At 54.9% G+C, this 102,679-nt stretch carries 95 protein-coding genes, 1 tRNA gene and 2 rRNA genes; 52 read left to right on the top strand and 46 right to left on the bottom strand.

Annotated features, from left to right (window positions below; all coding sequences use genetic code 11):
• Nucleotides 1-223: 223 nt before the first annotated feature.
• From dacB to pmrB, 3 genes are read left to right on the top strand one after another with little or no spacing between them, the layout of a single operon-like run.
• Entirely contained in the window at nt 224-1,657 is a 1,434-nt protein-coding gene (gene dacB / locus M8013_RS13445; protein WP_271268305.1) for a serine-type D-Ala-D-Ala carboxypeptidase, read from the top strand.
• A gap of 2 nt (nt 1,658-1,659) precedes the next feature.
• The gene (gene pmrA, locus M8013_RS13450; protein ID WP_271268306.1) at nt 1,660-2,322 is read left to right on the top strand and encodes a two-component system response regulator PmrA; all 663 of its coding nucleotides are present in this window, start codon (nt 1,660-1,662) and stop codon (nt 2,320-2,322) included.
• On the top strand, nt 2,319-3,362 hold the full coding sequence (gene pmrB, locus M8013_RS13455; RefSeq protein ID WP_271268307.1) for a two-component system sensor histidine kinase PmrB: 1,044 nt from the start codon (nt 2,319-2,321) through the stop codon (nt 3,360-3,362). Before pmrA ends, pmrB begins: the two co-directional genes overlap by 4 nt.
• Before the next feature lie 36 nt (nt 3,363-3,398).
• Here pmrB and cgtA read toward each other — a convergent pair whose 3' ends face one another.
• From cgtA to rplU, 4 genes are all read right to left on the bottom strand, one after another.
• The gene (gene cgtA, locus M8013_RS13460; protein ID WP_271268308.1) at nt 3,399-4,580 is read right to left on the bottom strand and encodes an Obg family GTPase CgtA; all 1,182 of its coding nucleotides are present in this window, start codon (nt 4,578-4,580) and stop codon (nt 3,399-3,401) included.
• A gap of 15 nt (nt 4,581-4,595) precedes the next feature.
• Nucleotides 4,596-5,561: a DMT family transporter gene (locus tag M8013_RS13465; protein WP_271268309.1), complete on the bottom strand. Its 966-nt coding sequence runs from the start codon at nt 5,559-5,561 to the stop codon at nt 4,596-4,598.
• Nucleotides 5,562-5,657: 96 nt separating this feature from the next.
• Nucleotides 5,658-5,915: a 50S ribosomal protein L27 gene (gene rpmA / locus M8013_RS13470; protein WP_007673187.1), complete on the bottom strand. Its 258-nt coding sequence runs from the start codon at nt 5,913-5,915 to the stop codon at nt 5,658-5,660.
• Between the two features lie 19 nt (nt 5,916-5,934).
• Nucleotides 5,935-6,246: a 50S ribosomal protein L21 gene (gene rplU, locus M8013_RS13475; protein ID WP_110510647.1), complete on the bottom strand. Its 312-nt coding sequence runs from the start codon at nt 6,244-6,246 to the stop codon at nt 5,935-5,937.
• 257 nt (nt 6,247-6,503) lie between these two features.
• Here rplU and ispB point away from each other — a divergent pair, with 257 nt between their 5' ends.
• Both ispB and sfsB read left to right on the top strand, forming a co-directional pair.
• The gene (gene ispB / locus M8013_RS13480; RefSeq protein WP_271268310.1) at nt 6,504-7,475 is read left to right on the top strand and encodes an octaprenyl diphosphate synthase; all 972 of its coding nucleotides are present in this window, start codon (nt 6,504-6,506) and stop codon (nt 7,473-7,475) included.
• A gap of 230 nt (nt 7,476-7,705) precedes the next feature.
• Entirely contained in the window at nt 7,706-7,993 is a 288-nt protein-coding gene (gene sfsB / locus M8013_RS13485) for a DNA-binding transcriptional regulator SfsB (RefSeq protein WP_271268311.1), read from the top strand.
• 59 nt (nt 7,994-8,052) lie between these two features.
• Here the strand turns inward: sfsB and murA are convergent, their stop codons facing one another.
• The 7 genes from murA to mlaF all read right to left on the bottom strand — a co-directional run bounded on the left by murA (nt 8,053) and on the right by mlaF (nt 12,845).
• Nucleotides 8,053-9,312 carry a UDP-N-acetylglucosamine 1-carboxyvinyltransferase gene (gene murA / locus M8013_RS13490; protein WP_271268312.1) on the bottom strand — a complete coding sequence of 420 codons (1,260 nt, stop codon included), beginning with the start codon at nt 9,310-9,312 and terminating at the stop codon, nt 8,053-8,055.
• A gap of 51 nt (nt 9,313-9,363) precedes the next feature.
• Complete coding sequence (gene ibaG / locus M8013_RS13495; RefSeq protein ID WP_271268313.1) at nt 9,364-9,618, bottom strand: BolA family iron metabolism protein IbaG; 255 nt, start codon at nt 9,616-9,618, stop codon at nt 9,364-9,366.
• A 127-nt stretch (nt 9,619-9,745) separates the two neighbouring features.
• Entirely contained in the window at nt 9,746-10,039 is a 294-nt protein-coding gene (mlaB, locus tag M8013_RS13500; protein WP_271268314.1) for a lipid asymmetry maintenance protein MlaB, read from the bottom strand.
• Nucleotides 10,039-10,674 (bottom strand): phospholipid-binding protein MlaC, encoded by a 636-nt coding sequence (mlaC, locus tag M8013_RS13505; RefSeq protein ID WP_271268315.1) that lies wholly within the window; start codon nt 10,672-10,674, stop codon nt 10,039-10,041. Before mlaC ends, mlaB begins: the two co-directional genes overlap by 1 nt.
• Before the next feature lie 3 nt (nt 10,675-10,677).
• Entirely contained in the window at nt 10,678-11,238 is a 561-nt protein-coding gene (gene mlaD, locus M8013_RS13510) for an outer membrane lipid asymmetry maintenance protein MlaD (RefSeq protein ID WP_271268316.1), read from the bottom strand.
• A 4-nt stretch (nt 11,239-11,242) separates the two neighbouring features.
• Entirely contained in the window at nt 11,243-12,025 is a 783-nt protein-coding gene (mlaE, locus tag M8013_RS13515; RefSeq protein ID WP_271268317.1) for a lipid asymmetry maintenance ABC transporter permease subunit MlaE, read from the bottom strand.
• Nucleotides 12,026-12,032: 7 nt separating this feature from the next.
• Entirely contained in the window at nt 12,033-12,845 is an 813-nt protein-coding gene (gene mlaF / locus M8013_RS13520; RefSeq protein WP_271268318.1) for a phospholipid ABC transporter ATP-binding protein MlaF, read from the bottom strand.
• A 229-nt stretch (nt 12,846-13,074) separates the two neighbouring features.
• Here mlaF and M8013_RS13525 point away from each other — a divergent pair, with 229 nt between their 5' ends.
• The 11 genes from M8013_RS13525 (at nt 13,075) to npr (ending at nt 20,994) form a co-directional block, all read left to right on the top strand.
• A complete protein-coding gene (locus M8013_RS13525) occupies nt 13,075-14,052 on the top strand; it encodes a calcium/sodium antiporter (protein ID WP_271268319.1) in 978 nt (325 codons plus the stop codon).
• Between the two features lie 13 nt (nt 14,053-14,065).
• Nucleotides 14,066-15,052 carry an arabinose-5-phosphate isomerase KdsD gene (gene kdsD / locus M8013_RS13530; RefSeq protein ID WP_271268320.1) on the top strand — a complete coding sequence of 329 codons (987 nt, stop codon included), beginning with the start codon at nt 14,066-14,068 and terminating at the stop codon, nt 15,050-15,052.
• A 14-nt stretch (nt 15,053-15,066) separates the two neighbouring features.
• The gene (gene kdsC, locus M8013_RS13535; protein ID WP_271268396.1) at nt 15,067-15,633 is read left to right on the top strand and encodes a 3-deoxy-manno-octulosonate-8-phosphatase KdsC; all 567 of its coding nucleotides are present in this window, start codon (nt 15,067-15,069) and stop codon (nt 15,631-15,633) included.
• Entirely contained in the window at nt 15,630-16,205 is a 576-nt protein-coding gene (lptC, locus tag M8013_RS13540; protein ID WP_271268321.1) for an LPS export ABC transporter periplasmic protein LptC, read from the top strand. The genes kdsC and lptC overlap by 4 nt, the downstream gene beginning before the upstream one ends.
• Complete coding sequence (lptA, locus tag M8013_RS13545; protein WP_271268322.1) at nt 16,174-16,728, top strand: lipopolysaccharide ABC transporter substrate-binding protein LptA; 555 nt, start codon at nt 16,174-16,176, stop codon at nt 16,726-16,728. Before lptC ends, lptA begins: the two co-directional genes overlap by 32 nt.
• A gap of 6 nt (nt 16,729-16,734) precedes the next feature.
• Nucleotides 16,735-17,460 (top strand): LPS export ABC transporter ATP-binding protein, encoded by a 726-nt coding sequence (lptB, locus tag M8013_RS13550; protein ID WP_271268323.1) that lies wholly within the window; start codon nt 16,735-16,737, stop codon nt 17,458-17,460.
• Between the two features lie 47 nt (nt 17,461-17,507).
• Nucleotides 17,508-18,941, top strand: coding sequence for an RNA polymerase factor sigma-54 (rpoN, locus tag M8013_RS13555; protein ID WP_271268324.1), 1,434 nt, complete (start codon nt 17,508-17,510; stop codon nt 18,939-18,941).
• Nucleotides 18,942-18,963: 22 nt separating this feature from the next.
• Complete coding sequence (gene hpf / locus M8013_RS13560) at nt 18,964-19,251, top strand: ribosome hibernation promoting factor (protein ID WP_095283584.1); 288 nt, start codon at nt 18,964-18,966, stop codon at nt 19,249-19,251.
• Nucleotides 19,252-19,333: 82 nt separating this feature from the next.
• The gene (gene ptsN / locus M8013_RS13565) at nt 19,334-19,825 is read left to right on the top strand and encodes a PTS IIA-like nitrogen regulatory protein PtsN (protein WP_271268325.1); all 492 of its coding nucleotides are present in this window, start codon (nt 19,334-19,336) and stop codon (nt 19,823-19,825) included.
• Nucleotides 19,826-19,870: 45 nt separating this feature from the next.
• Nucleotides 19,871-20,725, top strand: coding sequence for an RNase adapter RapZ (gene rapZ, locus M8013_RS13570; protein ID WP_271268326.1), 855 nt, complete (start codon nt 19,871-19,873; stop codon nt 20,723-20,725).
• On the top strand, nt 20,722-20,994 hold the full coding sequence (npr, locus tag M8013_RS13575) for a PTS phosphocarrier protein NPr (protein ID WP_047058971.1): 273 nt from the start codon (nt 20,722-20,724) through the stop codon (nt 20,992-20,994). Before rapZ ends, npr begins: the two co-directional genes overlap by 4 nt.
• Here npr and mtgA read toward each other — a convergent pair.
• The 5 genes from mtgA to lptF form a co-directional block, all read right to left on the bottom strand.
• Entirely contained in the window at nt 20,991-21,686 is a 696-nt protein-coding gene (gene mtgA / locus M8013_RS13580; RefSeq protein WP_418939537.1) for a monofunctional biosynthetic peptidoglycan transglycosylase, read from the bottom strand. The two genes, npr and mtgA, sit on opposite strands and share 4 nt — an antisense overlap.
• A gap of 26 nt (nt 21,687-21,712) precedes the next feature.
• Nucleotides 21,713-22,366 (bottom strand): isoprenoid biosynthesis glyoxalase ElbB, encoded by a 654-nt coding sequence (gene elbB / locus M8013_RS13585; protein ID WP_271268328.1) that lies wholly within the window; start codon nt 22,364-22,366, stop codon nt 21,713-21,715.
• A gap of 229 nt (nt 22,367-22,595) precedes the next feature.
• Entirely contained in the window at nt 22,596-24,929 is a 2,334-nt protein-coding gene (gene arcB, locus M8013_RS13590) for an aerobic respiration two-component sensor histidine kinase ArcB (RefSeq protein ID WP_271268329.1), read from the bottom strand.
• Nucleotides 24,930-25,062: 133 nt separating this feature from the next.
• Nucleotides 25,063-26,145 (bottom strand): LPS export ABC transporter permease LptG, encoded by a 1,083-nt coding sequence (gene lptG, locus M8013_RS13595; RefSeq protein WP_271268330.1) that lies wholly within the window; start codon nt 26,143-26,145, stop codon nt 25,063-25,065.
• On the bottom strand, nt 26,145-27,245 hold the full coding sequence (gene lptF, locus M8013_RS13600; RefSeq protein ID WP_271268331.1) for an LPS export ABC transporter permease LptF: 1,101 nt from the start codon (nt 27,243-27,245) through the stop codon (nt 26,145-26,147). Before lptF ends, lptG begins: the two co-directional genes overlap by 1 nt.
• A gap of 262 nt (nt 27,246-27,507) precedes the next feature.
• Here lptF and pepA point away from each other — a divergent pair, with 262 nt between their 5' ends.
• The 5 genes from pepA to ahr all read left to right on the top strand — a co-directional run bounded on the left by pepA (nt 27,508) and on the right by ahr (nt 34,056).
• Nucleotides 27,508-29,019: a leucyl aminopeptidase gene (gene pepA / locus M8013_RS13605; RefSeq protein WP_271268332.1), complete on the top strand. Its 1,512-nt coding sequence runs from the start codon at nt 27,508-27,510 to the stop codon at nt 29,017-29,019.
• Nucleotides 29,020-29,141: 122 nt separating this feature from the next.
• The gene (holC, locus tag M8013_RS13610) at nt 29,142-29,585 is read left to right on the top strand and encodes a DNA polymerase III subunit chi (protein WP_271268333.1); all 444 of its coding nucleotides are present in this window, start codon (nt 29,142-29,144) and stop codon (nt 29,583-29,585) included.
• Nucleotides 29,585-32,440 carry a valine--tRNA ligase gene (locus tag M8013_RS13615; RefSeq protein ID WP_271268334.1) on the top strand — a complete coding sequence of 952 codons (2,856 nt, stop codon included), beginning with the start codon at nt 29,585-29,587 and terminating at the stop codon, nt 32,438-32,440. Before holC ends, M8013_RS13615 begins: the two co-directional genes overlap by 1 nt.
• Before the next feature lie 11 nt (nt 32,441-32,451).
• Nucleotides 32,452-32,955 carry a GNAT family N-acetyltransferase gene (locus M8013_RS13620; protein ID WP_271268335.1) on the top strand — a complete coding sequence of 168 codons (504 nt, stop codon included), beginning with the start codon at nt 32,452-32,454 and terminating at the stop codon, nt 32,953-32,955.
• Nucleotides 32,956-33,036: 81 nt separating this feature from the next.
• Entirely contained in the window at nt 33,037-34,056 is a 1,020-nt protein-coding gene (gene ahr, locus M8013_RS13625; RefSeq protein ID WP_271268397.1) for an NADPH-dependent aldehyde reductase Ahr, read from the top strand.
• 44 nt (nt 34,057-34,100) lie between these two features.
• Here ahr and M8013_RS13630 read toward each other — a convergent pair whose 3' ends face one another.
• Complete coding sequence (locus M8013_RS13630) at nt 34,101-35,738, bottom strand: dihydroxyacetone kinase subunit DhaK (RefSeq protein ID WP_271268336.1); 1,638 nt, start codon at nt 35,736-35,738, stop codon at nt 34,101-34,103.
• A 137-nt stretch (nt 35,739-35,875) separates the two neighbouring features.
• Between M8013_RS13630 and M8013_RS13635 the strand changes: the two genes are divergently transcribed.
• Nucleotides 35,876-37,378, top strand: coding sequence for a helicase HerA-like C-terminal domain-containing protein (locus tag M8013_RS13635; RefSeq protein WP_271268337.1), 1,503 nt, complete (start codon nt 35,876-35,878; stop codon nt 37,376-37,378).
• Here the strand turns inward: M8013_RS13635 and mnmL are convergent.
• Nucleotides 37,355-38,299: a tRNA modification radical SAM protein MnmL/YtqA gene (gene mnmL / locus M8013_RS13640; RefSeq protein ID WP_271268398.1), complete on the bottom strand. Its 945-nt coding sequence runs from the start codon at nt 38,297-38,299 to the stop codon at nt 37,355-37,357. The genes M8013_RS13635 and mnmL overlap by 24 nt on opposite strands.
• A 684-nt stretch (nt 38,300-38,983) precedes the next feature.
• Between mnmL and gltB the strand changes: the two genes are divergently transcribed.
• Both gltB and M8013_RS13650 read left to right on the top strand, forming a co-directional pair.
• Complete coding sequence (gltB, locus tag M8013_RS13645) at nt 38,984-43,444, top strand: glutamate synthase large subunit (RefSeq protein ID WP_271268338.1); 4,461 nt, start codon at nt 38,984-38,986, stop codon at nt 43,442-43,444.
• Between the two features lie 9 nt (nt 43,445-43,453).
• On the top strand, nt 43,454-44,872 hold the full coding sequence (locus M8013_RS13650; protein WP_271268339.1) for a glutamate synthase small subunit: 1,419 nt from the start codon (nt 43,454-43,456) through the stop codon (nt 44,870-44,872).
• 230 nt (nt 44,873-45,102) lie between these two features.
• Here M8013_RS13650 and M8013_RS13655 read toward each other — a convergent pair whose 3' ends face one another.
• The 10 genes from M8013_RS13655 to zapE all read right to left on the bottom strand — a co-directional run bounded on the left by M8013_RS13655 (nt 45,103) and on the right by zapE (nt 54,036).
• Entirely contained in the window at nt 45,103-45,609 is a 507-nt protein-coding gene (locus M8013_RS13655; protein WP_271268340.1) for a DUF1120 domain-containing protein, read from the bottom strand.
• Nucleotides 45,606-46,136, bottom strand: coding sequence for a DUF1120 domain-containing protein (locus M8013_RS13660; protein WP_271268341.1), 531 nt, complete (start codon nt 46,134-46,136; stop codon nt 45,606-45,608). Before M8013_RS13660 ends, M8013_RS13655 begins: the two co-directional genes overlap by 4 nt.
• Nucleotides 46,133-48,514, bottom strand: a complete 2,382-nt coding sequence (locus M8013_RS13665) for a fimbrial biogenesis usher protein (protein WP_271268342.1) — start codon at nt 48,512-48,514, stop codon at nt 46,133-46,135. Before M8013_RS13665 ends, M8013_RS13660 begins: the two co-directional genes overlap by 4 nt.
• 26 nt (nt 48,515-48,540) lie before the next feature.
• The gene (locus tag M8013_RS13670; protein WP_271268343.1) at nt 48,541-49,212 is read right to left on the bottom strand and encodes a fimbria/pilus chaperone family protein; all 672 of its coding nucleotides are present in this window, start codon (nt 49,210-49,212) and stop codon (nt 48,541-48,543) included.
• An 85-nt stretch (nt 49,213-49,297) separates the two neighbouring features.
• On the bottom strand, nt 49,298-50,017 hold the full coding sequence (locus tag M8013_RS13675; RefSeq protein ID WP_271268344.1) for a DUF1120 domain-containing protein: 720 nt from the start codon (nt 50,015-50,017) through the stop codon (nt 49,298-49,300).
• A 318-nt stretch (nt 50,018-50,335) separates the two neighbouring features.
• A complete protein-coding gene (gene sspB / locus M8013_RS13680; RefSeq protein ID WP_271268345.1) occupies nt 50,336-50,827 on the bottom strand; it encodes a ClpXP protease specificity-enhancing factor in 492 nt (163 codons plus the stop codon).
• Nucleotides 50,828-50,832: 5 nt separating this feature from the next.
• Nucleotides 50,833-51,471 carry a stringent starvation protein SspA gene (sspA, locus tag M8013_RS13685; RefSeq protein ID WP_271268346.1) on the bottom strand — a complete coding sequence of 213 codons (639 nt, stop codon included), beginning with the start codon at nt 51,469-51,471 and terminating at the stop codon, nt 50,833-50,835.
• Between the two features lie 311 nt (nt 51,472-51,782).
• Nucleotides 51,783-52,175, bottom strand: a complete 393-nt coding sequence (rpsI, locus tag M8013_RS13690; RefSeq protein ID WP_064543072.1) for a 30S ribosomal protein S9 — start codon at nt 52,173-52,175, stop codon at nt 51,783-51,785.
• A gap of 15 nt (nt 52,176-52,190) precedes the next feature.
• A complete protein-coding gene (gene rplM, locus M8013_RS13695; RefSeq protein WP_271268347.1) occupies nt 52,191-52,619 on the bottom strand; it encodes a 50S ribosomal protein L13 in 429 nt (142 codons plus the stop codon).
• A 289-nt stretch (nt 52,620-52,908) separates the two neighbouring features.
• Nucleotides 52,909-54,036: a cell division protein ZapE gene (gene zapE, locus M8013_RS13700; RefSeq protein ID WP_271268348.1), complete on the bottom strand. Its 1,128-nt coding sequence runs from the start codon at nt 54,034-54,036 to the stop codon at nt 52,909-52,911.
• Between the two features lie 190 nt (nt 54,037-54,226).
• On the opposite strand from zapE, the gene zapG reads away from it, so the two are divergent.
• The 3 genes from zapG (at nt 54,227) to degS (ending at nt 57,315) form a co-directional block, all read left to right on the top strand.
• Complete coding sequence (gene zapG, locus M8013_RS13705; protein ID WP_271268349.1) at nt 54,227-54,625, top strand: Z-ring associated protein ZapG; 399 nt, start codon at nt 54,227-54,229, stop codon at nt 54,623-54,625.
• A gap of 169 nt (nt 54,626-54,794) precedes the next feature.
• Nucleotides 54,795-56,159 carry a serine endoprotease DegQ gene (gene degQ, locus M8013_RS13710; protein WP_271268350.1) on the top strand — a complete coding sequence of 455 codons (1,365 nt, stop codon included), beginning with the start codon at nt 54,795-54,797 and terminating at the stop codon, nt 56,157-56,159.
• Nucleotides 56,160-56,247: 88 nt separating this feature from the next.
• Nucleotides 56,248-57,315, top strand: coding sequence for an outer membrane-stress sensor serine endopeptidase DegS (degS, locus tag M8013_RS13715; RefSeq protein WP_271268351.1), 1,068 nt, complete (start codon nt 56,248-56,250; stop codon nt 57,313-57,315).
• Nucleotides 57,316-57,382: 67 nt separating this feature from the next.
• On the opposite strand, the gene mdh is transcribed toward degS, so the two are convergent.
• A complete protein-coding gene (gene mdh, locus M8013_RS13720) occupies nt 57,383-58,321 on the bottom strand; it encodes a malate dehydrogenase (RefSeq protein ID WP_271268352.1) in 939 nt (312 codons plus the stop codon).
• A 404-nt stretch (nt 58,322-58,725) separates the two neighbouring features.
• Between mdh and argR the strand changes: the two genes are divergently transcribed.
• The 3 genes from argR to yhcN (M8013_RS13735) all read left to right on the top strand — a co-directional run bounded on the left by argR (nt 58,726) and on the right by yhcN (M8013_RS13735) (nt 60,210).
• The gene (argR, locus tag M8013_RS13725) at nt 58,726-59,196 is read left to right on the top strand and encodes a transcriptional regulator ArgR (RefSeq protein WP_271268353.1); all 471 of its coding nucleotides are present in this window, start codon (nt 58,726-58,728) and stop codon (nt 59,194-59,196) included.
• A gap of 379 nt (nt 59,197-59,575) precedes the next feature.
• Nucleotides 59,576-59,839, top strand: coding sequence for a peroxide/acid stress response protein YhcN (gene yhcN / locus M8013_RS13730; protein ID WP_271268354.1), 264 nt, complete (start codon nt 59,576-59,578; stop codon nt 59,837-59,839).
• 104 nt (nt 59,840-59,943) lie between these two features.
• Complete coding sequence (gene yhcN, locus M8013_RS13735; RefSeq protein WP_271268355.1) at nt 59,944-60,210, top strand: peroxide/acid stress response protein YhcN; 267 nt, start codon at nt 59,944-59,946, stop codon at nt 60,208-60,210.
• Between the two features lie 58 nt (nt 60,211-60,268).
• On the opposite strand, the gene M8013_RS13740 is transcribed toward yhcN (M8013_RS13735), so the two are convergent.
• The 5 genes from M8013_RS13740 to aaeX all read right to left on the bottom strand — a co-directional run bounded on the left by M8013_RS13740 (nt 60,269) and on the right by aaeX (nt 65,244).
• Complete coding sequence (locus M8013_RS13740) at nt 60,269-60,541, bottom strand: barstar family protein (RefSeq protein WP_271268356.1); 273 nt, start codon at nt 60,539-60,541, stop codon at nt 60,269-60,271.
• Nucleotides 60,542-60,586: 45 nt separating this feature from the next.
• Nucleotides 60,587-62,041, bottom strand: a complete 1,455-nt coding sequence (locus M8013_RS13745) for an NAD-dependent succinate-semialdehyde dehydrogenase (protein ID WP_271268357.1) — start codon at nt 62,039-62,041, stop codon at nt 60,587-60,589.
• An 86-nt stretch (nt 62,042-62,127) separates the two neighbouring features.
• A complete protein-coding gene (gene aaeB / locus M8013_RS13750) occupies nt 62,128-64,095 on the bottom strand; it encodes a p-hydroxybenzoic acid efflux pump subunit AaeB (RefSeq protein ID WP_271268358.1) in 1,968 nt (655 codons plus the stop codon).
• A gap of 5 nt (nt 64,096-64,100) precedes the next feature.
• Nucleotides 64,101-65,033 (bottom strand): p-hydroxybenzoic acid efflux pump subunit AaeA, encoded by a 933-nt coding sequence (gene aaeA, locus M8013_RS13755; protein ID WP_271268359.1) that lies wholly within the window; start codon nt 65,031-65,033, stop codon nt 64,101-64,103.
• Nucleotides 65,034-65,040: 7 nt separating this feature from the next.
• Nucleotides 65,041-65,244, bottom strand: a complete 204-nt coding sequence (gene aaeX, locus M8013_RS13760; protein ID WP_271268360.1) for a p-hydroxybenzoic acid efflux pump operon protein AaeX — start codon at nt 65,242-65,244, stop codon at nt 65,041-65,043.
• Between the two features lie 180 nt (nt 65,245-65,424).
• Between aaeX and aaeR the strand changes: the two genes are divergently transcribed.
• Entirely contained in the window at nt 65,425-66,348 is a 924-nt protein-coding gene (aaeR, locus tag M8013_RS13765; RefSeq protein WP_271268361.1) for an HTH-type transcriptional activator AaeR, read from the top strand.
• A gap of 37 nt (nt 66,349-66,385) precedes the next feature.
• Here aaeR and tldD read toward each other — a convergent pair whose 3' ends face one another.
• From tldD to csrD, 8 genes are all read right to left on the bottom strand, one after another.
• Nucleotides 66,386-67,831 (bottom strand): metalloprotease TldD, encoded by a 1,446-nt coding sequence (tldD, locus tag M8013_RS13770; protein ID WP_271268362.1) that lies wholly within the window; start codon nt 67,829-67,831, stop codon nt 66,386-66,388.
• Nucleotides 67,832-67,917: 86 nt separating this feature from the next.
• On the bottom strand, nt 67,918-71,715 hold the full coding sequence (gene yhdP, locus M8013_RS13775; protein ID WP_271268363.1) for an AsmA2 domain-containing protein YhdP: 3,798 nt from the start codon (nt 71,713-71,715) through the stop codon (nt 67,918-67,920).
• A 45-nt stretch (nt 71,716-71,760) separates the two neighbouring features.
• On the bottom strand, nt 71,761-73,230 hold the full coding sequence (gene rng, locus M8013_RS13780) for a ribonuclease G (protein WP_271268364.1): 1,470 nt from the start codon (nt 73,228-73,230) through the stop codon (nt 71,761-71,763).
• Nucleotides 73,231-73,240: 10 nt separating this feature from the next.
• Nucleotides 73,241-73,813: a Maf family protein gene (locus M8013_RS13785; RefSeq protein WP_271268365.1), complete on the bottom strand. Its 573-nt coding sequence runs from the start codon at nt 73,811-73,813 to the stop codon at nt 73,241-73,243.
• 9 nt (nt 73,814-73,822) lie between these two features.
• Entirely contained in the window at nt 73,823-74,311 is a 489-nt protein-coding gene (mreD, locus tag M8013_RS13790; protein WP_271268366.1) for a rod shape-determining protein MreD, read from the bottom strand.
• Nucleotides 74,311-75,324 carry a rod shape-determining protein MreC gene (gene mreC, locus M8013_RS13795; RefSeq protein ID WP_271268367.1) on the bottom strand — a complete coding sequence of 338 codons (1,014 nt, stop codon included), beginning with the start codon at nt 75,322-75,324 and terminating at the stop codon, nt 74,311-74,313. The genes mreD and mreC overlap by 1 nt, the downstream gene beginning before the upstream one ends.
• Before the next feature lie 61 nt (nt 75,325-75,385).
• The gene (mreB, locus tag M8013_RS13800; RefSeq protein WP_271268368.1) at nt 75,386-76,429 is read right to left on the bottom strand and encodes a rod shape-determining protein MreB; all 1,044 of its coding nucleotides are present in this window, start codon (nt 76,427-76,429) and stop codon (nt 75,386-75,388) included.
• Between the two features lie 282 nt (nt 76,430-76,711).
• Nucleotides 76,712-78,652 (bottom strand): RNase E specificity factor CsrD, encoded by a 1,941-nt coding sequence (gene csrD, locus M8013_RS13805; protein ID WP_271268369.1) that lies wholly within the window; start codon nt 78,650-78,652, stop codon nt 76,712-76,714.
• 183 nt (nt 78,653-78,835) lie between these two features.
• Here csrD and acuI point away from each other — a divergent pair, with 183 nt between their 5' ends.
• The 14 genes from acuI to M8013_RS13875 all read left to right on the top strand — a co-directional run bounded on the left by acuI (nt 78,836) and on the right by M8013_RS13875 (nt 91,775).
• Nucleotides 78,836-79,810, top strand: a complete 975-nt coding sequence (gene acuI / locus M8013_RS13810) for an acrylyl-CoA reductase (NADPH) (RefSeq protein ID WP_271268370.1) — start codon at nt 78,836-78,838, stop codon at nt 79,808-79,810.
• Nucleotides 79,811-79,887: 77 nt separating this feature from the next.
• On the top strand, nt 79,888-80,889 hold the full coding sequence (gene msrP / locus M8013_RS13815; protein WP_271268371.1) for a protein-methionine-sulfoxide reductase catalytic subunit MsrP: 1,002 nt from the start codon (nt 79,888-79,890) through the stop codon (nt 80,887-80,889).
• On the top strand, nt 80,890-81,489 hold the full coding sequence (msrQ, locus tag M8013_RS13820; RefSeq protein WP_271268372.1) for a protein-methionine-sulfoxide reductase heme-binding subunit MsrQ: 600 nt from the start codon (nt 80,890-80,892) through the stop codon (nt 81,487-81,489).
• Between the two features lie 233 nt (nt 81,490-81,722).
• Nucleotides 81,723-82,175 carry a type II 3-dehydroquinate dehydratase gene (gene aroQ / locus M8013_RS13825; RefSeq protein WP_271268373.1) on the top strand — a complete coding sequence of 151 codons (453 nt, stop codon included), beginning with the start codon at nt 81,723-81,725 and terminating at the stop codon, nt 82,173-82,175.
• A 22-nt stretch (nt 82,176-82,197) separates the two neighbouring features.
• Nucleotides 82,198-82,668 carry an acetyl-CoA carboxylase biotin carboxyl carrier protein gene (gene accB / locus M8013_RS13830; protein WP_271268374.1) on the top strand — a complete coding sequence of 157 codons (471 nt, stop codon included), beginning with the start codon at nt 82,198-82,200 and terminating at the stop codon, nt 82,666-82,668.
• A 10-nt stretch (nt 82,669-82,678) separates the two neighbouring features.
• The gene (gene accC, locus M8013_RS13835; RefSeq protein WP_271268375.1) at nt 82,679-84,028 is read left to right on the top strand and encodes an acetyl-CoA carboxylase biotin carboxylase subunit; all 1,350 of its coding nucleotides are present in this window, start codon (nt 82,679-82,681) and stop codon (nt 84,026-84,028) included.
• 108 nt (nt 84,029-84,136) lie between these two features.
• Nucleotides 84,137-84,379, top strand: a complete 243-nt coding sequence (locus M8013_RS13840) for a YhdT family protein (protein WP_271268376.1) — start codon at nt 84,137-84,139, stop codon at nt 84,377-84,379.
• A complete protein-coding gene (gene panF / locus M8013_RS13845; protein WP_271268377.1) occupies nt 84,369-85,820 on the top strand; it encodes a sodium/pantothenate symporter in 1,452 nt (483 codons plus the stop codon). Before M8013_RS13840 ends, panF begins: the two co-directional genes overlap by 11 nt.
• A gap of 11 nt (nt 85,821-85,831) precedes the next feature.
• Nucleotides 85,832-86,716 carry a 50S ribosomal protein L11 methyltransferase gene (prmA, locus tag M8013_RS13850; protein WP_271268378.1) on the top strand — a complete coding sequence of 295 codons (885 nt, stop codon included), beginning with the start codon at nt 85,832-85,834 and terminating at the stop codon, nt 86,714-86,716.
• A gap of 131 nt (nt 86,717-86,847) precedes the next feature.
• Complete coding sequence (locus tag M8013_RS13855; RefSeq protein ID WP_271268379.1) at nt 86,848-87,588, top strand: carbonic anhydrase; 741 nt, start codon at nt 86,848-86,850, stop codon at nt 87,586-87,588.
• Nucleotides 87,589-87,918: 330 nt separating this feature from the next.
• Nucleotides 87,919-88,884 carry a tRNA dihydrouridine synthase DusB gene (gene dusB, locus M8013_RS13860; RefSeq protein WP_271268380.1) on the top strand — a complete coding sequence of 322 codons (966 nt, stop codon included), beginning with the start codon at nt 87,919-87,921 and terminating at the stop codon, nt 88,882-88,884.
• A gap of 23 nt (nt 88,885-88,907) precedes the next feature.
• The gene (gene fis / locus M8013_RS13865; protein WP_000462905.1) at nt 88,908-89,204 is read left to right on the top strand and encodes a DNA-binding transcriptional regulator Fis; all 297 of its coding nucleotides are present in this window, start codon (nt 88,908-88,910) and stop codon (nt 89,202-89,204) included.
• Nucleotides 89,205-89,401: 197 nt separating this feature from the next.
• Complete coding sequence (locus M8013_RS13870) at nt 89,402-89,566, top strand: DUF2556 family protein (protein WP_271268381.1); 165 nt, start codon at nt 89,402-89,404, stop codon at nt 89,564-89,566.
• A gap of 127 nt (nt 89,567-89,693) precedes the next feature.
• A complete protein-coding gene (locus M8013_RS13875) occupies nt 89,694-91,775 on the top strand; it encodes a putative bifunctional diguanylate cyclase/phosphodiesterase (RefSeq protein WP_271268382.1) in 2,082 nt (693 codons plus the stop codon).
• 14 nt (nt 91,776-91,789) lie between these two features.
• On the opposite strand, the gene envR is transcribed toward M8013_RS13875, so the two are convergent.
• Nucleotides 91,790-92,437: an acrEF/envCD operon transcriptional regulator gene (gene envR, locus M8013_RS13880; RefSeq protein ID WP_271268383.1), complete on the bottom strand. Its 648-nt coding sequence runs from the start codon at nt 92,435-92,437 to the stop codon at nt 91,790-91,792.
• A 396-nt stretch (nt 92,438-92,833) separates the two neighbouring features.
• Here envR and M8013_RS13885 point away from each other — a divergent pair, with 396 nt between their 5' ends.
• The 7 genes from M8013_RS13885 (at nt 92,834) to M8013_RS13915 (ending at nt 102,213) form a co-directional block, all read left to right on the top strand.
• Entirely contained in the window at nt 92,834-93,973 is a 1,140-nt protein-coding gene (locus tag M8013_RS13885; protein WP_271268384.1) for an efflux RND transporter periplasmic adaptor subunit, read from the top strand.
• A 10-nt stretch (nt 93,974-93,983) separates the two neighbouring features.
• On the top strand, nt 93,984-97,097 hold the full coding sequence (locus M8013_RS13890; protein ID WP_271268385.1) for an efflux RND transporter permease subunit: 3,114 nt from the start codon (nt 93,984-93,986) through the stop codon (nt 97,095-97,097).
• Between the two features lie 320 nt (nt 97,098-97,417).
• A complete protein-coding gene (locus M8013_RS13895) occupies nt 97,418-97,639 on the top strand; it encodes a lipoprotein (protein WP_271268386.1) in 222 nt (73 codons plus the stop codon).
• A 420-nt stretch (nt 97,640-98,059) separates the two neighbouring features.
• On the top strand, nt 98,060-99,085 hold the full coding sequence (locus M8013_RS13900; protein WP_271268387.1) for an amino acid ABC transporter substrate-binding protein: 1,026 nt from the start codon (nt 98,060-98,062) through the stop codon (nt 99,083-99,085).
• Between the two features lie 67 nt (nt 99,086-99,152).
• On the top strand, nt 99,153-100,334 hold the full coding sequence (locus M8013_RS13905; protein ID WP_271268388.1) for an amino acid ABC transporter permease: 1,182 nt from the start codon (nt 99,153-99,155) through the stop codon (nt 100,332-100,334).
• 9 nt (nt 100,335-100,343) lie between these two features.
• Entirely contained in the window at nt 100,344-101,447 is a 1,104-nt protein-coding gene (locus M8013_RS13910; RefSeq protein WP_271268399.1) for an amino acid ABC transporter permease, read from the top strand.
• Between the two features lie 7 nt (nt 101,448-101,454).
• Complete coding sequence (locus M8013_RS13915; protein ID WP_271268389.1) at nt 101,455-102,213, top strand: amino acid ABC transporter ATP-binding protein; 759 nt, start codon at nt 101,455-101,457, stop codon at nt 102,211-102,213.
• A 102-nt stretch (nt 102,214-102,315) separates the two neighbouring features.
• On the opposite strand, the gene rrf (M8013_RS13920) is transcribed toward M8013_RS13915, so the two are convergent.
• The 3 genes from rrf (M8013_RS13920) to rrf (M8013_RS13930) form a co-directional block, all read right to left on the bottom strand.
• Nucleotides 102,316-102,431 (bottom strand): 5S ribosomal RNA (rrf, locus tag M8013_RS13920).
• Between the two features lie 38 nt (nt 102,432-102,469).
• Nucleotides 102,470-102,545 (bottom strand) — tRNA-Thr (locus tag M8013_RS13925).
• Between the two features lie 14 nt (nt 102,546-102,559).
• Nucleotides 102,560-102,675, bottom strand: a 5S ribosomal RNA gene (gene rrf / locus M8013_RS13930).
• Nucleotides 102,676-102,679 lie beyond the last annotated feature (4 nt).

Genomic DNA, 102,679 nt, shown 5'->3' on the forward strand with positions numbered 1-102,679 from the left:
TGGGTACGGCGGCAAACCGCCCCGACTACTGCCTCCGCAGGCATCACAGCCTGGCATAAGTCAGAGACAAAAGAAAACTGACCCGGAAGCAAAGTTCCAGGTCAGCAGCAATTTTTCAATTTGATACGTATTTTACCGCGAAGTTCAGTATGGGTCATCGTTTACTTTACAGGGCGTTGGGCCGTAGTATGACGGTTTGTTTCCGGGTTGTTAGCGCGAGATTATGCGATTTTCCAGATTTATCATCGGATTGACCACCAGTATTGCGTTCACTGCCCAGGCAGCGAACGTCGACGAGTATATTAATCAGCTGCCCGATGGCGCCAATCTTGCTTTGATTGTGCAAAAAGTGGGAGCCCAGGCACCAGAGATTGACTATCACAGTCAGCAGATGGCGCTTCCTGCCAGCACCCAAAAGGTGATCACTGCGTTGGCAGCCCTGCTGCAACTCGGGCCTGACTTTCGCTTCACAACAACGCTTGAGAGCAAAGGCAACGTCGAGAGCGGTGTACTGAAAGGCGATCTTATTGCCCGTTTTGGCGGTGATCCGACATTTAAGCGGCAGGATATCCGCAATATGGTCGCCGTATTAAAGAAGTCTGGTGTTCAGCGCATTGAGGGTAATGTGCTTATCGACACGTCCATTTTTGCCAGCCACGATAAAGCCCCGGGCTGGCCGTGGAATGACATGACCCAGTGCTTTAGCGCGCCGCCAGCAGCGGCAATCGTCGATCGCAACTGCTTCTCCATCTCGTTGTACAGCGCGCCAAAACCGAATGATTTGGCCTTTATCCGCGTAGCATCTTATTACCCGGTCAACATGTTCAGCCAGGTTCGTACTCTGGCGAAAGGTTCTCCGGAGGCGCAGTATTGCGAGCTGGATGTAGTGCCTGGTGATTTAAACCGGTTCACGGTGACAGGCTGCCTCACGCAACGTGCCGACCCGTTACCGCTGGCATTCGCTATCCAGGATGGTGCAAGCTACGCTGGCGCTATTCTGAAAGATGAACTGAAGCAGGCCAATATCACATACACTGGCACACTGTTGCGCCAGACGCAGACCAACGAACCCGGCAACGTACTTGCGAGCAAGCAGTCCGCACCGCTGCACGATCTGTTGAAGATCATGTTGAAAAAGTCGGACAACATGATCGCCGATACCGTGTTTCGCATGATCGGCCATGCCCGCTTCGGCGTACCTGGCACCTGGCGTGCCGGTTCAGATGCCGTCCGTCAGATCCTTCGTCAGCAAGCGAGCATTGATCTTGGAAATACCATTGCGGTGGATGGTTCAGGTCTGTCGCGCCATAACTTGATCTCGCCAGCCACCATGATGCAGGTCCTGCAGTACATTGCTCAACACGACACTGAGCTAAACTTTATCTCGATGCTGCCGCTCGCCGGCCACGACGGTTCCTTGCAATACCGCGCGGGGCTACATGCTGCCGGCGTCGATGGCAAAGTCTCCGCCAAAACGGGCTCCCTGCAGGGGGTGTACAATCTTGCCGGGTTTATCACCACCGCCAGTGGGCAGCGAATGGCATTTGTACAATATCTTTCTGGCTACGCGGTAGAACCTGCAGACCAACGCAATCGCCGTATCCCGCTGGTGCGCTTTGAGAGCCGGCTGTACAAGGACATTTATCAGAATAACTAGCGATGAAACTACTCATTGTTGAAGATGATTTACTGCTCCAGCAAGGCCTGGCGCTGGCACTCTCTGCCGAGGGTTACACGCTGGATTGCGCAGGTACGGCTGCCGAAGCCGATGGGCTGATCCAGAGCGGCGAATACAGCCTGGTGATCCTCGATCTTGGGCTGCCGGATAAAGACGGTGCAACGCTACTGAGCCAGTGGCGTCGCCGGGGTGTGGCGAATCCAGTGCTGATCCTGACGGCACGCGATGCGCTGGAAGACCGCATCAATGGCCTCGACTCAGGGGCTGACGACTATCTGGTTAAGCCCTTTGCGCTGGTTGAACTTCAGGCGCGTGCCCGTGCGTTGATCCGGCGCTATCAAGGGCACAGTGATAACCTGCTCAGCGACGGCGATCTGACCCTGAATCTGCAAACGCAGCAGGTTCTACAGCAATCCCTGCCGGTTGAAATTACGCCCAAAGAGTTTGCCCTGCTGACGCGGCTGATCATGCGCACCGGGCAAACCGTTCACCGTGAAACCTTGCAGCAGGATATTTACTCCTGGCAGGACGATCCGGGCTCGAATACCCTTGAGGTTCATATTCATAATCTACGAGGCAAGCTTGGTAAAGATCGGATCAAAACGGTACGCGGCGTGGGTTATCGTCTGGAAAGCCAAAAATGAATAGCATGCGCCGTCGCCTGATGGTGTTGCTGGCAGTTATCCTGCTTTTTTTTCAACTGATAAGCGTGGTCTGGCTCTGGCATGAAAGCCGGGAACAGATTAGTTTTCTGGTCAGCGAGACGCTGTCAGCAAAATCCCGTAATCAGCACGTTGAAAAAGAGATCCGTGAGGCGATTGCCTCCCTACTGGTGCCTTCCCTGGTGATGGTCGGTTTTACGCTACTGTTCTCATTCTGGGCCGTTAGCTGGATCACACGTCCTCTAAACCAGCTTCGTACCAGCCTGGCAAACCGGTCTGCCGACAATCTCACCCCGCTGCCGATGTATTCCGATATGGAAGAGATTGGCGCTGTCACCACCTCACTCAATCTGCTGCTTGCCCGGCTGGATCATACGATCCAGCAGGAGCGCTTATTCACGGCCGACGCCGCCCATGAATTGCGAACGCCGTTGGCGGGTATTCGCCTGCATCTGGAACTAATGGTGCAATCGGGTTCCTCTCAGGCCGCGCCATTGATCACCCGTATTGACCAATTGATGCATACCGTCGAGCAGCTGCTGATGCTGGCCCGGGCTGGCCAGGCGATGGCAAGCGGTCACTACGAGACGATAAACTTATCGGATACGATCATCGCGCCGCTGGCGCTTGAGCATGAGACTAAAACGCATACCCTTGTCTGGCCGCAACCTGCTGCGCTGACGGCCCAGGGCGATGCTGTGCTACTCCGCCTGATGGTACGTAATTTATATGAAAATGCGGTGCGCTATAGCCCAGCAGGCTCCACTATTGAGATTCGGCTTGAGACGCAGGATGAGGGTACGCTAATCAGCGTTCTCGATCATGGCCCGGGCATTGATGAAGCCCATCGCCAGTCAATTACTGAGCCGTTTCGTCGCATCGATCAGCGTTACGGTGGCAGCGGTCTTGGATTGAGTATTGTGCAGCGTATTATTCAGCTCCATCACGGTAAACTGCAGCTAAACAATCGCCCGGAAGGCGGGTTGGTCGTACAGTGCTGGTTGCCGACAACCTTGGGCTAAAAAAAAGCCCCCTGATTCAGGGGGCCATTGACTGTACTAACGCTTGTAGATAAATTCGACGCCTTCTTCGTCATCTTCATCCCAGTCGTCGTCCCAGTCTTCGTCGTCTTCTTCGACTTCAACTTCTTGTTCTTCAAGCTGCTGACGGTGGTAGTCATCCCACATGAATTCGACTTTCTCAGGCTGTTTCGCTTCTTCTGCCTGCGTAATCGGATTCTCAATGATGAAGGTCATCACGTCCCAGCACAGATCTTTCACGCCCATCTGGCTTGCGGCAGAGATGAGATAGTACTTTTCTTCCCAACCCATCGCTTCTGCGATAGCTTTAGCTTTCGCTTCGGCTTCCGCTTTGTCCATCAGGTCAATCTTGTTGAAGACCAACCAGCGTGGTTTGCCTGCCAGTTTGTCGCTGTATTTTTCCAGCTCACCGATGATGATACGGGCATTTTCTGCCGGATCAGAACCGTCGATAGGATCGATATCGATGAGATGCAGCAGCACGCGGCAGCGCTCAAGGTGTTTCAGGAAGCGAATGCCTAATCCAGCCCCTTCTGCAGCACCTTCGATCAGACCCGGGATATCCGCGACCACAAAGCTCTTCTCGTTGTCCATACGGACCACGCCGAGGCTTGGTACCAGCGTCGTAAACGGATAGTCAGCCACTTTTGGCTTGGCCGCAGACACCGCACGAATAAAGGTGGATTTACCGGCATTCGGCATCCCCAGCATTCCCACGTCTGCCAGCAGCATCAGTTCAAGCTGCAGATCGCGTTTGTCGCCCGGCGTACCCATCGTTTTTTGACGAGGGGAACGGTTAACGGAGGATTTGAAACGGCTGTTGCCCAGGCCGTGCCAGCCGCCTTTTGCCACCATCAGGCGCTGACCGTGTTTGGTCATATCACCCATGGTTTCGCCAGTGCCCTGATCGATAACGCGCGTCCCCACCGGGACTCTGACCGTTACATCTTTACCGCGCTTACCGGTACAGTCACGGCTCTGGCCATTCTGACCACGTTCAGCACGGAAAGACTTTTCAAAACGGTAGTCGATCAGGGTGTTGAGGTTTTCGTCGGCTTCGAACCATACGTCACCACCATCACCGCCGTCGCCGCCGTCAGGGCCGCCTCGCGGAATGTATTTCTCACGGCGGAAGCTTACGCAACCATTACCGCCATCACCTGCCACGACCAGGATCGCTGCTTCATCAACAAACTTCATTTTACTCTCCGTAAATCATTCGCCTGAGCGGGGGACAACTACAACCGCTTCACTTTTGCGCCAACGTCCCCAAAGACGATGACCAATGGCGGAATACATCGCGCCCGCAACCACGACAAACGCACCGAGATAAGCCCACAGGTTTAACATCGGTTTGACGAAGAAATCGGGCCAGGCCATTGATAATAAATCTGAAAATAATAGCGTAAACAGCGGGGTCAGCGTAATCAATGCGCTCACCTGTGCTGCCTGCCAGCGCGCCATCGCCTCTGCCAGTGCGCCGTAACCTACCAGCGTGTTCACTCCACAGAAAATCAGACACGCGAGCTGCCAGTCGCTGAGCAAAGAGATGACTCCAGGCTTCGCAAGCGGCAACAGTGCAATAGTACATAAAGTGTACAGCAAAAACAGGATCTGCTGTGAGGCCAGTCGACGCAATAACACCTTTTGCGCGACGCCATAACTCACCCAGACCGCCGCGGCGCCTACGCCGAAAATGACGCCCCAGGTGTAATCTGTCAGCCGGGTAAATATTTCTATCAGGCTGGTATTGAAGAACAACACCAGGCCACTGAGCAGCATTACAGCCCCAATAATCTGCGTACCGCGCATCTTCTCTTTGAGGATGAAGACACTGGCGATCATCATGCCAACCGGTGAAAGTTGACCGATAACCTGCGAGGCCGTAGGACTGAGATATTGCAGGGAAGAGCTGAATAAAATGAAGTTACCGAACAGGCCCCCTGTCGCAATCGCCAGCATGATGAGCCAGCGCGGCTTGCGAAAGATACGCAGCGGTGGAAGCTTACCCTTGATGGCCAGGATTGTTCCGAGCCCGACAGAGGCCATCAGGAAGCGATAGAACACTATTGTCGGCGGCTCCATCACATCGAGAACCTGCTTCATTGCAATTGGCAGTGCACCCCAGCACATCGCAGTAATGAGTGCCAAAAGAATACCAATGCCAGCCTGCTGCTTCATGCCCGTTTTCCCTACAGAAAAAATGACCGGGTTTCCAATGTAAAAAGCCCCGCAACACGTTGCGGGGCTTTAATCCGTTACCGGACCGAGAAAACCTTACTCAGCAACGATGCTGATGTATTTACGGTTGTTCGGGCCTTTAACTTCAAATTTCACTTTACCGTCTGCTTTAGCAAACAGAGTGTGGTCACGACCGCAACCTACGTTGTTACCAGCGTGGAATTTGGTACCACGTTGACGAACGATGATGCTACCCGCCAGAACGGTTTCGCCACCGAAACGCTTAACGCCGAGGCGTTTAGCTTCTGAATCGCGACCGTTACGAGTTGAGCCGCCAGCCTTTTTATGTGCCATTTAAATCTCTCCTCAGGTCTTAGGCGCTGATGCCAGTAATTTTCACATCAGTGAACCACTGACGGTGGCCCTGCTGCTTACGGTAGTGTTTACGACGACGAAACTTAACGATCTTAATTTTCTCGCCACGACCATGAGCAACAACTTCAGCCTTGATAACGCCGCCATCAACGAAAGGAACGCCGATTTTGACTTCTTCACCGTTTGCGATCATCAGCACTTCAGCGAACTCAACAGCTTCGCCAGTTGCGATGTCCAGCTTTTCCAGGCGAATGGTCTGACCTTCGCTTACTCGGTGTTGTTTACCACCACTTTGGAAAACCGCGTACATATAAAACTCCGCTTCCGCGCACATCCTCGTGTGATTCAGAGTGCGCTATAAATATTCACAATAGGGCGCGAATATTACGCAAAACGCGAGCCTTTGACAAGTGCTACCATCAACAGATGAAGAAAAAAAAGACAACACGTAAGGTAACGTTTATCTGGCGCGTTTTTTCAGTACAATCAGCAATACTATTGATAAACCGAACCCTTCGTTAGCCCATGTAATATGGGGTGAACAGGATTACAAGCCCGGCTTTTGCGATGAATTTAGATAAAATCAATGAGTTAACCGCGCAAGACATGGCGGGTGTGAATGCAGCAATTCTGGAACAGCTCGATTCTGACGTTCAACTAATCAATCAGTTGGGTTATTACATCGTCAGCGGCGGAGGCAAACGCATCCGTCCGATGATCGCTGTACTGGCCGCGCGCGCGGTTGGCTATCAAGGCAATGCGCACGTTACGATTGCCGCCCTGATCGAATTTATCCACACCGCAACGCTGTTGCATGATGATGTCGTGGATGAATCGGATATGCGTCGTGGTAAAGCTACCGCTAACGCGGCCTTCGGTAATGCTGCCAGCGTACTGGTCGGTGACTTTATCTATACCCGCGCCTTCCAGATGATGACCAGCCTGGGTTCGTTGAAAGTGCTCGAAGTGATGTCCAAAGCGGTGAACGTGATTGCTGAAGGCGAAGTTCTGCAGCTCATGAACGTCAACGACCCGAATATCACTGAAGAGAACTACATGCGGGTAATCTACAGCAAAACCGCACGTCTTTTCGAAGCTGCGGCGCAGTGCTCTGGTTTACTCGCAGGCTGCTCCGAGGAGCAAGAACGCGGTCTGCAGGATTACGGACGCTATCTTGGCACCGCCTTCCAGCTGATTGACGATCTGCTCGATTACAGCGCCGACGGTGAAACGCTGGGTAAAAATGTGGGCGACGACCTGAACGAAGGCAAACCAACGCTTCCACTGCTGCATGCGATGCGTAATGGCACCCCTGAGCAAGCGAAGCTGATACGTGAAGCCATTGAGCAAGGTAACGGCCGACACCTTCTGGAGCCCGTACTGGAAGCAATGGCAGCCTGTGGTTCCCTGGAATGGACGCGCCAGCGTGCCGAGGAAGAGGCAGACAAAGCTATCGTCGCACTGCAGGTCATCCCGGATAGCCCGTGGCGAGATGCCCTTATCGGCCTCGCACATATTGCTGTTCAGCGCGATCGCTGAGGGTCAATGAACTCTCTTTTTCGTCAACAGAGAGTTCTTATAAATTCCAAATTTTTATCCATAAAATTGTTAATGAATTCGCTTACAGGCCGCATGAATAAAGCCCTGGCAAAATCTGAATGTGGCTCACAGTAACGCGAACTTTTTAGAACCCTTGTTCGAAGTAGGTATAGTAACCGCGTCATTTAAGATGAATGACGTGTACGAACCTGAACAAAGGGGACAACGGAATGGAGAAGAAATTTATCGACTGGCACCCGGCAGATATTATCGCCGCGCTGCGTAAAAAGGGAACGTCGCTGGCCGCGGAATCACGCCGCAATGGCCTCAGTTCATCCACGCTAGCAAACGCGCTCACCCGCCCCTGGCCAAAGGGAGAGCTGATCATTGCAACTGCGTTAGGAACCGATCCCTGGACAATCTGGCCTTCGCGTTATCATGACCCAATTACCCACGAATTTGTCGACAGAACACGCATGATGCGTCAGAGAAGACCCGCAAAAGAAAATCAGGAATGATTTTCTTATCATCGGAATAGCAACCCCCCGGTCACTGTGACAGGGGGCTGCCCGAACGATTACTCGCCCTTCACACGCTCGATATTTGCACCCAGCGCACGCAGTTTATCTTCGATACGCTCATAGCCGCGATCGATGTGATAAATACGATCCACCGTCGTCGTCCCTTCCGCAATACAACCCGCCAGCACCAGGCTCGCAGAAGCACGCAGATCCGTCGCCATCACCTGCGCACCGGACAGTTTTTCTACGCCATGGCAGATCACGGTGTTACTTTCGATTTCCGCGTGCGCACCCATACGGATCAATTCCGGTACGTGCATAAAGCGGTTCTCGAAAATCGTTTCGGTGATAAAGCCCGTCCCTTCCGCTACCAGGTTCAGCAGAGTGAACTGTGCCTGCATATCCGTTGGGAATGCTGGATGCGGAGCCGTACGGACGTTGACGGCCTTAGGACGCTTGCCGTGCATGTCCAGGCTGATCCAGTCTTCACCGGTTTCGATATCCGCACCGGCATCACGCAGCTTCGCCAGCACGGCGTCCAGCGTATCAGGCTGGGCATTACGGCAGACAATCTTGCCGCCGGAGATCGCTGCAGCAACCAGGAAGGTACCGGTTTCGATACGGTCAGGCAGAACGCGATAAACACCGCCACCCAGGCGGGCAACGCCTTCAATGGTAATACGGTCCGTACCCTGGCCAGTGACCTTCGCACCGATCGCGTTGAGGAAGTTCGCCGTATCGACGATTTCCGGCTCGCGTGCGGCGTTCTCAATGACGGTAGTCCCTTCAGCCAGCGTCGCAGCAGACATAATGGTGACGGTCGCACCGACACTCACCTTGTCCATTACGATGTGCGCGCCTTTAAGACGACCATTGACTGACGCTTTGACGTAGCCCTCTTCCAGCTTAATGTCTGCGCCGAGTTTCTCGAGACCAAAGATATGCAGATCGACCGGACGGGCACCGATGGCACAACCGCCCGGCAGAGAGACCTGACCCTGACCAAAACGGGCCACCAGCGGACCCAGCGCCCAGATGGAGGCACGCATGGTTTTCACCAGATCGTAAGGCGCGGAGAAATTATTGACGTTGCTGGCGTCGATCCACACGGAACCGTTGCGCTCAACTTTAGTCCCGAGCTGACCGAGCAGCTTCATGGTGGTGTCGATATCTTTCAGCTTCGGTACGTTCTGAATCTCTACCGGCTCTTCAGCAAGCAGTGCAGCGAAGAGGATAGGCAGCGCGGCGTTTTTAGCGCCGGAAATTGTGACTTCGCCCTGAAGGCGCGTTGGCCCCTGAACACGAAATTTGTCCATGTGATTACTCTCTGTATAAATTCAACCGTGCTGCGGGCAATCACCCTCAGCTCAAAAACCGTTTAGTTTGCGATCGCGTGCCCACTCAGTCGGGGTGAACGCCTTGATCGACAGGGCATGGATACGATTATCCGCGATATATTCCATCAGCGGCGCATAGACAGCCTGCTGTTTCTTCACGCGGCTCATGCCGTCGAATACCTCACCCACAGCAATAACCTGAAAGTGACTGCCATCGCCGGAGACGTGGGCTTCCTGAAGGGCAAGTGCATTCATCAGCACGGTCTGGATTTCATGATTTTCCATGGGGGTTCATATCATCTGGTAGTGAAAACAAGCCCAACATCTTAGAGCAAAGTGGCGCAGTCTTAAACAAGCAAAAAGCCCCGACGATGAAACTGTCGGGGCTTTCGATAGTAACGTACTGAAAAAGTTAGCGCGGTAAAACGTCTACCGGCAAATTATAGAGCTGAGCCAGGGTAATAACATTGTCGCTGGCGCCAGAAAGTGAGACCTGCCGCCCTTGCTGTTTGCCTGTTGCCACCAGATGGACCAGCAGCGCAACCCCCGCCGTATCAACGCGAGAAACATTGCCGAGATCGATACAGGAAACGCCCTGCATCGCTTCGTGGCGCGCATCCCACAGAGGATTCAGAAAATCCTGATCCAGCTCGCCAGTGAGCAATAACGTCTCACCCTCGCGGGCCCAGCTGAGCTGCGTCAGCATTATTTTTTCTCTTCCAGGGAGATTTTCTGACGCGAGATGCTGTTCAGCTGCGCGGTCAGGCCATCGATGCCTTTAGTACGCAGCAGATCGCTCCATTCGTTCTGCTTCGTGGTGATCATGCTCACCCCTTCAGCAATCATGTCGTACGCCTGCCAGTTGCCGGACTGGCTGTTCTTACGCCACTGGAAGTCTAAACGCACCGGAGGGCGACCGTTCGGGTCGATGATAGTGACGCGAATAGGCACTATCGTTGCATCGCCCAGCGGTTGCGCAGGGGCAATCTGGTAGGTCTGGCCGTGATACATCGCCAGCGCCTGTCCGTAGGCCTGCTTCAGGTATTCACGAAATGCGCTGAAATAGGCCTCACGCTGGGCCGGGGTCGCGTCTTTGTAGTAACGACCCAGCACCAGTGCACCGGCATATTTCACCTGCACATAAGGCAGCAGTTCCTGATCAACCACGTCACGCAGGTAATCGGGATTAGAACGAATCTTAGGTTGTTCATTTTTAAGGCGATCGAAGGTTTTCTTAGCCGCTTCGGTCATCTGTTGATAGGGATTGGTCTGATCGGCTGCATTTGCGGCAGTCAGAGGGGCAATCATCAGCATGGCAACCATTAACAGTCGTTTAAACATGAATTACTTCTCCTGAGATGAATTCGTCGTACCAGCAGGCGGCACAGCATCGGTTTGTGGGGGGGTCTGAGCAGCCTGATCCTGATCGCCACCTTTACTGTTACTGTTGTAAAGGAACTGACCAATCATATCTTCTAATACCATGGCTGACTTCGTATCCTGAATCACACCGCCATCTTTAAGAATAGTCGTTCCCAGTTCGGGATCTTCAAAACCGACGTTCAGCGCCAGGTATTGTTCTCCCAGCAGACCGGAAGTACGGATAGAAAGGGAACTGGTATCCGGGATATGGTTGTAGCGCTCTTCAATGTCCAGCGCAACGCGAGGCAGATAGTTTTTCTCATCCAGCGTAATATCCGCCACGCGCCCTACTACTACGCCACCAATACGCACTGGTGAGCGATTTTTCAAGCCGCCAATGTTGTCGAAGGTGGCATAGATACGATATGTCGGCTCGGTACGGATCGTCGTGACATCCGCGACTTTAAAGCTTAAAAAGAGTGCGGCCAGCAGTGCCAGCAACACAAAAATGCCTACCCAAATTTCAGTTTTTTTCGTTTGCATGAACTCAATTCCCAAACATCAGTGCGGTGAGCACAAAATCCAGAGCCAGTATGGCAAGCGACGAATGCACAACGGTACGCGTTGTTGCCCGGCTGATGCCAGCTGAAGTCGGGATTGCGTCATAGCCATTGAATAACGCAATCCAGGTGATAGTCACGGCGAATACCGCGCTTTTAATCAGGCAGTTAATCAGATCCAGACGCCAGTCAACCGCACTTTGCATCGCAGACCAATAGAAACCGGCATCGATCCCTTTCCATTGCACGCCAACCAGCGAGCCGCCCCAAATCCCGACGGCGACAAAGAGGATAGTCAGCAGCGGCAAAGAGATCATCCCCGCCCAGAAACGCGGCGAAATGACCCGTCGCAGTGGATCCACCGCCATCATCTCCATACTGGAGAGCTGCTCAGTGGCACGCATCAGGCCAATTTCGGCGGTCAGCGCCGACCCGGCGCGACCAGCAAACAGCAGCGCCGCAACCACCGGACCCAGTTCTCGCAGCAGGGAGAGCGCCACCAGCATGCCGAGGCTGGTTTCTGCGCTGTAGGTGGTCAGCACTAAATACCCCTGCAGCCCTAATACCATCCCGATGAAGACACCGGAAACGATGATAATGAGCATCGACAGTACGCCGACGTTATACAGCTGGCGTACCAGTAGAGGGGCATGCTTGCGGAATTCCGGTTTCCCGACCAGCGCATTGAATAACATCAACCCGGCACGCCCGAACGTCCTGATGGTTTTTATGCCACGGTGTCCGAGAGCGGCCAACGCATTTAACAGCATGAGCGGCTTAACTCCCTATTCCCAATAAATCTTGATGATAATCACCTGCCGGATAGCGGAACGGCACAGGGCCATCAGCGATACCGTCCAGGAACTGTCGTACCCGCGGGTCGCTGTTATTCTGCAAAGAGTGTGCGCTACCGTGAGCAACAATTTTTTTGTCCGCCACAATGTAAGCGTAATCGGCGATGCTGAGGACTTCAGGGACATCGTGCGACACCACGATGCAGGTGACACCCAGGGCACTATTAAGCTCGGAAATCAGCTTAACCAGCACACCCATGGTAATGGGATCCTGTCCGACGAAGGGTTCATCGAACATGATCAAATCCGGTTCCAGGGCAATGGCGCGCGCCAATGCTGCCCGACGCGCCATGCCGCCAGAGAGCTCCGAAGGCATCAGTTTAGCCGCACCGCGCAGCCCCACCGCCTCGAGCTTCATCATCACCGTGCTTTTCAGCAGCTCTGCAGGCAGACGTGTATGCTCCCGCAGCGGATAGGCCACGTTATCGAAAACGTTCAGATCGGTAAATAGCGCACCCGACTGGAACAGCATGCTCATGCGCTTACGCACGGTGTACAGGCGCGAGCGCGACATGGTCGGGATATTCTCACCGTCGAAGTGGATCTCTCCGCTTGCCGGGGGGATCTGGCCGCCAATCAGGCGCAATAAGGTGGTTTTACCAATGCCGGATGGCCCCATAATGGCGGTAATTTTACCGCGAGGCACAGTCAAAGAGATGTTGTCAAAAATGACCCGGTTGCTGCGCGTGAAGCTGACGCCACGGACATCAACAATATTCGCCCCATTCAGGCTCATGCAAATTTCCTTTCTATTGCTGGTGCAGGATCACCATGAGGCTTAATTCAGCCGCAAACCCAACATTTTTACAGAATATTACCCACTGAGGTTAGCGAAAGCTGGCATTTGTTTTACTTTTACGGCGCATAAAGTCAAAATTAGGAATTCGTTACGTCTACAGACTGTATGCAGCGCCAGAGATTTTTTCTCAGTGGACCGGCGAGTATACCTGAAGAAAGGACTTTTGATGCTTCTAGCAACGGCACTGTTAATAATTGGTTTACTTTTGGTGGTCTACAGTGCCGACCGTCTGGTGTTCTCCGCATCAATTCTGTGTCGTCTGTTTGGTATCCCCCCCCTGATTATTGGGATGACGGTGGTCAGCATCGGCACCTCTTTGCCGGAGATCATTGTCTCCGTTGCAGCCTCGCTGCACGATCAGGTGGATCTCGCTGTCGGCACCGCCATTGGCTCCAATATCGTCAACATATTGTTAATTCTGGGCCTTGCCGCGCTGCTGCATCCATTTCGCGTACATTCTGATGTTCTGCGCCGTGAATTGCCGCTAATGTTAATTGTCAGCCTGCTGGCAGGCTGTGTCCTTTATGATGGGCAATTAACCTTTAGCGACGGCATTTTTCTGCTGGCCCTGGCGGTCATTTGGCTGTTTTACATTGTAAAACTTGCCAGAGTGGCTGAAAAGCAAGGTCAGGACACCTTAACCCAGGAGCAAGTTGCCGAGCTCCCACGGGAAGGCACTTTACCCGTTGCGTTACTGTGGCTGGGCGTCGCGCTGATCATTATGCCGATGGCCACGCAAATGATAGTCGATAACGCGACGGTTCTGGCGAACTACTTCGCGATAAGCGAATTAACCATCGGCCTGACGGTGATTGCCATTGGCACCAGTCTGCCTGAGTTGGCCACCGCTATCGCCGGGGCACGTAAAGGCGAGGATGACATTGCGATTGGCAATATTATCGGCTCGAATATTTTCAATATTGTGATCGTGCTTGGCCTGCCTGCCCTGATTGCCCCAGGCGCTTTTAACCCGCTCGCCTTTAGCCGTGATTACGGCGTGATGGTGATAGTCAGCGCAATTTTCGCCCTGCTCTGCTGGCGGCGAAAGCAACAGATTGGTCAGGGCGTAGGTGCGCTGCTGACGGTGGGATTTATCGTATGGATGGCGATGCTTTACTGGCTCTCGCCTCTTCTCTCTGGGTAAACGGAAACGCATTATGTCGCAAATAGAATTGCAGCCGGGTTTTGACTTTCAGAAAGCAGGAAAACAGGTTCTGGAGATTGAACGTGAAGGTCTGGCGCAGTTAGATCAATATATTAATCAGGATTTTAGCTTAGCGTGTGAAGCGTTATTCCGCTGCACTGGCAAAGTCGTGGTAATGGGAATGGGTAAATCCGGTCATATTGGCCGGAAAATGGCGGCTACGTTTGCCAGCACCGGCACCACGGCATTTTTCGTTCACCCTGGCGAAGCCGCCCACGGCGACCTGGGGATGGTCACCGCGCATGATATCGTGATTGCGTTATCCAATTCCGGCGAATCCAATGAAGTGCTGGCGCTGATCCCGGTGCTAAAGCGGCTTCACGTTCCCCTCATCTGTATTACCAGCCGTCCGGAGAGCAGTATGGCGCGCGCCGCAGATATCCATCTGTGCGTTAAAGTGCCAAAAGAAGCCTGTCCACTGGGGCTGGCACCGACGTCCAGCACAACCGCAGCGCTGGTAATGGGCGATGCACTCGCCGTCGCCCTGCTGGAGGCTCGGGGCTTTACCGCCGAAGATTTCGCTCTCTCGCACCCGGGCGGTGCGCTGGGGCGAAAATTACTGCTGCGGGTTAACGACATTATGCACACCGGCGACGAAATTCCCCATGTCAGTAAAACGGCCTCCCTGCGCGATGCTCTGCTGGAGATCACCCGCAAGCATCTGGGTATGACGGTCATTTGCGATGACCAGATGAAGATTGAAGGCATCTTTACTGACGGTGACCTGCGCCGGGTTTTTGATATGGGCGTCGACGTCCGCAAGCTGGGTATCGCCGACGTGATGACCACTGGCGGTATTCGGGTGCGTCCCGGCTTGCTGGCCGTCGAAGTGTTAAACCTGATGCAGTCCCGCAATATTACCTCCGTTATGGTTGCCGATGGCGACCAATTGCTGGGTGTGATACATATGCATGATCTGCTGCGCGCAGGCGTAGTGTAATGAAGGATAAGACAATGAGTAATGCGGGTGCGTCCGTTGCAACCTGTTATGGCCCGGTCAGTTCGCAGATGATGGCGCAGGCAGAAAACATTCGCCTGCTGATCCTGGATGTGGATGGTGTTCTGTCCGACGGTCTAATTTATATGGGTAATAATGGTGAAGAGCTGAAGGCTTTCAACGTGCGCGATGGCTATGGTATTCGCTGCGCGCTCACTTCTGGCATAGAAGTTGCCATTATCACCGGGCGTAAGGCTAAACTAGTAGAAGATCGCTGCGAGACGCTGGGTATTACCCATCTCTACCAGGGACAATCGGATAAGATAGTCGCTTTCAGGGACTTACTTGGTAAACTGGCTACCGCCCCGGAACATGTTGCTTATGTTGGCGATGACCTGATTGACTGGCCAGTGATGGCAGAAGTGGGTTTGAGCATCGCCGTTGCCGATGCCCATCCGCTGTTGATCCCGCGCGCTGACTATGTCACCCGTATTAACGGCGGTCGCGGTGCAGTTCGGGAAGTGTGTGACTTGCTGCTGCTGGCGCAAGGTAAGCTTGATGAGGCCAAAGGGCAATCGATATGAGTAAAACCAGACGTTGGGTGATTATTCTACTGTCGCTGGTCGCTCTGATACTGATTGGCGTGAATCTCGCTGACCGCGACGACACACAAGCGCCGACGGTGAATACCAACGATCCAACCTATAAAAGCGATCACAGCGATACGGTAGTTTATAGCCCGGAAGGTGCCCTGAATTACCGCCTGATCGCCCAGCACGTTGAGTATTTTTCCGAACAGGGTGTGTCGTGGTTTACCCAACCGGTAATGACCACCTTTGATGCCAATAAAATTCCAACATGGTCGATAAAATCAGACCGGGCAAAACTGACAAATGACCGTATGCTTTATCTGTATGGTCACGTTGAAGTGAATGCGCTGACCGCTGACTCACAGCTGCGCAAAATCACCACCGATAACGCACAGATTAACCTTGTGACGCAGGATGTGACGTCTCAGGATCTGGTTACGTTATATGGCACCACATTTAATTCCAGCGGTCTGAGAATGCGCGGGAACTTACGCAGCAAGAACGCAGAGCTGATTGAAAAGGTTAGAACCTCCTATGAAATTCAAAACAAACAAACTCAGCCTTAATTTTATCATCGCCAGCACGCTGCTGGCCGTCAGCCTGCCCGCGCTTGCTGTAACGGGTGATACCGAGCAGCCGATCCATATCGAATCCGACACACAGTCACTCGATATGCAGGGTAACGTCGTGACCTTTACCGGCAATGTTGTTGTGACCCAGGGCACCATCAAAATCAACGCTGATAAAGTCGTTGTCACCCGTCCGGGCGGCGAAGACGGGAAAGAAGTGATTGATGGCTATGGCAACCCGGCCACCTTCTATCAGATGCAGGACAACGGCAAGCCCGTCAAAGGTCACGCCTCGCAGATGCACTACGAACTGGCGAAGGATTTCGTCGTTCTGACCGGGAACGCATTCCTGGAACAGCTCGACAGCAATATTAAAGGCGACAAAATCACCTACCTGGTGAAAGAGCAAAAAATGCAGGCCTTTAGCGAAAAGGGCAAGCGTGTTACGACTGTACTTGTTCCGTCGCAGTTGCAGGACAAAAACAACAATCAGGCTCCGGCACAGAAAAAGAGTAACTAATTCGTTATGGCAACATTAACTGCAAAGAATCTCGCAAAAGCCTACAAAGGCCGCCGCGTAGTGGAAGATGTCAGTTTGACCGTCAACTCCGGCGAAATTGTCGGCCTGTTGGGTCCTAACGGTGCGGGTAAAACCACCACCTTTTACATGGTGGTCGGGATTGTGCCGCGCGATGCGGGAAACATCATTATTGATGATGAAGACATCAGCCTGCTGCCTCTTCACGCACGTGCGCGCCGCGGCATCGGCTATTTACCGCAGGAAGCCTCCATTTTCCGCCGTCTGAGCGTGTTCGACAACTTGATGGCGGTGCTGCAAATTCGTGACGATCTCTCCGCAGAACAGCGTAACGATCGCGCCAATGAGCTGATGGAAGAGTTCCACATTGAGCACCTGCGCAACAACCTGGGTCAGGCACTTTCCGGGGGTGAACGTCGCCGCGTGGAAATTGCCCGAGCATTGGCAGCCAACCCTAAATTTATCCTTCTGGATGAACCGTTTGCGGGCGTTGACCCCATTTCAGTAATCGATATAAAACGTATCATTGAGCATCTGCGCGACAGCGGGCTCGGTGTGCTCATCACCGATCACAACGTCCGTGAAACGCTGGCGGTCTGTGAGCGCGCTTATATCGTCAGCCAGGGTCATCTTATTGCCCACGGCACACCGCAGCAGATCCTTGAAGACGAGCATGTTAAGCGCGTGTATCTTGGGGAAGACTTCAGACTCTGATAGGGTAGAAGTTTAGTCTCGCGTAAACGGAGAAAAATGCTCTGAACATGAAGCAAGGTTTGCAATTAAGGCTCAGCCAACAGCTGGCGATGACACCGCAGTTACAACAGGCCATCCGTCTGTTGCAACTATCGACGTTAGAACTCCAGCAGGAACTTCAGCAAGCGTTGGAAAGTAATCCCCTGCTCGAGCAAACCGATCTTCACGAAGAGATAGAAACCCAGCAGCCTCAGGATAAAGAAGCTCTCGATACGGTTGAGGCCCTCGAACAAAAAGAGATGCCCGACGAGCTTCCGCTCGATGCCAGCTGGGATGAAATCTATACCGCCGGAACACCTTCCGGCACGCGTGCAGACTACCAGGATGATGAGCTCCCCGTTTATCAGGGTGAAACCACCCAGACGCTACAGGATTACCTGATGTGGCAGGTGGAGCTAACGCCATTTTCCGATACCGATCGCGCCATCGCCACCTCGATTGTCGATGCTGTTGATGACACGGGCTATCTGACCGTATCGCTGGACGACATTCTTGAGAGTATTGGCGATGATGAACTCGAGCTTGAAGAGGTCGAGGCGGTACTGAAGCGCGTACAGCGCTTTGATCCGGTCGGCGTCGCTGCCAAAGATTTACGTGACTGCCTTCTTATTCAGCTTTCCCAGTTTGCCAAAGAGACGCCGTGGCTCGAAGACGCGCGCCTGATCATCAGCGAACATCTTGATCTGCTGGCGAACCACGACTTCCGCTCCCTGATGCGCGTCACGCGACTGAAAGAGGATGTGCTGAAGGAAGCGGTCAATCTGATTCAGTCGCTGGATCCGCGCCCCGGGCAATCTATCCAGGCCGGTGAGCCCGAGTATGTGATTCCGGATGTGCTGGTGCGCAAGCACAACGGTCTGTGGACCGTGGAGCTCAACGCCGACAGCGTTCCGCGCCTGCAAATCAACCAGCATTACGCGTCAATGTGTACCAGTACGCGCAACGACTCCGATAACCAGTTCATCCGTAGCAACCTCCAGGAAGCGCGCTGGCTGATTAAAAGTCTCGAAAGCCGCAATGACACACTGCTGCGCGTGAGCCGCTGCATCGTTGAACAGCAGCAGGCGTTTTTTGAACAGGGCGATGAGTTTATGAAGCCGATGGTGCTGGCCGATATCGCCCAGGCCGTCGAGATGCATGAATCGACGATTTCCCGCGTGACGACGCAGAAGTATTTGCACAGCCCGCGCGGTATTTTTGAGCTTAAGTATTTCTTCTCCAGCCATGTGAATACCGAAGGCGGTGGCGAGGCCTCGTCGACGGCGATCCGGGCGCTGGTGAAGAAGTTGATCGCCGCGGAGAACCCCGCGAAACCACTGAGTGACAGTAAGTTGACCACCATCCTGTCCGAACAAGGTATCATGGTCGCACGCCGTACTGTTGCGAAGTATCGAGAGTCTTTATCCATTCCGCCGTCTAACCAGCGTAAACAACTGGTTTGACACAACCGATAAGGAAGACACTATGCAGCTCAACATCACAGGACACAACGTCGAAATCACTGAAGCCCTGCGCGATTTTGTTAACACCAAATTCGCCAAACTTGAACAGTATTTCGAGAGGATCAATCAGGTCTACATTGTGTTAAAAGTGGAAAAAGTGACTCATATCTCGGATGCGACCCTGCATATCAACGGGGGTGAAATCCATGCCAGTGCGGAAGGGCAGGACATGTACGCGGCTATCGACGGCTTGATCGACAAGCTGGCCCGGCAGCTAAACAAACATAAAGATAAACTGAAACAACACTAATTGTCCGGGCTGTTAACGGGTGCAGGACGGCCTGTTGTGAAACACAACGGGCCCTTTGTACAGTTAGCGCTTAGGTGAAATTATGATGAATAACGAATCCACTCTACAACTGAGCAACGCCCTTAATCAGGAATGTACCCGCAGTGCAGTTCACTGCCAGAGCAAAAAACGTGCGCTGGAGATCATCAGTGAACTGGCCGCAAAACAGCTGGGCCTGCCGTCGCAGGTGGTGTTCGAAGCCATTCTGACCCGCGAAAAAATGGGCAGTACCGGTATCGGCAACGGCATCGCTATTCCACACGGCAAACTGGAAGAAGATACGCTGCGTGCCGTGGGGGTATTTGTACAACTCGAAACGCCGATCGCGTTTGATGCCATTGATAACCAACCGGTCGATCTGCTGTTTGCGCTGCTGGTGCCCGCTGACCAGACAAAAACGCATCTGCACACGCTCTCGCTGGTAGCCAAACGTCTGGCGGATAAAACTATCTGTCGTCGTCTGCGCGCGGCACAGAGCGATGACGAGCTTTATCAAATCATTACGGAAGCAGAAGGCAATCAGGATGATGCGTAATCGGGTGATGGCATTGACATCTGTAGCCCTGAGGAGAAACGGTACATGGTGCTGATGATCGTCAGCGGTCGTTCAGGTTCAGGGAAGTCGGTGGCCCTGCGAGCGCTGGAAGATATGGGCTTTTACTGCGTGGATAACCTGCCGGTTGTCCTGCTGCCCGACCTGGCGCGTACGCTGGCCGAGCGACAGATTTCTGCCGCGGTCAGTATCGACGTGCGTAACATGCCTGAATCACCAGAAATCTTTGAGCAAGCGATGAGCAGCCTGCCGGAGGCGTTTTCGCCTCAGCTGCTGTTCCTTGATGCCGATCGTAATACGCTGATCCGCCGCTACAGCGACACCCGTCGCCTGCATCCACTCTCGAGTAAAAATCTGTCGCTGGAAAGTGCGATTGACCAGGAGAGCGATCTGCTGGAGCCGCTGCGTTCCCGGGCAGATCTGATCGTCGATACCTCGGAGATGTCCGTCCATGAGCTGGCAGAAATGCTGCGCACGCGTCTGCTGGGCAAACGCGAGCGTGAGCTAACGATGGTCTTCGAATCGTTCGGCTTTAAGCACGGCATTCCTATTGATGCGGACTATGTGTTTGACGTGCGCTTCCTGCCGAACCCGCACTGGGATCCGAAGCTGCGTCCGATGACCGGTCTGGATAAACCGGTGGCCGCGTTTCTCGACCGGCATACTGAAGTGCATAACTTTATTTATCAGACGCGCAGCTACCTTGAACTCTGGTTGCCGATGCTGGAGACAAACAATCGCAGCTATCTGACAGTGGCGATTGGCTGTACCGGGGGTAAGCACCGTTCGGTTTACATTGCTGAGCAACTGGCTGACTATTTCCGCTCGCGCGGTAAAAACGTGCAGTCTCGTCATCGTACGCTGGAAAAACGTAAAACATGACCGTAAAGCAGACCGTTGAAATCACCAACAAGCTGGGCATGCACGCCCGCCCGGCGATGAAGCTGTTTGAACTGATGCAGGGTTTTGACGCGGAAGTTTTGCTGCGCAACGACGAAGGCACCGAAGCGGAAGCCAACAGCGTGATTGCGCTGTTGATGCTGGATTCAGCAAAGGGCCGACAAATCGAAATTGAAGCCACCGGTCCGCAAGAAGAAGAGGCGTTGGCCGCAGTCATTGCGCTGTTTAACGCCGGTTTTGATGAAGACTAATGCAGGTTGTGCGCCTGCATGTACCCTTCTCCGCCTAGCTGGCGCATCTGGCGTATGATCCACGCCTGACGGCTGCGAACGTAGCCAGAGGGCGCAGTGGCTTTAAAGCGAATCGGATTGGGTAACACCGCCGCTAGCAGTGCGGCTTCTGATGGTGTCAGACGGCTTGCCGGTTTACGAAAATAACGCTGTGCCGCCGCCTCAACGCCAAACACACCCTCGCCAAACTCCGCAATGTTCAGGTACACCGTCAAAATACGCTTTTTACTCCACACGGTTTCAATGCCCAGCGTCAGTCCGGCTTCCAGCCCCTTGCGTACCCAGCTACGTCCGTCCCACAGAAACAGATTTTTCGCCGTTTGCTGAGACAGTGTCGACGCTCCGCGAACTCGACTCGCATTACGCTCGTTATGCGCCAAGGCTTTTTCGATCGCCCCAATGTCAAAGCCCCAGTGTTCCGGGAATTTCTGATCTTCCGCAGCAATCACCGCGAGCCCCATCCACGGCGAGATCTCATCCATGCTGACCCAGTCTGAATGGGCAACATAGCTCACATCCCCGGTGAACCAGCGGCTCAGCTGGCGCTCAATCATCACCGCCGAAAAAGGCACAGGCAGAAAACTAAACAGGGCGATGCCGCCGCCCCAGAAGACCGCCAGCACCAGCAAAATGCGCACGACGACCCGTCTCATCCAGCCTGCCCGCGGGCGTGTCAATCTCATTCAGTCAGCACCAGCACGCGGGCCACCAGCTTCTCAATGCCCACCGCGGCTTCGGCAATATCTTGCGCCAGCATCCAGGCGGGCGTGGTAACGATTTTGTTGTCTTCGTCGACCACAATATCTTCAACCGGACACGGGATATGCTCCCCGCCCATGTCTTCAATCACCTCGGCGGTATCAATGTCGGTGCCAATGGTCAGACGCAGTGGAATATCAAAGATTGCTGGCAGCAGTGCCGGGGCGATGCAGATAAAGCCCAGCGGTTTACCCGCGGCATGCAGCTGCTGGGTCAGGGTTTTTAAATGGCTGTCGACCTGACAGGCGCTCCCCTGGCGGGCAAAATCACTGAGATTTTTCGCCGCGCCAAACCCGCCCGGCACAATCAGCGCATCCAGTTCCTCGGCGCGGGCCTGATGAAGAGGACGAATCTGTCCGCGCGCGATCCGCGCCGCTTCGATCAATACGTTCCGGCTTTCTGCCATTTGCTCGCCGGTGAGGTGGTTAATGACATCCGACTGGGTTTTATCCGGTGCGAAGCAGACGGCTTCCGCCCCGCTGCGCGCCAGTGCCAGCAGCGTCAGCACCGCTTCGTGGATCTCTGAACCATCGTAAACGCCGCAACCGCTCAGTATTACGCCAACCTTTTTCATCCTGCCAATCCTTATGAATATGTTACACGCCCATTAATAATTCTGATTAAAACGGTATGCTTCACACATTTAACTGATTCATGTAACAAGTTATTTAAGATTTGCTATCTTAAGTGCGTACGGCCTTAATTTTGAGGCTACGCCCTTCCTGACAGACAATAATAATTCAGGCGCAGCCACGATTTCCCTGGTGTTGGCGCAGTATTCGCGCACCCCGGTTTAGCCGGGGTCATTTTTTTCTGCTGTCCACCCACGCTTTCAGCACCGCCACATCGTTCTGCCACTCTTGCTTCATCTCTTCAACCCATTCACCAACATTATCGGACCATGCCGGTAAATCCGGTGACTGAATCTGCTGACCCAGTTGCTGCAAATGTCGCAGACCAATAGAGCCCGCCGCGCCCTTGATCTTGTGACCTTCTTCCACGATCCCTTTTTGATCGCGCGCCGTCAGGTTGGACTCCAGCACGTTCAAATAGCCCGGCATCATCTTTTCGAACACGGCAACACCGTCAGTGATCAGCTTCGGACCGACTAAATCGATGTACTGCTCAAGCATGGTGATATCCAGTAAGGACTGCGATTTTTCGGTATCTACTGTCGTCATGGTGCTCTCCTCTTCATCACGGGTGTCCCAGAATTTCTTGATCATCGCGGTTAGCGCCGGAACCGCCAGCGGTTTGCTTAGCACGTCGTTCATCCCGGCATCCAGATACTCGTTTTTATCCTTCAGCACGTTGGCGGTGAGCGCCACCAGCGGCGGCAGTTCGTCCTGGGCGTAGCGTTGCGTCAGCTCGCGGGAAATATCCAGCCCGGTCATATCCGGCAGCTGAATATCCAGCAGTACAAGATCGTATTCGCCAGGCGTGAACATCTCCAGCGCGGCTTTACCGGTCATCGCCACATCCACGCTGCTGCCGAGTTTCTCCAGCACCGAGCGGGCAACAATCACATTCAGTTCGATATCTTCAACCAGCAGCACATGCAGCGCGGGCAGCGGCATTTCATCCTGGTCAAAGGTATCTTCGACTTCTTCGGCCACCGCAGGCGCGTGAACGCTCAACGCAAACAGTGAACCTTTACCCGGATTGCTGGTGACAGTGATATCTCCGCCCATGCTCTTCGCCAGCCTGCGCGAGACCGCGAGGCCAATGCCAGTACCGGTGGCAGGCTTGCCGCCATGGCTGTCTTTCACCTGGTAATACATGGCGAAGATTTTGTCCTGCTCTTCCTGCGGAATACCGATCCCGGAATCTTCCACTTCGAACTGCAGCATCTCACCCTCACCGTAGCGCACGCGAACCGCGACCTGGCCACTTTGGGTAAATTTGACGGCATTGCTGATTAAGTTCCACAGGATCTGGCGCAGGCGGGTGCCGTCCGTGACCACTTTATGCGGTAGCGGCAGCGTCGGATCCAGCACAAAGCGCAGCCCTTTCTGCTGCGCCTGCAGGCCTGAGAGGTTTTCCAGGTCGGCAAGGAAGCTGGTGAAGTCCACCGGCTGATTATCCAGTTGGACCCTGCGCCGTTCCATCTTATCCATATCGATAATATCGTTGAAGATATTGCCGAGCGTGACTGCCGAAACATGAATAGTTTTGAGGTATTTTTCCTGCTCGGCCGTCAGATCGGTATCCAGCAGAATGCGGCTTAAGCCGACGATGCCGTTGAGCGGCGTACGCAGCTCGTGGCTGATGGTGGAGATAAAGGTGGTCTTGTCACGGCTGGCGCGCTCCAGCGCATCCTGATAGCGCTTACGTTCGGTAATATCGCGTCCGAAGCCCATCAGCCCGTGGCGCTTCCCGACGCGATCGTAGTAAGGCACTTTGCGAATTTCGAAACACGCTTTACGCCCGTCCGGGTAGTCGAGCCACTGCTCGTAGGTCAACGAGACGTTATGGCGGAACACCTTCTCGTCGGTTTCGATAACTTTGGCCGCCGCCTCTTCTGAATACACATCCTGCGGCCGCAGGTTAACCAGCTGTTTTTCACTCTTGCCGGTCAACAGCTCCATCGCCCGGTTGCAGCCTGAGAACTCTTTATCTTCATTGCGATAAAAGACGAGGTCTGGCGAAGCATCGAGGAAAGAGCGCAGGAAGGAGGATTGCTGTTCGAGCTGAATTTGCGTCTGTTCGCGCTCTTTCATCTCGACCTTCAACTGCTCCAGAGTCGTCTGACGCTCAGCCTCCGCCTTCACACGATCGGAGATCTCCTGATTGAGCTGGGCAATGTTGTCTTTAAGCTGCACGTTAAGCTTGAGATCGCGCTCACGCATCTCTTCGAGCTTTTCCACCACCCGGGTCAGGCGCTGGCGGGACTCTTCAAGCTGCTCCACCACCACCGACAGAAAATAGACCGCCCACGGCGTGATCAGCAGACCAAAGAAAATAGAGCGAATAAGATCGATGCTCTCAACCTGCCCATGCAGCACCATGGTAATGGCCATCTGCACCACTATCGCCAGCACCACCAGCGCCAGCGCCAGCAACAGGGAGAAGCGCACCAGGCCAAGCTTCATCATCAGATCGACATAGTACTGCGCCAGTAACCGAATTTGCTTCATAGGGGATCTCTTCACGACGTCATCGCACAATCATACGCAAATTCCAGGCAAGGCGTTGAAGGTTGTGCGAAAAAGTGAGGTGTAAAACAGGAGATGCGCCCCACTCCCACAGAGGAAGTGAGGCAAATGACAATCAGGAGCGCTTCAGCATCAGCCACAGGCTGAGCAGCAGGAACGAGGCGCTTGGCAACAGGGCGCCAAGCATCGGAGGAATGCCATAAACCAGCGTCAGCGGGCCGAAGATTTGGTCCAGCACGTAGAAAACAAAGCCGAAGCTGATACCCGTTACGACGCGCACCCCCATCGCCACGCTACGCAGTGGGCCGAAGATAAACGACAGGGCCATCAGCATCATCACCGCCACGGAAAGTGGCTGGAAGATCTTGCTCCACATATTGAGTTGATAACGCCCGGCGTCCTGGCCGCTCGACTTCAGGTACTTCACATAGTCGTGCAGGCCGGTGATGGAGAGCGCATCGGGATCCAGCGCGACCACGCCGAGTTTGTCCGGGGTCAGATTGGTTTTCCAGGTACCCGAGACGGTTTGTGACCCGGTGATCTGCTTCGGATCCTGCAGGTTGGACTCATCCACCTGCGACAGACGCCAGACTTTGTTTTCCGTATCAAAGGTTGCTGAGGCCGCATAACGCACCGACTGCAAACGACGCTGATCGTTAAAGCTGTAGATGCTGACGCCGCCGAGCGAGTTATCGCCCTTCACGCGTTCGATATAGACAAAGTTTTTACCGTCTTTTGCCCACAGCCCCTGTTGCGTGGAAAGCAGCGAGCCGCCGTACATCTGCTGTGCGCGGTAGTTACGCGCCATCTGCTCGCCCTGCGGCGCAACCCACTCGCCCATCGCCATGGTCAGCAGCACCAGCGGGATAGCGGTTTTCATCACCGACGCCGCCACCTGCATGCGGGTAAAGCCCGAGGCCTGCATCACCACCAGCTCGCTGCGCTGTGCCAGCATCCCCAGCCCCAACAGCGCACCCAGCAGCGCCGCCATCGGGAAGAAGATCTGCACATCTTTCGGCATGCTCAGCAGGGTGTACATCCCAGCGCCGAGCGCGTCATAACTCCCTTGCCCGGCCTTCTTGAGCTGGTCAACGAACTTGATGATCCCGGAGAGCGACACCAGCATGAACAAGGTCATCATGATGGTGGTGAATATTGTTTTACCGATATAGCGGTCAAGAACGCCAAACGCCTGCATTACACCGCTCCTTTACGCATAATCCGGGCCCGTACACGGCGCATCGGCACGGTATCCCACAGATTGAGGGCCACCGCCAACAGCAGATAGAGTCCGTTGACCACCCAGGTCCAGACCACCGGGTCAATTTTCCCTTTGCCACCGTTCGACTTAATTGACGTTTGCAGCAGGAAGAACACCAGATACAGCAGCATGGCGGGCAGCATAGACAGCACGCGACCCTGACGCGGGTTCACCACGCTCAGCGGAACCACCATCAGCGCCATCATAAAGACGGTAAACACCAGCGTGATACGCCAGTGCAGCTCGGAGCGGGCGCGGTCGTTGTCGGTGTTTATCAGGGTACGCATGTTCATCTGCTCGGTATCGGTCGGATCCAGCGCCACCGTCTGATGACCAATAATCGCCTGATAATTCTGGAAGTCAGTAATGCGGAAATCGCGCAGCAGGGCCGTGCCTTCAAAGCGAGTACCTTTGTTCAGCGTGACGATCTGCGAACCGTCTTTCCCCTGCGAGAGCTGACCGGAATCAGCCACCACCACCGACGGACGGGCGTTACCTTTAGTGCGAATTTGGGCGAGGAATACGTCGTTAAAGCGGCTACTGTCGACGCTTTCAATAAACAGGACCGAGCTACCGTCAGCCGCCTGCTGAAACTGACCCTGCGCCAGGGCAGCCAGACCAGGGTTGGCTTTGGCTTCAGCCAGCACTTCATCCTGATGGCGGGAAGAGACGGGGCCAGCCCACATGACGTTCACGGCGGCAACAATGCCGGTAAACAGCGCCAGCACCATCGCGGCTTTCACCAGCACCGATTTGCTCAGGCCGCACGCGTGCATGACCGTAATTTCACTATCGGTATACAGTTTACCGAGCGTCATCAACAGGCCGAGGAAAAGACTGAGCGGCAGGATAAGCTGCGCCATTTCGGGCACGCCTAACCCGAGCAGGGAAAGCACCAGATTTGTAGGGATCTCACCATCGACCGCCGCACCGAGGATCCTCACCAGCTTCTGACAGAAAAAAATCAGTAACAGAATAAAGAGTATCGCCAGCTGGCTTTTGAGCGTCTCCCGAACCAGATATCTTATGATTATCAAATTAAATACGCCCGTAAAAACCCATCTCTTTGCAGGAAAATCGCTTGTTTCATGGCTTAAACGTCATTTATTCTCTTGAGTCGTCGAAATCATCGCTAAGATTAGAACACCCGGCGGATTCGCGCCTCACGAGTTGTAATGACGTGTCGAAACCGTAATTAAGATTAACACGAAGTCACCGCAACAGCGGATATGCGTTACGAAAGGTTGCAATTCTATCCGTAGCCGCCGCTGTTGTCTTTAAGATTCAGGAGCGTAGTTCATGGAGTTCAGTGTAAAAAGCGGTAGCCCGGAGAAACAGCGGAGTGCCTGCATCGTTGTGGGCGTATTTGAACCCCGCAGACTCTCTCCAATCGCCGAACAACTCGATAAAATCAGTGACGGCTATATCAGCGCGCTGCTGCGCCGCGGTGAGCTGGAAGGCAAACCGGGACAGACGCTGTTGCTGCATCATGTTCCCAACGTGCTGTCTGAACGCATTCTGCTGATTGGCTGTGGCAAGGAGCGTGAGCTGGATGAGCGCCAGTACAAACAGGTTATTCAGAAAACGATCAATACGCTGAATGATACTGGCTCAATGGAAGCGGTATGCTTCCTGACCGAGCTCCACGTGAAAGGCCGCAACACCTACTGGAAAGTGCGCCAGGCCGTTGAGACCGCCAAAGAGACCCTGTACAGCTTCGATCAGCTGAAAACCACCAAGAGCGAGCCGCGCCGCCCGCTGCGTAAAATGGTCTTTAACGTCCCTACCCGTCGGGAACTGACCAGCGGTGAACGCGCGATTCAGCACGGCCTGGCCATTGCTGCCGGTATTAAAGCGGCGAAAGACCTCGGCAATATGCCACCTAACATCTGTAACGCCGGCTACCTGGCGTCGCAGGCGCGTCAGCTGGCGGACTCCTACAGCAAAAACGTCGTCACCCGCGTGATTGGCGAGCAGCAGATGAAAGAGCTGGGGATGCACTCCTACCTTGCCGTTGGCAATGGTTCGCAAAATGAATCCCTGATGTCGGTGATTGAGTACAAAGGCAATCCGTCCGAAGACGTGCGCCCGATTGTGCTGGTCGGTAAAGGCCTGACCTTTGACTCCGGCGGTATCTCCATCAAACCTGCCGAAGGCATGGATGAGATGAAATACGACATGTGCGGCGCCGCAGCAGTTTACGGCGTGATGCGCATGGTGGCAGAGCTTCAGCTGCCGATTAACGTCATCGGCGTGCTGGCAGGCTGTGAAAACATGCCGGGCGGCCGCGCTTATCGTCCGGGCGACGTACTGACCACCATGTCCGGGCAGACCGTTGAAGTGTTGAACACCGATGCCGAAGGCCGTCTGGTGCTGTGCGACGTGTTGACCTACGTTGAGCGTTTCGAGCCAGAAGCGGTTATCGACGTCGCGACGCTGACCGGTGCCTGCGTGATTGCGCTGGGCCATCACATCACCGGCCTGATGTCGAACCACAACCCGCTGGCGCACGAGCTGATCAGCGCCTCTGAACAGGCGGGCGATCGCGCATGGCGTCTGCCAATGAGCGATGAGTATCAGGAGCAGCTGGAGTCCAACTTCGCGGATATGGGGAACATCGGCGGTCGTCCTGGCGGCGCCATTACCGCAGGCTGCTTCCTGGCGCGCTTCACCCGCAAGTACAACTGGGCCCACCTGGACATCGCCGGTACCGCATGGCGCTCCGGTAAAGCCAAAGGCGCGACCGGTCGTCCTGTCGCCCTGCTGTCGCAGTTCCTGTTGAACCGCGCCGGGTTTAACGGCGAAGAGTAACTCTCTGTCAGATGCCGGGTGGCGCTACGCTTACCGGGCCTACGTGAAAATGCCGTTTGTAGGCCGGGTAAGCGTAGCGCCACCCGGCTTTGCATTTAAATACAAAACAAGAAGCCCCATATATGAAAAACGCAACGTTCTATCTTCTGGACAATGACACGCAGCAGGATGGCTTAAGCGCTGTCGAACAGCTGGTGTGTGAGATTGCCGCAGAACGTTGGCGCGGTGGTAAACGCGTGCTCATTGCCTGCGAAGATGAACAGCAGGCCATCCGCCTGGATGAAGCGCTGTGGGCACGACCGCCGGAAAGCTTTGTCCCGCACAATCTGGCGGGGGAAGGGCCGCGCGGTGGCGCGCCGGTAGAGATCGCCTGGCCGCAAAAACGCAACAGCAGCCCGCGGGATATTCTGATCAGCCTGCGTATCGGCTTTGCAGATTTTGCCACCGCTTTCACAGAAGTGGTAGACTTTGTCCCTCACGAAGACTCTTTGAAACAACTGGCGCGCGAACGCTACAAAGCGTACCGCCTGGCTGGTTTTAACCTGAATACGGCAACCTGGAAATAATGGAAAAGACATATAACCCACGCGATATCGAACAGCCGCTATACGAGCACTGGGAACAGCAGGGCTATTTCAAGCCTAACGGCGATGAAAGCAAAGAGTCCTTCTGCATCATGATCCCGCCGCCGAACGTCACCGGCAGTTTGCATATGGGTCATGCCTTCCAGCAGACCATCATGGATACCATGATCCGTTACCAGCGCATGCAGGGTAAAAACACCCTGTGGCAGGCGGGTACCGACCATGCGGGTATTGCTACCCAGATGGTGGTCGAACGTAAAATTGCCGCTGAAGAAGGTAAAACCCGCCACGACTACGGTCGCGACGCCTTTATCGACAAAATCTGGCAGTGGAAAGCAGAATCCGGCGGCACCATTACCCGCCAGATGCGCCGCCTCGGCAACTCCGTGGACTGGGAGCGCGAGCGCTTCACCATGGACGAAGGCCTTTCCAATGCGGTGAAAGAAGTGTTCGTCCGTCTGTACAAAGAAGATCTGATTTACCGTGGCAAGCGCCTGGTTAACTGGGATCCAAAACTGCGTACCGCTATCTCTGACCTGGAAGTGGAAAACCGCGAGTCGAAAGGCTCCATGTGGCATATCCGCTATCCGCTGGCTGATGGCGCAACCACCGCAGACGGCAAAGATTATCTGGTCGTGGCAACCACCCGTCCGGAAACCCTGCTGGGCGATACCGGCGTCGCCGTTAACCCGGAAGATCCGCGCTACAAAGATCTGATTGGCAAATTCGTGGTGCTGCCGCTGGTTAATCGCCGCATTCCAGTCCTGGGCGATGAACATGCCGACATGGAAAAAGGTACCGGCTGCGTCAAAATCACCCCGGCACACGATTTCAACGACTACGAAGTGGGCCGTCGTCACGCCCTGCCAATGATCAACATCCTGACCTTTGACGGTGATATCCGTGAAAGCGCAGAGGTGTATGACACCAAAGGCGAAGAGTCTGACGTTTACCCAAGCGACATCCCGGCTGAGTTCCAGAAGCTGGAACGTTTTGCCGCGCGTAAAGCGGTTGTTGCCGCGATTGACGCGCTGGGCCTGTTGGAAGAAGTTAAGCCACACGATCTGACCGTGCCTTACGGCGACCGTGGCGGCGTGGTTATCGAACCGATGCTCACCGACCAGTGGTACGTCCGTGCTGACGTGCTGGCGAAACCGGCGGTTGAAGCGGTTGAAAACGGTGACATTCAGTTCGTGCCGAAGCAGTACGAAAACATGTACTTCTCCTGGATGCGCGATATTCAGGACTGGTGTATCTCTCGTCAGCTGTGGTGGGGTCACCGTATCCCGGCCTGGTACGACAACGACGGCAACGTCTTTGTTGGCCGTACCGAAGAAGAAGTGCGTCAGGAAAACAACCTCGGTGCCGACGTGGCTCTGCGTCAGGACGACGACGTACTCGACACCTGGTTCTCCTCTGCGCTGTGGACCTTCTCTACCCTTGGCTGGCCTGAGAACACCGACGCGCTGCGTCAGTTCCACCCGACCAGCGTGATGGTTTCCGGCTTCGACATCATCTTCTTCTGGATTGCCCGCATGATCATGATGACCATGCACTTCATCAAAGATGAAGACGGCAAGCCGCAGATCCCGTTCAAGACCATCTACATGACCGGTCTTATCCGCGACGACGAAGGCCAGAAGATGTCCAAATCCAAGGGCAACGTAATTGACCCGCTGGATATGGTTGACGGTATCTCCCTGGAAGACCTGCTTGAGAAACGTACCGGCAACATGATGCAGCCGCAGCTGGCTGAGAAAATCGCCAAACGCACCGCGAAGCAGTTCCCGGACGGCATTGAGCCGCACGGTACTGACGCCCTGCGTTTCACCCTGGCGGCGCTGGCCTCTACCGGTCGCGACATCAACTGGGACATGAAACGTCTGGAAGGTTACCGCAACTTCTGTAACAAGCTGTGGAACGCCAGCCGCTTTGTGCTGATGAACACCGAAGATCAGGATTGCGGCTTTAACGGCGGCGAAATGACACTGTCCCTGGCAGACCGCTGGATCCTGGCTGAATTCAACCAGACCACCAAAGCGTTCCGTGAAGCGCTGGATAGCTATCGCTTCGATATCGCAGCCGGCATCCTGTACGAGTTCACCTGGAACCAGTTCTGCGACTGGTATCTGGAGCTGACCAAGCCCGTCATGAACGGCGGTTCTGAGTCTGAACTGCGCGGCACGCGCAACACGCTGATCACTGTGCTGGAAGGTCTGCTGCGCCTGGGCCACCCGATCATTCCATTTATCACCGAAACCATCTGGCAGCGTGTGAAAGTGATTACCGGCAACACAGCCGATACCATCATGCTGCAGCCGTACCCGGAATTCGATGCCGCTCAGGTTGATGAAGCCGCAGCTGCTGATACCGAATGGCTGAAGCTGGCGATCGTTGCCGTGCGTAATATCCGCGCCGAAATGAACATCTCCCCGGGTAAACCGCTGGCGCTTCTGCTGCGTGGATGCAGCGATGCTGCAGCGCGTCGCGTCACTGAAAACAGCACCTTCCTGCAGACCATGGCGCGTCTGGAGAGCATCACCGTGCTGCCTGCAGATGATAAAGGTCCGGTTTCCGTGACCAAAATCATCGACGGCGCCGAGCTGCTGATCCCGATGGCAGGCCTGGTAGACAAAGAAGCTGAGCTGGCGCGTCTGGCGAAAGAAGTGGCGAAAGTTGACGTGGAAATCGGCAAGATCGAGAGCAAACTGTCTAATGAAGCCTTTGTTGCACGCGCCCCGGAAGCGGTTATCGCCAAAGAGCGTGAAAGAATGGTTGGTTTCGCCGATGCAAAAGCGAAGCTGATCGAGCAGCAGGCCACCATTAGCGCGCTGTGATGAGTGAAGCAATGCATGTAAATGCCCCTGTAACGGCGCAGCTGCGCCGTATCACCGCCACGGATAACCCGGCTATTGCCGGCGTTATCCGCCGGGTATCCGCTGAATTCGGCCTGACGGCCGATAAAGGCTATACCGTCGCGGATCCCAATCTCGACGAACTGTACGCCCTGTACAGCCAGCCCGGCCATGCCTATTGGGTTGTCGAGCAGGATGGGCAGGTGGTGGGCGGCGGCGGCGTTGCGCCGCTCTCCTGCAGCGAGCCGGATATCTGCGAACTGCAAAAAATGTATTTTCTGCCCGTCGTGCGTGGACAAGGCTTAGCCAAAAAACTGGCGCTACAGGCGCTGGATCACGCCCGTGCGCAAGGTTTTACTCGCTGTTATCTTGAAACCACCGCCTTCCTCACCGAAGCCATCAGGCTGTACGAGCATCTCGGCTTTGAGCACATCGACCAGCCTCTGGGTTGTACCGGGCATGTGGATTGCGAAGTACGGATGCTGAAAACGCTTTAACCCTTTCCTGCCCCCTTCTGTTAAGCGGCTGTAAACTGAATGCTCTACACTCTCAGTTCAACACCAACATGGGGAAAAATGATGTCGAAAATCAAAAGCTACGCCGCACCGCAGGCGGGTGCAGAACTTGAACTGTACGAATACGATGCGGGCGAGCTGAAAGCAGAAGACGTTGAAGTTCAGGTCGATTACTGCGGCATCTGCCACTCCGATCTGTCGATGATCGATAACGAATGGGGCTTCTCAAGCTATCCGCTGATTGCCGGTCATGAGGTCATTGGCCGCGTGGTCGCACTCGGCAGCGCTGCGCAGGAAAAAGGGCTGAAGATCGGCCAGCGCGTAGGCATTGGCTGGACCGCCCGCAGCTGCGGGCATTGCGATGCCTGTATCAGCGGCAACCAGATTAACTGTCTCGAAGGCGCCACGCCGACCATCCTGAACAACGGTGGTTTCGCCGATAAACTGCGCGCCGACTGGCAGTGGGTTATTCCGTTGCCGGACAGCATTGATATTGAATCCGCCGGTCCGCTGCTGTGCGGCGGGATCACCGTCTTCAAACCTCTCCTGATGCATCACGTCACCGCCACCAGCCGCGTGGGCGTCATTGGTATTGGCGGTCTGGGGCACATTGCGATCAAGCTGCTGCATGCGATGGGCTGCGAAGTCACGGCCTTTAGCTCTAATCCGGCGAAAGAGAAAGAAGTGCTGGCGATGGGTGCCGATAAGGTCGTTAACAGCCGCGATCCAGAGCTGTTGAAAGCGCTGGCCGGTCAGTTTGATCTGATCATCAATACCGTTAACGTCGATCTCGACTGGCAACCGTACTTTGAAGCGCTGGCTTACGGCGGTAATTTCCATACCGTCGGTGCCGTCCTGAAGCCGCTGCCGGTGCCTGCATTCACGCTGATTGGCGGCGATCGCAGCGTATCGGGATCTGCGACAGGTACACCTTACGAGCTGCGTAAGCTGATGAAGTTTGCCGGCCGCACCAAAGTCGCGCCAACGACCGAACTGTATCCGATGTCGAAAATCAACGAAGCTATCCAGCACGTACGCGACGGCAAAGCCCGTTATCGCGTGGTGCTGAAAGCGGATTTCTAAGCCGTAATTGCCCGGTAGCGCTACGCTTACCGGGCGTTTCCCCACTACCGCACTAACGCGCCAAACACCTCTGCAACCGCCACCGCGCCAGGATCGGTCACCCCAGTCAGATTCTCTTTGTTGACGTACGATGAACGTCCGGCACCGGCTTTTTGCATGCTGGCCGTGGCTTCTGCCCCCTTTTTCGCGGCCTCTGCTGCAGCCTGGATGTCCCCTTTGTGCAGCGCTTCCAGCGCGGGCTGTAGGGCATCGATCAAGGTCCGATCGCCGAGATCCGCCCCGCCGTAGTGCTTCATTTGCGAAAGACCGTTTAACAGCGAATCCGGCAGCGGTTTACCGTCGGCCAGCGCCTGGCCTGCTGCGGTGAAGAAGATCGACATCAGTACCCCACTCGATCCGCCCATTACCGTTGCCAGCCGCTCGCCCACCAGCAGCAACAGCGCAGGCAGATCATTTAGCGGCAGTCGATCCTCTTCCAGCCATTGCGCAATATCCCGTGCGCCTTGCGCAAAGGTCGAGCCGGTATCCCCATCACCCACTTTGGCATCCAGCGCATTCAGGCGGCTTTCCAGACCGATCAGCGTCTGCGTCGCCACCGCGACGTACTCTGCCACCTGCGCATTGGCAGAAGGGGTAAACTCAACGCGATCCTCGAGCGCGGTGTGCGCCAGCGTGCGCAGCGGGGAAAACGCCACCGGCTTCTGCCAGCCCAGGGTCTCTACAGGTGCGTTAAGCGCCTGCTCAAAGGATGCGTTAAGCTTGAGCAGCGAGAGCGAAAAGCCTTTCATGTCCAGCGAACTCACCAGTGGTGCAGGGCCAATCAGATACGCAATCTTCTCTTTGAGCGCCGAATGCGCCAGCTCTTTGGTCAGCAGCGCCATCTCCAGCGCCGACACCCCGCCAAGATTGTTAATCAGCACCGCAAAACGCCCCTCGCCCGCCTGTTCGGCCAGCGGTTTTACCAGCGTGTCGATAATCGCTTTACTGTTTTGCGACGCCACCACCGATGCCCCAGGTTCGCCGTGAATGCCCAGCCCCAGCTCAACGTGGCCCGGCTTAATGCGCCCCTCCTCCTCGTCGCTGCCCGGCAGACTACAGGTTTGCATCGCCACCCCCAGGCTCCAGAGGTTGTCGCAGGCCTGACGGGCGACATCGCGCACGTCACGTAACGACTTGCCCTGTTCCGCCGCATGCCCGGCAATCTTATGCACCAGCGCCGTTCCGGCAATGCCGCGGGGCTGCTTGTTATCCGGCAGGGCAATGTCATCTGCGACGATCACCATCTCCACTTTGAGCCCGTAGCGCTTGGCTCGCTCTGCCGCGAGGCCAAAGTTGAGACGATCCCCGGTGTAGTTTTTCACGATCAGCAGGCAGCCGCGATCGCCGGTCACCGCAACGATGGCATTCAGCACCGCCTCCACGCTCGGTGAAGCAAACAGATCGCCACAGACCGCGGCGGTGAGCATCCCTTTGCCAACAAACCCGGCATGTGCCGGTTCATGACCCGATCCGCCGCCGGAGATCACCGCCACGCGGCTTTTATCCCAGTCGGCGCGTACCACCACCCGAATGGCCGGATCGCTCTCCAGTCTGACAAGATTGCCGTGTGGGGCCGAGATCAGCATACCTTCGATAGCGTCATTAACCAGTTGTTTACGGTCGTTAAAAAAGAATCTGGACATAGTTCCTCAAATTATTGTTAGCCGTATGCAAAAGCATAGTCCGCACTGGATATTGCGCCGCAAACTGAACAATTGCCCCACTCATTTTACCGGCAGGTTGCCTATACTCGACGCAGGACTCAACGAGGAAGCGCATCATGAGTACACCCCTGCTGATTGCCCGCACGCTGGACAACGAGCTGTTTTTACTGCCCGCCATGGCGAACCGACATGGCCTGATCACCGGCGCTACCGGCACGGGAAAAACCGTGACGCTGCAAAAGCTGGCCGAATCCTTTTCAGACATCGGTGTGCCGGTGTTTATGGCCGACGTGAAAGGCGATCTCAGCGGGGTCGCACTGGAGGGGGTCGGGTCAGAGAAGCTGCTTGAACGGCTCAAAAACATCGGCGTAACCGACTGGCAGCCGCAAACTAATCCCGTCGTCGTGTGGGATATCTTTGGCGCGAAAGGCCACCCGGTGCGCGCCACCGTGTCCGATCTGGGGCCGCTATTGCTGGCCCGTCTGCTTAATCTGAACGACGTCCAGTCGGGAGTGCTGAACATTATCTTCCGCATCGCCGACGAGCAGGGTTTATTGCTCCTCGACTTCAAAGACCTGCGCGCCATTACGCAGTACATAGGCGATAACGCGAAAGCCTTCCAGACGCAGTACGGCAATATCAGCCCGGCTTCCATCGGGGCGATTCAGCGCGGATTACTTACCCTCGAGCAACAGGGCGCCGAGCATTTCTTTGGTGAACCGATGCTGGATATCAAAGACTGGATGCGCACCGACAGTAACGGCAAGGGCATCATTAACATTCTGAGCGCAGAGAAGCTTTACCAGATGCCGAAGCTGTACGCGGCCAGCCTGCTGTGGATGCTTTCTGAACTGTTTGAGCAACTGCCGGAAGCCGGCGATCTGGATAAACCCAAACTGGTCTTTTTCTTTGACGAAGCCCACCTGCTGTTCAGCGATGCACCGCAGGTGCTGCTCGACAAGATAGAACAAGTGATTCGTCTGATCCGTTCCAAAGGGGTTGGGGTGTATTTTGTGACCCAGAACCCCGGCGACATTCCCGACAACGTGCTGGGCCAGTTAGGGAATCGCGTTCAGCATGCCCTGCGCGCCTTTACGCCAAAAGATCAGAAGGCCGTCAAAGCCGCGGCGCAAACCATGCGCGCCAATCCGGCGTTCGATACCGAAGCCGCCATCCAGGCGCTGGGCACCGGCGAGGCACTGATTTCATTTCTGGATGCCAAAGGTAGCCCGTCGATGGTCGCCCGTGCGATGGTCATCGCCCCCTGCTCGCGGATGGGGCCGGTCAGCGAGGATGAGCGTAATGGGCTTATCAATCACTCCCCGCTCTACGGTAAGTACGAGGATCAGGTGGACCGCGAGTCCGCGTTCGAAATGCTGCAAAAAGGCGTTCAGACCAGCCCTGACCAACAGCAGGCCCCTGCCGCTAAAGGCCAGCCTGCCGATGCCGACGAGGGGATCTTCGGCGGCTTAAAAGACATTCTGTTTGGCAGCACCGGTCCGCGCGGCGGGAAGCGCGATGGCGTGATGCAAACCATGGCGAAAAGCGCCGCACGTCAGGTGACCAACCAGATCGTGCGCGGCATGCTGGGCAGTTTACTGGGCGGACGACGTCGATAACGCGGGCATCCAGGGCCTACCGAGCGCCGAGCCCTGTACGCCCTGTGCATTCAGATAGCGGTCCAACTCCACCATGCCCGTCCAACGGTTCTCGCACCACAGCGGTGCCAGCAGCGTCGGGCGACGCGCGCTGGCGGAGATTCGATGATAAACCACCTCCGGCGGCGTGTGCCGGATCATCTCGCCTGCCGTCGCCACATAGTCGTCCAGTTCGATCCCGCTCAGACGCCCTGCTTTCCAGGCTTTGGCCATAATGCTGCCCGTCACGATGTGCAGTGGGTGCAGCTTAATACCGTCAACGCCGGTCTCGATGACTTTATGCAGGGTTTCCAGCGCGTGATGCTGCTCTTCCCCCGGCAGGCCGACAATCAGGTGGGTGCAGACTTTAAGCCCGCGCTCGCGCGCCAGACGAGTAGTGCGCTGATAGCAGGCAAAATCGTGGCCCCGGTTAATGCGATGCAGGGTTTTATCGTGCGCGGTCTGCAGCCCCAGCTCCAGCCAGATCTCATACCCCTGCTCATGGTAGTCGCTGAGCAGATCGAGCACCGCGTCCGGCACACAGTCCGGGCGCGTACCGACGCACAGCCCAACGATGTTCGCCTGGCTCACCGCCTGCTGATACATGGATCGCAGCACCTGCACTTCTGCCCAGGTGCTGGTATAGGCTTGAAAATAGGCCAGATACTGCTTCGCGCGATTTACTAACGTCGCCTGATGGGCCAGCTGGTCGGCAATAGACTGATGCTGCTGCGCCTCGTCGGCAAATGAGGCCACATTACAGAACGTGCAGCCGCCACGCCCGATGGTGCCGTCGCGATTCGGGCAGCTAAAACCCCCGTGGAGCGACAGCTTATGGACCTTTTGCCCATAGCGGCGCGAAAGATCCCCACCAAACATGTTGACTAATTTCTGTAACTGCATAATCTGATAGACCGCCCCGTTGAAAGGGGACAAGCCTGCCATTTTTAGCCTCCATCGGCGATGACCTGGATCAATCGTCCTGGTGCGCTTTTATCTTTTGCATAATTACCCAGGATAACTGCAATTTCATTCAACCCTCTTTTAATTACTTTTCCTTATGTTCTGCAGGTTTTTTTCACTTATAGCGCCTGAGCTTAAAAACAGTGACATCATGCGGGTTTACGCCTCAAGGCAGAATAAAACTCCGCATAAATCACGCCGTTCAGCACGCTACGGTGATAATACCGCTTTCATATAGTGAGTCAGATCACACTATCCTGACGGCTACAGTTAGGTTACTGGGATGTGAATTTAGGTAAATAATCAAATATATCAATGCACTAAGCCCCCTTTAGCACATTATTGTATAAATAAGTTTGCCATTTGACCTATGTACCGATTCCCGATAAGTTGGAAATCCGCTGGAAGCTTTCTGGATGAGCAGCCTGCTCATCATATTTATGCAGTAATTGAGATTCCCTCTAGAAGCAAGTCCTCAAACTTGTTTGACCTGTGCGAAAAGGATATTAAGAGGGCGAATGCGAGGTACGCGTATGAAACGCAAACCCCGTCGCCGCGCTCTTTCTGTGCCTGTGCGTCACGGTCTGGAGGGGAGTCCCGCAGAGCCTGGGGAGGTTCACTGATATGTTGTACGATAAATCCCTTGAGAAGGATAACTGTGGTTTCGGCCTGATCGCCCACATAGAAGGCGAACCTAGCCACAAGGTAGTGCGTACCGCTATACACGCACTGGCCCGTATGCAGCACCGAGGTGCGATCCTCGCCGACGGCAAAACCGGCGACGGTTGCGGTCTGCTGCTGCAAAAACCCGATCGTTTCTTTCGCATAGTTGCGGAAGAGCGCGGCTGGCGTTTAGCCAAAAACTACGCTGTCGGCATGCTGTTCCTGAATCAGGATCCTGAAAAAGCTGCCGCCTCACGCCGCATCGTCGAAGAAGAACTTCAACGCGAGACTCTGTCTATTGTCGGCTGGCGCATTGTGCCTACCAACGAAGGTGTCCTCGGTGAAATCGCCCTCTCCTCGCTGCCTCGTATCGAGCAAATTTTTGTTAACGCGCCCGCGGGCTGGCGTCCGCGTGATATGGAACGCCGCCTGTTCATCGCCCGTCGTCGCATTGAAAAACGTTTACAGGAAGATAAAGAGTTCTACGTCTGTAGCCTCTCTAACCTGGTGAACATCTATAAAGGTCTGTGTATGCCGGCTGACCTGCCGCGCTTTTACCTGGACCTGGCGGACCTGCGTCTGGAATCGGCCATTTGCCTGTTCCACCAGCGCTTCTCCACCAACACCGTACCACGCTGGCCGCTGGCTCAGCCGTTCCGCTACCTGGCGCACAACGGCGAGATCAACACCATCACCGGTAACCGCCAGTGGGCACGCGCGCGTACCTATAAATTCCAGACGCCGTTGATTCCGGATCTGCACGATGCTGCGCCGTTTGTCAACGAAACGGGCTCCGACTCCAGCTCAATGGATAACATGCTGGAACTGCTGCTGGCCGGCGGGATGGATATCGTGCGTGCGATGCGCTTGCTTGTTCCGCCAGCCTGGCAGAACAACCCGGATATGGACCCGGATCTGCGTGCATTCTTCGACTTTAACTCCATGCACATGGAGCCGTGGGATGGCCCGGCCGGTATCGTCATGTCCGACGGTCGCTTTGCTGCCTGTAACCTCGACCGTAACGGCCTGCGCCCGGCGCGCTACGTTATCACCAAAGACAAGCTGATCACCTGTGCCTCCGAAGTGGGGATCTGGGATTACCAGCCTGACGAAGTGGTTGAGAAAGGCCGCGTTGGACCTGGCGAACTGATGGTGATCGATACCCGCGTCGGCCGCATCCTGCACTCTGCGGAAACCGACTACGATCTGAAGATCCGCCATCCGTACAAAGAGTGGATGGAGAAAAACGTCCGCCGTCTGGTGCCGTTCGAAGATCTGCCGGATCAGGACGTGGGCTGCCGCGAACTGGATGACGACACGCTCGCCAGCTTCCAGAAACAGTTTAACTACAGCGCAGAAGAGCTGGATTCCGTCATCCGTGTGCTGGGTGAAAACGGCCAGGAGGCGGTCGGCTCAATGGGTGACGATACCCCGTTTGCCGTGCTTTCCAGCCAGCCGCGCATCATTTACGACTACTTCCGCCAGCAGTTTGCGCAGGTGACCAACCCGCCAATCGATCCGCTGCGTGAAGCGCACGTGATGTCGCTCGCCACCAGCATCGGCCGTGAGATGAACGTCTTCTGTGAAGCAGAAGGCCAGGCGCACCGCCTGAGCTTTAAGTCGCCGATCCTGCTGTACTCCGATTTTAAACAGCTGACCACCATGACCGAGGAGCACTACCGCGCCGACACGCTCGATATTACGTTCGACGTGACCGAAGCGAACCTCGAAGACACGGTGCAAGCCTTGTGTGACAAAGCCGAGCAGATGGTGCGTGATGGCACGGTTCTGCTGGTGCTGTCCGACCGTAACATTGCTAAGAATCGCCTGCCGGTTCCGGCGCCAATGGCAGTCGGCGCGATCCAGACCCGTCTGGTCGATAAGAGCCTGCGCTGCGATGCCAACATCATTGTTGAAACTGCCAGCGCCCGCGACCCACACCACTTTGCGGTGCTGCTGGGCTTCGGCGCAACGGCCATCTACCCGTACCTGGCCTACGAAACGTTGGCCAAACTGGTCGACGGCCGCGTAATTGAAAAAGAGTACCGCGCGGTGATGCTGAACTACCGTAACGGCATCAACAAAGGCCTGTACAAGATCATGTCCAAAATGGGCATCTCGACCATTGCCTCTTATCGCTGCTCGAAGCTGTTCGAAGCCGTGGGTCTGCACGATGATGTCGCCGACCTGTGCTTCCAGGGCGTGATCAGCCGTATCGGCGGAGCGGGCTTTAGCGACTTCCAGCAGGATCTGCTCAACCTCTCTAAACGCGCCTGGCTGGCACGCAAGCCGCTGGATCAGGGCGGACAGCTGAAGTACGTTCACGGTGGCGAATACCACGCCTATAACCCGGACGTGGTGCAAACGCTGCAGCAGGCTGTGCAGAGCGGCGAGTACAGCGATTATCAGCAGTATGCGAAGCTGGTCAACGAACGTCCGGTGGCCACGCTGCGCGATCTGCTGGCAGTGAACCCCGGCGGCGAAACGGTCAATATCCACGATGTGGAACCAGCCAGCGAGCTGTTCAAACGCTTTGATACCGCCGCGATGTCTATCGGCGCACTGAGCCCGGAAGCCCACGAAGCGCTGGCTGAAGCGATGAACAGCATCGGCGGCAACTCGAACTCCGGCGAAGGCGGCGAAGATCCGGCGCGCTACGGCACCAATAAAGTATCGCGTATCAAGCAGGTTGCTTCCGGCCGCTTTGGTGTGACGCCAGCCTATCTGGTCAACGCCGACGTGATTCAGATTAAAGTCGCCCAAGGTGCAAAACCTGGCGAAGGCGGTCAGTTACCGGGTGATAAGGTCACCCCGTACATCGCCAAACTGCGCTATTCGGTACCGGGCGTGACGCTGATCTCCCCGCCGCCGCACCACGATATTTACTCTATCGAGGATCTGGCGCAGCTGATTTTCGACCTGAAACAGGTCAACCCGAAAGCGCTGATTTCTGTGAAACTGGTCTCCGAACCGGGCGTGGGCACCATCGCTACCGGGGTGGCAAAAGCCTATGCAGATCTGATCACCATCGCCGGTTACGACGGCGGCACCGGTGCGAGCCCGCTCTCGTCGGTAAAATACGCGGGCTGTCCGTGGGAACTGGGCCTGGTGGAAACCCAGCAGGCACTGGTCGCCAACGGTCTGCGTCACAAGATCCGTCTGCAGGTAGATGGCGGTCTGAAAACCGGCCTCGATATCATTAAAGCGGCGATTCTGGGTGCAGAAAGCTTTGGCTTTGGCACCGGTCCGATGGTGGCGCTGGGTTGTAAATACCTGCGTATTTGTCACCTGAACAACTGCGCAACCGGTGTTGCAACCCAGGACGAAAAACTGCGTAAGAACCACTACCACGGCCTGCCGTTCAAAGTGACTAACTACTTTGACTTCATCGCCCGCGAAACCCGCGAGCTGATGGCGCAGCTGGGCGTCACGCGTCTGGTGGATCTTATCGGTCGTACCGACCTGCTGAAAGAGCTGGAAGGCTTTACCGCCAAGCAGCAGAAGCTGGAGCTGTCCCGACTGCTGGAAACCGCCGAGCCGCATCCAGGCAAAGCCGTTTACTGCACCGAGAAAAACCCGCCGTTTGACAATGGCGTGTTGAATGCCCAGCTATTGCAGCAGGCAAAAGCGTATGTCGATGACAAGCAGAGCAAAACCTTCTGGTTTGATATCCGCAACACCGACCGTTCCGTTGGCGCAACGCTCTCGGGCTACATTGCCCAAACGCACGGTGACCAGGGCCTGGCAGCCGATCCGATTACCGCTCACTTCAGCGGCACCGCAGGCCAGAGCTTTGGCGTGTGGAATGCCGGCGGCGTGGAGCTGTATCTGACCGGCGATGCAAACGACTATGTCGGCAAAGGCATGGCGGGCGGTCTGCTGGCGGTACGTCCTCCGGTGGGCTCAGCCTTCCGCAGCTGTGATGCGAGCATCATCGGCAACACCTGTCTGTACGGTGCGACCGGTGGTCGTCTGTTTGCCGCAGGGCGTGCGGGTGAGCGTTTCGCGGTGCGTAACTCCGGTGCAATTACCGTAGTGGAAGGTATCGGCGACAACGGTTGTGAATACATGACCGGCGGAATTGTCTGCGTGCTGGGCAAAACCGGGGTTAACTTCGGTGCCGGTATGACGGGCGGCTTCGCCTACGTACTGGACGAAAGCGGCGACTTCCGCAAGCGTGTGAACCCGGAACTGGTGGAAGTGCTGGATGTTGAAACCCTGGCGATCCACGAAGAGCATCTGCGCGGCCTGATTACCGAGCACGTGCATCATACCGGTTCTTCGCGTGGCGAAGAGATCCTGGCCAACTGGCCGGCGTTCTCCTCGAAATTCGCGCTGGTTAAACCAAAGTCCAGCGATGTTAAAGCCCTGTTGGGTCACCGTAGTCGTAGCGCAGCAGAGCTGCGTGTGCAGGCGCAGTAAGGAATTCAGATGAGCCAGAACGTATACCAGTTTATCGACTTGCAGCGCGTTGATCCGCCAAAGAAACCGCTGAAGATCCGTAAAATTGAATTTGTTGAAATTTACGAGCCGTTTTCCGGAAGCCAGGCCAAAGCGCAGGCAGACCGTTGCCTGTCCTGCGGCAATCCGTACTGCGAGTGGAAATGTCCGGTGCATAACTACATCCCGAACTGGCTGAAGCTGGCCAACGAAGGACGTATTTTTGAGGCCGCCGAGCTGTCTCACCAGACTAACACCCTGCCGGAAGTGTGCGGCCGCGTGTGCCCGCAGGATCGTCTTTGCGAAGGGTCATGTACTCTGAACGACGAGTTCGGCGCGGTGACCATCGGCAACATCGAACGCTATATCAACGATAAAGCGTTCGAGATGGGCTGGCGCCCGGACATGACCGGCGTGCGTCAGACCGACAAACGCGTGGCCATTATCGGTGCTGGTCCGGCAGGCCTGGCCTGTGCCGACGTGCTGACCCGTAACGGCGTCAAAGCGGTGGTGTTTGATCGTCACCCGGAAATCGGCGGTCTGCTGACCTTCGGTATCCCGGCGTTCAAACTGGAAAAAGAAGTTATGACCCGCCGCCGTGACATTTTCACCGGCATGGGCATAGAGTTCCAGCTCAACACCGAAGTGGGCCGCGATGTTCAGCTCGACGATCTGCTGAAAGATTACGATGCCGTATTCCTCGGCGTCGGGACCTATCAGTCGATGCGTGGCGGACTGGAAAACGAAGACGCATCGGGTGTATTCGATGCCCTGCCGTTCCTGATTGCTAACACCAAGCAGATGATGGGCTACGGCGAAACCACCGCTGAGCCGTACGTCAGCATGGAAGGTAAACGCGTTGTCGTTCTCGGCGGCGGTGATACCGCGATGGACTGCGTGCGTACCTCCATCCGTCAGAATGCGACCCACGTAATCTGCGCCTATCGTCGTGACGAAGAGAACATGCCAGGCTCAAAACGCGAAGTGAAGAACGCGCGTGAAGAGGGCGTTGAGTTCCAGTTCAACATTCAGCCTTTGGGTGTTGAAGTGAATGCCAACGGCAAAGTGAGCGGCGTGAAAATGGCGCGCACTGAAATGGGCGCACCGGATGCCAAAGGCCGTCGTCGCGCGGAAATCGTGGCAGGCTCCGAGCACGTGGTTCCGGCAGATGCGGTAGTGATGGCGTTTGGTTTCCGTCCACACAGCATGGAGTGGCTGGCGAAGCACAGCGTCGAGCTGGATTCTCAGGGCCGTATTATTGCCCCTGAAGGCAGCGACAACGCCTTCCAGACCAGCAACCCGAAAATCTTCGCCGGTGGCGATATCGTTCGCGGTTCCGACCTGGTGGTGACTGCCATTGCCGAAGGCCGTAAAGCGGCTGAAGGGATTATGAACTTCCTCGAAGTGTGATGCTGTGCCTGCGGATCCTTGGATCCGCAGGCCTGCTCATCAGAGATAAACCAGGCTAATCACCGCACTTCCATCTAAATTTATCGTCTGGCTGCGCCCGATATCAGGCGATACAGCGGCACTGACTTGTAACGGTACAGTCGCACTCGTTATCGGCTGTGGTTCCGCTTTCCCTTTTTTAACAAAGGTGTAGAAGTAGTCCTCATTCGCAGGCAGCGGCAGCAGCGACGCTATTTCCCAGGGACCATTTTTACTGGCCGCCCCCCCCATATCCACACTGACTGCTCCCCGTCGATTGCCGTTACTTTGTCAGCAATAATCTGTATCGCATAGCTGCCAATCGGTTTCTTGTCGGCACCAACGCCAAGCCCAAAAAGCCTCGCCTTGTCGCTAACATATCCGCCGCCGTTAATCTGAAAACGCGCCCCCTCGGTGCCGCGATCGTCTATACCGGATATCACTGAGCTTGCTCGCGAATCTCTGGCGGTGATGGCAATACCCGTCGCGGACTCACACTGGATGGATAAGGTGATATCTCGTGTCCCAATCTGGGTAAACGTCCTGGTCGATAATGCCGCAACGCGGCTGGTGCCGTAATCCGCAATGCCGTTATGGCTTAAGGTCGGGGTACAGGCCGCAGCCTGTACAGAAACGTCAAAATCGATGCTGACTGAATCGCTGGCCCAGGCCGGCATGCAAAGCAGAAGGCTGGATAAAACGGTGACGGTGTATCTCATTGTGCATCAACCTTAACGTGCAAATTCCCGCGATACGTCATTTTCTCTGTGATTGCTTCGTTTCTGAAACGCGCGCCAACTGCAACGGTAAGTGAAATATGCTTACCCCGAACCTCATTCCCACTGACAAACGCGATGCCTTCATTCAGGATGATGAGGGCCAGCGGACTGCCAGATGAAGAGAGCACGCTATCTGCTGAACGCACCGGTGCCAGCTGTACCTCACGCTCGTCAACCGTTGCTTTCATGGCAGTGAACGTCATTTGGCCCTGAGAGCCAAATGCAAAGGTATTGCTGTGGGTTAGCGTGCTGTTGAACAACAGACGCACGCGCTGCGGTTCATCACAGTTAACATTGAACTGCAAATATTTTTCCGGCAGTTCAACAGGTTTACTCCCCGCCGCCTGGCGTTCTGCGGCACTCACCGAGCCATAGGAAACAGATTGCTGGCTGGCGATTAGTCGGCATTCACTGTTAACGCTGAACGAGAAGGTGAGCATCATCAGCAGGGAGAGTGGATATTTCATTGGCATACTCCTTTTGCGCTCTCATAAAACGATGCTGCGGCAACATCTGCAACCTCGGGCAGCGACAACGTCAGGCGGCACGTTCCCTTCTCAAGCATGGCAATAAGGGTCTTCTGCCCTTCGACATCATTAAGGAAGATCACCCCGTCATCGACAGAGGTTGTCAGGTAGTTACCTGCGGTATCGGTTATCGCCACGCCTTTAGGCAGGGCTTGTCCATTGCTCAGGGTGACATTCAGCAGTACGCGACGCTGAGTGAGCACGCCAAAATGCACGCGCCCGACGGAGCCTTTCCCTTGTTTAAGCATTCGGGTACCGTTTCCGATATCCATATTTTTAGGTAATGTCTCGGTGCTGATTTCCACACGCGAGTTTTTCCACGCATCCACAGCCGGGATAACCGCCTGGCCGCTAAAATCAGTCCAGGTTGGGCCCTGCGGGGTATCAAGACGCACCCCCGCAACAGGTTTATCGAGCTGTGCAATCGCAAACGTCTCGCGCACCGCCAGGGGCGATAACGTCACACCACTGCCGTGCGCGACCACTCCTCCCTGCAATGTGCCTGAGTAACTGTTCCTGCGAGAGCCGCTGGTGCTGGCATTCGCGCTGAGCTGGGCATAATGCAAATTCGTGTTAATTCCTGCCGAAACGTTATTCTGCCGCTCTTGCGCATCACGCTCCGTGCCAAGACTGTAGCTGGTGTCTTCCGTTAACTGGCCCCTCGTGGTTAAACCGTAACGATCCTGGCCTTTTTTCCGTTGGGACCAGGCATTGATGTTATGACGTCCCAATGGAATGGAAATATTGACGTAAAGGGTGTCTTCGCTTTTCTGGGTTGAGCTTCCGTTATTGAGCTGCCGCTGCCAGTTGGCAGACAAAGAGAAGTTATCAAAACTTTTACCCCAGTTAACTGAGACGAAACGCGCGCGATCGTCCCGGTTATAGGCTCGGGTTTCATAGAGCGTGGCACTCATCGTTCCTGCCAAGGCGTTACCCCAGCCGATGCCGAGAGAATATTCATACTTATTCCGATCGAGAGCATCACCATCAATCGTCTGTGTAAAATCACGATAATTCAGTGTTTTCTTGATAACCGACGCCGTTAGCGCCATATCCATAGGAAGCGACGTGCTAGCGGTAAGTTGATATTTTTGTCCCTGCAACGCGTTGCTGCGATCAACCGACTGGTTAGCTTGTAGCGTGAGTATTGTTCGCGGAAGCAGCGTTGAGTCCAGACTCAGGCCGATCCCCTGGTAGCCATCGGCAACGAGGATCCCCCCGCTGGCATTGTGTGAAGGCGCAATCCGCCAGCCGCCAGAGGCACTCACCACCCAGGGTCTCCTGGCATAGTTATCGCTGACGCGGCCAGCGGAAATATAATATCCCGCTGGCGAGCCCGGGTTTCTGGCATAAAGCGTTGCAGGCACGACAAAGCTGCGCTGAGTCCCGTCAGTCTCTTGAACGGTAACATTCAGATCGCTGGATGAATTACGCAGCGGAATATCGGTCAGGGTAAATGGCCCAGCAGGGACCAGCGTGGAATAGACCAGAATGCCCTGCTGGCGGATCTCGACCCGCGCCTGAGCGGTGCTGGCGATCCCTGTCACCTGCACGGCAACTGCAGACTCAGAAAGCGCATCTTCCGGAGCCAGTTCTATACCGTAGATGCTGCTTCCTTCCAGCAAACGGTTGTTCAGGCTGACCTCTCCCGCCTTCATCGTGGTTTTCCACTTCATCAGGGTATGTTGCAGATAATTTTGTGAGTTCTGACTGGAGTATTTCCCCTGACTATTACTTATTAACTGATGGGAGCGAAAAAGCCAGTCGTTAATATTAAGGCCACCATCCAGCATCAATTGCGAATAGTCGGAATGCCCACCTTCGTAGTTATTACGTGAGGTCAGGAATGTGTAATTAAACAGGCCAGCTGTGCCACCAGAATTAAAGTCACCCATATCAAGCTGCTGTTTTTCAAGCTGCTCATGAGGAAGTACTAACTGAATTAACTCCTGAGCGGGTACTAAGGTAATAATGGTGCCGGGATATTCCGATTCATAGTCATAGCAGCCATCCTGATAGCGATCAGGGAGCCGAATTTTGGCCTGTTCCATAAAGGTCTTATCAATGCACAGTTGACCAGACTCGTTGAAAGTCGCAATGACAGAACCTACAGCATCGCCGTTGATAGTAAGCGATACAGACCGTTTGCCGGGCAGAAACCGGGCTTCACGGGCGAAATAGCCAGCCACCTCAGGATCCATCCCTAAAGACTTAAGCGTTTCGCGGTCAAATTCAATTGGCGTTTCGGTATTATCCGCTCTGACCATCTGCGAACAACCCAGGCTAATAACGCAGGCTAACAGAGTTTTCCTGAGCATAAATGTTCATCCTTGAACAGTTCTTCTTACTGAATTGTTGCGACGAAGCGCTCTCCTTTATAGCCATATCGGCTAGCCGGGTAAAACTCTATCTGCGTATCGTTGGACGCAGGTAATTTCACCGTAAAGCTCGCTCCTGGCAGCAAAAATGTTTGCTTAAGCACTCCCCCTTTCCCTGAGGGTAATGCTGTAAACGACGCAACCATACGCACAACATATTTGCTGGGATTACTGACTTCAAGCTGATCGCCTTTTTTCCGCCAGGTAAGCTGTTTCCATGGCATTAAATCTTCGGCGAGACCAGCAGGATGGATGATGACGGGGAGATCCTGACGAATGGTGACTTTAAGTTCATTGCCTCCCTGCCCTTTAGGAGGGATGCCTTCGAAAGTGACGCGTTTAAGTTCTTCCTGCAGCAACGGCTTATCTGTCTGGAGCATAAAACGCACACGCTGCGTTTGTCCGGGTTCGACACGAACCACGGGCTGAGTCACTAATAAGCGAACAGACTTATTGCTACCGGCTACATCAACAATTTTCGTATAAAGCAAGGATGGATAATTATCAGTATTGATCACATTCATCCCCGCCTCACCTTTGCTTTCATTCACCAGCAACACGGATGTCTCAGGCTGCATTCCATTGGCAAGACATTGGGTTGATATAACAGAGAGGAACAGCAAAATATTTCTTCTCATAAAACATATTCCTTATGTTTTATATAATAGAAAAAAGACCCAATTTAAAACTAATGATTGGGTCTTAATTATTAACGGTAACTAATTAGAGGTAAACAAGACTCAGCGTAGCATTACCATCCAGCACGACTTCGGATGATGCGCCCAATACACCTTTGGTCTGAACGGCCGGAGCGATCTCCAGTGGCATTACCATTTCGGTAAACGCGAGTGGGGCAATTTTGCCTTTTTCAGCGACGGTAACAATACGGGTGCCATCCGGATAGAAAAGACCACCGGCATCAGCGCTTTTCCAGACATTACCTGAATCGGTATCCTTGATAATGATAGACACTGCTTCGCCATCTGCGCTGCTGTCCTCAGGGACAGCGGTCAGGGCATAAGCACCTATTTTAGCGCTGCCTACTGTGCCGAGACCGAATACAGCTCCTGTAGTGCTCAGGTCGCTTTTTCCGATATAATCATCAATAAAAGTGGTGGATGACAGGGCTACTTTTGAGGCTGAACGGTTATCTTGTGCAATCACACCGATCGTGGTGGCAGCATCACAATTTACCGTCAAAGTAATCTTTTTATGATTCAATTGAACCAGAGTATTTCCTGATGACGCAGTTTCCAGCATGCTGTGATTCATAGTGCCGTAATCCACTGCACCACTGTTGCTCAGCTCAGCATTACAGGCGGCCGGAATAAAACTCCCGGATACAGTCATTGTTGCGGTGGTTGCTGCATTTACATTTGCGCACGCTAATGTAGCCGCCAGGCACAAGCCTAATGCGGAAAATTTTCCCTTATATGACATCATTAATGCTTCCTAATTAATTAATAATTTAACTTTCCATAGGTCGCCAGATATATTCACTAGCTCTCAAGAATATTAAAACTGAAGAGCGCAAAGGTAAATATAAACAAAGCAAATGAATTTTTGCATTTTAATCACGATTGTAACAATCATATTTTCTTCATAACTTCTTAATTAAAATTGAATATATGATTTACTCATATCATTCGTGCAATGAATTGAATAAATTAATGTTTATTTTAGGATTTTCACCAATGAATGGACATAAAAAAACCACGTTCTGAGCGAACGTGGTTTTTTAAAGTGTAGACCGAAAAGTGGCTATTTCACTACGCGCAATGCCGGACGGCCGCCACGCGGGGGTGGCGTGTCGTCAGGACCATCGTCATGATCGGGTTTATCGCCGTCAATAATCGACATGACCGTTTCGCTCTCGCTCCCGGTCGCGCCATTATCATCATTAAGGCTGGCAACGTCTTCGTCGTATGCGGTTTCAGGCTCAAACATCGTCCCTGCGCCATTTTCACGCGCATAGATAGCCAGCACAGCGGCCAGCGGAACAGAAACCTGACGCGGCACACCGCCGAAGCGGGCGTTAAAGCGCACTTCGTCGTTTGCCAGTTCCAGACCACCGACCGCACGCGGTGCGATGTTCAGAACGATTTGTCCGTCACGCGCATATTCCATCGGAACCTGCACGTCCGGCAACGTCACATCCACAACCAGGTGCGGCGTGAGCTGGTTATCCAGCAGCCATTCATAGAAGGCGCGCAGCAGATACGGACGGCGTGGAGACAGCTGTGACATTTCCACAATGATTAGCCTCGGCCGAGACGCATTTCACGTTCGGGTTCAGTCAGAGAAGCCAGGAAGGAGTCGCGTTCAAATACACGCGTCATATAGCCTTTAAGCTCTTTCGCACCTGGGCCGCTGAACTCAACGCCCATCGTCGGTAAACGCCACAGCAGAGGAGCCAGGTAGCAGTCGACCAAGCTGAACTCATCGCTCAGGAAGAACGGACGCTGACCGAACACCGGCGCAATCGCCAGCAGCTCTTCACGCAGCTGTTTACGCGCTGCGTCAGCTTCTGCAGAAGACCCATTCACAATGACGTTCATCAGCGTGTACCAGTCTTTCTCGATACGCTGCATATACAGGCGGCTTTCGCCACGCGCAACCGGGTACACCGGCATCAGCGGCGGATGAGGGAAACGCTCATCCAGATATTCCATAATGATGCGGGATTCCCACAGGGTCAACTCGCGATCCACCAGCGTTGGCACGCTCTGGTTCGGGTTGAGATCGATCAGATCCTGAGGTGGGTTATCCTTTTCCACATGCTCGATCTCAAAACTGACACCTTTCTCGGCCAGTACGATACGAACCTGATGGCTATAAATGTCAGTAGGACCAGAAAACAGCGTCATTACCGAACGTTTGTTGGCAGCGACAGCCATGAAAACCTCCAGGTATATTCAGAATATTACTGCTACCAGCCATACAGGCTAGCCAGTTGTTTTGTCGCCCATCCCAGGGAATGTTCTTCGTTGTTCAAAATGCGAACAAAAATCGAGCCTTCACCGTTATCTGGGCAGAAAAGTGGGTGATAGTTTACCAGATTTTAAGGACTTTGTGGTGAGGGGATTCTGGAAATGCGGAAAAAGAGGTCAAAAACAGATGCGTAATGTGGATAACCTGGTCGTTACCCATAAAAAAACCCGCCGAAGCGGGTTTTTCATTAACTGTTGTCTGCCGAAGCAGAAACCAATTAACGTTTGGAGAACTGAGGACGACGACGTGCTTTACGCAGGCCGACTTTCTTACGTTCAACTTCACGAGCATCACGAGTAACGAAGCCAGCTTTACGCAGTTCGCCACGCAGGGACTCGTCGTACTCCATCAGAGCGCGGGTGATACCGTGACGGATCGCACCAGCCTGACCAGAAGTACCACCACCTTTAACGGTGATGTACAGATCGAATTTCTCAACCATATCAACCAGTTCCAGCGGCTGACGAACTACCATGCGGGCAGTTTCACGACCGAAGTACTGTTCCAGAGAACGTTGGTTGATTACGATTTTACCACTGCCCGGTTTGATGAACACGCGAGCGGCGGAGCTTTTGCGGCGACCAGTGCCGTAGTATTGATTTTCAGCCATTGCCTATAATCCCGATTAGATGTCAAGAACTTGCGGTTGCTGTGCCGCGTGGTTGTGCTCGTTACCTGCGTAAACTTTCAGTTTACGGTACATAGCACGACCCAGCGGGCCTTTTGGCAGCATGCCTTTAACCGCGATTTCAATCACACGCTCAGGACGGCGGGCAATCATCTCTTCAAAGGTCGCTTGTTTAATACCGCCGATGTGGCCGGTGTGATGATAGTACACTTTGTCAGTACGCTTGTTGCCGGTTACAGCAACTTTGTCAGCGTTCAGAACGATGATGTAATCACCGGTATCTACGTGCGGAGTGTATTCCGCTTTGTGCTTACCGCGCAGGCGAAGAGCCAGTTCGGAAGCCAGACGGCCCAGAGTTTTACCGGTCGCGTCAACAACATACCAGTCGCGTTTTACGGTTTCTGGTTTAGCTGTAAAAGTTTTCATTAAAAGCTTACCCAAGTAAATAAGTTACACGTTGGTGAACACCCAAACGTTTTAGTAGTTGAGGTTCACACGACATTGTCCAGCAAACCTACCCCTTCGAATAGCCTATGCCGGCGCAGAGAAAGTTTTGGGAAAAAACCTTCTTGTAACGTGGGGTCGCAAGATTATAGAGAAGTCGGGGGTAAAGGTCGACCCCTAATTGTGATTTGAACCGGGTTTTTCCGGGGGATGAGAAGTGCGGTCTGGTGCCTTCACCCCCAGCCCTTCTCGCACAGGTTCAAGGTGGCATTTATGGCATATGCTCGCGCTTGAGATACTCTTCGCTTTGCATCTCCTGCAGGCGCGACAGGCAGCGCTGGAACTCGAACTTCAGCCGCTCCCCCTGATACACGTCATATAAAGGCACAGCGGCGCTGACCACCAGCTTCACGTGGCGCTCGTAAAACTCATCCACCAGCGCGATAAAGCGGCGGGCTTCGCTCTCCATCAACGACGTCAGTACCGGCACCTCGAACAACATGACCGTGTGGAACAGGCGTGAGAGTGCAATATAGTCATGCTGGCTGCGGGCATCGACGCACAGGGTCGCAAACGACACCGCCAGGGTTTGATTGACCTCGCCGAGGGTTTGCAGCGGGCGATGGTTCACTTCGAGCAGTGTGGCGTTTTCGCGTTTGCTGCCAGCCAGCGCCAGCCACAGCGTATCCATCTGCTGCCGGGTCTGGTCATTTAACGGCGACAGCCACAGGTGAGCCTGAGTTAAGGTTCGCAGGCGGTAATCGACGCCCGCATCAACATTCATAATGTCGCAATGCGCGTTGATTGCATCGATAGCGGGCAGGAAACGCGCCCGCTGTAAACCGTTGCGGTACAGTTCATCCGGCGGGATGTTGGAGGTGGCAACCAGCGTAATACCGCGGGCAAACAGCGCTTTCATCAAGCCGCCGAGCAGCATCGCATCGGTAATGTCGGAGACAAAAAACTCATCAAAGCACAGGACATCGGTTTCGGCTTTAAAACGCTCGGCTACGATATCCAACGGATCGCTGTGGCCCTGTAACGCTGTCAATTCCTCATGTACCCGCAGCATAAAGCGGTGAAAGTGCAGACGCTGTTTACGCGTGCCCGGCAGGCTCTGATAAAACAGATCCATCAGCCAGGTTTTGCCCCGCCCGACGCCGCCCCACATATATAAGCCGCGCACTGGCATGATGGTTTGCGGCTCTTTTTTCCCCAACAACCGGCCAAACGCCGCTTTTAATCCACCGGAAGGCGCAACCTCTGCAGTTGGCTGGGTCGTCAGCGCCTGATAAATGCTGTCCAGACGATTGACCGCTTCACGCTGCACGTCGTCTGGCTGATGGGAACCCTCATTCAGGGCCTGCTGGTAACGCGATGTCGGGGAGAGGCTTTGCATAATCTTGTTGTTATTCCTTCAATTAATACCCGTCAGGCTGCACAGTTGACGAAAAAAAGGCCGTTCTACAGTACGCGATGATACGGCGGGATTCCACTTCTACGGGAATAGCGGTTATAGTGGCATAATCAGGCACAGGCATGGAGCCGAGCCAACACCCTACGGAACCACAAGATAACGGGAGAAGTTCATGACCTGGGAATATGCGCTAATCGGTTTAGTCGTCGGCATCGCTATTGGTGCTGTGGCCATGCGTTTTGGTAATCGCAAATTGCGTCAGCAACAGGCCTTGCAGTACGAACTGGAAAAGAACAAAGCCGAACTGGAAGAGTATCGTGAAGAGCTGGTAAGCCACTTTGCCCGCAGCGCCGAGCTGCTGGACAACATGGCCGATGATTACCGTCAGCTTTACCAGCACATGGCGAAAAGCTCCAGCAGCCTGCTGCCAGAGATGAGCGCGGAAGCCAACCCATTCCGTAACCGCCTGGCTGAATCCGAAGCCGGTAACGACCAGGCACCGGTACAGATGCCACGTGATTACTCCGATGGCGCGTCCGGCCTGCTGCGCAATGGCGTAAAACGCGGTTAATCTCACATCACAAATATATTTTACGGGCGCAGCGATTGCGCCCGTCCTTTCTTCCCGACCCCAGCTATTATTTAGTCAAACTCCTCATTGTTCGGCATTTTAAAATTCAATAATATCAGACTGTTTTGGGGCCGTTATTCCTTCATCCAGGTTGCGAGAGCCAGCATAAATGAACAAGAAAAATCAGCTGTTGAGCGCGTTAGCATTGAGCATCGGATTATCCCTGTCGGCCACGTATTCGGTGGCCGCCGCTATCCCTTCGCAGGTGCCCGGTCAGGCTGCGCTGCCAAGCCTGGCACCGATGCTGGAAAAAGTCTTACCCGCGGTCGTGAGCGTGAAGGTCGAAGGTACCGCCGTGCAAAGCCAGCGCGTCCCGGAAGAGTTAAAGAAGTACTTTGGTGATGATGCCCCGGACCAGGCGCAGCCCTTTGAAGGACTGGGATCTGGCGTGGTGATCGATGCGGCGAAAGGCTACGTGCTAACCAACAATCACGTCATCAGCCAGGCCGATAAAATCAGCGTGCAGATGAACGACGGTCGCGAATTCGAGGCCAAACTGATTGGCGGCGACGATCAGAGCGATATCGCGCTGCTGCAGCTGCAAAACCCTACTGGCCTGACGCAAATGGCGATTGCCGACTCTGACAAGCTGCGCGTGGGCGATTTCGCCGTCGCGGTCGGTAACCCGTTCGGCCTTGGCCAGACGGCCACTTCCGGTATCATCTCAGCCCTGGGTCGCAGCGGATTAAACCTTGAAGGGCTGGAAAACTTTATCCAGACCGACGCCTCCATTAACCGCGGCAACTCCGGCGGCGCACTGCTGAACCTGAACGGCGAGCTGATCGGCATCAACACCGCCATTCTCGCCCCCGGCGGCGGTAGCGTCGGAATTGGCTTTGCCATCCCCAGCAACATGGCCCGCACGCTGGCACAGCAGCTGATTCAGTTTGGCGAAGTGAAGCGCGGATTGCTGGGTATTAAAGGCATGGAGATGAGCGCAGATATCGCAAAAGCGTTTAACCTGAACGTTCAACGCGGCGCCTTTGTCAGCGAAGTATTGCCGAATTCCGGCTCGGCAAAAGCGGGCGTGAAGTCCGGGGATGTGATTGTCAGCCTGAATGATAAGCCGCTTAACAGCTTTGCTGAACTGCGCTCGCGTATCGCCACCACTGAGCCGGGCGCCGTGGTTAAACTTGGCCTGTTGCGCGACGGAAAACCACTTAACGTGCAGGTCACGCTGGATAAAAGCACCTCGTCATCCGCCAGCGCCGAGATGATTGCCCCCGCGCTGCAGGGTGCGACGCTGAGCGACGGGCAACTGAAGGACGGCACTAAAGGCATTACCCTCAATAGCGTGGAGAAGAGCAGTCCGGCCGCTCAGGCAGGGCTTCATCAGGATGATGTGATTATCGGGGTGAACCGCACTCGCGTGCAGTCTATCGCCGAAATGCGCAAAGTGCTGGAGGGCAAACCGTCGATCATCGCCCTGCAGATCGTGCGCGGCAATGACACTCTTTATATTCTGCTGCGTTAAGCATTGATGTATCCGGACATCACCGCGTGTGATGTCCGGATAAGTCATGCTATGCTGCTTGCGATCATCCCTTAACGACGCCCGTATCATGGTTTTAAAGCTCATTCGTTCGGTCGCCATCGGCCTGGTTGTCGGTGGCCTGTTACTGGTCGCCATGCCCTCTTTACGTCAGTTTAATCAACTGGCGGCACCGCAATTTGATAGCGCGGATGAAACACCTGCCAGTTACAATCAGGCGGTGCGCCGCGCCGCGCCTGCGGTAGTTAACGTCTATAACCGCGGGATGAACAGCACCAGCCATAATCAGCTGGAGATCCGTACCCTGGGGTCCGGCGTGATCATGGATGAACGCGGCTATATCATTACCAACAAACATGTGATCAACGATGCCGATCAGATCATCGTCGCCCTGCAGGATGGCCGCGTGTTTGAAGCCCTGCTGGTGGGTTCAGATAATCTTACCGACCTGGCAGTGCTGAAAATAACCGCCACCGGCGGTTTGCCGGTGATCCCGATTAACCGTAAACGCGCGCCGCATATTGGCGACGTGGTACTGGCGATCGGCAACCCCTATAACCTTGGGCAGACCATCACCCAGGGGATTGTCAGCGCAACCGGGCGTATCGGCCTGAACCCCTCCGGACGACAGAACTTCCTGCAAACGGACGCCTCCATTAACCACGGAAACTCCGGCGGGGCGCTGGTGAACTCGTTGGGCGAACTGATGGGGATTAACACCCTCTCCTTTGATAAGAGCAATGACGGAGAAACCCCGGAAGGCATCGGCTTTGCGATCCCATACCAGCTGGCAAACAAGATCATGGATAAGCTGATCCGCGACGGACGAGTGATCCGCGGCTATATCGGCATTGGCGGACGAGAGATTGCTCCGCTGCATGCCCAGGGTGGCGGCATCGATCAGATTCAGGGCATTGTGGTCAATGAAGTGACGGCCGGTGGCCCGGCGGCAGAAGCGGGGATGCTGGTCAACGATGTCATCGTCTCGGTGAACGGCAAACCGGCGCTGTCGGCGCTGGAAACCATGGACCAGGTGGCTGAGATCAGACCCGGTTCGATCATCCCGGTAGAAGTGATGCGTGATGATAAGAAACTGACGCTGCAGGTAACCATTCAGGAATACCCGGCAACCAACTAAACCCGCAGACATAAAAAAACCGGAGAAATTTCTCCGGTTTTTTATTGCCCTGCGGGAAGCGCGTCGCTTATTTGTTCACGAACTCTTCGCCCAGAACGATATCGTTCTTCAGCGTGTCCAGCATGCCAACCATCGCCTGCTGCTCAAACGCACTCAGGGTGCCGATAGACTGACGCTCTTCGATGCCGTTTTTACCCAGCAGCAGTGGCTGAGAGAAGAAGCGCGCATGCTCGCCGTCACCTTCAACGTAAGCACATTCCACGACGCCTTTCTCGCCCTGCAGCGCACGCACCAGAGACAGACCGAAACGGGCTGCTGCCTGGCCCATAGAGAGGGTCGCAGAACCGCCACCCGCCTTCGCTTCCACCACTTCGGTGCCGGCGTTCTGGATACGTTTGGTCAGATCAGCCACTTCCTGCTCGGTGAAGCTCACGCCCGGGATCTGGGACAGCAGCGGCAGAATGGTCACGCCAGAGTGGCCGCCGATAACCGGGACGTCCAGTTCGGTAGGCTGTTTGCCTTTCAGTTCCGCAACAAAGGTGTTGGAGCGGATAATGTCCAGCGTGGTAACGCCAAACAGTTTGTTCTTGTCGTAAACACCCGCTTTCTTCAGCACTTCCGCGGCAATCGCAACAGTGGTGTTAACCGGGTTAGTGATGATACCGATGCAGGCTTTCGGACAAGTGGTCGCGACCTGTTGGATCAGGTTCTTCACGATACCGGCGTTCACGTTGAACAGGTCGGAGCGATCCATACCCGGTTTACGCGCAACACCTGCGGAGATCAGCACCACGTCTGCGCCTTCGAGCGCTGGACGAGCATCTTCACCGCAGAAGCCTTTAATTTTAACGGCCGTAGGGATGTGGCTCAGGTCAACCGCCACACCAGGGGTTACCGGAGCAATATCGTACAGGGAGAGTTCTGAGCCTGCAGGCAGCTGAGTTTTCAGTAGTAGGGCAAGCGCCTGGCCGATACCGCCAGCAGCGCCGAGGACTGCGACTTTCATCCTAAACTCCTTATTATGGTGAGCTAACTTTCTGTTACTCCGTCGCGGCGACCTTAATTCAGCAGATCAATAATTACAATCTTCGACATTCCAGAATTTGGGGTCACGCGCTTTTTGCATCTGCCGGAAGGCTATCAGGCGTTATGCGCTAACTAAGCAACGAATCAAGAGGGGGTTACAATACACCCACGCAAGCCACCAAAACAACATCATTTTGATAACATTTAATTTACTTTTAAGCTTATTTGCGAGGCGTGACGCAGGCATGTTCCTTGATAACGAATTTTGATAAAATCACTCCCTTTCATAACATTATTTCAGCCTAAGATTGGGCAGATAGTTTGCATAAAAATTCATCCATGTGCATAATAATGTTGTTTCTACCGCTATATTTCGGGTGATTTATGCGAGTCTCTTCTAAACAAGAAGAATTGGTAAAAGCGTTCAAAGCGCTGCTTAAAGAAGAAAAATTCAGCTCTCAGGGTGAGATCGTTCTGGCCCTGCAGGAAGAGGGCTTCGAAAACATTAACCAGTCGAAAGTCTCCCGCATGTTAACCAAATTCGGCGCGGTGCGTACCCGCAACGCCAAAATGGAGATGGTCTACTGCCTGCCTGCTGAGTTAGGGGTACCGACGACCTCGAGCCCGCTGAAGAATCTGGTGCTGGATATCGACTATAACGCCGCTGTCGTGGTGATCCATACCAGTCCCGGTGCTGCTCAGCTGATTGCCCGTCTGCTCGATTCATTAGGTAAGGCGGAAGGTATTCTGGGGACTATCGCCGGGGACGACACTATCTTTACCACGCCGGCTAACGGCTTCTCGGTGAAAGATCTCTACGAAGCCATTTTGGTGTTGTTCGAACAGGAACTCTGATCCCTTTCCCCTGCTACACCTGTAGCGGGGGATATTCTGCTCCCGCCTCGTTTCACCCTACATTCCGTTATCTTTCCTTTAACAAATAGTGCGTTTTATCGCCTCAAAGCATTCACCCAGTGAATGACAAACGCCGCGATCGCACGAATAATCAAACCCTCTTATCCTCATGAATTTATTGAATATATTATCCTTTAACGCCCCAATCCCTGCCGTTTTTATTCTCTCTGGTTATAACGCAGCATTCACTTAAAACATAATTACGTAGTTTATAATTAGCATGGTATTAATTTTTTACGTGATTAGTGTATACTTGATTTTGTGATGAGGGTCACGAAACACCGACCCCAGTAAAAGAATATGACGAGGAAAAATAATCATGAAAATCAAAACAACTGTTGCCGCGCTGAGCGTTCTGTCTGTCCTGTCTTTCGGTGCATTTGCTGCCGACTCTATCAATGCTGAACAGGCTCAGTCCCGCGAAGCTATCGGTACAGTCTCTATCGGCGCAGTCGCTGCATCGCCAATGGATATGAACCAGATGCTGAACAAAAAAGCGCAAGAACAAGGTGCCTCTTCCTACCGCGTAATTGAAGCGCGTACTGGCGACCACTGGCATGCAACAGCTGAACTGTACAAATAAGTTCTGCTGAGTAAAAACGAAATAACGACTCAACGACACCAGGCATAAAAATAGCAGTACAACCCTTCTCGTCGTTGATTTGACCCGATTAAGGAGTAAAGACCATGAACACTAAATTAATCATCGCCACTCTCGGTTTAGCTTCCGTTCTCTCTTTCGGTGCCAGCGCAGCTGTGCATCAAGTGAACACGGATCAGGCGCAAAGCCTGCAATCAATGGGTAGCATCTCCGTCACTGAAATGTCCGGCTCGCCAATGGATGTCCGTCAGGCACTGGCGGCAAAAGCTGAAAAAGCCGGTGCCAGCAGCTATCGCGTCACCGAGCTGAGCTCGGGCGACCATTGGCACGCAACGGCTGAGCTGTACAAATAAACCCTCGTCGTATTGACCTACGACTTGCCCCTGCCTGTCAGGGGCTTTTTTATGGCTTTTACGGACGAACGTTGAAGCGAATTTGACCTTCCAGCTCTTCTTCTGCCTCATCAAACAGCAAAATCAACGCGCCAAACCGCCTGCGCTGCTTTTCCGCTAAATGAACAAACTCGATCTCCAGCGGGAGCGGGAGTTGATTGCCCATCACCACCTCCCACAGTGAGTCCAGGTTAGCCACCCTTCCCCGTTCAATGCCGAAAGATCGTGAAAACTCACGATAGAAGTCTTCCTGACTGTCGATTTCATCAAAATCAAACGTATAGATATTCATTGCCAGCCACCCCGTCCAGCTGGGCGGCTGATGCCGCCCTGTCGATTATAATCCCCCGATGTGCAGGGTTTTCACTTCCAGGAACTCCTCCAGTCCCAGTACCGACCCTTCTCGCCCCAGGCCCGACTCTTTGACGCCGCCAAACGGCCCAAGCTCAGTAGAGACCGCGCACTCGTTAACGCCGATCATCCCGCTCTCGATAGCCTGTGAGACACGAAATACGCGCTGCAGATTCTGCGTATAGAAATAAGCCGCCAGACCAAAGGGGGTATTATTGGCACGCTGAATCACCTCATCTTCAGAGGTAAAGCGGAAGCAGGCAGCTACCGGGCCAAAGGTTTCTTCGCTGGCAAGCTTCATCCCCTCATGACAATCCCCCAGTACCGTCGGCTGCCAGAAGTTGCCGCCCAGGGCATGTGCTTGACCGCCCGCGAGGACAGTCGCCCCTTTCTCCACCGCATCTTCAACGTGCTCGCGAACCTTGGTCACTGCCGCAGGCTCAATCAGCGGCCCGACAACCGTGCTCTCCTCCAGCCCGTTACCTACTTTCAATGCCGTCACCGCCGAGGCAAGCTTGCTGACGAAATCGTCATACACCGACTCATGGATGTAGAAACGGTTAACGCTGACGCAGACCTGGCCCGCATTGCGGAATTTGTTGGCGATGGCGCCTTTTACTGCGGCATCGATATCGGCATCGTCAAAGACGATATACGGCGCATTACCGCCCAGCTCCATAGAGACTTTTTTCATGGTCTCGGCGGCATTACGTACCAGCGTTTTGCCTACTGCCGTCGACCCGGTAAACGAGATTTTCCGTACCTCGTGGCTGGCCATGATCGCATCGCTGATCTGCTGAGTGTTGCCCGCCACCGCATTGAGCACCCCATCAGGGACGCCCGCCTGTTTTGCGAGGGTGAGCAGCGCAAACGCGCTGAGCGGGGTGTTGTTCGCCGGTTTAATTACCCCGGTACAGCCTGCGGCCAGTGCCGGGCCAAGCTTGCGGGTCAGCATCGCCATCGGGAAGTTCCACGGCGTAATGGCAGCAACCACGCCAATCGGCTCACGCGTTGCCAGAATCCGGGAGCCCGCTTTAGCAGGCGGGATGATTTCGCCGTTTGCACGCTTGGCCTGCTCAGCAAACCACTGAATAAAGCTGGCTGCGTACTCCACCTCACCTTCCGCTTCTTTCAGCGGCTTGCCCTGTTCGGTGGTCATCAACTGGCCAAGCCATTGCTTGTTCTCAATGATCAGTTCGTACCAACGATAGAGAATGGTCGATCGCTCTTTAGCGGTTTTGGCGCGCCACGCCGGGAAAGCACGGCTCGCGGCGGCGATGGCCTCTTCTGTCTCTTGTTTACCGGCTTTCGCCACCTGGGCGATCACCGCTCCGGTCGCCGGGTTAAGCACGTCAAAGGTGGTATCGAGGGTTTTCCATACGCCATCGACCAGATAGCCGGTCTGAAAGAGCGCACTGTCCTGGAGAGCCTGGGTAGTCATGTATCCTCCCTTTCTGGATTTATGAGCTTGCCCGGTAAGTATAGCCACAAAAAAACCGACGTTTCTGGCGTCGGTTTTCAGGGTCATCAGCTGTCGATCAGCGCATGCTGGTAGCGATGCAGCATCCCCACCAACCTTGTAACCGGCTCCGTGACCTGCAGCGGCGCGTCCCAGATCCGCAGTTTCTCCTGATAGATATCAAGCTCTTCCAGCAGCTGAACAAAATAGCGTCGCCGCTTGTCATCATTCGAGGCACCGATGACCCGATCGGCGGTGCGCCGAAGCTGGTGATGGAAAGCCGAAAGGTCGTCGTTGACCGGCACCGGCGCATTACGCAGGCGCTGGTGCGCGATGATAAGCGTTAGCGCCAGGCGAAACTTCGCGATATCGCCCGGGAATTTCGTCAGCAGTAAAAAGAGCTGTTGATAAAGCGCAGGCAGATGGTTCTCTTTACGTCGGGCGGTGTTGGTGGTCATCGCCGACACCGCGGCAAAGACAAACTGGTTCAGCAGCACCCGGGCGGTTCGCGCCTGAGAGTTGTCTCGCACCAGCAGGATCACCATCATCGCCAGGAAACAGCCGACGATTTGTCCCAGCGCGCTGTCCAGAAACTGGCTGAAGTGAAACGTCATCGGGTTGTCCAGCACCAGAATATTGATCGTACTCGCCAGCGCCCCCAGCGAGCCGAGGCGTCGCTTCTGCACTTCGATACCAATAAAGAAGGCCATCACCGCAAGACTGATGCACAGCAGCAGCATGCTTTGCTGGGTGGACGGCAACACCACCAGAAAATAGAACGCCCCCAGCGGGAGTGCCGCCAGCGTGCCGTACAGAAAATCGAGCGCCACCATTCGCGGATTGGGTAAGCGCATCGCCAGCGACGTGACCACGGCAATCATTACCATCGCGCCGCTGCCGGAGGTCCAGCCAGTCCACAGCCAGAACAGCGTGCCGAGCATACAGGCAAGGGTTGTACGCCAGAAGTTGACCATCGCGTGATGGCGTTCCGCCGACTCCGCTTTGATCACCACTTCGCCCTGCAGCACTTCTTCTTCCGTCGCGCTGATTTTGGTGTTGCTGACCACGCCGCGTTTGAGCAGCAGATAGCGCGTCGCCGCCCCGACCCAGCTGTAGAGGGTCACGGGGGTATCGCGCTCACCGGTCCAGGCGATCACCCGCCGCATACGTTTCAGCTGTTTATGCACGTCCTGAACGGTGGCGACCGGGGTTTCGAACAGTTCGCGGAAGGTATCCGTGACCGCCTCCGGCCGCGCGTTCTGGATCAGGTAGGTTTCGCAGGCCTGGGTGATCAGGGTCAGCGACACTGTATTGATTGCTTTCAGGCGACGGTTGGCCCGCGACCAGCGGGAAGACTCCATATTCAGATTGCTGCGCATCCCTTCGAGCGCGGCAGTGCGGCGCACCAGAGCGCCCCAGGCGTTATCCATCTCTTCGCTGTCACCGTGCTTGATGCACAATTGCATCAGCTGGTATTGGGCAACGATCAGCGCATCCAGCTCCCGATCCACTTCCTGCTTGATCGAGCGCGGGGAGAACAGCAGATCCGCGACGATCGCGCAGACGATCCCCAATACGATCTCGCTGCAGCGTTCCAGCGCAAACTGCGGAGTCAGCAGCGGGTTGGCCTGAATAGTGATGACGATGATCAGCGCCGTGTAGCCAGAAAGCCCCCACGCATAGGAGTTTTCAACCCGCACCAGCGAAGAGATCCAGGTGCAGAAACCGGCCCAGATGCAGCACACCATGAGCATCAACAGCGGAGTGCGGATCATCAGAATAATGATCGTTAGCGCGGCAATACAGCCAATAAAGGTACCGACAATACGCAGCATCCCACGATAGCGAATTGCGCCAGCATAGGGTTCACCCCCTGCCGCAAAGGCCGGGCCCGCAGCAACGAGTGCCGCCGTCAGTACCGCCCAGCGAGGCGTTTCCAGCTGAAAGTGGAACCCGACAAACAGCGCCAGCACGATGGCGCTGGCCAGCTTAACCGCAAAACGCAGGTGCTGGCTGGCGATAGTAAAAACACCCATAGCGATTACCCGAATTCGCGCAGGCGATGGGCAATTTTGCGGAACAGCGAGTCGTGGCTGGCATCGCGGTCTTTCTCACCGGTGATCACCACCGTCGCGGTGGTGCCCGCCGGCCAGATATTGCCTCGCTGATCGTCCAGACGGATGCGTACCGGCACGCGCTGGGCAAGGCGTACCCATTCAAGATTGGAGTCCACCGTCGCCATCCCTTTACTGTCACGGGTGGCGCTGGAGTTGGTCACCCCTGCCGCTACGCTGTCGACTGTCCCCTTCATGACGCGGTTACTGCCAAGCGGGGTGATCTCCACCCGGTAGCCGGGACGGACATTTTCCAGCTTGGTCTCTTCCATATAGGCGAGAACATAGAAGGAGTGCTGTTTGACCAGCGCCACAGCAGGGGAGCCACGGGTAATAAATTCGCCGGTATAGACGTTAAGGTTGGTCACCCAGCCATCAGCCGGTGCGCGGATCACCGTACGCTCAAGGTCGAGCTTCGCCAGATCGCGCGTCGCTTCGGCTTTCGCCTGCTGATGCAGCACGGTTTGCAGCAGGTTGTTAGATTGGTCGATCTCCTCGCGGGACATCGCCAGCACCCCCAGCTTGTTACGACGGCCTGCCTCCCGGCGCTTCTCTGAAGCCAGCGCCGTGTAGTAGGACACGTCGGCTTCAGCCTCTTCCAGCGCTTTTTGGTAACGCGGCTGATCGACGGTAAACAGGACCTGATCCTTTTTGACCAGCTGATTGTCATGCACGTTCACTGCGGTGATAAGCCCCGCCACATCCGGGGCAATCGCCACTATGTCGGCGCTAAAGCGTGCATCACGCGTCCAGGGCGATTCAGTGTAAAAGACCCACGCGCGAAAAATCGCGATGAACGCGAGGATAACTAACGCCATGGTGATGGCGGTACGGGAGATTTTTTTTGTTAGCGTTTTCACATCTACCTCAAACAAACAGCCGCGATACCAGATAGAACAGGCAGCAATACAGCGCAGAATTGAACAATGCAGGGTGCCAGACGAAATCATAGATCCCGGTAGGAGCCAGCACCTTTCGCACCAGCCAGAAAATCGCCAGTGATAAAAGCAGTTCGAAAAATATCGGTGGGAACGATAAACCGAACGCCACGATAACGGGAAACAGACTCATGTTGACCTTGATTAGAGAGCGAGCAGGCGACAGAATTTTTATGCTTACACCACCGCAAAAGCAGCAAGAACAGCCGGGGCGAGAGTGGTGTCGCTATAATGTATGAATAATATATTAGCGTAACTGTTATGCTGTTATCTATCATATGTGATCTAAATCACTTTTAAGCCAGAGTGAACAATGGAACGTCTTAAACGAATGTCAGTTTTTGCCAAAGTGGTTGAGCTGGGGTCTTTTACCGCTGCCGCCAGGCAATTACAGATGAGCGTCTCATCGATCAGCCAGACAGTGGCAAAACTGGAAAATGATCTCCAGGTGAAGCTGCTCAACCGCAGCACTCGCAGCATCGGTCTGACGGAAGCCGGTAAAATTTATTACCAGGGCTGTCGGCGGATGCTGTATGAGGCTCAGGCAGTACATGAGCAACTCTACGCCTTCAATAACACCCCCATCGGCACCCTGCGCATCGGGTGTTCATCAACTATGGCACAAAATGTCCTGGCTGCGATGACCGCCGATATGCTGCAGGAGTATCCTGGACTGACGGTGAATTTAGTTACCGGGATCCCTGCTCCGGATCTGATTGCCGACGGGCTCGATGTGGTAATCCGCGTGGGTGCGCTGCAGGATTCGAGCCTCTTCTCGCGCCGACTGGGCAGCATGCCCATGGTGGTCTGCGCGGCGAAAAAGTATCTGACGCGCGCGGGGATCCCGGAGAAACCGGCCGATCTCGCTAATCACGCCTGGCTAGAGTACAGCGTGCGTCCGGATAATGAATTTGAGCTGATTGCCCCCGAAGGACTTTCCACTACCCTGCTTCCGCAGGGCCGCTTCGTGACCAACGATCCGATGACCATTTCCCGCTGGCTGGTGGCGGGCGCCGGGATCGCTTACGTCCCACTGATGTGGGTGATCAACGAGATCAACAGCGGTGAGCTGGAGATCCTATTCCCACGCTACCAGTCAGATCCGCGTCCGGTGTATGCGGTGTACACAGAAAAAGACAAGCTCCCACTAAAGGTGCAGGTGTGCATTAACTATCTGACGGATTATTTTGTCGAGGTCGCAAAGCTGTTTCAGGAGATGCGAGGCAGGAAGGAGTGAACAGAAGCCCTCGGGCAGAGGGCTTCTCAATGCACAATTACGCGGTACCGCCGACGGTCAGATTGTCCACTTTCAGGGTCGGCTGACCGACGCCCACAGGCAGGCTCTGGCCTTCTTTGCCGCACACGCCTACGCCGTTATCCAGCTTCAGGTCGTTACCGACCATCGAGATCTGCTGCATCGCTTCGATGCCCGAACCAATCAAGGTCGCGCCCTTCACCGCTTTGGTCACTTTGCCTTTCTCGATCAGATAGGCTTCTGAGGTCGAGAAGACAAATTTACCGGAGGTGATATCCACCTGACCGCCGCCAAAGTTTGGCGCGAAGATCCCGTAATCAACCGATTCGATAATCTCCTGCGGTGTGGACTTGCCCGCCAGCATATAGGTGTTGGTCATGCGCGGCATTGGCAGGTGCGCGTAAGATTCGCGACGGCCGTTACCGGTTGGCGCAACGCCCATCAGGCGCGCATTCAGTTTGTCCTGCATATAGCCTTTCAGGATGCCATTTTCGATCAGCACGTTGTACTGACCCGGCGTCCCTTCATCGTCGATAGACACAGAGCCACGACGATCGGTCATGGTGCCGTCATCGACCACGGTGCAGAGCTCAGACGCGACCAGCTCACCCATATGACCACTGAATACCGAGGTGCCGCGACGGTTGAAATCGCCTTCCAGACCGTGACCGACCGCTTCGTGCAGCAGCACGCCCGGCCAACCAGCACCCAGCACCACCGGCATCGTACCCGCAGGTGCTGCCACGGCAGACAGGTTAACCAGCGCCATACGCACGGCTTCTTTCGCCCACGCATCGGCACGGACTTCACCCTCTTCCTGACCGAGGAACCATTCGTAACCAAAACGACCACCGCCACCGCTTGAACCGCGCTCACGTTTACCGTCGTCTTCCACCAGCACGCTAACGGACAAACGCACTAACGGGCGCACGTCGGCGGCAAGAGTCCCGTCCGTTGCGGCCACCAGAATCAGCTCATACACCCCGCTCAGGCTGGCAGACACTTCCTGCACGCGCTTATCTTCCGCACGGGCTACTTTGTCGACGCGGCGCAGAATATCGAGCTTATCTTCGCGGCTTAAGCTTTGCAGCGGGTCGATGCTGGTATACAGCGCCGAATGCTGAATTTCGCCCAGCGTCTTCACGCGACCGTCACCGCTGTCACGCACGATGGTGCGCGCCGCCTGAGCGCTCTGCTGCAGCGCAGTCAGGCTGATCTGATCGGCATAGGCAAAACCGGTTTTCTCACCACTGATGGCGCGGACACCGACACCCTGGTCGATGTTATAGGAGCCATCCTTGATGATGCTGTCTTCTAAAACCCAGGATTCGTGATAGCTCGACTGAAAGTAGAGATCGCCGTAGTCGAGACGGCGCTCGGTCAGTTGACCAAGAATGGAAAACAGGTCCTGATGGCTCAGGCCGTTCGCTGCCAGCAGATGTTCACTTACCAGGTTCAGACTCATCGTTTTGCTACTCGTTCGTTGCCGTCCACAGGACGTTTCTAAGATCTTATCTATTGAGAGTGAGGCAATTAATTGCCCGCGTCAAATCATTGCTGTGCATCTTTGCGCGGCTGACGCAGCACCTCGTTAATCTGAGGTTTATCGACCGGGCCGGTAATACGGTAACGCAGAATTGAGACTTTACTCCACAGCGGCCCCAGCACTTTACTGGCGGCAAACACCGCCGCGCCAACAATCGGGTTGACCGCAAAGGCCGCCGCTACGCCAACGGTTGCCGAGATCTCCGGGGCCACAACGGCCTCCATGTTGAGCTCGCGACGCACCAGGTCAACCGAGCCTTTCATGGCGATATCCGCCTCCAGCCCGTCGACCAGCGTGTCATCGGTGTGCAGGACGCCGTCTTTGATCCACGCGGTACTGCGGATGGAGTCGAAGTAGAAGCCTTCATCAAAGGTGTCGCTAAAGTCCAGACGCAGCTTGCGCAGCAGCGCGTCAAAGCTGAGCAGACGCAGTATCTGTCCCGCATGGCCGGTGCTCACATTGGCAATTTCACCTTTGCCGAGCCGGGCTTTCAGGATGCCGTTCAGCGAGGCCTCATCCGGCTGCCACGGCGGATTACGCCAGTGCAGATCGTAATCGACGTCAAACGACGAATCGCGAACCGGCGTATTGACACCGAAATAGTTGAAGGCCGCATCCAGCTTGCTGCCCTTCAACTGCCCCTTCAGTGAGGTGCGTTGTTCACCCGTGCCGTTTACCCACTCGCCGTTGGCGGTCAGGCGGGCAAAGCCAGTATCCACCAGTCCGTCCGCGAGGGTTAAGGTGTTGCCCTTAATGGTAAAGTCGCCGTCGATACGGCCATACTTCTGTCCCCACAGCCAGCATTCGGCGCAGCGCAGCTGCAAATCAGGCCAGCCGGAAAAATTAATCCGGGGGGTGTTCGCAAGCGGAGAGGTATTTTTGCCACTCCCGGAGTTGGCTGCTGCCGGGTTGAAATAGAGATAGCGGATATCCGCCTGCCAAGGCGCAGAATTACGCATCAGCACGGTGGCGTTAATTTCCCGTCCCTGTGCATCGATTTTCGAACCGTTCGCCACTGGCTGCGAGACAATGCTCAGGTTATTCCACTGCTGGCCACCCAGCGCCAGCGATGGCGTGCGCACAGTAATATGCTGCGGGAACTGTGCAGCATCATCCACATTCTGCCCGACGCCGCGCTGGAAAAGCGCGAGCCATTGTGCGCCATCCATCGGCGGCAAATTGAGTTCGACGCCCGGCTGTTCTGGCAACGGCGGCAGCGTGTGGCTGTCGGTGCTCCAGATGGCGCGATCCAGCGTCAGCTTACGGTTCAGCAGCCAGCGGCTGTTGAAGTAATTCTTGCCGCTGGTGTTGCCTGTCAGGGTAAAGCTGTTGAGATCCCCGTTGACCGCTAACTTCACCGGCAGCGCTTCTCCCACCTTCTTGGCCAACGGTGACGGTAAATCGCTGCTGATGTTCTTCAGGTCGCCATTAATGTCGACTTTGTAATGCGCATCGCCACGGTATGGCAGGGTTATGGCGACGTTGCCTTTCCACGGCACCCGCCCCTCAAGGGACTGGCTGACAGGTTTTGGCAGGACGTCCATGCGCGAAGGCTGCCAGCTGCCGTCGAGGTTTACCGCCACCTGATAGGCTTTGTCGCCTTCGGTAGTTGAGAAATCGATATTGACCGGCTGACCAAACCAGCTGGCGGTCAGCGGTCCGCTCTTAAGGTCGCCATTAACGAAGCTGAACTGGCCGCTCAGATTGGTCAGAGTGCTGTCCAACGGCTTAATCAACAGGCTGTTGTTTTTAAGCCTGACGTCGCCTTTGGCGGTGGTCAGGGTGCCGTCCAGCGGGATATCCAAATGTAAGCGAGAATTCACATCGCCATCCAACTGAAGCTGCTTAAGGGTGGCACCCAGCGAATCATCCAGTGGCGTCTCGTCGAAGTAAGGTCCAACGGCTTTACCGGGTCCATTAATGTCGGCGTCAATCAGCAGCTTTTCTTTCGAATAGTCCGGGATCACCGCCGTCAGGTTACTCGCCGTCACCCCACCCAGCGCGACGCGGTCCGTTTTCATCCACAGGCCGTCGTTGATGAAGTCGAGCGTAATATCCATGTTTTTCAATGCTGGCCAGTCTGGCTGGAAAGCATAGGTGGCGTTGTGTAACGGCACCCAAACCTGGAACTGTCCTTCGTTATGCTTATACGGGAACAGGTGCGGATTGCCGCCATACACCAGCGTGGTGTTATCGGATTGCCCGCCCTGGATGGCACCGCTCAGGTAATCCACCAGCTCTTTGCCCATCAGGTTTTCCGGGAAATAGCGCCAGGCCTGGGCACCATCGTCTGTGCTGATACCCGCCAGGATCCCCAGCCAGGGCTCATCGCCCGCCGGCTGTAAATAGCGGAAATCGCCCCGGGCATGCACCGCTTTAGCTTTCACGTCGATGTTGCGTCCATCGAGCTGGAAGCCTTTTTCGTTTTTCAGCCAGTTGAGGGTCGCGGTACCTTTTTCGATTTCCAGCGGCGCGCGGAAGACGGTTTCGTAAGGCATTTTAGCGTCGCGCATGTTGACGGTCAGGCGGCCATCCTCCACGCTGCCTTCCAGCGTTCCGCTGAAATGCTCGGCCCCCGGTAGCAGCTTCCACTGCTTCCAGGCTAAATCGGTCCATGCGACGTTAAAGCGGGTTTTCTCGGTCGCCTGCAGGGGAATGTCCAGCGCCAGGGTATTGATGGCCCCGACCGGCTGCGTGGCGCGCCAGATGTCTCCCAGCGCCGGAGAGAGCTTCACCGCGAGGGGGCGTATGCCTTCCAGGCTTTCGAGATTCAGGTTGCTGGCGCGAATGCGCAGCTCGTCACTGCGCTTGCTGTCGGCACCGCCGACGTCCTGCGCCGGGATCCACGCCAGCGCCAGCGCACCGCGCGGCCAGGCTTTGCTATCCATCGTGATGCGGGTGTCCGGGATGGCAAACTGCCAGCCGCCCTGTTCACGGGTCACGTGTGCGGTAAGGTTATCAACGGAGAGCTGATGCTGACTGCGCTCGCCAGCCCAGCTGGCTCCCCCCTGCTTCAGCCAGATATCACCGCTGGCGAACTGACCTTTGGTAAGGGTCATCCAGCCTTCGATGCTAAAACGTGCGGTTTCCAGCTGCATATTCTGCTGCAGCCACTCTCCGAGCCAGGGTTTGACGTCCACATCGTCCGCCTGCAGCCACACCTTGCCGTTATTCAGCAGACCATCGTCGTCGCGCAGATCCATTCGTACCTGCATCACGCCGTGCTGGCCGTTGAGGCTGGAGAGGCTCACCTGCCCCTCGGCACGGTGCCGATCTTTGCCGTTAAGCCAGGTCAACTGGGGAACGGCGAGTTCGGCGCGCTGACCGGAAAGGGTGATAAAGCTGATTTCACTGTCGCGCAGATCGAAGTGATCAAACTGGCGCAGGAACAGATCGCTGATGCGGTTAGCTTCAAAGCCTTCACCCTGCTCGTCGCTGCGCAGTGGGGTGTTGGTCAGAAACTGCAGCTGATAAAAGGTGAGATCGCGAAACTGCCAGCGCAGGTGGAGCAGGCTTTGCCACACGTCCAGCGCCAGAGTCACACGTTTGATTTTGAGATGGCCGCCATCTTTCAACTGGGCGTTGATATCGCGCACGTCGAGCGTCGGGCCAAAATTCTGCCAGCTCGCGCTGAGCTGGCTGGCCGCCACGGGCACGCCGGTGGCGGATTCTATTTTCTGCAGCAGCTGCGGGCGCCAGCTGTCCAGATGCGGCAATACGAGACGCAGCCCGCTTACGAGCAACGCGACAATCACAACCAGCGTTGCTCCTGTAAGCAGTAAAATCCCCGGCAGTCGCCTCACGCGTCGCTCCTTGTCAGCCGTTCTTATCTCGCAGCATGCTGCGGGTTACATCATCACCACATCAAACTGCTCTGGATTGTAGAGCGGCTCAATTTGTACTTTTACCTGTTTGCCGACAAAAATTTCCACTTCTGCCAGCGCGTGTGACTCTTCCCCTTTCAGAGCTTCGGCCACTGAGGGAGAAGCATAGACCAGGAAACGGTCTGAGTCGTATGCATGATGAACGCGGACAATCTCACGCATAATTTCATAGCAGACCGTCTCCACACTCTTCACCGTGCCGCGGCCATGGCAGGTCGGGCACTCATTGCACAGCACATGCTCCACGCTTTCACGGGTACGCTTGCGGGTCATCTCCACCAGCCCCAGCTGCGAGAAGCCGTTAATGCTGGTTTTGACGCGGTCTTTACTCAGCGCCTGCTCCAGCGAGTGCAGCACGCGGCGGCGGTGGTCTTCATTACTCATATCGATAAAGTCGATGATGATAATGCCACCCAGATTGCGCAGACGAAGCTGGCGGGCAATCGCCTGCGTCGCTTCGATGTTGGTGTTAAATATGGTGTCGTCGAGGTTGCGATGGCCGACAAATGCTCCGGTATTGATATCCACGGTGGTCATTGCTTCGGTCTGATCGATAATCAGGTAGCCGCCCGATTTAAGCTCAACCTTGCGTTCCAGCGCACGCTGGATTTCGTTTTCTACATCGTACAGATCGAAGATCGGCTGGCGTCCGCTGTAGTGCTCCAGCAGACCCGGCATCTCGGGAATGTATTCGGCCGTAAACTCCAGCAGCGCGTCATAGGTCAGGCGAGAGTCGACGCGAATGCGGTCGAGTTGGGCATCGGCAAAGTCGCGCAATACGCGCTGGGCCAGCGCCAGCTCACCGTACATCTGATAGCGGGTCTGGTTGCGTTTTTTACGCTCCATCACCTTGGTCCAGACGCGTTTCAGGTAGGCGGCATCCGAAGCCAGATCCTCTTCGCTGATCCCTTCTGCAGCGGTGCGGATAATGAATCCCCCCTGCTCGTCGCAGTAGGCACCGACCACTTTTTTCAGGCGATCACGCTCGGTTTCGCTCTCAATTCGCTGCGACACGCCAACGTGAGAGGCACCCGGCATAAAGACCAGATAGCGGGAAGGTAAGGTGATGTCGGTGGTGAGACGCGCGCCCTTGGTGCCGAGGGGATCTTTCACCACCTGCACCATCAGGTCCTGGCCCTGGCGCACCAGTTCGGAGATATCACGCACGGTAAACTGTTTTTGCTCTTCACCCGCCACGCATTCAGTATGCGGCATGATGTCAGAGGCATGCAGGAACGCGGCCTTATCAAGGCCAATATCTACAAATGCCGCCTGCATACCCGGCAGAACACGACTGACGCGACCTTTGTAGATATTGCCTACGATCCCGCGCCGCGCTTCGCGCTCGATATGAATTTCCTGAAGAATTCCGCCATCGATGTAGGCTACTCGCGTTTCGGATGGCGTTACGTTTACCAACAATTCAGCCGTCATAATTATCCCTTCACTCACGTAGTGAGTTAAAATTGCTCAGCAACTCATACGTTTCCACCAGCGGTAAGCCGACTACGGCGTGATAGCTGCCAGCAATCTTCCTGACAAAACAGCCACCCAACCCTTGAATACCGTATGCACCTGCTTTATCCATTGGTTCACCGCTGGCGATATAACCGGCGATATCCTCTTCTGTGAGTACTCTGAACGTGACATCAGTGACAACCAGACAGTCCAGCACGTGCTGACTGTCCGCCAGCGCGACGGCGGTCATCACCTGGTGCGTATGCCCGGATAATTTACGCAGCATTTGCGCCGCATGTACGGCGTCATGCGGTTTCTCGAGGACTTCACCGTTGAGGATCACGATGGTATCAGCGCCCAGCACCGGCAAGTCGCGCGGCGTTTGCGCCACGCCTGCCTGCGCCTTCTCCCGCGCAAGACGGGAAACATACTGTTGTGCGCTTTCGCCTGCGGCACGCTGTTCTTCAATGCCGGTTACGATACGTTCAAAAGACACCCCTAACTGGGTCAGGAGTTCCTGACGACGCGGAGAGCCGGAAGCGAGATACAAAGACGTCATAGAAACCTTTTATTGCACGGCAAATTGCTGGCGAATCTTACGCATCAGCAGGAACAACCATGGCCAGAGCACACCGTTTACTACACTACTCCAGAACACTTCCGGACGGAAAGAGACGTTGATCACTAAAAACTCTGCCCAGAAAACAATGATATCCGCAGCAAGCGATAACAACATCACCACCAGCGCCTGTTGCCAGAGCGCCAGATTACGAAAGAGCTGGAATTTCAGTGCGACCAGGTAGGCGATGATGCTCATGGCCAGCGCGCGAACGCCAAGCGTCGAGCCACTGATCAGATCCAGTATGGCACCCATCACAAAACCTGTGCCCACATTTACGCGGTGTGGCAGAGCGAGGATCCAGTAGAGCAGAATCAGCAGCACCCAGTTTGGCCGGAAAACGAGAATGTTATCCGGCCAGGGCATGATTTGCAGCAACAGCGCGATCAGAAATGAGAGCCAGATTACCCAGCGCCCCTGGCTACGATAGCTCGCCACTATTGCCCTCCCGGGGAGACTCGCGGCGGCGGCGTAGCAGACGTCGATGGGGTCAGCCCCGTGGCAGGCGCGGGTACCGGCGCAGGTGGTCCCATGGAGTTAGGCGCAGGCAGAACCTGCGGCATCATCTGCATCAGGCGTTCATTTGCCACGCGATGCACCTCTTCCGGCGTCATTGGGTTGGCTCCGTTACGATCGGCCCCCCATAACAGCAGCAGATAGCGCAGACGCTGCAGGCCCGCTGTCGGGCGCGCCTGAATCACGGTATAAGCACGCTGAGTATCCAGCTTCACAGATGAGACAACGCCCACCGGATAACCTTCCGGGAAACGCCCGCCCAGACCGGAAGTAACCAGCACATCGCCAACCCGAATATCGGTATTTGCCGGCAGATGCTCCAGTTGCAGATCGTCAGTGCAGCCGTTACCCGCCGCAATGACGCGGATGTCGTTACGCAGTACCTGGATTGGCAGCGCGTGGGTCGCATCGCAAATCAGCAGCACGCGGCTGGTGAGCTTGGCAACCGCCACCACCTGGCCGACGACGCCTTTATCGCTGATGACCGGCTGGCCTTCATACACGCCATTAACGCTGCCTTTGTCGATCACCACCTGATCGCTGTACGGATCGTTAACGGTAGAGATAACCTGAGTCACCATTTTCTGCTCATCCTGACGCAGCGGGGAACCCAGCAGTTCACGCAGACGAGCGTTCTCCTGCTTGTACTGACCCAACATCAACAGCTCGCTGTTTTTCAGCAGCAGTTCCTGACGTAAGGCGCGGTTTTCAAGCTCGAGCTGATCGCGTGAAGACAAGGTCTGCGAAACGCTGTCGAGTAATTCACGGGGACCGTTGGAAATAAAATAGAAAGGACTGACGGCAGTATCCATGTACGTTCGGATCTGATTGAACGTACCGAGGCGGCTATCGGCAATAATGACACCAAGCGCTACCAACACCCCAAGTATCAGGCGAAACTGTAGCGACGGGCCACGGCTAAAAATTGGCTTCATAGGCTATGCGTACTCTCGCGTCAGAGAGAAAGGGTAGCCTTCGCTACCCTTTCACACCCGATTACTCTTCGCTAAACAAGTCGCCGCCGTGCACGTCGATCATTTCCAGCGCCTTGCCGCCGCCACGGGCAACACAGGTCAGTGGATCTTCAGCAACTACGACAGGAATACCTGTCTCTTCCATCAACAGGCGGTCGAGGTTACGCAGCAGCGCACCACCACCGGTCAGCACCATGCCGCGCTCGGAGATATCGGAAGCCAGTTCTGGCGGACACTGTTCGAGGGCAACCATGACAGCGCTAACGATACCGGTCAGCGGCTCTTGCAGCGCTTCGAGAATTTCGTTGGAGTTCAGGGTAAAGCCGCGCGGAACGCCTTCGGCCAGGTTACGACCACGAACTTCGATTTCGCGAACTTCGTCACCCGGGTAAGCAGAACCGATCTCGTGCTTAATACGCTCTGCGGTGGCTTCACCGATCAGAGAGCCGTAGTTACGGCGCACATAATTAATGATGGCTTCATCGAAACGGTCACCACCAATACGCACGGAAGAGGAATAAACCACGCCATTCAGTGAGATAACGGCCACTTCTGTGGTACCACCACCGATGTCCACAACCATGGAACCGGTTGCTTCGGAAACCGGAAGACCAGCACCGATTGCAGCAGCCATCGGCTCTTCAATCAGGAACACTTCACGCGCACCTGCGCCCTGAGCGGATTCACGAATAGCACGACGCTCAACCTGGGTGGCGCCAACCGGCACACAAACCAGAACGCGTGGGCTCGGACGCATAAAGCTGTTGCTGTGCACTTGCTTGATAAAGTGCTGCAGCATTTTCTCGGTCACAAAGAAGTCGGCGATCACGCCGTCTTTCATTGGACGAATAGCCGCGATATTACCCGGTGTACGACCCAGCATCTGCTTGGCGCCATGGCCTACTGCCGCAACGCTTTTCGGTGAACCAGCACGATCCTGACGAATGGCCACAACAGAAGGCTCATTCAGTACAATGCCTTGTCCTTTTACATAGATGAGGGTATTCGCGGTACCCAGGTCAATGGACAGGTCGTTGGAAAACATGCCACGAAATTTTTTCAACATACTAAGGGATAATCCTGAAAGCTGGGGCGGAATACTAAATTCCGCTTACTTTATCAACCACGCGCAGCAGCGACAAGGCGCAAAAATCGTCTGCTACGGTGAAAATTAGTGCAGTACGTTACCTTATGTTACAAATCGGCACCTGACTCCCTCAGGACTGAGCAAACAGCTGCGTTTCTCACTTTTATTCGTAACCTGTCAAAGGTCGTTCACTGTCTTTTTGCGCGTCATACTTTACGCTACAGGCGCGATATTCTACGTGAAAACTCACCAAACGGCAGGTTAAACAGAGTATCTTTGCGAATATTTTTTCACATTAGTGTCAAGAGGCTGAGAGGCCGCGAAAAAATCGCCTTGCCCCCCTGTAACTCCGCGTTCTGTCAACGTCTGCCATTCGGTTCTGGAACGCACGCCGGTGGCAAATACATGCGTCTGTGTCCCCTTGCACGCTTCCACCAGACTCTGTACCAGCAGCTGGTTTTCCGTGCGTTTTTCGATATTCCTGACCAGCGCGGGGTGCAGCTTCAGCAGTTCAACGTCCAGCGTCTTCATCCAACTGGTGCTGACCAGCGTCAGACCCGCCTGCGTAACCGCTACGCGCGCCCCCAATGCACTGATCAACCGGACAATGGGCTGTAACCGACTGATGTGTTGACAAACATCTGCCTCAGCAAGTTCAAAAATAATCCGTTTACGCTGCGATTTTTCACATTGCATCAGCAAATCCCGCAGCCAGCGCTGGAAACGCGGGCGGATCAGCGACTCCACCGTCACCTGTAACGCCAGCGTCTCTTCCGGCCAGAACGATAAGAATGGCATCATTCGTGAAATTTGCTGGCGATCGTACTCTTCAGATAACCCAAACTGCAGCACCATCGGTAAATACTCGGCCGATCCCACCTCTTCATTGCCGTCGAAAATACGGCACAGCAGCTCCCGATGATGGACCTGGCCGTTATTCTGTACCGCGGGCTTTTGGTAAATCCGCGGCCCGCCCCGGGTGAGCATCTGCTCAATCAAGGTACGCCAGCGCACGTTTCCACGCCCTTTTTCCGGCAAAGAATCATCGTAAACCGCCCAGCCGTTCGCCCCCTGCAGTACCGCATTGCGGGCAGCGGCTTCAGCATGTTCCATTACCTGCTCGGTTGCCTGTCCGCTGCGCCAGGCATAAATGCCGATATGCACCATGTCCTCGCGATCGAGCATTTTGCTCGGTGGCAGCGCGTCCACCGCTTTAAGCAGCAGGCTGGCGATGCTTTCCGACTCTTTCAGGGTGCGATGCGGCAACAGTACTGCGTAATCACTGCGGCGATAACGCGCCAGCAGCGCGCCGGGGTAACGCATAATAAAGGTGGAGAGCAAATTAATGAGCGTAAACAGATTCTCTTCCGCCACCGGGCGCCCCCAGTTGTCTTTCAGCAGATCGAAGTCTGGCAGGCGGACGATCATGACGACGCCGTGCGAGCCGACTTTCTCCTGGTCGTCCAGCAAGGTCGCCAGTTGACTATCGAAGAACAGACGATTATTGAGGCCGGTTTTATTGTCCTGCGCGGCATAGGAGCGAATAAGCGTGTCCATCCGACTGCGCTGATCGCTGGCAAACTGGATATCAGAGAGTAATGCGTCCAGCGCGCTGCTGGTACGCGACGGCCATTCATAGACCGAACCGCGCACCTGCGCCCCGCGTTCGCCGTTGAGGATCCGCACCGAGCGTGTCTCCAGCAGCTCCTGCCCGGCGAGCTGACGGCGCAGCCAACGCACCGCGAAGAAAATCACCGCCACCACCAAGAATATCGCTATCGTCAGCGGCGCGGTGGTCATCAGTGAGCGGAAGTAGCTGGTCATCGGATCCTGATAGACCACGTGGATGGTCATTCCGGGGTTTTTCAGCGACTCGACCGTCAGTTCGCGATTGTTGTACTGCGTTCCTGCGGGGCGATAGCTGTGCGGTGCCGCGTGGCTGAAAATGGTTTTATCGCCCTGCTTAATCTCAACCTGGGTAATGTCTACGGGTACCATCAGCTCATCCAACTGACGCGAGAGCGTAGAAAAAGGCGTACTGACCAGACGGGAATCAATGACCGATGCCACAGACTGCATGCGGTTGACGAGCTTGCCCTGGATCGCGTTATAAAAACTCAGCGAACAGCCGATCAGGGTGACAAAAATGGTCAATCCGGTAAGCAGAGTAATGAAAGCGGAGAACTTCGTCGATAATCGCATCCTTGAGATTACTCCGTGAGTAGATAGGGATAGCAAGTGAGCGCTAACTTGCATTATGCATCGGCATACTACCAAATCAGGTGTATCTGGCAATTTATTGCGTTAAATCGGCATTGGATGTCACTGAGCGAGTATAGTCATCAAAAAATATTTTCCAATCATCATGCTGAGTAAGGAATCCGTATGCAGGCTTTGATCTTAGAACAACAGGAAGGCAAAACACTGGCATCAGTGCAATCTATCGAGGAGAGCCGCCTGCCTGAAGGTGCCGTGACGGTTGATATCGACTGGTCCAGCCTTAACTACAAAGATGCACTCGCCATTACCGGTACCGGCAAAATTATCCGTAATTTCCCGATGGTGCCAGGTATCGACTTTGCCGGACGCGTGCATGCCAGCGAAGATCCGCGCTTCCATGTGGGCCAGCAAGTGCTGCTGACCGGCTGGGGCGTGGGCGAAAATCACTGGGGCGGGCTGGCGGCTCAGGCGCGCGTCAACGGTGATTGGCTGGTGCCGATGCCAAAAGGGATGGACGGGCGTAAAGCGATGATCGTCGGCACGGCCGGCTTTACCGCGATGCTGTGCGTGATGGCGCTGGAAGACGCCGGTGTGCGTCCAGAGTCGGGCGAAGTGGTGGTCACCGGCGCCAGCGGCGGCGTGGGCAGTACGGCGGTCGCGCTGCTGCACAAGCTGGGCTATAAGGTGGCGGCAGTCTCGGGGCGTGAAAGCACTCATGACTACCTGCGTCAGTTGGGTGCCAGCCGCATTCTGAGCCGCGATGAGTTTGCCGAAACCCGTCCGCTGGAAAAACAGATCTGGGCAGGTGCCGTTGATACTGTGGGTGACAAAGTGCTGGCAAAAGTGCTGGCGCAGATGAACTACGGCGGCTGCGTGGCAGCCTGTGGTCTGGCGGGTGGATTCGCCCTGCCAACGACCGTAATGCCGTTTATCCTGCGTAATGTCCGTCTGCAGGGAGTCGATTCCGTGATGACGCCTGCCGCGCGCCGCGCGCAGGCCTGGGAACGTCTGGTACAGGATCTGCCGCAATCCTTCTACGCGCAGAGTGCCACGCAGATTAGCCTTGAGCAGGCGCCGGAATTCGCCGCGAAGATCGTCAATAATCAGATCCAGGGTCGTACGCTGGTGAAGATTGCCTAATCTTCAAATTTTCGTGACATATTCGCGTTAACCCTTCTCCTCCGTCATGCTTAGAAAAATGCATGACGGAGGATGCCATGAAATTAAAACCCCTGACGGAAGCCGATGTCACCGCGGAATCTGTTTTTATGCTTAAGCGTCGCCAGATCCTGAAGATGCTGGGCATTAGCGCCGGTGCTCTGACCCTTTCCCCCCTCGCCCACGCCGATCTGCTGGACTGGTTTAAGGGTAACGATCGCCCGAAAGCGCCACCGGGCAAACCGCTCACCTTTACCCAGCCTGCCCAGTGGCAGAGTCCGCTGCCTAAAACCCCGGAAGATAAAGTCACGGGCTACAACAACTTCTATGAATTTGGGCTGGATAAAGCCGACCCTGCCGCCAACGCCGGGAGCCTGAAAATCGATCCCTGGACGCTTAAAATTGAAGGCGAGGTGGCCAAACCGCTGACCCTCGATTATCACGATTTAACCACCCGCTTCCCGCTTGAGGAGCGCATCTACCGTATGCGCTGCGTAGAGGCCTGGTCGATGGTGGTGCCGTGGGTGGGTTTTCCGCTGCATAAATTACTGGCGATGGTGCAACCCACCAGCAATGCAAAATATGTCTCTTTCCAGACCCTTTACGCACCAGAAGAAATGCCCGGTCAGCAGGACCGCTTTATCGGCGGCGGCCTGGAATACCCGTATGTGGAAGGGCTGCGCCTTGACGAGGCCATGCATCCGCTGACCCTGCTAACCGTCGGCGTGTATGGCAAAGCGTTGCCGCCGCAAAACGGTGCGCCGATCCGCCTGACGGTGCCGTGGAAATATGGCTTTAAGGGGATTAAATCGATTGTCAGTATCAAGCTGACCCGCGAACGCCCGCCCACTACCTGGAATCTTGCGGCGCCGAACGAGTATGGTTTTTACGCCAACGTAAACCCACACGTCGATCATCCGCGTTGGTCGCAGGCCAGCGAGCGTTTTATTGGCTCGGGCGGTGCGCTGGACGTCAAACGTCAGCCCACGCTGCTGTTCAATGGCTATGCCGACCAGGTGGCGTCACTGTATCGCGGCCTCGACTTACGGGAGTTTTTCTAAGTGCGGATTACAGCAAAACAGATTATCTGGCTGAAGGTTGCCCTGCATCTGGCAGGGCTGCTTCCCATTATATGGTTGTTCTGGGCTGCCAGCCACGGCGGATTCAGCGCCGATCCGGCAAAAGATATCCAGCATTTTACCGGCAGGACGGCGCTGAAATTTTTACTGGCGACCCTGCTTATCTCCCCGCTGGCACGCTACGGCAAACAACCCCTGCTGATCCGTACCCGGCGCCTGCTGGGCTTGTGGTGCTTCGCCTGGGCGAGCCTGCATCTCACCAGCTATGCACTGCTGGAGCTGGGCATCAACAATCTGGGACTGCTGGGCCGGGAGCTGGTTACTCGCCCGTACCTGACGCTGGGGATTATCAGCTGGATAATCTTACTGGCGCTCACTCTCACCTCTACCCAGTATGCTCAGCGAAAACTGGGGCGACGCTGGCAACTTCTGCATAATTTCATCTATCTTGTCGCGATCCTGACGCCCATTCACTACCTTTGGTCAGTGAAAATCCTGTCACCGCAGCCGATCATCTACGCGCTACTGGCGCTGATGTTGCTGGCATGGCGTTATAAGAAGTTTCGTCAGTGGTGGCGATAGTGCGCGAAAGTGTGCGGATTCCCGCAGATCGTTTATCCTTCGTTAGGCTTTTTCCCAATGCGGTTGATAATCTTCCCTGATAAGACCAGTATTTAGCTGCCAAATGCTACGAAATCGTTATAATGTGCGACTTTGCTTTCCCCGACGGGTTTTTGATACCCTGAGAGGGTGACAATCGCGTATCGAAGGTATATTTTGTTTTTTACCGGAGAATCGCAGGAGATAGCGTCACAATGGCTGACAAGTTTCACATCTTAGTTTTAAACGGACCGAACCTGAATATGCTCGGCACCCGTGAACCCGAGAAGTACGGCACCCTGTCGTTAACCGACATTGTTAACCGTCTCGCTACCGAAGCGGCGGCGCTCAATGTGGAACTTGACCATTTTCAGTCGAATGCGGAGTACGCCATCATCGACCGAATTCATCAGGCTAAAGACACAACTGACTATATCCTGATTAATCCGGCCGCGTTTACGCATACCAGCGTGGCTATCCGCGACGCGCTGCTGGCGGTGAGCATCCCGTTTATCGAGATCCACCTCAGCAACGTGCATGCGCGGGAGCCGTTCCGCCACCATTCCTATCTGTCGGATATCGCCACTGGCGTGATCTGCGGGTTGGGGGCTGACGGCTATTCATTCGCTTTACAGACAGCGGTAAAACGCCTGTCACAATCACACTAAACAAAGAGTACGGAACCCACTCATGGATATTCGTAAGATTAAAAAACTGATCGAGCTGGTTGAAGAATCAGGCATCTCCGAACTGGAAATTTCTGAAGGCGAAGAGTCTGTACGCATCAGCCGTGCCGCGCCAAACGTCGGCTACCCGATGATGCAACAAGCTTACGCTGCACCAATGATGCAGCAGCCAGCTCTGTCTAACGCTGTCGCTCCGGCAGCCGCTCCAGCAATGGAAGCGCCAGCAGCAGCAGAAATCAGTGGCCACATCGTACGTTCCCCAATGGTTGGTACTTTCTACCGCACCCCGAGCCCGGACGCGAAAGCGTTCATCGAAGTGGGCCAGAAAGTTAACGTAGGCGATACCCTGTGCATCGTTGAAGCCATGAAAATGATGAACCAGATCGAAGCTGACAAGTCAGGTACCGTGAAAGCGATTCTGGTCGAAAGTGGTCAGCCGGTTGAATTTGACGAGCCGCTGGTCGTCATCGAGTAACGAGGCGAACATGCTGGATAAAATTGTTATTGCCAACCGCGGCGAGATTGCACTGCGAATCCTTCGTGCCTGTAAAGAGCTGGGCATCAAGACCGTTGCTGTGCACTCAAGCGCGGATCGCGATCTGAAACACGTTTTACTGGCGGATGAGACGGTCTGTATTGGCCCGGCTCCGTCCGTTAAAAGCTATCTGAACATCCCGGCTATCATCAGCGCCGCTGAGATCACCGGCGCGGTAGCGATTCACCCGGGTTATGGCTTCCTCTCTGAGAATGCCAATTTTGCTGAGCAGGTTGAGCGCTCCGGCTTTATCTTCATCGGCCCGAAAGCTGACACTATCCGTCTGATGGGCGACAAAGTGTCTGCGATCAACGCCATGAAGAAAGCAGGCGTACCAACGGTTCCAGGCTCCGATGGCCCACTGGGCGACGATATGGATGCTAACCGTGCCCATGCTAAACGCATTGGCTACCCGGTTATCATCAAAGCGTCCGGCGGCGGCGGTGGTCGCGGTATGCGCGTTGTGCGTAACGATGCGGATTTGGCTCAGTCCATCGCCATGACCAAAGCTGAAGCGAAAGCGGCTTTCAGCAACGACATGGTGTACATGGAGAAGTTCCTCGAGAACCCACGTCACATCGAAATTCAGGTGCTGGCAGACGGTCAGGGCAACGCTATCTATCTGGCAGAACGTGACTGCTCCATGCAGCGCCGCCACCAGAAAGTCGTCGAAGAAGCACCAGCACCGGGCATTACGCCGGAGCTGCGTCGCTACATCGGCGAACGTTGCTCTAAAGCGTGCGTGGATATCGGCTATCGCGGTGCAGGTACCTTCGAGTTCCTGTTCGAAAACGGCGAGTTCTACTTCATTGAGATGAACACCCGTATTCAGGTTGAACACCCGGTTACCGAAATGATCACCGGCGTTGACCTGATCAAAGAACAGCTGCGTATCGCTGCGGGTCAACCGCTGTCCATCAAACAGGAAGAAGTGGTGGTTAAAGGCCATGCGGTGGAATGCCGTATCAACGCCGAAGACCCGAACACCTTCCTGCCAAGCCCGGGTAAAATCACGCGTTTCCACGCGCCGGGTGGTTTTGGTGTGCGTTGGGAGTCTCATATCTACGCCGGTTACACTGTGCCGCCGTACTATGACTCAATGATCGGTAAGCTTATCTGTTACGGCGAATCCCGTGATGTGGCGATTGCCCGCATGAAGAATGCCCTGCAGGAGCTGATCATCGACGGTATCAAAACCAACGTTGAGCTGCAGATGCGTATTATGACCGACGAGAACTTCCAGCATGGTGGGACTAACATCCACTATCTGGAGAAAAAGCTCGGCCTTCATGAAAAATAAGCAGATGTAAGCAACAAAAGGCCGGTTAATCCGGCCTTTTTTATTTCTGGGGGTTGCTCAGTCCCATCATGTACAATCCCCGCTTTCTTTTCCCACCAGGGACAAAAAATGGACAAACGTTTTGTTCAGGCCAATAAAGAAGCCCGTTGGGCGCTGTGGCTAACCCTTCTCTATCTTGCAGCGTGGTTAGTGGCTGCTTACTTACCTGACTCACAGATTGGGATAACGGGTCTGCCGCACTGGTTCGAAATGGCCTGTCTGCTTATCCCACTGGTGTTTATTGTGCTGTGCTGGGCGATGGTGAAGTTCATCTATCGTGATATCTCGCTGGAGGACGACAATGCAGCTTGAAGTCATTCTGCCGCTGATCGCTTATCTGCTGGTAGTGTTCGGTCTGTCCATCTATGCCATGCGTAAGCGCTCGACCGGCCCTTTCCTTAATGAATATTTCCTCGGCAGCCGCTCAATGGGCGGGATTGTGCTGGCCATGACCCTGACCGCGACCTACATCAGCGCCAGTTCGTTTATTGGCGGCCCGGGAGCCGCCTATAAATATGGTCTGGGCTGGGTACTGCTGGCGATGATCCAGCTCCCTGCCGTCTGGCTCTCGCTGGGTATTCTGGGCAAAAAATTTGCCATCCTGGCGCGTCGCTACAATGCCGTCACGCTGAACGATATGCTCTTTGCGCGCTACCAGAGTCGCCTGCTGGTGTGGCTGGCCAGTCTCAGTTTACTGGTGGCGTTCGTGGGCGCGATGACGGTGCAGTTTATCGGCGGCGCACGCCTGCTGGAAACCGCAGCCGGGATCCCTTACGAGACAGGGCTGCTGATCTTTGGCATCAGCATCGCGCTGTATACTGCCTTTGGCGGTTTTCGCGCCAGCGTGCTCAACGATACGATGCAGGGCATGGTGATGCTGATCGGCACTATCGTGCTGCTGGTCGGTGTGGTGCATGCTGCGGGCGGTTTAGGCCAGGCAGTGGAAACCCTGCAGGCTATCGACCCGAAACTGGTTTCCCCACAGGGCGCCGATGACATCCTCTCCCCAACCTTTATGACCTCCTTCTGGGTGCTGGTCTGCTTCGGGGTAATCGGCCTGCCGCATACGGCCGTGCGCTGTATCTCTTACAAAGACAGCAAGGCGGTGCATCGCGGGATCATCATCGGCACCATTGTGGTGGCGATCCTGATGTTCGGTATGCACCTTGCGGGCGCGCTGGGCCGGGCGGTGATCCCGGATCTTACCGTGCCCGATCTGGTGATCCCAACCCTGATGATTAAGGTCCTGCCACCGTTTGCCGCTGGGATCTTCCTTGCTGCGCCGATGGCGGCGATCATGTCGACAATTAACGCCCAATTGCTGCAAAGTTCCGCTACGATCATTAAAGATCTGTACTTGAACATGCACCCGGAACAGATGACCAACGAGCGTCGCCTGAAGCGCATGTCAGCCGCAATCACCCTGCTATTGGGCGCGCTGTTGCTGCTGGCAGCCTGGAAGCCGCCGGAGATGATCATCTGGCTGAACCTGCTGGCCTTTGGCGGGCTGGAAGCGGTGTTCCTGTGGCCGCTGGTGCTGGGACTGTACTGGGAGCGCGCGAATGCTGCGGGAGCGCTGAGTGCGATGATCGTCGGTGGCGTGCTGTACGCCGTGCTCGCCTCCTTTAATGTTCAGTATCTGGGCTTCCATCCGATCGTGCCTTCGTTACTGCTGAGTTTGCTGGCGTTTGTGGTCGGGAACCGTTTTGGTCAACCTGCGCCGCAGCCCGCCGTCATTTCTACTGATAAATAAAGAGTTTTGCCATGCCGTGGATCCAACTGAAACTGAATACAACCGGCGCAAATGCCGAAGAAATGAGTGATGCGCTGATGGAGACCGGTGCAGTCTCCGTCACCTTCCAGGACACGCATGACACGCCGGTGTTTGAACCTCTGCCAGGCGAAACCCGCCTGTGGGGTGATACCGACGTCATCGGCCTGTTCGATGCTGAAACCGACATGAACGAAGTGTTGGCGATTCTGGAAAATCACCCGCTGCTGGGCGCAGATTTTGCTCACAAGATTGAGCAGCTGGAAGATAAAGACTGGGAGCGCGAGTGGATGGATAACTTCCACCCGATGCAGTTTGGCAAACGTCTGTGGATCTGCCCGAGCTGGCGCGACGTCCCGGATGCCAACGCAGTCAACGTGATGCTCGATCCGGGCCTGGCATTCGGGACCGGCACGCACCCAACCACCTCTCTGTGTCTGCAATGGCTTGATGGCCTGGATCTGGACGGTAAAACAGTAATCGACTTTGGCTGCGGATCCGGGATCCTGGCTATCGCAGCCCTGAAGCTGGGCGCGGCAAAAGCGATCGGGATCGACATCGATCCGCAGGCCATTCAGGCCAGCCGCGATAACGCCGAACGTAATGGCGTCTCCGAGCGCCTTGAGCTGTATCTGCCAAACGATCAGCCTGAGGTCATGAAAGCCGACGTGGTGGTCGCCAATATCCTCGCGGGTCCGTTACGCGAGCTGGCACCATTGATCAGCGTCCTGCCCGTTGATGGCGGTTTGCTGGGCCTTTCCGGCATCCTGGCCAGCCAGGCTGACAGCGTGTGTGAAGCCTATGCCGATCTCTTTGCACTCGACCCGGTTGTCGAGAAAGAAGAGTGGTGTCGCATTACCGGTCGTAAAAAGTCATAACGTAGTCCTGTCGCGTGGCCGTTCAGGCCACGCCATTTTTGTCACGTCTTCCACACCTACTCTCCGGTAAAATATCCTTTCAACTTATAGGGTTGATGTTTTTTTCATACACAATTCACCGGAAGAATATTATGGCTAAACAACCTGGCAAGGCCGCGCTGCTGGCGCTCAGCATCCTGTCCACCTCGGCGTATGCATCACACTGGAGCTATGAAGGAGAAGGTGCCCCCGAGTACTGGGGCAAACTGGACCAGGCCTGGAAAACCTGTCAGAACGGCATGAACCAATCCCCCATCAATATTGATGCCACGCTTAGCGCACACCTCGCACCGCTGGTCACGCACTACACCGACGGCCCGGTGACGCTGATTAACAATGGCCATACGATTCAGGCGGGGGAAAAAGTCGGTACGCAGGACAGCATCACCCTCGATAGTAAAAACTGGCCCCTGCAGCAGTTCCACTTCCATGCCCCGAGTGAGAACAAAGTGCATGGTAAGACCTACGCGATGGAGATGCATCTGGTGCACCAGAATGCGGAAGGCGAGATCGCCGTGGTCGCGGTGATGTTTGAAAAGGGTGCTGCAAATGCGGAACTGGAAAAACTCTGGCGCACAATGCCCGCGCAGGCGGACCAGTCAGCAGTTCTACCTGCGCATCTGGATATCAACGCCCTATTGCCCACGGATAAGACCTTCTGGCGATTTAGCGGCTCTCTGACTACCCCGCCGTGCTCGGAAGGCGTCATCTGGATGGTAATGAAACATCCCTTGACCCTCTCCGCTGCACAGCTGTCCATGTTTAGCCATACCTTGCACCACAACAATAACCGTCCGGTACAGTCACTGCACGGGCGTACTGTGGTTGAATAACGCGCAATCAGTGCGCTGAGATGTTGTTCTAAAATGCGATAAAGATCGCAAAGAACAGGGATAATCTGCTGTTTAAAACAGCAGATTATCCCGCTCAACGGTGTAATTCATTAAGAAAAAATGAGAAGTTTTGGGAAATTGTAAGCGACCATAAAATAGCCATTATCAACTAACTAAATGATTAGTATGAAATATATATTTTAAACCTCACCTTTACCGGCGATTCCTTGATCTACAACAGAGGATTGTTCAAAGTTTGGCCTTTCATCTCATGCGAAAAATGCGTAAGATACGCCGCCTTGCAGTCACAGTATGGTCATTTCTTAACTCATGCGTATCGGACACCACCAGCTCAGAAATCGCCTGATCGCAGCACCTATGGCAGGTATTACCGACCGGCCATTCAGGACGCTGTGCTACGAGATGGGAGCAGGTTTAACCGTTTCCGAGATGATGTCGTCTAACCCGCAGGTTTGGGAAAGCGATAAATCCCGTCTACGGATGGTGCACATTGATGAGCCAGGTATTCGCACCGTGCAAATTGCCGGAAGCGTGCCTGAAGAGATGGCAGATGCCGCGCGTATTAACGTGGAAAGTGGCGCCCAGATTATTGATATCAATATGGGTTGCCCGGCCAAAAAGGTGAATCGCAAGCTTGCAGGCTCAGCCCTTCTGCAATACCCCGACCAGGTTAAGTCTATCCTGACGGCGGTTGTCAGCGCAGTGGACGTCCCTGTTACGTTAAAGATTCGCACGGGTTGGTCGCCGGAACACCGTAACTGTGTAGAAATTGCCCAACTGGCTGAAGACTGTGGTATCCAGGCCCTGACCATTCATGGACGCACTCGCGCCTGTTTGTTCAATGGTGAAGCTGAATACGACAGTATTCGGGCAGTTAAGCAGAAAGTTTCCATTCCGATTATCGCGAATGGCGACATTACTGACCCGCTTAAAGCCAGAGCTGTACTCGACTATACGGGAGCTGATGCTCTGATGATAGGACGTGCAGCTCAGGGAAGACCCTGGATCTTTCGGGAAATCCAGCATTATCTGGACACTGGGGAGTTGCTGCTCCCACTGCCACTGGCAGAGGTAAAGCGCTTGCTATGCGCACATATTCGGGAATTGCATGACTTTTACGGTCAGGCAAAGGGGTACCGAATCGCGCGTAAACACGTATCCTGGTATCTCCAGGAACATGCTCCAGATGACCAGTTTCGGCGCACATTCAACGCCATAGAGGATGCCAGCGAACAGCTGGAGGCGTTGGAGGCATACTTCGAAAATCTTGCGTAATGAAATAAAGAGCTGACAGAACTATGTTCGAACAACGCGTAAATTCTGACGTACTGACCGTTTCTACCGTTAACTCCCAGGACCAGGTGACTCAAAAGCCCCTGCGTGACTCGGTTAAGCAGGCACTGAAGAACTATTTTGCTCAACTGAACGGTCAGGATGTTAATGACCTGTATGAGCTGGTACTGGCTGAAGTTGAACAGCCCCTGTTGGACATGGTGATGCAATACACCCGCGGGAACCAGACCCGTGCTGCCCTGATGATGGGTATCAACCGTGGTACGCTGCGTAAGAAACTGAAAAAATACGGCATGAACTGATTTCTATCAGCTAAGTGTTTGTTTAAAAAGGCGCTACTCGGCATGGGGACGCGCCTTTTTTATATCTGCTATTCCGCCCCATCTGTGCTCCGCAACCCCACCGTTGTCCACAAACGTAAACATGGGTAACCCCACTTCTCTACCGTCATTTTTCGTGTATATTTCTCGCACTCTTGTCAACTGTCCCGGAACCCAGAATGATCCGTAAGTATTGGTGGTTAGTCGTCTTTGCGATTACCGTTTTCCTTTTCGATGCTGTGTTAATGCACTGGATCGAGCTTATCTCTACGGAAACAGACAAGTGCCGCAACATGAATTCAGTCAATCCTTTAAAGCTGATTAATTGCACCGATTTAGATTAAATCACTGCTTTCCCTCGATAATTGTACGGGCTTAAATCCCTTTGAGGCATTTATAGAGAATGATAATGTCTCAGCCCGTCTCCCCCGGTATCACGTAATACCTCACTGCGTATGAGTTGATGAGATCATGCTGGTTAGCCAATACGACCAAATCCTTGTGGTTATCTCTTTTGTTGTGGCCATTCTTGCCGCCTATACCGCGCTAGATATGGCCGGCCGGGTAGCCGGTTGCACCGGCGTTGCGGCCCGCGTCTGGCTGACCGGTGGCGGGATAGCCATGGGCATCGGTATCTGGGCCATGCACTTTATCGGCATGCTGGCGATGGATGTCTCCATGCGGCTCAATTACGACCTGCTGCTGACGGCACTATCAATGCTGATTGCGGTGGGTGCGTCGCTGTTCGCCCTGTGGCTGGTGAGCCGCGATCATTTACGCCGACGCCGGTTACTGACGGGTGCAGTGATTCTGGGGGCGGGTATCGTTGCGATGCACTATACCGGGATGGCCGCGCTGCAGGTTGAGCCCGCTATCGTCTGGGATATGCGCTGGGTTTCGCTTTCCGTCGTCATCGCCCTGCTCGCGTCGCTCGCGGCACTGTGGCTGACGTTTCGCCTCCGCCGCGATGCCGCTCAGGTCACGCTAATGCGTGCGGGCGCAGCCATTTTGATGGGCGTGGCCATCGCCGGGATGCACTACACCGGAATGAAGGCCGCACAGTTCCCGGTGCAGAGCCATATGCACCATCATGGCGTGAACGGCAGCTGGCTGGCCGTCCTGGTGAGCGTACTCGCGCTCTCGGTTCTGGGGATAACCCTCCTGGTTTCCATGTTTGATGCGCGCCTGCAGGCCCGCACATCGCTGCTTGCCTCGTCGCTGGCCAAAGCTAACCGTGAGCTGGCCCAGCTTGCCCTGCACGATACCCTGACGCGCCTGCCCAACCGCGTGCTGCTGGAAGATCGTCTCGACCAGGCGATCAACAAAGCCGACCGCGAAGAGGCCATCTTCGCGCTGCTGTTTATGGATCTGGATGGCTTTAAAGCGGTAAACGACGCCTACGGACACGACACCGGGGATAAGCTGCTGGTGGCGGTCACCGAACGACTGGAACAGCCCCTGAAAGGCCAGTACACGCTGGCGCGTATTGGCGGGGATGAGTTTGTGCTGCTGGCGGAGATCGATACTCCTAACGATGCCGCGTCGCTGGCCAGTGCGCTGGTGCATGTCATCGACAAACCCTTCAGCCTTGAGCTGTATGAACTGGTCGTCACCCTCAGCGTGGGGATTGCTATCTACCCCCATGACGGTAAAACCCAGCGCGAATTGATGTTCAACGCCGATGCCGCGATGTACCACACCAAGCACATGGGACGTAACAACTATCACTTCTTCCAGCCTTCGATGAATGCGCTGGCGCAGCAACAGCTGCAGCTGATGAATGACCTGTGGCTGGCGCTGGACCGCCACGAACTGCACCTGGTGTATCAACCTAAATTCCAGGCACCTGTGGGTCCAATCGTGGGCTTCGAAGCGCTACTGCGCTGGCAACATCCGACTCAGGGATTGCTCGCGCCAGACCAGTTTCTGCCGCTGGCAGAAAAAAGCGGGCTGATTGTGCCTATTGGCAACTGGGTAATTGATGAAGCCTGCCGCCAGCTGCGGGAATGGCATCTGGAAGGCCACACGGACTGGTCCGTTGCGGTTAACCTCTCCACGCTCCAGTTTGAGCAGCCCCAGCTGGTTGATACCGTTATGAGCAGCCTGGCGCGACATCATATTCCGCCTCATGCCCTGATTCTGGAAGTGACAGAAACGACGGCAATGAACAATCCCGATGAGAGCGTGCGGGTGCTGACTGAGCTGACCCGGGCGGGCGTAAAGGCGTCTATCGATGACTTTGGTACCGGTTATTCCAGCCTGCTGTACCTGAAACGGCTGCCGGCCTGCGAGTTGAAAATCGACCGGGCATTTGTCAAAGACCTCGGCGGCGAAGGTGACGATGCCACCATCGTTTCCGCTATTGTCGCGCTGGCAAAAACGCTCAATCTGAAAGTGGTGGCAGAAGGGGTAGAAACACCGGAGCAGCAGGAATTTTTAACGCAACTCGGCTGTAATACGCTGCAGGGTTATCTGCTGGGTAAACCCGTCTCACCGCAAACCATCCACGCGATGAGCCACAATCCGCAGGCGATGCTGGCGGAACAATACTAACCGGGTCGACGCCGCTACGAGGCGGCGTGGTACGCCCCGGGTGACAGCCGTGCAGCCGGTAACGTTGCCATAATATTATCGACAAGTTCTGGAGCCTGCTGATACAGATCCAGCCGCTCCGGACTCATTAACCAGTTTTTGACCAGCCCACAGAAAAAGCCATGAAAAACAATTAACGTGGTATCAATATTTACCCTGGGAGAGACGCGACCCCGCGCAATACATTTTTTCAGTATTCCACGAACATTTTCATCGTTGAATCCTATCCCTTCACGAATTTCATATTCTGAAATCATGTCCTTTTCAAATTCACATTTGTGATAAAGGATTTGCAGCAGCGTACGCTGGCGGGGATCGCGGGCAATATATTGCAGCGCAGTAACAAACTGCTCACGCAATATTAATAAGGGATCATCCTCGTCAACCAGTAAAAGCCGATCGCGAATGATTTCGCGTAGCGGGCGTTGTTCCTGCCAGATAGCATTAAATATTTCCGTTTTACTGGCGAAATGCCAGTAAACGGCTCCCCGGGTCAGGCGGGCCGCGTCGGCGATATCGGACAGCGTGGTGTTTGCGACACCCCGTGCGGCAAACTGCTCTATCGCTGCCTCAATCAACGACCGGCGAGTCTTCAGAGCCTCAGCCTTTGTTTTACGCGCCATAAAAATCCACTCGTTTAACGTATTAAATACTTTTAAACAACATCGACGTGATGTCGTCAGAGTGTGAATTATCGATCAAGCCAAAAAATAAAGATGAACAAAAAACGCCAGCCCGCGTAACTCATGGATTGACCAGATAATTGAATTGAATTGAATTCATAAAACATATGAATTGCGCTTTATAGAAATGAATTAACTCACCCTTCCTGATTTGCTATCTCGTTGTTTATTATTGTTGTATGCCTTTTCTCCACTCAACATCACGATCGCCGCACTTATAAATCATAAACCTATCCGCTCATTCTTTATTATGACGCCCGCCGTTTTCTGTTTACCTCTCCTCAACGCTTAACCCCTGTGCGGTTAATGCGGGTTAAGGATTTTGAAGGAATAGTCATGACGCTTCATTTCAGATTTTTACCCTTATCCGGTTTTATCATCGGTGCCGCATTGCTCGTGGGTTGTGATGATAACGGTGGACAGGTACAGCAACCACCGTCACCGCAGGTCACTGTGCATGTGGTGAAAAGCGCACCGCTGACGGTCACCACCGAACTGCCGGGCAGGACAGATGCCTTTCGCGTCGCCGAGGTTCGCCCGCAGGTGAACGGCATTGTGCTGAAGCGCAATTTTCAGGAAGGCAGCGATATACAAGCAGGCGAGTCGCTATACCAGATCGATCCCGCCACCTACCAGGCCGCATTTGACAGCGCTTCAGGCGAGTTAGCCAAAGCGCGGGCGGCAGCGAATATCGCCCACCTGACCGTCAAACGCTATCTGCCGCTGGTCGGCACGCAGTACGTCAGTAAACAAGAGTACGATCAGTCGGTGGCTGATGCCCGGCAGGCCGATGCCAGCGTCATGGCCGCCAAAGCGAGCGTGGAGAGTGCGCGCATTAATCTGGCGTACACCAAAGTGACCTCGCCTATTAGCGGACGCATCGGTAAATCCAGCGTCACAGAAGGCGCTCTGGTCGCCAACGGACAAGCCTCCGCACTGGCCACGGTGCAGCAGTTGGATCCGATGTACGTCGATGTCACCCAGTCCAGCAATGATTTTATGCGCCTCAAGCAGTCCAGTCTGCAAAAGGGCGAAGTGGCCAGTACCGTGCAGCTGCTGATGGAAAATGGTCAGCCCTATCCGCTCAAAGGCTCGCTGCAGTTCACCGATGTAACGGTCGATGAAACCACCGGTTCGATTACCCTGCGCGCTATCTTCCCGAACCCTCAGCATATCCTGCTGCCCGGCATGTTCGTGCGGGCGCGCATTGATGAAGGCATCCAGCCTAAGGCGATACTGGTTCCACAGCAGGGCGTTACGCGAACGCCGCGCGGCGATGCCAGCGTGATGGTGGTGAATGCTAAAAATCAGGTCGAAACGCGCAGCGTAGTGGCAACACAGGCCATCGGCGATCAATGGCTGATCGATGACGGATTGCAGGACGGCGACCAGGTCATCATCAGCGGGCTGCAAAAAATCCATCCTGGCGTGACGGTCGTTGCCGCGCCAGACACCGCCGCGCAGAAAGCCGGATAAGGAACAGAGCATGGCTAACTTCTTTATCCAGCGCCCGATTTTTGCCTGGGTGCTCGCCATCATTCTGATGATGGCGGGCGGGCTGGCGATCCTGAAGCTCCCGATTGCCCAGTACCCGACCATTGCGCCGCCGGCGGTTGCGATCTCCGCGACCTATCCCGGGGCAGATGCGCAAACCGTACAGGATACGGTAACGCAGGTTATCGAGCAGAACATGAACGGCATCGATAACCTGATGTACATGTCGTCCACCAGCGATTCGGCGGGCAGCGTGACGATCACCCTGACCTTCGAGTCGGGCACAGACCCGGATATTGCCCAGGTACAGGTGCAGAATAAACTGCAGCTGGCAATGCCGTTGCTGCCGCAGGAAGTGCAGCAGCAAGGGATTGGCGTAGAGAAGTCGAGCAGTAGCTTCCTGCTGGTGGCAGGCTTTGTCTCGGATAATAAAAATCTGACCCAGGATGATATCTCTGACTATGTTGCCTCTAACGTCAAAGATGCGATCAGCCGCACCTCCGGCGTGGGCGACGTACAGCTGTTTGGTGCCCAGTATGCGATGCGTATCTGGCTGGACGCGAACGCGCTCAATGCCTATCAGCTGACCCCACTGGACGTGATCAATCAGCTAAAAGCCCAGAACAACCAAATTGCTGCTGGCCAGCTGGGTGGGACACCATCTGTACCGGGACAACAGCTTAACGCCTCGATCATCGCCCAAACGCGACTGAAGACCGCCGAGGAGTTTGGCAACATCACTCTGAGGGTGAATCAGGACGGGTCGATGGTCCATCTGAAAGATGTGGCCCGAATTGCGCCGGGTGGCGAGAACTACAACATGGTGACCAAAATCAATGGTCAGGCGGCAACCGGGCTGGGGATCAAACTGGCAACGGGCGCCAATGCGCTGGATACCGCTGCGGCGATCAAAACCAAGCTGGCGCAGCTGCAGGCATTTTTCCCGCAGGGGCTGAAGGTGGTCTATCCGTATGACACCACGCCGTTTGTGAAGATCTCCATTCATGAAGTAGTGAAGACGCTGTTCGAAGCCATCATCCTGGTCTTCCTCGTCATGTATCTGTTCCTGCAAAACCTGCGCGCCACGCTGATCCCGACCATTGCCGTGCCGGTGGTGTTACTGGGGACATTTGCGGTGCTGGCGGCCTTTGGCTTTTCTATTAACACGCTAACCATGTTCGGGATGGTGCTGGCGATAGGCCTGCTGGTGGATGATGCCATCGTGGTGGTCGAGAACGTCGAACGTGTGATGGTCGAGGACAAGCTGCCGCCCAAAGAAGCAACGCAGAAATCGATGGAGCAGATTCAGGGGGCGCTGGTCGGTATCGCCATGGTGCTGTCGGCAGTGTTTATCCCGATGGCCTTTTTTGGCGGATCCACCGGGGCGATTTATCGTCAGTTTTCCCTGACGATTGTCTCAGCGATGGCGCTTTCCGTACTGGTGGCGCTGATCCTGACGCCGGCGCTGTGCGCCACCCTGCTTAAAGCCCCCGACGAGCATCATGAGAAAAAAGGCGGGTTCTTCGGCTGGTTCAATACCCTGTTCGACAAAAGCGTGGCGCACTACAGCAACAGCGTCAGCCATATTTTGCGTAAAACGGGGCGCTATCTGGTGGTGTATGTCGTCATTGTCGGCGGCATGACGGTGCTCTTTATGCGCCTGCCGACCTCGTTCCTGCCGGAAGAGGACCAGGGCGTCTTTATGACGATGGTGCAACTCCCGGCCGGTGCGACACAGACCCGCACCCAACAGGTACTGGATCAGGTTGAGCACTACTATCTGAACAATGAGAAGGCTAACGTGGCGTCGGTCTTTACCGTTAACGGCTTTAGCTTTAGCGGACAAGGACAGAATGCCGGGATAGCGTTTGTCAGCCTTAAGCCCTGGGAGGAACGTACCGGTGAGGCCAACAGCGTCGGCGCGATTGTCAGCCGGGCAACGCGGGTCTTTAGTCAGATCAAGGACGGGCTGGTGTTCCCGTTTAACCTGCCTGCCATTATTGAGCTGGGCACCGCAACAGGTTTCGATTTCGAACTGATCGATCAGGCCAACCTGGGCCATGCCTCGCTGACGCAGGCCCGAAACCAGCTGCTGGGCATGATCAAAGCGCACCCGGACCTGCTGGTACGTGTGCGACCAAACGGTCTGGAGGATACTCCGCAGTTCAAGCTGGATGTTGATCAAGAGAAAGCGCAGGCGCTGGGCGTCAGCGTATCGGACATCAACCAGACCCTCTCCACCGCCCTCGGCGGCACTTACGTGAACGACTACATCGATCGCGGTCGGGTGAAGAAAGTGTATGTCCAGGCCGATGCGCCATTCCGTATGCTACCGGAAGATATTAATCGCCTGTATGTACGCAGCGCCAGCGGCTCAATGGTGCCTCTCTCCGCATTTAGTCAGTCACACTGGATTTATGGTTCACCACGGCTCGAACGCTACAACGGCAGCCCATCCATGGAGATCCTGGGCGAAGCAGCCCCCGGTAAAAGTACCGGTGAAGCGATGGTCTTAATGGAACAACTGGCGGCTAAGCTGCCTACCGGTATCGGTTCCGACTGGACGGGAATGTCCTATCAGGAGCGATTGTCAGGCAACCAGGCGCCTGCCCTTTACGCGATCTCACTGGTGGTGGTGTTCCTGTGCCTGGCGGCGCTGTATGAGAGCTGGTCGATACCGTTTTCGGTCATGCTGGTGGTGCCGCTCGGAGTGGTTGGTGCCTTGCTCGCGGCCTCCTTCCGCGGCTTAAACAACGATGTTTATTTCCAGGTGGGCCTGCTCACCACCATCGGTCTGTCGGCAAAGAACGCTATTCTGATCGTCGAATTTGCTAAGGATCTGATGGATAAAGAGGGCAAAGGGATTATTGAAGCCACGCTGGAAGCCTCCCGCATGCGACTTCGTCCAATCCTGATGACTTCGCTGGCGTTTATACTGGGCGTGCTGCCGTTGGTCATTAGCCATGGTGCTGGCAGCGGCGCGCAAAATGCCGTAGGCACCGGGGTGATGGGCGGCATGCTTTCGGCAACGCTGTTGGCCATTTTCTTTGTGCCGGTGTTCTTTGTCGTGGTTCGAAGACGCTTTACGCGCCATAGCGAACAGTAATGAGTAAAGGCGCCAGTTGGCGCCTTTAATTTTGAAAATGACCAGGCTATGTGTACCAGCCATTTATTTTACTTATTAATTAGCACGGCAATTAATTATTTATGTCTCGGCATAAGAATGAGATTTTTACCCGCCCTCCTCCCCACTTTCTCCATTATTGAACCTCGTGAGAAGGTTTTCTCCATGATTTTTACAATCAACATAATTTGAGATTATTCACTCTTCATTGCCTTTTTGAACAGGTGGTAAAATAGCCACCTGCTTTGGATAAGACCTCGCTGGCGATATCGCGAAGTAAGATTTAATTTTGAGGTAACACCATGAAAAGATTAATTTCAGTTGCTCTGCTTGCCGCACTCCTTGCGGGTTGCGCGCATGAATCTCCGTGCGTCCCGGTTTACGACGATCAGGGTCGACTGGTTCACACCAATACCTGTATGAAAGGAACCACTCAGGATAACTGGGAAACAGCCGGCGCAATAGCGGGCGGTGCAGCGGCCATTGCAGGTCTGACGCTGGGTATCATCGCAGTGTCCAAGTAATCCAGAAAGCGCGGATCGTTCCGCGCTTTTGCTTTCTGCGCAAACCGTCCTTTCGCAAGATAAATAAAACATCCGGCCAAAATTTAGCTTAATTTATAAATATGCTTTGGCTCACAGCTTACAGGCAATGCCCTTTCCTCTTTTATTAACACCCTAAACTTCCCCCTTTCATTAAACGTTCTCTGCACCCGACTTTTGCTCTGATTTGTGGCACAGGTTGTAATTTCGCACCATTTCAGGGCGCTCGATTTAATTATCCCTGTCTACACTCAGCTTTATGCGTTGCGTAATCGCTTATTACGTTTAATGCAAAAACTGGCATCACGTTTGCTTTATTAACGTCGGACATAGCCACAGACAGGTTAAAGCGTTTTTAAGACGCTTCACTATAACGATAATTTTCGCCACACAGGATGCATTATGAAAAAGATGATGATGGCCAGCCTTGCCGCTGCAAGTATGCTGCTTGCGATCGCCGGCCAGGCGCAGGCTGGTGCAACGTTGGATGCCGTAAAGCAGAAGGGTTTTGTGCAGTGCGGGATCAGTGATGGGCTGCCTGGTTTCTCTTACGCTGATGCCAGCGGTAAATTCTCAGGTATTGATGTCGATATCTGTCGTGGCGTTGCCGCAGCGGTATTAGGCGATGACACTAAAGTTAAATATACCCCGCTGACCGCAAAAGAGCGCTTCACAGCATTGCAATCCGGCGAAGTGGATATGCTTTCACGTAATACCACCTGGACCTCCTCGCGCGATACCGGAATGGGCATGTCCTTCACCGGTGTGACCTATTACGACGGTATCGGCTTCCTGACGCACAATAAAGCCGGCCTGAAGAGCGCGAAAGAGCTGGATGGCGCAACTGTTTGTATCCAGGCAGGGACCGACACTGAACTGAACGTCGCCGACTACTTCAAAGCCAACAAAATGAAATACACGCCGGTCACTTTCGACCGCTCTGATGAATCCGCCAAAGCGCTGGAATCTGGCCGTTGCGATACGCTGGCGTCGGATCAGTCCCAGCTGTATGCCCTGCGCATCAAGCTGAGTAACCCAGCGGAATGGCTGGTACTGCCGGAAGTGATCTCCAAAGAGCCTTTAGGTCCGGTAGTGCGTCGCGGCGATGATGAATGGAACTCGGTGGTTCGCTGGACCCTGTTCGCCATGCTCAACGCCGAAGAGATGGGCGTCAATTCAAAGAACGTGGATGAGAAAGCCGCTAACCCGTCAACGCCAGACATGGCGCACCTGCTGGGGAAAGAGGGTGACTACGGCAAAGACCTGAAGCTTGATAACAAATGGGCGTACAACATCATTAAGAAAGTGGGTAACTACGCTGAAATCTTCGAGCGCAACGTTGGTTCTGAAAGCGCGCTGAAGATCAAACGTGGTCAGAACAACCTCTGGAACAACGGTGGTATCCAGTACGCACCGCCAGTTCGCTAAGTCTTTGCTGTAACGGGCACTGCTGGTGCAGTGCCCCATCCAGAGTCATGGTTACCCGAGGTTTTTTATGCCCCATCGCCGCTCAGCCCTAAAAGGATCGTTCTCCTTTTCTAATCCTGCGGTTCGCGCCTGGCTGTTTCAGATCCTCGCTATTCTCGCTGTGCTGGCCGTCGCGATCTATTTATTCCATAACACGGTGACTAACCTGAGCACACGGGGCATCACGTCAGGCTTTGCCTTTCTTGATCGCAGTGCAGGTTTTGGCATTGTTCAGCATTTGATTGATTACAGCGAAGGCGACACGTACGGCCGCGTATTTCTGGTCGGCCTGATGAATACCCTGCTGGTCTCGGCGCTATGCATTGTCTTTGCTTCCCTGCTAGGGTTCTTCCTCGGACTCGCAAGGCTCTCTGATAACTGGCTGCTGCGTAAACTCTCCACTATTTACATTGAGACCTTCCGCAATATTCCCCCACTGCTGCAGATCTTTTTCTGGTATTTCGCCGTACTGCGCCACCTTCCGGGCCCACGTCAGGCGGTGGATGCTTTCGATCTGGCTTTTTTAAGCAATCGTGGTTTGTATATTCCGGCCCCGCAGTTTGCAGAGGGAATGCTGGCGCTGATCGTGGCACTGGTCTGTGTGGCCGGGATTTCAGTCGCGCTGTTCCGTTTTAACCGTAACTTGCAGATGAAAACCGGGCAGTTGCGGCGCACATGGCCTGTGACGCTCATTCTGCTGGCGATCCTGCCGTGGCTGGCCCATGTCATTTTTGGTCCGGCGCTGCACTGGGATATTCCAAAGTTGCAGGGGTTTAACTTCCGCGGCGGCATGGTCTTGATCCCGGAGCTGGCTGCGCTGACCCTGGCACTCTCAATCTATACTTCTGCCTTTATCGCAGAAATTATCCGCTCCGGTATTCAGGCCGTTCCCTATGGCCAGCATGAGGCTGCCCGCTCACTCGGACTGCCGAACCCGGTCACTCTGCGCCAGGTAATCCTGCCTCAGGCACTGCGAGTCATCATTCCTCCGCTGACCAGCCAGTATCTGAATATCGTAAAAAACTCATCTCTGGCTGCGGCCATTGGCTATCCCGATATGGTTTCACTGTTTGCCGGAACCGTACTCAACCAAACTGGCCAGGCCATTGAAACTATTGCCATCACCATGTCGGTCTATCTGATTATCAGCCTGACCATTTCACTGCTGATGAATATCTATAACCGCCGCATCGCACTGGTTGAACGCTAAGGAGCCATGATGACAAAAGCTGTATTGTCTCACCCCGCGTCTCCGGGCCGGACCAGTAATGGACGCATCATCAAGTGGGCGCGTAAAAACCTGTTCTCCAGCTGGAGCAATAGCCTGCTTACGCTGGTGTGCTTTTGGCTGATGTGGGAGTTAATCCCACCGCTGCTGAACTGGGCCTTTTTGCAGGCCAACTGGGTTGGTACAACGCGTGCCGACTGCACCAAAGAAGGTGCTTGCTGGGTCTTTATCCATCAACGTTTTGGCCAGTTTATGTATGGGCTCTACCCTCACGATCAGCGCTGGCGCATCAACGTTGCGCTGATCGTCGGACTGCTCACTATCATTCCGATGTTCTGGAGCAAGCTGCCGCGGCGCGGGCGGTACATTGCCTGCTGGGCGGTGATTTATCCTGCTATCGTCTGGTGGTTGCTGTATGGCGGATCGCTGGGATTGGAGCACGTCGAAACCCGCCAATGGGGTGGCCTGACGCTTACGCTGATTATTGCCTCTGTGGGGATTGCCGGTGCATTGCCGCTGGGTATTTTGCTGGCATTAGGTCGCCGCTCCACGATGCCGGTCGTACGGGTCCTTTCCGTGATTTTCATTGAGTTCTGGCGTGGCGTACCGCTGATCACCGTGTTGTTTATGTCGTCCGTGATGCTGCCGCTGTTCATGGCTGAAGGCACGAGTATCGATAAACTGATCCGCGCCCTGGTCGGCGTCATTCTGTTCCAGTCAGCTTATGTGGCAGAAGTGGTCCGTGGGGGATTGCAGGCACTGCCAAAAGGTCAGTATGAAGCAGCCGAATCGTTAGCGTTGGGCTACTGGAAAACGCAGGGATTGGTGATCCTGCCGCAGGCACTGAAGCTGGTGATCCCCGGTCTGGTTAACACCATTATCGCGCTGTTCAAAGATACCAGTCTGGTGATCATCATTGGATTGTTCGATCTCTTCAGTAGCGTGCAGCAGGCTACCGTCGACCCAGAGTGGCTGGGAATGTCGACAGAAGGCTATGTTTTTGCAGCACTTATCTACTGGATTTTCTGTTTTAGCATGTCGCGCTATAGCCAGCATCTGGAAAAGCGCTTTAACACCGGGCGTACACCGCACTGAGGAATTTATGAGCCAGATAACTATGACACCCGCTGACGCGATGATTACGCTGGATAACGTGAATAAGTGGTATGGACAATTTCACGTCCTGAAAGACATTAACCTGAAGGTGAAGCAAGGCGAACGCATTGTTCTTTGCGGGCCTTCAGGGTCGGGTAAATCCACGACCATACGCTGCATTAATCACCTGGAAGAGCATCAACAAGGCCGGATTGTGGTGGATGGCATCGAACTTAATGATGACATTCGTAACGTCGAGCGTGTCCGGCAGGAAGTGGGGATGGTCTTCCAGCATTTCAATTTATTCCCGCACCTTACGGTACTGCAAAACTGTACGCTGGCCCCGATCTGGGTGCGTAAAATGCCGAAAAAAGAGGCCGAGGCACTGGCCATGCACTATCTGGAACGGGTGCGTATTGCTGAACATGCGCACAAATTTCCCGGTCAGATCTCGGGTGGACAACAGCAGCGGGTAGCGATCGCGCGTTCTTTGTGCATGAAACCAAAGATTATGCTGTTTGATGAACCCACATCGGCACTGGATCCAGAGATGGTGAAAGAGGTACTTGATACGATGATTGGGCTGGCGCAGTCTGGCATGACCATGTTGTGCGTAACCCACGAGATGGGCTTTGCCCGAACCGTGGCAGATCGCGTGATCTTTATGGATCGCGGCGAAATTGTCGAGCAGGCACCGCCGGAGGAGTTTTTTGGCCACCCGAAATCAGAACGTACGCGTGCATTTTTGTCGCAAGTCATTCACTGAGTTTGATATGCCCGGCGGCCTCGACGCTCCGGGCACGATGTTTTTCAGGCCAGATAAACGCAAAAAGGCCATCCTTGCGGATGGCCTTTTCACTTAATTGATGTCTGGCAGTTCCCTACTCTCGCATGGGGAGACCCCACACTACCATCGGCGCTACGGCGTTTCACTTCTGAGTTCGGCATGGGGTCAGGTGGGACCACCGCGCTAAAGCCGCCAGACAAATTCTTTTCTAAGCGCCGAACTTTAACCTAAAAACTGGTGCTGATACCCAGAGTCGAACTGGGGACCTCACCCTTACCAAGGGTGCGCTCTACCAACTGAGCCATATCAGCACACTAAATTTGATGCCTGGCAGTTCCCTACTCTCGCATGGGGAGACCCCACACTACCATCGGCGCTACGGCGTTTCACTTCTGAGTTCGGCATGGGGTCAGGTGGGACCACCGCGCTAAAGCCGCCAGGCAAA

The sequence above is a fragment of the Silvania confinis genome (genome assembly GCF_025564085.1).
Taxonomy (GTDB): Bacteria; Pseudomonadota; Gammaproteobacteria; order Enterobacterales; family Enterobacteriaceae; genus Enterobacter; species Enterobacter confinis.

Excerpts from the sequence above, each read along its gene's own strand:
- dacB (WP_271268305.1), top strand. The coding sequence starts at position 224 with ATGCGATTTTCCAGATTTATCATCGGATTGACCACCAGTATTGCGTTC.
- pmrA (WP_271268306.1), top strand. The coding sequence starts at position 1,660 with ATGAAACTACTCATTGTTGAAGATGATTTACTGCTCCAGCAAGGCCTG.
- pmrB (WP_271268307.1), top strand. The coding sequence starts at position 2,319 with ATGAATAGCATGCGCCGTCGCCTGATGGTGTTGCTGGCAGTTATCCTG.
- cgtA (WP_271268308.1), bottom strand. The coding sequence starts at position 4,580 with ATGAAGTTTGTTGATGAAGCAGCGATCCTGGTCGTGGCAGGTGATGGC.
- M8013_RS13465 (WP_271268309.1), bottom strand. The coding sequence starts at position 5,561 with ATGAAGCAGCAGGCTGGCATTGGTATTCTTTTGGCACTCATTACTGCG.
- rpmA (WP_007673187.1), bottom strand. The coding sequence starts at position 5,915 with ATGGCACATAAAAAGGCTGGCGGCTCAACTCGTAACGGTCGCGATTCA.
- rplU (WP_110510647.1), bottom strand. The coding sequence starts at position 6,246 with ATGTACGCGGTTTTCCAAAGTGGTGGTAAACAACACCGAGTAAGCGAA.
- ispB (WP_271268310.1), top strand. The coding sequence starts at position 6,504 with ATGAATTTAGATAAAATCAATGAGTTAACCGCGCAAGACATGGCGGGT.
- sfsB (WP_271268311.1), top strand. The coding sequence starts at position 7,706 with ATGGAGAAGAAATTTATCGACTGGCACCCGGCAGATATTATCGCCGCG.
- murA (WP_271268312.1), bottom strand. The coding sequence starts at position 9,312 with ATGGACAAATTTCGTGTTCAGGGGCCAACGCGCCTTCAGGGCGAAGTC.
- ibaG (WP_271268313.1), bottom strand. The coding sequence starts at position 9,618 with ATGGAAAATCATGAAATCCAGACCGTGCTGATGAATGCACTTGCCCTT.
- mlaB (WP_271268314.1), bottom strand. The coding sequence starts at position 10,039 with ATGCTGACGCAGCTCAGCTGGGCCCGCGAGGGTGAGACGTTATTGCTC.
- mlaC (WP_271268315.1), bottom strand. The coding sequence starts at position 10,674 with ATGTTTAAACGACTGTTAATGGTTGCCATGCTGATGATTGCCCCTCTG.
- mlaD (WP_271268316.1), bottom strand. The coding sequence starts at position 11,238 with ATGCAAACGAAAAAAACTGAAATTTGGGTAGGCATTTTTGTGTTGCTG.
- mlaE (WP_271268317.1), bottom strand. The coding sequence starts at position 12,025 with ATGCTGTTAAATGCGTTGGCCGCTCTCGGACACCGTGGCATAAAAACC.
- mlaF (WP_271268318.1), bottom strand. The coding sequence starts at position 12,845 with ATGAGCCTGAATGGGGCGAATATTGTTGATGTCCGTGGCGTCAGCTTC.
- M8013_RS13525 (WP_271268319.1), top strand. The coding sequence starts at position 13,075 with ATGCTTCTAGCAACGGCACTGTTAATAATTGGTTTACTTTTGGTGGTC.
- kdsD (WP_271268320.1), top strand. The coding sequence starts at position 14,066 with ATGTCGCAAATAGAATTGCAGCCGGGTTTTGACTTTCAGAAAGCAGGA.
- kdsC (WP_271268396.1), top strand. The coding sequence starts at position 15,067 with ATGAGTAATGCGGGTGCGTCCGTTGCAACCTGTTATGGCCCGGTCAGT.
- lptC (WP_271268321.1), top strand. The coding sequence starts at position 15,630 with ATGAGTAAAACCAGACGTTGGGTGATTATTCTACTGTCGCTGGTCGCT.
- lptA (WP_271268322.1), top strand. The coding sequence starts at position 16,174 with ATGAAATTCAAAACAAACAAACTCAGCCTTAATTTTATCATCGCCAGC.
- lptB (WP_271268323.1), top strand. The coding sequence starts at position 16,735 with ATGGCAACATTAACTGCAAAGAATCTCGCAAAAGCCTACAAAGGCCGC.
- rpoN (WP_271268324.1), top strand. The coding sequence starts at position 17,508 with ATGAAGCAAGGTTTGCAATTAAGGCTCAGCCAACAGCTGGCGATGACA.
- hpf (WP_095283584.1), top strand. The coding sequence starts at position 18,964 with ATGCAGCTCAACATCACAGGACACAACGTCGAAATCACTGAAGCCCTG.
- ptsN (WP_271268325.1), top strand. The coding sequence starts at position 19,334 with ATGATGAATAACGAATCCACTCTACAACTGAGCAACGCCCTTAATCAG.
- rapZ (WP_271268326.1), top strand. The coding sequence starts at position 19,871 with ATGGTGCTGATGATCGTCAGCGGTCGTTCAGGTTCAGGGAAGTCGGTG.
- npr (WP_047058971.1), top strand. The coding sequence starts at position 20,722 with ATGACCGTAAAGCAGACCGTTGAAATCACCAACAAGCTGGGCATGCAC.
- mtgA (WP_418939537.1), bottom strand. The coding sequence starts at position 21,686 with ATGAGACGGGTCGTCGTGCGCATTTTGCTGGTGCTGGCGGTCTTCTGG.
- elbB (WP_271268328.1), bottom strand. The coding sequence starts at position 22,366 with ATGAAAAAGGTTGGCGTAATACTGAGCGGTTGCGGCGTTTACGATGGT.
- arcB (WP_271268329.1), bottom strand. The coding sequence starts at position 24,929 with ATGAAGCAAATTCGGTTACTGGCGCAGTACTATGTCGATCTGATGATG.
- lptG (WP_271268330.1), bottom strand. The coding sequence starts at position 26,145 with ATGCAGGCGTTTGGCGTTCTTGACCGCTATATCGGTAAAACAATATTC.
- pepA (WP_271268332.1), top strand. The coding sequence starts at position 27,508 with ATGGAGTTCAGTGTAAAAAGCGGTAGCCCGGAGAAACAGCGGAGTGCC.
- holC (WP_271268333.1), top strand. The coding sequence starts at position 29,142 with ATGAAAAACGCAACGTTCTATCTTCTGGACAATGACACGCAGCAGGAT.
- M8013_RS13615 (WP_271268334.1), top strand. The coding sequence starts at position 29,585 with ATGGAAAAGACATATAACCCACGCGATATCGAACAGCCGCTATACGAG.
- M8013_RS13620 (WP_271268335.1), top strand. The coding sequence starts at position 32,452 with ATGCATGTAAATGCCCCTGTAACGGCGCAGCTGCGCCGTATCACCGCC.
- ahr (WP_271268397.1), top strand. The coding sequence starts at position 33,037 with ATGTCGAAAATCAAAAGCTACGCCGCACCGCAGGCGGGTGCAGAACTT.
- M8013_RS13630 (WP_271268336.1), bottom strand. The coding sequence starts at position 35,738 with ATGTCCAGATTCTTTTTTAACGACCGTAAACAACTGGTTAATGACGCT.
- M8013_RS13635 (WP_271268337.1), top strand. The coding sequence starts at position 35,876 with ATGAGTACACCCCTGCTGATTGCCCGCACGCTGGACAACGAGCTGTTT.
- mnmL (WP_271268398.1), bottom strand. The coding sequence starts at position 38,299 with ATGCAGTTACAGAAATTAGTCAACATGTTTGGTGGGGATCTTTCGCGC.
- gltB (WP_271268338.1), top strand. The coding sequence starts at position 38,984 with ATGTTGTACGATAAATCCCTTGAGAAGGATAACTGTGGTTTCGGCCTG.
- M8013_RS13650 (WP_271268339.1), top strand. The coding sequence starts at position 43,454 with ATGAGCCAGAACGTATACCAGTTTATCGACTTGCAGCGCGTTGATCCG.
- M8013_RS13655 (WP_271268340.1), bottom strand. The coding sequence starts at position 45,609 with ATGAGATACACCGTCACCGTTTTATCCAGCCTTCTGCTTTGCATGCCG.
- M8013_RS13660 (WP_271268341.1), bottom strand. The coding sequence starts at position 46,136 with ATGAAATATCCACTCTCCCTGCTGATGATGCTCACCTTCTCGTTCAGC.
- M8013_RS13665 (WP_271268342.1), bottom strand. The coding sequence starts at position 48,514 with ATGCTCAGGAAAACTCTGTTAGCCTGCGTTATTAGCCTGGGTTGTTCG.
- M8013_RS13670 (WP_271268343.1), bottom strand. The coding sequence starts at position 49,212 with ATGAGAAGAAATATTTTGCTGTTCCTCTCTGTTATATCAACCCAATGT.
- M8013_RS13675 (WP_271268344.1), bottom strand. The coding sequence starts at position 50,017 with ATGATGTCATATAAGGGAAAATTTTCCGCATTAGGCTTGTGCCTGGCG.
- sspA (WP_271268346.1), bottom strand. The coding sequence starts at position 51,471 with ATGGCTGTCGCTGCCAACAAACGTTCGGTAATGACGCTGTTTTCTGGT.
- rpsI (WP_064543072.1), bottom strand. The coding sequence starts at position 52,175 with ATGGCTGAAAATCAATACTACGGCACTGGTCGCCGCAAAAGCTCCGCC.
- rplM (WP_271268347.1), bottom strand. The coding sequence starts at position 52,619 with ATGAAAACTTTTACAGCTAAACCAGAAACCGTAAAACGCGACTGGTAT.
- zapE (WP_271268348.1), bottom strand. The coding sequence starts at position 54,036 with ATGCAAAGCCTCTCCCCGACATCGCGTTACCAGCAGGCCCTGAATGAG.
- zapG (WP_271268349.1), top strand. The coding sequence starts at position 54,227 with ATGACCTGGGAATATGCGCTAATCGGTTTAGTCGTCGGCATCGCTATT.
- degQ (WP_271268350.1), top strand. The coding sequence starts at position 54,795 with ATGAACAAGAAAAATCAGCTGTTGAGCGCGTTAGCATTGAGCATCGGA.
- degS (WP_271268351.1), top strand. The coding sequence starts at position 56,248 with ATGGTTTTAAAGCTCATTCGTTCGGTCGCCATCGGCCTGGTTGTCGGT.
- mdh (WP_271268352.1), bottom strand. The coding sequence starts at position 58,321 with ATGAAAGTCGCAGTCCTCGGCGCTGCTGGCGGTATCGGCCAGGCGCTT.
- argR (WP_271268353.1), top strand. The coding sequence starts at position 58,726 with ATGCGAGTCTCTTCTAAACAAGAAGAATTGGTAAAAGCGTTCAAAGCG.
- yhcN (WP_271268354.1), top strand. The coding sequence starts at position 59,576 with ATGAAAATCAAAACAACTGTTGCCGCGCTGAGCGTTCTGTCTGTCCTG.
- yhcN (WP_271268355.1), top strand. The coding sequence starts at position 59,944 with ATGAACACTAAATTAATCATCGCCACTCTCGGTTTAGCTTCCGTTCTC.
- M8013_RS13740 (WP_271268356.1), bottom strand. The coding sequence starts at position 60,541 with ATGAATATCTATACGTTTGATTTTGATGAAATCGACAGTCAGGAAGAC.
- M8013_RS13745 (WP_271268357.1), bottom strand. The coding sequence starts at position 62,041 with ATGACTACCCAGGCTCTCCAGGACAGTGCGCTCTTTCAGACCGGCTAT.
- aaeB (WP_271268358.1), bottom strand. The coding sequence starts at position 64,095 with ATGGGTGTTTTTACTATCGCCAGCCAGCACCTGCGTTTTGCGGTTAAG.
- aaeX (WP_271268360.1), bottom strand. The coding sequence starts at position 65,244 with ATGAGTCTGTTTCCCGTTATCGTGGCGTTCGGTTTATCGTTCCCACCG.
- aaeR (WP_271268361.1), top strand. The coding sequence starts at position 65,425 with ATGGAACGTCTTAAACGAATGTCAGTTTTTGCCAAAGTGGTTGAGCTG.
- tldD (WP_271268362.1), bottom strand. The coding sequence starts at position 67,831 with ATGAGTCTGAACCTGGTAAGTGAACATCTGCTGGCAGCGAACGGCCTG.
- rng (WP_271268364.1), bottom strand. The coding sequence starts at position 73,230 with ATGACGGCTGAATTGTTGGTAAACGTAACGCCATCCGAAACGCGAGTA.
- M8013_RS13785 (WP_271268365.1), bottom strand. The coding sequence starts at position 73,813 with ATGACGTCTTTGTATCTCGCTTCCGGCTCTCCGCGTCGTCAGGAACTC.
- mreC (WP_271268367.1), bottom strand. The coding sequence starts at position 75,324 with ATGAAGCCAATTTTTAGCCGTGGCCCGTCGCTACAGTTTCGCCTGATA.
- mreB (WP_271268368.1), bottom strand. The coding sequence starts at position 76,429 with ATGTTGAAAAAATTTCGTGGCATGTTTTCCAACGACCTGTCCATTGAC.
- csrD (WP_271268369.1), bottom strand. The coding sequence starts at position 78,652 with ATGCGATTATCGACGAAGTTCTCCGCTTTCATTACTCTGCTTACCGGA.
- acuI (WP_271268370.1), top strand. The coding sequence starts at position 78,836 with ATGCAGGCTTTGATCTTAGAACAACAGGAAGGCAAAACACTGGCATCA.
- msrP (WP_271268371.1), top strand. The coding sequence starts at position 79,888 with ATGAAATTAAAACCCCTGACGGAAGCCGATGTCACCGCGGAATCTGTT.
- aroQ (WP_271268373.1), top strand. The coding sequence starts at position 81,723 with ATGGCTGACAAGTTTCACATCTTAGTTTTAAACGGACCGAACCTGAAT.
- accB (WP_271268374.1), top strand. The coding sequence starts at position 82,198 with ATGGATATTCGTAAGATTAAAAAACTGATCGAGCTGGTTGAAGAATCA.
- accC (WP_271268375.1), top strand. The coding sequence starts at position 82,679 with ATGCTGGATAAAATTGTTATTGCCAACCGCGGCGAGATTGCACTGCGA.
- M8013_RS13840 (WP_271268376.1), top strand. The coding sequence starts at position 84,137 with ATGGACAAACGTTTTGTTCAGGCCAATAAAGAAGCCCGTTGGGCGCTG.
- panF (WP_271268377.1), top strand. The coding sequence starts at position 84,369 with ATGCAGCTTGAAGTCATTCTGCCGCTGATCGCTTATCTGCTGGTAGTG.
- prmA (WP_271268378.1), top strand. The coding sequence starts at position 85,832 with ATGCCGTGGATCCAACTGAAACTGAATACAACCGGCGCAAATGCCGAA.
- M8013_RS13855 (WP_271268379.1), top strand. The coding sequence starts at position 86,848 with ATGGCTAAACAACCTGGCAAGGCCGCGCTGCTGGCGCTCAGCATCCTG.
- dusB (WP_271268380.1), top strand. The coding sequence starts at position 87,919 with ATGCGTATCGGACACCACCAGCTCAGAAATCGCCTGATCGCAGCACCT.
- fis (WP_000462905.1), top strand. The coding sequence starts at position 88,908 with ATGTTCGAACAACGCGTAAATTCTGACGTACTGACCGTTTCTACCGTT.
- M8013_RS13870 (WP_271268381.1), top strand. The coding sequence starts at position 89,402 with ATGATCCGTAAGTATTGGTGGTTAGTCGTCTTTGCGATTACCGTTTTC.
- M8013_RS13875 (WP_271268382.1), top strand. The coding sequence starts at position 89,694 with ATGCTGGTTAGCCAATACGACCAAATCCTTGTGGTTATCTCTTTTGTT.
- envR (WP_271268383.1), bottom strand. The coding sequence starts at position 92,437 with ATGGCGCGTAAAACAAAGGCTGAGGCTCTGAAGACTCGCCGGTCGTTG.
- M8013_RS13885 (WP_271268384.1), top strand. The coding sequence starts at position 92,834 with ATGACGCTTCATTTCAGATTTTTACCCTTATCCGGTTTTATCATCGGT.
- M8013_RS13890 (WP_271268385.1), top strand. The coding sequence starts at position 93,984 with ATGGCTAACTTCTTTATCCAGCGCCCGATTTTTGCCTGGGTGCTCGCC.
- M8013_RS13895 (WP_271268386.1), top strand. The coding sequence starts at position 97,418 with ATGAAAAGATTAATTTCAGTTGCTCTGCTTGCCGCACTCCTTGCGGGT.
- M8013_RS13900 (WP_271268387.1), top strand. The coding sequence starts at position 98,060 with ATGAAAAAGATGATGATGGCCAGCCTTGCCGCTGCAAGTATGCTGCTT.
- M8013_RS13905 (WP_271268388.1), top strand. The coding sequence starts at position 99,153 with ATGCCCCATCGCCGCTCAGCCCTAAAAGGATCGTTCTCCTTTTCTAAT.
- M8013_RS13910 (WP_271268399.1), top strand. The coding sequence starts at position 100,344 with ATGACAAAAGCTGTATTGTCTCACCCCGCGTCTCCGGGCCGGACCAGT.
- M8013_RS13915 (WP_271268389.1), top strand. The coding sequence starts at position 101,455 with ATGAGCCAGATAACTATGACACCCGCTGACGCGATGATTACGCTGGAT.